General features: G+C 67.2%; 105 protein-coding genes, 2 pseudogenes and 1 riboswitch. Of the genes and pseudogenes, 44 read left to right on the plus strand and 63 right to left on the minus strand.

Translation table 11 applies throughout. The features are described 5' to 3' along the window. Positions 1 to 426: 426 nt before the first annotated feature. On the plus strand, positions 427 to 858 hold the full coding sequence (locus DIE13_RS23765) for a hypothetical protein (protein ID WP_124829561.1): 432 nt from the start codon (positions 427 to 429) through the stop codon (positions 856 to 858). A gap of 92 nt (positions 859 to 950) precedes the next feature. Here the strand turns inward: DIE13_RS23765 and ppx are convergent, their stop codons facing one another. Continuing rightward, entirely contained in the window at positions 951 to 2,465 is a 1,515-nt protein-coding gene (gene ppx / locus DIE13_RS23770) for an exopolyphosphatase (RefSeq protein WP_124829562.1), read from the minus strand. 278 nt (positions 2,466 to 2,743) lie between these two features. Here ppx and ppk1 point away from each other — a divergent pair, with 278 nt between their 5' ends. Next, positions 2,744 to 4,807, plus strand: a complete 2,064-nt coding sequence (gene ppk1 / locus DIE13_RS23775; protein WP_124829563.1) for a polyphosphate kinase 1 — start codon at positions 2,744 to 2,746, stop codon at positions 4,805 to 4,807. 129 nt (positions 4,808 to 4,936) lie between these two features. Here ppk1 and phoR read toward each other — a convergent pair whose 3' ends face one another. The 11 genes from phoR to DIE13_RS23835 form a co-directional block, all read right to left on the minus strand. Then, on the minus strand, positions 4,937 to 6,256 hold the full coding sequence (phoR, locus tag DIE13_RS23780) for a phosphate regulon sensor histidine kinase PhoR (protein WP_124829564.1): 1,320 nt from the start codon (positions 6,254 to 6,256) through the stop codon (positions 4,937 to 4,939). A 57-nt stretch (positions 6,257 to 6,313) separates the two neighbouring features. Continuing rightward, positions 6,314 to 7,015, minus strand: a complete 702-nt coding sequence (gene phoB / locus DIE13_RS23785; protein WP_006750313.1) for a phosphate regulon transcriptional regulator PhoB — start codon at positions 7,013 to 7,015, stop codon at positions 6,314 to 6,316. A gap of 32 nt (positions 7,016 to 7,047) precedes the next feature. Further along, entirely contained in the window at positions 7,048 to 7,752 is a 705-nt protein-coding gene (phoU, locus tag DIE13_RS23790; protein WP_124829565.1) for a phosphate signaling complex protein PhoU, read from the minus strand. Between the two features lie 18 nt (positions 7,753 to 7,770). Then, positions 7,771 to 8,619: a phosphate ABC transporter ATP-binding protein PstB gene (pstB, locus tag DIE13_RS23795; protein ID WP_124829566.1), complete on the minus strand. Its 849-nt coding sequence runs from the start codon at positions 8,617 to 8,619 to the stop codon at positions 7,771 to 7,773. A gap of 15 nt (positions 8,620 to 8,634) precedes the next feature. After that, positions 8,635 to 9,528, minus strand: coding sequence for a phosphate ABC transporter permease PstA (pstA, locus tag DIE13_RS23800; RefSeq protein ID WP_124829567.1), 894 nt, complete (start codon positions 9,526 to 9,528; stop codon positions 8,635 to 8,637). Continuing rightward, on the minus strand, positions 9,525 to 10,511 hold the full coding sequence (gene pstC / locus DIE13_RS23805) for a phosphate ABC transporter permease PstC (protein ID WP_124829568.1): 987 nt from the start codon (positions 10,509 to 10,511) through the stop codon (positions 9,525 to 9,527). Before pstC ends, pstA begins: the two co-directional genes overlap by 4 nt. 94 nt (positions 10,512 to 10,605) lie before the next feature. After that, entirely contained in the window at positions 10,606 to 11,640 is a 1,035-nt protein-coding gene (gene pstS / locus DIE13_RS23810) for a phosphate ABC transporter substrate-binding protein PstS (RefSeq protein ID WP_124829569.1), read from the minus strand. A 450-nt stretch (positions 11,641 to 12,090) separates the two neighbouring features. Beyond that, positions 12,091 to 13,446, minus strand: coding sequence for a phosphoglucosamine mutase (glmM, locus tag DIE13_RS23820; RefSeq protein ID WP_124829570.1), 1,356 nt, complete (start codon positions 13,444 to 13,446; stop codon positions 12,091 to 12,093). 29 nt (positions 13,447 to 13,475) lie between these two features. Further along, positions 13,476 to 14,417 (minus strand): dihydropteroate synthase, encoded by a 942-nt coding sequence (gene folP / locus DIE13_RS23825; protein ID WP_175770589.1) that lies wholly within the window; start codon positions 14,415 to 14,417, stop codon positions 13,476 to 13,478. Positions 14,418 to 14,445: 28 nt separating this feature from the next. Then, positions 14,446 to 16,341, minus strand: a complete 1,896-nt coding sequence (gene ftsH / locus DIE13_RS23830) for an ATP-dependent zinc metalloprotease FtsH (RefSeq protein ID WP_124829572.1) — start codon at positions 16,339 to 16,341, stop codon at positions 14,446 to 14,448. A 166-nt stretch (positions 16,342 to 16,507) separates the two neighbouring features. Then, positions 16,508 to 17,170, minus strand: a complete 663-nt coding sequence (locus DIE13_RS23835; RefSeq protein ID WP_096502756.1) for an RlmE family RNA methyltransferase — start codon at positions 17,168 to 17,170, stop codon at positions 16,508 to 16,510. A gap of 193 nt (positions 17,171 to 17,363) precedes the next feature. Between DIE13_RS23835 and DIE13_RS23840 the strand changes: the two genes are divergently transcribed. Beyond that, positions 17,364 to 17,891 (plus strand): YhbY family RNA-binding protein, encoded by a 528-nt coding sequence (locus DIE13_RS23840; protein ID WP_124829573.1) that lies wholly within the window; start codon positions 17,364 to 17,366, stop codon positions 17,889 to 17,891. Between the two features lie 51 nt (positions 17,892 to 17,942). On the opposite strand, the gene DIE13_RS23845 is transcribed toward DIE13_RS23840, so the two are convergent. The 8 genes from DIE13_RS23845 to gloB all read right to left on the minus strand — a co-directional run bounded on the left by DIE13_RS23845 (position 17,943) and on the right by gloB (position 28,466). Continuing rightward, complete coding sequence (locus tag DIE13_RS23845; RefSeq protein ID WP_124829574.1) at positions 17,943 to 18,401, minus strand: DUF4149 domain-containing protein; 459 nt, start codon at positions 18,399 to 18,401, stop codon at positions 17,943 to 17,945. A 14-nt stretch (positions 18,402 to 18,415) separates the two neighbouring features. Continuing rightward, positions 18,416 to 18,892 (minus strand): transcription elongation factor GreA, encoded by a 477-nt coding sequence (gene greA, locus DIE13_RS23850; RefSeq protein ID WP_027784079.1) that lies wholly within the window; start codon positions 18,890 to 18,892, stop codon positions 18,416 to 18,418. Positions 18,893 to 19,010: 118 nt separating this feature from the next. Next, positions 19,011 to 22,265: a carbamoyl-phosphate synthase large subunit gene (carB, locus tag DIE13_RS23855; protein ID WP_124829575.1), complete on the minus strand. Its 3,255-nt coding sequence runs from the start codon at positions 22,263 to 22,265 to the stop codon at positions 19,011 to 19,013. 59 nt (positions 22,266 to 22,324) lie between these two features. Beyond that, entirely contained in the window at positions 22,325 to 22,984 is a 660-nt protein-coding gene (gene leuE / locus DIE13_RS23860; protein ID WP_124829576.1) for a leucine efflux protein LeuE, read from the minus strand. 37 nt (positions 22,985 to 23,021) lie between these two features. Continuing rightward, positions 23,022 to 24,167, minus strand: a complete 1,146-nt coding sequence (carA, locus tag DIE13_RS23865) for a glutamine-hydrolyzing carbamoyl-phosphate synthase small subunit (protein ID WP_124829577.1) — start codon at positions 24,165 to 24,167, stop codon at positions 23,022 to 23,024. A gap of 363 nt (positions 24,168 to 24,530) precedes the next feature. Then, complete coding sequence (locus DIE13_RS23875; RefSeq protein ID WP_124829578.1) at positions 24,531 to 25,763, minus strand: nitrate/nitrite transporter; 1,233 nt, start codon at positions 25,761 to 25,763, stop codon at positions 24,531 to 24,533. A gap of 161 nt (positions 25,764 to 25,924) precedes the next feature. After that, complete coding sequence (locus DIE13_RS23880; RefSeq protein ID WP_124829579.1) at positions 25,925 to 27,508, minus strand: transglycosylase SLT domain-containing protein; 1,584 nt, start codon at positions 27,506 to 27,508, stop codon at positions 25,925 to 25,927. Between the two features lie 151 nt (positions 27,509 to 27,659). Next, positions 27,660 to 28,466: a hydroxyacylglutathione hydrolase gene (gloB, locus tag DIE13_RS23885; RefSeq protein ID WP_124829580.1), complete on the minus strand. Its 807-nt coding sequence runs from the start codon at positions 28,464 to 28,466 to the stop codon at positions 27,660 to 27,662. A gap of 18 nt (positions 28,467 to 28,484) precedes the next feature. Here gloB and DIE13_RS23890 point away from each other — a divergent pair, with 18 nt between their 5' ends. Genes DIE13_RS23890 through dnaQ form a run of 3 tightly spaced genes read left to right on the plus strand, consistent with a single transcriptional unit; the run spans position 28,485 to position 30,510 of the window. Further along, positions 28,485 to 29,297 carry a class I SAM-dependent methyltransferase gene (locus tag DIE13_RS23890; protein ID WP_124829581.1) on the plus strand — a complete coding sequence of 271 codons (813 nt, stop codon included), beginning with the start codon at positions 28,485 to 28,487 and terminating at the stop codon, positions 29,295 to 29,297. Next, complete coding sequence (gene rnhA / locus DIE13_RS23895; RefSeq protein WP_096502780.1) at positions 29,294 to 29,737, plus strand: ribonuclease HI; 444 nt, start codon at positions 29,294 to 29,296, stop codon at positions 29,735 to 29,737. The genes DIE13_RS23890 and rnhA overlap by 4 nt, the downstream gene beginning before the upstream one ends. Positions 29,738 to 29,775: 38 nt before the next feature. After that, positions 29,776 to 30,510 (plus strand): DNA polymerase III subunit epsilon, encoded by a 735-nt coding sequence (gene dnaQ, locus DIE13_RS23900; RefSeq protein ID WP_124829582.1) that lies wholly within the window; start codon positions 29,776 to 29,778, stop codon positions 30,508 to 30,510. A 34-nt stretch (positions 30,511 to 30,544) separates the two neighbouring features. Here dnaQ and DIE13_RS23905 read toward each other — a convergent pair whose 3' ends face one another. Beyond that, positions 30,545 to 30,877 carry a YnfA family protein gene (locus DIE13_RS23905; protein ID WP_124829583.1) on the minus strand — a complete coding sequence of 111 codons (333 nt, stop codon included), beginning with the start codon at positions 30,875 to 30,877 and terminating at the stop codon, positions 30,545 to 30,547. A gap of 540 nt (positions 30,878 to 31,417) precedes the next feature. Here DIE13_RS23905 and proP point away from each other — a divergent pair. Then, positions 31,418 to 32,902, plus strand: coding sequence for a glycine betaine/L-proline transporter ProP (gene proP / locus DIE13_RS23910; protein ID WP_124829584.1), 1,485 nt, complete (start codon positions 31,418 to 31,420; stop codon positions 32,900 to 32,902). A 107-nt stretch (positions 32,903 to 33,009) separates the two neighbouring features. Here the strand turns inward: proP and DIE13_RS23915 are convergent, their stop codons facing one another. Further along, a complete protein-coding gene (locus DIE13_RS23915) occupies positions 33,010 to 33,207 on the minus strand; it encodes a hypothetical protein (protein ID WP_096502972.1) in 198 nt (65 codons plus the stop codon). A 231-nt stretch (positions 33,208 to 33,438) separates the two neighbouring features. Next, positions 33,439 to 34,068, minus strand: coding sequence for a glutathione S-transferase family protein (locus DIE13_RS23920; protein ID WP_124829585.1), 630 nt, complete (start codon positions 34,066 to 34,068; stop codon positions 33,439 to 33,441). Positions 34,069 to 34,237: 169 nt separating this feature from the next. On the opposite strand from DIE13_RS23920, the gene DIE13_RS23925 reads away from it, so the two are divergent. Continuing rightward, positions 34,238 to 35,461: a polyhydroxyalkanoate depolymerase gene (locus DIE13_RS23925; RefSeq protein WP_124829586.1), complete on the plus strand. Its 1,224-nt coding sequence runs from the start codon at positions 34,238 to 34,240 to the stop codon at positions 35,459 to 35,461. Here DIE13_RS23925 and DIE13_RS23930 read toward each other — a convergent pair. From DIE13_RS23930 to madL, 11 genes are all read right to left on the minus strand, one after another. Beyond that, positions 35,448 to 36,116, minus strand: a complete 669-nt coding sequence (locus tag DIE13_RS23930) for a phosphoribosyltransferase (protein ID WP_244097733.1) — start codon at positions 36,114 to 36,116, stop codon at positions 35,448 to 35,450. The two genes, DIE13_RS23925 and DIE13_RS23930, sit on opposite strands and share 14 nt — an antisense overlap. Positions 36,117 to 36,296: 180 nt before the next feature. Next, positions 36,297 to 36,818 (minus strand): phospholipase D-like domain-containing protein, encoded by a 522-nt coding sequence (locus tag DIE13_RS23935; protein ID WP_124829588.1) that lies wholly within the window; start codon positions 36,816 to 36,818, stop codon positions 36,297 to 36,299. Positions 36,819 to 36,968: 150 nt separating this feature from the next. Continuing rightward, positions 36,969 to 37,901, minus strand: coding sequence for a malonate decarboxylase subunit epsilon (gene mdcH, locus DIE13_RS23940; RefSeq protein WP_124829589.1), 933 nt, complete (start codon positions 37,899 to 37,901; stop codon positions 36,969 to 36,971). Next, positions 37,898 to 38,770, minus strand: a complete 873-nt coding sequence (gene mdcB, locus DIE13_RS23945) for a triphosphoribosyl-dephospho-CoA synthase MdcB (protein WP_124829590.1) — start codon at positions 38,768 to 38,770, stop codon at positions 37,898 to 37,900. Before mdcB ends, mdcH begins: the two co-directional genes overlap by 4 nt. Then, complete coding sequence (gene mdcG, locus DIE13_RS23950) at positions 38,767 to 39,435, minus strand: malonate decarboxylase holo-[acyl-carrier-protein] synthase (RefSeq protein WP_124829591.1); 669 nt, start codon at positions 39,433 to 39,435, stop codon at positions 38,767 to 38,769. The genes mdcB and mdcG overlap by 4 nt, the downstream gene beginning before the upstream one ends. Then, positions 39,422 to 40,129, minus strand: a complete 708-nt coding sequence (gene mdcE, locus DIE13_RS23955; RefSeq protein ID WP_124829592.1) for a biotin-independent malonate decarboxylase subunit gamma — start codon at positions 40,127 to 40,129, stop codon at positions 39,422 to 39,424. Before mdcE ends, mdcG begins: the two co-directional genes overlap by 14 nt. Then, a complete protein-coding gene (locus DIE13_RS23960) occupies positions 40,116 to 41,051 on the minus strand; it encodes a biotin-independent malonate decarboxylase subunit beta (RefSeq protein WP_124829593.1) in 936 nt (311 codons plus the stop codon). Before DIE13_RS23960 ends, mdcE begins: the two co-directional genes overlap by 14 nt. Continuing rightward, on the minus strand, positions 41,048 to 41,362 hold the full coding sequence (gene mdcC / locus DIE13_RS23965) for a malonate decarboxylase acyl carrier protein (RefSeq protein ID WP_124829594.1): 315 nt from the start codon (positions 41,360 to 41,362) through the stop codon (positions 41,048 to 41,050). The genes DIE13_RS23960 and mdcC overlap by 4 nt, the downstream gene beginning before the upstream one ends. Before the next feature lie 10 nt (positions 41,363 to 41,372). Next, the gene (gene mdcA / locus DIE13_RS23970) at positions 41,373 to 43,019 is read right to left on the minus strand and encodes a malonate decarboxylase subunit alpha (protein ID WP_124829595.1); all 1,647 of its coding nucleotides are present in this window, start codon (positions 43,017 to 43,019) and stop codon (positions 41,373 to 41,375) included. 165 nt (positions 43,020 to 43,184) lie between these two features. Continuing rightward, positions 43,185 to 43,952 (minus strand): malonate transporter subunit MadM, encoded by a 768-nt coding sequence (madM, locus tag DIE13_RS23975; protein ID WP_096502806.1) that lies wholly within the window; start codon positions 43,950 to 43,952, stop codon positions 43,185 to 43,187. A gap of 11 nt (positions 43,953 to 43,963) precedes the next feature. After that, positions 43,964 to 44,359 carry a malonate transporter subunit MadL gene (gene madL, locus DIE13_RS23980; protein WP_048242453.1) on the minus strand — a complete coding sequence of 132 codons (396 nt, stop codon included), beginning with the start codon at positions 44,357 to 44,359 and terminating at the stop codon, positions 43,964 to 43,966. Between the two features lie 334 nt (positions 44,360 to 44,693). Here madL and DIE13_RS23985 point away from each other — a divergent pair, with 334 nt between their 5' ends. Together DIE13_RS23985 and DIE13_RS23990 are read left to right on the plus strand one after the other, a co-directional pair. Next, a complete protein-coding gene (locus tag DIE13_RS23985) occupies positions 44,694 to 45,542 on the plus strand; it encodes a LysR substrate-binding domain-containing protein (protein WP_124829596.1) in 849 nt (282 codons plus the stop codon). A 187-nt stretch (positions 45,543 to 45,729) separates the two neighbouring features. Next, positions 45,730 to 46,008, plus strand: a complete 279-nt coding sequence (locus DIE13_RS23990; RefSeq protein WP_124829597.1) for a DUF4148 domain-containing protein — start codon at positions 45,730 to 45,732, stop codon at positions 46,006 to 46,008. A gap of 25 nt (positions 46,009 to 46,033) precedes the next feature. Here the strand turns inward: DIE13_RS23990 and DIE13_RS23995 are convergent, their stop codons facing one another. Further along, entirely contained in the window at positions 46,034 to 46,951 is a 918-nt protein-coding gene (locus DIE13_RS23995) for a 3-hydroxyacyl-CoA dehydrogenase NAD-binding domain-containing protein (RefSeq protein ID WP_124829598.1), read from the minus strand. Positions 46,952 to 47,196: 245 nt separating this feature from the next. Here DIE13_RS23995 and DIE13_RS24000 point away from each other — a divergent pair, with 245 nt between their 5' ends. Together DIE13_RS24000 and DIE13_RS24005 are read left to right on the plus strand one after the other, a co-directional pair. Continuing rightward, a complete protein-coding gene (locus DIE13_RS24000) occupies positions 47,197 to 47,637 on the plus strand; it encodes an Hsp20/alpha crystallin family protein (RefSeq protein WP_124829599.1) in 441 nt (146 codons plus the stop codon). A 16-nt stretch (positions 47,638 to 47,653) separates the two neighbouring features. Next, entirely contained in the window at positions 47,654 to 48,067 is a 414-nt protein-coding gene (locus tag DIE13_RS24005; RefSeq protein ID WP_124829600.1) for an Hsp20/alpha crystallin family protein, read from the plus strand. 117 nt (positions 48,068 to 48,184) lie between these two features. Here DIE13_RS24005 and DIE13_RS24010 read toward each other — a convergent pair whose 3' ends face one another. Further along, positions 48,185 to 48,487, minus strand: coding sequence for a zf-TFIIB domain-containing protein (locus DIE13_RS24010; RefSeq protein WP_124829601.1), 303 nt, complete (start codon positions 48,485 to 48,487; stop codon positions 48,185 to 48,187). A 79-nt stretch (positions 48,488 to 48,566) separates the two neighbouring features. After that, a complete protein-coding gene (locus DIE13_RS24015; RefSeq protein WP_124829602.1) occupies positions 48,567 to 49,322 on the minus strand; it encodes a TerC family protein in 756 nt (251 codons plus the stop codon). A 108-nt stretch (positions 49,323 to 49,430) separates the two neighbouring features. Here DIE13_RS24015 and DIE13_RS24020 point away from each other — a divergent pair, with 108 nt between their 5' ends. Beyond that, positions 49,431 to 50,324 (plus strand): LysR family transcriptional regulator, encoded by an 894-nt coding sequence (locus DIE13_RS24020; RefSeq protein ID WP_124829603.1) that lies wholly within the window; start codon positions 49,431 to 49,433, stop codon positions 50,322 to 50,324. Between the two features lie 160 nt (positions 50,325 to 50,484). Next, entirely contained in the window at positions 50,485 to 51,585 is a 1,101-nt protein-coding gene (locus DIE13_RS24025; protein WP_124829604.1) for a DUF2242 domain-containing protein, read from the plus strand. 211 nt (positions 51,586 to 51,796) lie between these two features. Here DIE13_RS24025 and DIE13_RS24030 read toward each other — a convergent pair whose 3' ends face one another. After that, positions 51,797 to 52,717, minus strand: a complete 921-nt coding sequence (locus DIE13_RS24030; RefSeq protein ID WP_124829605.1) for a pyridoxal-phosphate dependent enzyme — start codon at positions 52,715 to 52,717, stop codon at positions 51,797 to 51,799. Positions 52,718 to 52,886: 169 nt separating this feature from the next. Between DIE13_RS24030 and DIE13_RS24035 the strand changes: the two genes are divergently transcribed. The 3 genes from DIE13_RS24035 (at position 52,887) to DIE13_RS32995 (ending at position 55,969) form a co-directional block, all read left to right on the plus strand. After that, positions 52,887 to 53,798 carry a LysR family transcriptional regulator gene (locus DIE13_RS24035; protein ID WP_124829606.1) on the plus strand — a complete coding sequence of 304 codons (912 nt, stop codon included), beginning with the start codon at positions 52,887 to 52,889 and terminating at the stop codon, positions 53,796 to 53,798. A gap of 731 nt (positions 53,799 to 54,529) precedes the next feature. Next, positions 54,530 to 55,735: an MFS transporter gene (locus tag DIE13_RS24040; protein ID WP_124829607.1), complete on the plus strand. Its 1,206-nt coding sequence runs from the start codon at positions 54,530 to 54,532 to the stop codon at positions 55,733 to 55,735. A gap of 60 nt (positions 55,736 to 55,795) precedes the next feature. Beyond that, entirely contained in the window at positions 55,796 to 55,969 is a 174-nt protein-coding gene (locus DIE13_RS32995; protein ID WP_175770584.1) for a hypothetical protein, read from the plus strand. A 75-nt stretch (positions 55,970 to 56,044) separates the two neighbouring features. On the opposite strand, the gene DIE13_RS24045 is transcribed toward DIE13_RS32995, so the two are convergent. The 3 genes from DIE13_RS24045 to speB form a co-directional block, all read right to left on the minus strand. Beyond that, positions 56,045 to 57,103, minus strand: coding sequence for a porin (locus tag DIE13_RS24045; protein WP_124829608.1), 1,059 nt, complete (start codon positions 57,101 to 57,103; stop codon positions 56,045 to 56,047). A 172-nt stretch (positions 57,104 to 57,275) separates the two neighbouring features. Next, on the minus strand, positions 57,276 to 58,706 hold the full coding sequence (locus tag DIE13_RS24050; RefSeq protein ID WP_124829609.1) for a cytosine permease: 1,431 nt from the start codon (positions 58,704 to 58,706) through the stop codon (positions 57,276 to 57,278). Between the two features lie 579 nt (positions 58,707 to 59,285). Next, positions 59,286 to 60,236, minus strand: coding sequence for an agmatinase (gene speB, locus DIE13_RS24060; RefSeq protein ID WP_124829610.1), 951 nt, complete (start codon positions 60,234 to 60,236; stop codon positions 59,286 to 59,288). A 128-nt stretch (positions 60,237 to 60,364) separates the two neighbouring features. Here speB and DIE13_RS24065 point away from each other — a divergent pair, with 128 nt between their 5' ends. Beyond that, positions 60,365 to 61,282, plus strand: a complete 918-nt coding sequence (locus tag DIE13_RS24065) for a LysR family transcriptional regulator (RefSeq protein ID WP_124829611.1) — start codon at positions 60,365 to 60,367, stop codon at positions 61,280 to 61,282. Between the two features lie 41 nt (positions 61,283 to 61,323). On the opposite strand, the gene DIE13_RS24070 is transcribed toward DIE13_RS24065, so the two are convergent. The 5 genes from DIE13_RS24070 to DIE13_RS24090 form a co-directional block, all read right to left on the minus strand. Further along, positions 61,324 to 61,953, minus strand: a complete 630-nt coding sequence (locus tag DIE13_RS24070) for an NAD(P)H-binding protein (protein WP_124829612.1) — start codon at positions 61,951 to 61,953, stop codon at positions 61,324 to 61,326. A gap of 662 nt (positions 61,954 to 62,615) precedes the next feature. After that, the gene (gene lpdA / locus DIE13_RS24075; protein ID WP_124829613.1) at positions 62,616 to 64,007 is read right to left on the minus strand and encodes a dihydrolipoyl dehydrogenase; all 1,392 of its coding nucleotides are present in this window, start codon (positions 64,005 to 64,007) and stop codon (positions 62,616 to 62,618) included. A gap of 5 nt (positions 64,008 to 64,012) precedes the next feature. Continuing rightward, a complete protein-coding gene (locus DIE13_RS24080) occupies positions 64,013 to 65,368 on the minus strand; it encodes a dihydrolipoamide acetyltransferase family protein (RefSeq protein ID WP_124829614.1) in 1,356 nt (451 codons plus the stop codon). Position 65,369: 1 nt separating this feature from the next. Continuing rightward, positions 65,370 to 66,410 carry an alpha-ketoacid dehydrogenase subunit beta gene (locus DIE13_RS24085; RefSeq protein ID WP_124829615.1) on the minus strand — a complete coding sequence of 347 codons (1,041 nt, stop codon included), beginning with the start codon at positions 66,408 to 66,410 and terminating at the stop codon, positions 65,370 to 65,372. 2 nt (positions 66,411 to 66,412) lie between these two features. Next, a complete protein-coding gene (locus DIE13_RS24090) occupies positions 66,413 to 67,645 on the minus strand; it encodes a 3-methyl-2-oxobutanoate dehydrogenase (2-methylpropanoyl-transferring) subunit alpha (protein ID WP_124829616.1) in 1,233 nt (410 codons plus the stop codon). Positions 67,646 to 68,018: 373 nt separating this feature from the next. Between DIE13_RS24090 and DIE13_RS24095 the strand changes: the two genes are divergently transcribed. The 3 genes from DIE13_RS24095 to DIE13_RS24105 are packed head-to-tail and all read left to right on the plus strand — an operon-like array spanning position 68,019 to position 69,008. Then, positions 68,019 to 68,267, plus strand: a complete 249-nt coding sequence (locus DIE13_RS24095; protein WP_124829617.1) for a CsbD family protein — start codon at positions 68,019 to 68,021, stop codon at positions 68,265 to 68,267. A gap of 52 nt (positions 68,268 to 68,319) precedes the next feature. Beyond that, positions 68,320 to 68,691, plus strand: a complete 372-nt coding sequence (locus tag DIE13_RS24100; protein ID WP_124829618.1) for a hypothetical protein — start codon at positions 68,320 to 68,322, stop codon at positions 68,689 to 68,691. After that, positions 68,691 to 69,008, plus strand: a complete 318-nt coding sequence (locus tag DIE13_RS24105) for a hypothetical protein (protein ID WP_124829619.1) — start codon at positions 68,691 to 68,693, stop codon at positions 69,006 to 69,008. The genes DIE13_RS24100 and DIE13_RS24105 overlap by 1 nt, the downstream gene beginning before the upstream one ends. Before the next feature lie 55 nt (positions 69,009 to 69,063). Here the strand turns inward: DIE13_RS24105 and DIE13_RS24110 are convergent, their stop codons facing one another. From DIE13_RS24110 to DIE13_RS24120, 3 genes are all read right to left on the minus strand, one after another. Continuing rightward, positions 69,064 to 69,285, minus strand: a complete 222-nt coding sequence (locus tag DIE13_RS24110) for a hypothetical protein (protein ID WP_124829620.1) — start codon at positions 69,283 to 69,285, stop codon at positions 69,064 to 69,066. 122 nt (positions 69,286 to 69,407) lie between these two features. Further along, on the minus strand, positions 69,408 to 70,532 hold the full coding sequence (locus DIE13_RS24115; RefSeq protein WP_124829621.1) for a putative zinc-binding metallopeptidase: 1,125 nt from the start codon (positions 70,530 to 70,532) through the stop codon (positions 69,408 to 69,410). 48 nt (positions 70,533 to 70,580) lie between these two features. Beyond that, on the minus strand, positions 70,581 to 71,036 hold the full coding sequence (locus tag DIE13_RS24120; protein ID WP_124829622.1) for a hemerythrin domain-containing protein: 456 nt from the start codon (positions 71,034 to 71,036) through the stop codon (positions 70,581 to 70,583). A gap of 156 nt (positions 71,037 to 71,192) precedes the next feature. On the opposite strand from DIE13_RS24120, the gene DIE13_RS24125 reads away from it, so the two are divergent. Further along, positions 71,193 to 71,486, plus strand: a complete 294-nt coding sequence (locus DIE13_RS24125) for a hypothetical protein (protein ID WP_175751970.1) — start codon at positions 71,193 to 71,195, stop codon at positions 71,484 to 71,486. A 130-nt stretch (positions 71,487 to 71,616) separates the two neighbouring features. Then, complete coding sequence (locus tag DIE13_RS24130) at positions 71,617 to 72,513, plus strand: hypothetical protein (RefSeq protein ID WP_124829624.1); 897 nt, start codon at positions 71,617 to 71,619, stop codon at positions 72,511 to 72,513. A 44-nt stretch (positions 72,514 to 72,557) separates the two neighbouring features. Here the strand turns inward: DIE13_RS24130 and DIE13_RS24135 are convergent, their stop codons facing one another. The 3 genes and pseudogenes from DIE13_RS24135 to DIE13_RS24145 form a co-directional block, all read right to left on the minus strand. Then, positions 72,558 to 73,184: a flavin reductase family protein gene (locus DIE13_RS24135; protein ID WP_124829625.1), complete on the minus strand. Its 627-nt coding sequence runs from the start codon at positions 73,182 to 73,184 to the stop codon at positions 72,558 to 72,560. Positions 73,185 to 73,264: 80 nt separating this feature from the next. Beyond that, a pseudogene (locus DIE13_RS24140) lies at positions 73,265 to 73,405 on the minus strand (IS3 family transposase); the annotation flags it as partial. A 324-nt stretch (positions 73,406 to 73,729) separates the two neighbouring features. Further along, positions 73,730 to 74,698 carry an IS3 family transposase gene (locus tag DIE13_RS24145; RefSeq protein WP_311768343.1) on the minus strand — a complete coding sequence of 323 codons (969 nt, stop codon included), beginning with the start codon at positions 74,696 to 74,698 and terminating at the stop codon, positions 73,730 to 73,732. Between DIE13_RS24145 and DIE13_RS24150 the strand changes: the two genes are divergently transcribed. Further along, on the plus strand, positions 74,658 to 75,707 hold the full coding sequence (locus tag DIE13_RS24150; RefSeq protein WP_124829626.1) for an IS110 family transposase: 1,050 nt from the start codon (positions 74,658 to 74,660) through the stop codon (positions 75,705 to 75,707). The genes DIE13_RS24145 and DIE13_RS24150 overlap by 41 nt on opposite strands. A 221-nt stretch (positions 75,708 to 75,928) precedes the next feature. Here DIE13_RS24150 and DIE13_RS24155 read toward each other — a convergent pair. Then, positions 75,929 to 76,204 (minus strand): annotated as a pseudogene (locus DIE13_RS24155) (transposase); the annotation flags it as partial. Between the two features lie 1,087 nt (positions 76,205 to 77,291). Between DIE13_RS24155 and DIE13_RS24175 the strand changes: the two are divergent. The 7 genes from DIE13_RS24175 to DIE13_RS24205 all read left to right on the plus strand — a co-directional run bounded on the left by DIE13_RS24175 (position 77,292) and on the right by DIE13_RS24205 (position 84,495). Further along, positions 77,292 to 78,317 carry a substrate-binding domain-containing protein gene (locus DIE13_RS24175; RefSeq protein ID WP_124829628.1) on the plus strand — a complete coding sequence of 342 codons (1,026 nt, stop codon included), beginning with the start codon at positions 77,292 to 77,294 and terminating at the stop codon, positions 78,315 to 78,317. Positions 78,318 to 78,376: 59 nt separating this feature from the next. Continuing rightward, entirely contained in the window at positions 78,377 to 79,405 is a 1,029-nt protein-coding gene (locus DIE13_RS24180; RefSeq protein ID WP_124829629.1) for an ABC transporter substrate-binding protein, read from the plus strand. Between the two features lie 17 nt (positions 79,406 to 79,422). After that, complete coding sequence (locus DIE13_RS24185) at positions 79,423 to 80,247, plus strand: ABC transporter permease (protein WP_124829630.1); 825 nt, start codon at positions 79,423 to 79,425, stop codon at positions 80,245 to 80,247. A 10-nt stretch (positions 80,248 to 80,257) separates the two neighbouring features. Next, positions 80,258 to 81,154 (plus strand): ABC transporter permease, encoded by an 897-nt coding sequence (locus tag DIE13_RS24190; RefSeq protein WP_124829631.1) that lies wholly within the window; start codon positions 80,258 to 80,260, stop codon positions 81,152 to 81,154. A 23-nt stretch (positions 81,155 to 81,177) separates the two neighbouring features. Next, positions 81,178 to 82,209, plus strand: a complete 1,032-nt coding sequence (locus DIE13_RS24195) for an ABC transporter ATP-binding protein (protein ID WP_124829632.1) — start codon at positions 81,178 to 81,180, stop codon at positions 82,207 to 82,209. A gap of 38 nt (positions 82,210 to 82,247) precedes the next feature. Further along, positions 82,248 to 83,072, plus strand: a complete 825-nt coding sequence (locus tag DIE13_RS24200) for a phosphodiesterase (protein WP_124829633.1) — start codon at positions 82,248 to 82,250, stop codon at positions 83,070 to 83,072. Between the two features lie 223 nt (positions 83,073 to 83,295). After that, positions 83,296 to 84,495: an MFS transporter gene (locus DIE13_RS24205; protein ID WP_124829634.1), complete on the plus strand. Its 1,200-nt coding sequence runs from the start codon at positions 83,296 to 83,298 to the stop codon at positions 84,493 to 84,495. 18 nt (positions 84,496 to 84,513) lie between these two features. Here DIE13_RS24205 and DIE13_RS24210 read toward each other — a convergent pair whose 3' ends face one another. After that, complete coding sequence (locus DIE13_RS24210; RefSeq protein WP_124829635.1) at positions 84,514 to 85,719, minus strand: EamA family transporter; 1,206 nt, start codon at positions 85,717 to 85,719, stop codon at positions 84,514 to 84,516. Between the two features lie 97 nt (positions 85,720 to 85,816). Here DIE13_RS24210 and DIE13_RS33000 point away from each other — a divergent pair, with 97 nt between their 5' ends. From DIE13_RS33000 to DIE13_RS24225, 3 genes are all read left to right on the plus strand, one after another. Next, entirely contained in the window at positions 85,817 to 86,104 is a 288-nt protein-coding gene (locus DIE13_RS33000) for a hypothetical protein (protein WP_175751063.1), read from the plus strand. A gap of 109 nt (positions 86,105 to 86,213) precedes the next feature. Then, the gene (locus DIE13_RS24220; protein ID WP_124829636.1) at positions 86,214 to 86,567 is read left to right on the plus strand and encodes a type II toxin-antitoxin system RelE/ParE family toxin; all 354 of its coding nucleotides are present in this window, start codon (positions 86,214 to 86,216) and stop codon (positions 86,565 to 86,567) included. Further along, on the plus strand, positions 86,564 to 86,845 hold the full coding sequence (locus DIE13_RS24225; protein ID WP_124829637.1) for a helix-turn-helix domain-containing protein: 282 nt from the start codon (positions 86,564 to 86,566) through the stop codon (positions 86,843 to 86,845). Before DIE13_RS24220 ends, DIE13_RS24225 begins: the two co-directional genes overlap by 4 nt. A 43-nt stretch (positions 86,846 to 86,888) precedes the next feature. Here DIE13_RS24225 and DIE13_RS24230 read toward each other — a convergent pair whose 3' ends face one another. The 3 genes from DIE13_RS24230 to DIE13_RS24240 all read right to left on the minus strand — a co-directional run bounded on the left by DIE13_RS24230 (position 86,889) and on the right by DIE13_RS24240 (position 88,686). Then, positions 86,889 to 87,677, minus strand: a complete 789-nt coding sequence (locus DIE13_RS24230) for a molybdopterin-dependent oxidoreductase (protein ID WP_124829638.1) — start codon at positions 87,675 to 87,677, stop codon at positions 86,889 to 86,891. A 29-nt stretch (positions 87,678 to 87,706) separates the two neighbouring features. Further along, a complete protein-coding gene (locus DIE13_RS24235) occupies positions 87,707 to 88,339 on the minus strand; it encodes a cytochrome b/b6 domain-containing protein (protein WP_124829639.1) in 633 nt (210 codons plus the stop codon). Between the two features lie 98 nt (positions 88,340 to 88,437). Further along, the gene (locus tag DIE13_RS24240; RefSeq protein WP_124829640.1) at positions 88,438 to 88,686 is read right to left on the minus strand and encodes a pentapeptide MXKDX repeat protein; all 249 of its coding nucleotides are present in this window, start codon (positions 88,684 to 88,686) and stop codon (positions 88,438 to 88,440) included. A 266-nt stretch (positions 88,687 to 88,952) separates the two neighbouring features. After that, positions 88,953 to 89,069: riboswitch (TPP riboswitch) on the plus strand. Positions 89,070 to 89,193: 124 nt separating this feature from the next. On the opposite strand from DIE13_RS24240, the gene thiC reads away from it, so the two are divergent. The 5 genes from thiC to DIE13_RS24270 all read left to right on the plus strand — a co-directional run bounded on the left by thiC (position 89,194) and on the right by DIE13_RS24270 (position 94,720). Continuing rightward, on the plus strand, positions 89,194 to 91,125 hold the full coding sequence (thiC, locus tag DIE13_RS24245) for a phosphomethylpyrimidine synthase ThiC (protein ID WP_124829641.1): 1,932 nt from the start codon (positions 89,194 to 89,196) through the stop codon (positions 91,123 to 91,125). Between the two features lie 242 nt (positions 91,126 to 91,367). Next, positions 91,368 to 91,580 carry a glycine zipper 2TM domain-containing protein gene (locus tag DIE13_RS24250; RefSeq protein ID WP_096502922.1) on the plus strand — a complete coding sequence of 71 codons (213 nt, stop codon included), beginning with the start codon at positions 91,368 to 91,370 and terminating at the stop codon, positions 91,578 to 91,580. A gap of 223 nt (positions 91,581 to 91,803) precedes the next feature. Further along, positions 91,804 to 92,052 (plus strand): hypothetical protein, encoded by a 249-nt coding sequence (locus DIE13_RS24255; protein WP_124829642.1) that lies wholly within the window; start codon positions 91,804 to 91,806, stop codon positions 92,050 to 92,052. Between the two features lie 132 nt (positions 92,053 to 92,184). After that, positions 92,185 to 93,111, plus strand: coding sequence for a DMT family transporter (locus DIE13_RS24260; protein WP_124829643.1), 927 nt, complete (start codon positions 92,185 to 92,187; stop codon positions 93,109 to 93,111). Between the two features lie 328 nt (positions 93,112 to 93,439). Beyond that, entirely contained in the window at positions 93,440 to 94,720 is a 1,281-nt protein-coding gene (locus tag DIE13_RS24270) for an EAL domain-containing protein (RefSeq protein WP_124829645.1), read from the plus strand. Between the two features lie 47 nt (positions 94,721 to 94,767). Here DIE13_RS24270 and arfB read toward each other — a convergent pair whose 3' ends face one another. Genes arfB through recC form a run of 4 tightly spaced genes read right to left on the minus strand, consistent with a single transcriptional unit; the run spans position 94,768 to position 104,535 of the window. Then, positions 94,768 to 95,172: an alternative ribosome rescue aminoacyl-tRNA hydrolase ArfB gene (arfB, locus tag DIE13_RS24275; RefSeq protein WP_124829646.1), complete on the minus strand. Its 405-nt coding sequence runs from the start codon at positions 95,170 to 95,172 to the stop codon at positions 94,768 to 94,770. Next, positions 95,169 to 97,499: an AAA family ATPase gene (locus tag DIE13_RS24280; RefSeq protein ID WP_124829647.1), complete on the minus strand. Its 2,331-nt coding sequence runs from the start codon at positions 97,497 to 97,499 to the stop codon at positions 95,169 to 95,171. Before DIE13_RS24280 ends, arfB begins: the two co-directional genes overlap by 4 nt. After that, positions 97,496 to 101,200 carry an exodeoxyribonuclease V subunit beta gene (gene recB, locus DIE13_RS24285; RefSeq protein ID WP_124829648.1) on the minus strand — a complete coding sequence of 1,235 codons (3,705 nt, stop codon included), beginning with the start codon at positions 101,198 to 101,200 and terminating at the stop codon, positions 97,496 to 97,498. Before recB ends, DIE13_RS24280 begins: the two co-directional genes overlap by 4 nt. Beyond that, complete coding sequence (gene recC / locus DIE13_RS24290) at positions 101,197 to 104,535, minus strand: exodeoxyribonuclease V subunit gamma (RefSeq protein ID WP_124829649.1); 3,339 nt, start codon at positions 104,533 to 104,535, stop codon at positions 101,197 to 101,199. Before recC ends, recB begins: the two co-directional genes overlap by 4 nt. A gap of 179 nt (positions 104,536 to 104,714) precedes the next feature. Between recC and DIE13_RS24295 the strand changes: the two genes are divergently transcribed. Next, a complete protein-coding gene (locus DIE13_RS24295; RefSeq protein ID WP_124829650.1) occupies positions 104,715 to 107,006 on the plus strand; it encodes an FUSC family membrane protein in 2,292 nt (763 codons plus the stop codon). Between the two features lie 260 nt (positions 107,007 to 107,266). Then, positions 107,267 to 108,634 (plus strand): amino acid permease, encoded by a 1,368-nt coding sequence (locus DIE13_RS24300; protein WP_124829651.1) that lies wholly within the window; start codon positions 107,267 to 107,269, stop codon positions 108,632 to 108,634. A gap of 163 nt (positions 108,635 to 108,797) precedes the next feature. On the opposite strand, the gene DIE13_RS24305 is transcribed toward DIE13_RS24300, so the two are convergent. Next, complete coding sequence (locus tag DIE13_RS24305) at positions 108,798 to 108,965, minus strand: hypothetical protein (RefSeq protein WP_096509015.1); 168 nt, start codon at positions 108,963 to 108,965, stop codon at positions 108,798 to 108,800. A 242-nt stretch (positions 108,966 to 109,207) separates the two neighbouring features. Here DIE13_RS24305 and DIE13_RS24310 point away from each other — a divergent pair, with 242 nt between their 5' ends. Genes DIE13_RS24310 through DIE13_RS24320 form a run of 3 tightly spaced genes read left to right on the plus strand, consistent with a single transcriptional unit; the run spans position 109,208 to position 112,692 of the window. Then, entirely contained in the window at positions 109,208 to 110,248 is a 1,041-nt protein-coding gene (locus tag DIE13_RS24310; RefSeq protein WP_124829652.1) for a Fe(3+) ABC transporter substrate-binding protein, read from the plus strand. Then, a complete protein-coding gene (locus tag DIE13_RS24315; protein ID WP_124829653.1) occupies positions 110,238 to 111,914 on the plus strand; it encodes an iron ABC transporter permease in 1,677 nt (558 codons plus the stop codon). The genes DIE13_RS24310 and DIE13_RS24315 overlap by 11 nt, the downstream gene beginning before the upstream one ends. Positions 111,915 to 111,918: 4 nt before the next feature. Further along, positions 111,919 to 112,692 (plus strand): ABC transporter ATP-binding protein, encoded by a 774-nt coding sequence (locus tag DIE13_RS24320; protein ID WP_124829654.1) that lies wholly within the window; start codon positions 111,919 to 111,921, stop codon positions 112,690 to 112,692. Between the two features lie 98 nt (positions 112,693 to 112,790). On the opposite strand, the gene DIE13_RS24325 is transcribed toward DIE13_RS24320, so the two are convergent. Next, complete coding sequence (locus tag DIE13_RS24325; protein ID WP_096509011.1) at positions 112,791 to 113,261, minus strand: Lrp/AsnC family transcriptional regulator; 471 nt, start codon at positions 113,259 to 113,261, stop codon at positions 112,791 to 112,793. Between the last annotated feature and the right edge of the window lie 265 nt (positions 113,262 to 113,526).

Genomic DNA, 113,526 nt, shown 5'->3' on the forward strand with positions numbered 1-113,526 from the left:
GCACTGAACTACCTTGCGCCGTCAGAGTTTGCGGCGAAACATCGGGCAACCGCGGATGCTCCTGCCGCTTTCCAGGAGCTGGTTTAAAGGGACTTTGCTAGAAGCCCATTGGCCCGATTGAAGGGGGCAGGTCAACGGATCGGCGGGGGGATTTCAACGGCCTGTTAAGTTCCACATCAAATCAATGATTTATAATTTCCATCGATCGCCTGCGGCGTTGAAAATAGTAGGAACAGCCGATTTTGGATCAGAGCGTCGTAGGTTCGAATCCTATCGCTCGGACCACGATATACGAAAAGGGTTGCAAGCCATCGCGCTTGCAACCCTTTTTCGTTTTGCCGGCCGTCACGAGCCGCGCGGCGCGCAACCCGCGCACGAATCTTGCGGGAACACGCGATAATGTCCGCGACCAACCCGCAACCGCGCATGAAAAAACACGCTATCAAGGCCACCCTCTTCGGCGCGCTGCTCGCGCTCGGCGCGACCGGCGCCGCGTCGGCCAAATCGATCGACGGCGCGCTCGACTGCCATTCGAACGGCCACAAGTTCGTCGCACCGCTGCTCGCTGCCGGCGACATCCAGTCAGAGCCGATGCACGTCGAATCGAATTCGGTGAACGCGTTCCGCACAAACCATCCGCTGACCGCATACGGCTTCGGCGTGTACGTCGTGCTCGGCTATCAGGCGAACGATCCGATCTTCCAGCCAGGCGACGGCACGCCGATCGGCGAGTGGGCGTACGGCGTCGTGGTGCGCGGCACGAAAACCGCGGTGGAACAGGCCGTGCGCAAGGCCGGCAGCGACGCGACCGTCAAGCAGGCATTCCCGTTCCTGACCGCGATCGTGTGCTCGGACTGAACGCGTCGCAACGCATCCAGGACCGCGGCAGCGCGCGTCGGCGCGCATCGGCGTGCGTCGCCGCGACGGCCTCACCACCCCTCACCACCCCATTACGCGCCCGTATAGACGACGCGATACGGAATACCGACCTTCTCCCACTCGGCCGCTTCCTGGCTGAGGCTGTAGTCGGTCAGCGGGTTCTGCTCGACCCATGCGCTCGGCAGCCGCACCTCATAGCCGCCTTTCTTCATCTGCGACACGGATATGTCCGGCAGCCCGGCATCGGTCCGGCGCCGGCACAGCAGCGCCGCGAGCCGCAGGCAGAACAGCAGCGGCCATTCGACCTCGCGCGCCTGCGACAGCTTGCCGAGCTTGCCCGCATGACCGAGCACGAGCGCGGCGAGGCGCGCCTGGTCGGTACGCGAGAAACCCGGCATGTCCGCGTTGCTCGCGATATAGGCCGAATGCTTGTGATATGCACTGTGCGAAATCGACAAGCCGATCTCGTGCAACGCGGCGGCCCAGCCGAGGAACATCCGGCCTTCCTCACGCGCTTCGTCGTCGGATTCGTCGAGTTCGTCGTAGAAACGTCCCGCAAGCGTACCGATGCGCCCGGCCTGTGCGCGATCGACGCCATAGCGACGCGTGAAGCCCTCGACGGTCACCGCTCGCATGTCCTCGTGCTGAGTCCGGCCGAGCAGGTCATACAGCACGCCCAGACGCAGTGCGCCGTCGGTGGTGTCGACGTAGTCGACGCCCAGTTCCTCAAACACCGCAAGCATGATCGCGAGGCCGCCGGCAAGCACCGGCACGCGATCAGGCTTCAGCGCGATCAGCTTCAGCCGGTTCACGTTCTCGGACTTGATCAGCGCGCGCTTCAGCCGTTCGAGGCCGCCGCGCGAAATGCCGTGCGTGATGCCCGGGTCGTTGAAGCCGTTCGCCTCGACGAGTTCGGCGAGCGCACGCGCGGTACCGGACGAACCGATCGCCTGGTCCCAGCCCGCCTTCTTGTACTCGCTGGAAATGATCTGGATCTCGCGCTTGGCCGCGAGTTCGGCCTGCCGCATCGTGTATTCGTCGACGTTGCCGGCCGGGAAGAATGCACGGCTGTGACTCACGCAACCGATATAGAGACTCTCCATCACGATCGGCGTGTAGTGCGAGCCAATGATGAATTCGGTCGAGCCGCCGCCGATGTCGACGACGAGCCGCTTGCCGGCACTCGCCGGCACCGAATGCGCGGCGCCCGCATAGATCAGGCGCGCCTCTTCCCGGCCCGCGATCACTTCGATCGGGAAACCAAGCGCCGCTTCCGCCTCGCCGAGAAATTCGCCCGCGTTCTTCGCGACACGCAGCGTGTTGGTTGCCACAGCGCGCACGTGATCGGGATGGAAGTCGCGCAGGCGCTCGCCGAACCGCTTGAGTGCTTCCCAGCCACGCTCCTGCGATGCGCGATCGAGCATCTTGTCGCTCGACAGGCCCGCAGCCAGTCGCACGGGCTCACGCAGCGCATCGACGGGGTAGATCTGGCTGCCCGCCGGCGTTTCCTCGACACGTCCGACGATCAGCCGGAAGCTGTTCGAGCCGAGATCCACGGCAGCCAGCAAGTGGGGAGATGTAACCATCAGAAGGGGCTCCGTGCGCGTTCCCCCGCAGTCGCCGCTCGGGCACCGCAGGGCGATCAGTCAAAGGCGACATTTTAAGCGTGGAACGCTTGCCGTTGCCATGCTTCACGGGCATGTAGCCCTGTAGATTGTATATGTCCGAAACATTTATGAGACAAAATGGTTCCAGCGTAGAATTTCCCGATATAAATACAACATTGTCATTTGTACGTCATCGTATCGTGAGAGTTTCCGAGCGTCCTTTCGAATCATCGCCCGAACCACCCCCTACTCTGCCGATGTCCGTCCGTTATCCGCTTCTCAATCGTGAACTGGGCATCCTCGGTTTCAACGAGCGTGTGCTGGCCCAGGCGGCCGACCCGCAAATTCCGTTGCTCGAGCGCTTGCGCTTCATCTGCATCACGAGCAGCAACCTCGACGAATTCTTCGAAGTCCGGATGGCCGGCCTTCAGGAACAGATCCGCGACAACCCCGGTGCACTGACGCCCGACGGCATGTCGTTACAGCATGCTTACGACCTCGTCGTGGAGCGCGCGCAGCGACTGGTCCACCGTCAGTACACGATGCTGCACGAAACCGTGCTGCCCGCGCTCGAGCAGGAAGGCATCTACTTCCATGCGAGCGACACGTGGAACGACGCGCAGCTCGAGTGGGCGCGCGGCTACTTCTTCGACGAACTGCTGCCGGTGCTCACGCCGATCGGTCTCGATCCCGCCCATCCGTTCCCGCGCGTGCTGAACAAGAGCCTGAACTTCGTCGTCGAGCTCGAAGGCCGCGATGCGTTCGGCCGCCAGGCCGTCATGGGCATCGTGCAGGCGCCGCGCGCGCTGCCGCGCGTCGTGCGCATGCCGCAGGCGCTGTCTGGCTTCGAGCATGGCTTCGTGCTGCTCAGCTCGTTCATGCAGCGCTTCGTCGGCGAACTGTTCCCGCAACTCGTCGTGAAGAGCTGCAACCAGTTCCGCATCACGCGCAACAGCGAACTGTTCGTCGACGAGGACGAAATCACGAACCTGCGCGTCGCGCTGCAGGGCGAACTGCCCGCGCGCCACCTCGGCAACGCGGTGCGGCTCGAAGTGTCGGCCGACACGCCGCCGCACATCGTGCGACGCCTGCTCGAGGAAAGTGTGCTGGACGACAAGGACTGCTATCGCGTAACCGGTTCGGTAAACCTCGTGCGCCTGATGCAGATTCCCGATCTCGTCGATCGCCCCGACCTGAAGTTCGCACCGTTCACCGCATCGATTCCACCCGCGATCACGAATACGCCGACGATGTTCGACGCGATCGACGACGGCGACATCCTGCTGCACCACCCGTACGAGAGCTTCCAGCCGGTGCTCGAACTGCTGCAGCAGGCGGCGAAGGACCCGAGCGTCGTCGCGATCAAGCAGACAATCTACCGCACCGGCACCGATTCGCCGCTGATGGACGCGCTGATGGAAGCCGCGCGCAACGGCAAGGAAGTGACCGTCGTCGTCGAACTGCTGGCACGCTTCGACGAGGAAACCAACATCAACTGGGCGTCGCAGCTCGAAGCCGTCGGCGCGCATGTCGTGTACGGCGTGGTCGGCCACAAGTGCCACGCGAAGATGATGCTGATCGTGCGGCGCGTCGTGCAGGACGGCAAGGCATCGCTGCGCCGTTACGTGCACCTCGGCACCGGCAACTATCACCCGCGCACCGCCCGCCTCTACACCGACTTCGGGCTGATGACGGCCGACCAGAAGATCTGCGAGGATGTCCACCACGTGTTCCAGCAACTGACCGGGATCGGCGGCGAACTGACGCTGCACGATCTGTGGCAGTCGCCGTTCACGCTGCATCCGCGCATCATCGAATCGATCCGCGCGGAAATCGACAATGCGCGCGCCGGCAAGCGCGCGCGCGTGGTCGCGAAAATGAACGCGCTGCTGGAGCCGTCGGTGATCGCCGCGCTGTACGAAGCATCGCAGGCCGGCGTCAAGGTCGACCTGATCGTGCGAGGCGTATGCGCGCTGAAGCCGGGCGTGCCGGGTTTGTCGGAAAACATCACGGTGCGCTCGATCGTCGGCCGCTTCCTCGAACACCACCGCATCTACTATTTCCATGCGGGCGGCGCCGAGGACGTCTATCTGTCGAGCGCCGACTGGATGGACCGCAACCTGTTCCGCCGCGTCGAAGTCGCGTTCCCGATTCGCGAGCGCAAGCTGAAGCGCCGCGTGATCGCCGAAGGCTTGTCGGTCTGCCTCGGCGACAACCAGTCGGCATGGCTGATGCACAGCGACGGCCACTACCGCCGGCGCCGCGCGGGCAAGACGATCCGCAATGCGCAGCTCGGGTTGCTCGCGAAATTCTGCTCGTAGGAAGGCAACGCATGCGGCGCGCGCGTTTTGGCGCGCCGCGCAGCCAATGAAAAAGGCACAGCCCGCGGGCTGTGCCTTTTTCATTTCAGGTCGCGCGCTTGAACGACACGCTCGACGCGCATCAAGCCATCACGCTTCGAACGCAGCCGGCCGGATCGCGATGATCCGCGCCGCCGGGAAGCGTGCGGTAAACGTGCTGCCGCGCCCTTCCTCGCTCTGCACGTACAAGTGCGAGTCGTGCCGCTGCAGCACGTGCTTGACGATCGCGAGCCCGAGACCCGTGCCGCCCGTATCGCGCGAGCGGCTGCGGTCGACGCGGTAGAAGCGCTCGGTGAGCCGCGGCAGGTCGGCGGCGGGAATGCCGAAGCCGCTGTCGGTGACGGAGAACACGCCCTGCGCGCCCTCGCGTCGCCACGTCACGCAGATCTTGCCGCCATCGGGCGTATAGCGGATCGCGTTGGTGACGAGATTCGCGAACGCACTGAACACCTCGGTCTGCGCGCCCGTCACGCCGAGCGTCTCGTCGATCTTAAACGCGATCTCGTGATGCCCGTTCGACAGCGTCTGCGCATCCTCCTTCAGATGGTCGAACACGGCACGCATGTCGATCGCACGATCGGTCGGCGGCTTGCTCTCGCCCTCGAGCTTCGCGAGCACCAGCAGGTCGGTCACGATGTGCCGCATCCGCGATGCCTGCTGCTCCATCATCTCGAGATAGCGCGCGCGATCTTCCTCGTTCAGCGGCAGCTCGCGCATCGTCTCGAGAAAGCCCGACAACACGGTAAGCGGCGTCTTCAGCTCGTGCGACACATTCGCGACGAAGTCGCGGCGCATCGCGTCGGTACGCTCGAGTTCCGTGATGTCCTGCGTGAGCAGCAGCTTGCGGTTCTCGCCGTACGGAAACACCTGCACGGCCAGCACGTTCTGCCGCGAATCACCCATCCCGCGCATCACGAGCGTCTCGTCGTAATGCTGTGCGTTCAGGTAGCGGACGAAATCCGGATGGCGCACCAGGTTCGTGATGTGCTGGCGCAGGTCGCGCTTCGCATCGAGGCCGAAGTGCACCTCGGCGATCGCGTTGCACCACTCGATCTGATCGCGATCGTCGAGCATCGCGACGCCGTTGGGCGACGCCTGGATCGCCTGGATGAAGCGCGAGTGCTGCTGCTCGACCTGCCGCACCTGCGCGTGCCACTGCTTCGCGAGCTTGTGCAGCCGGTAGTAGATTTCGCCCCAGATGCCCGGTGCGCTCGGCACCTCGCCATAGACGGGCGCATCGAGCAGACGCCACAGGCGTTGCGTATGGAAGGTACTAAAGAAGCCCTGTGCGACCAGCATCACGACCGCGAACCCGAGGGCCGCGGTCGGGCCGGCGAACACGCCGACCAATACGCTGATCAGCACGAGCAGCACGAGCGACACCAGAAAGCGCGCCCAGATGATGTTCATGATTCAGCGCTCGAAAGAATGAACGGCATGCCGTGGCACACGGCATGTCCGGATACGTTACGCGTGCTTCGCGAGCCGGTAGCCGCTGCCGCGCACGGTCTCGATCATCGCATCGCAGCCGGCCGGTTTCAAGGCCGCGCGCAATCGTTTGATGTGAACGTCGACGGTGCGCTCTTCGACGAACACGTGATCGCCCCAGACCTGATCGAGCAGTTGCGTGCGGCTGTGCACGCGCTCCGGGTGCGTCATGAAGAAATGCAGCAGGCGGAATTCGGTCGGGCCGAGATCGAGCTTGATCTCGCTGCCGTCGCCATGCGCGGCAACGCGATGCGTGGCCGGGTCGAGGCGCAGCCCGTTGATCGACACGACATCCTCGGTCAGCTGCGGCGCGCGGCGGCGCAGCACGGCCTTGATGCGCGCCATCAGTTCCTTGGGCGAGAACGGCTTGGTCACATAGTCATCCGCACCGATTTCGAGGCCGAGCACCTTGTCCTGCTCGTCGCCGCGCGCGGTCAGCATGATGATCGGGATGTGCTTGGTCCGTTCGTTGTTGCGCAGGTCGCGCGCGAACGCGATACCGGACTTGCCCGGCAGCATCCAGTCGAGCAGCACGAGATCGGGCAGCACATCGCTGATCAGGTTCTGCGCCTGCTCCGCGTTGTACGCGCGGATCGGGCAGTGACCGGCATGCTGGAGATTCACCGAGATCAGTTCGGAAATCGCGGGCTCATCTTCAACGACGAGAATGTTGCTGGGCATCGGCACCTCTTTTTTTCCTGTACGTGGACGCGTTAACTGTTGGCTTCGCGGTCGAGCGTGTCGCGCGGCTGGTGCCGCACGTCGGTGCCCTTCACGATGTAGATGATGAACTCGGCGATGTTCTTCGCGTGATCGCCGATCCGTTCGATCGCCTTCGCGATGAACAGGTATTCGAGGCCGACGGAGATCGTGCGCGGATCTTCCTGCATGTACGACACGAGCTTGCGCACGAACGCGCGGAATTCCTGATCGATTTCCTTGTCGTCCTTGACGATCTGCGCGGCGGCCACCGTATCGAGGCGCGCAAACGCGTCGAGCGCGCGGCGCAGGATCGTCACGGCCATCTCGCCCGACACCTTGATCTCGGCGATGTTCACCGTGCGCGCGGCCGGTTCGTCGACCAGGCGACGCACGCGCTTCGCGATCTTCTCGGCCTCGTCGCCGGCGCGCTCGAGGTTCGTAATCGTTTTCGAAATCGACATCAGAAGACGCAGGTCACGCGCGGCAGGCTGTCTCCGCGCGATGATGTTGCCGCACTCCTGGTCGATATCGACCTCCATCGCGTTCAGCGTTTCCTCGGCCGTGATCACGCGCTCGGCGGCGTCGCGGTCGAACTCGTTCAGCGCATGCATCGCGCCGACGATCTGCGACTCGACGAGGCCGCCCATTTCCAGCACTTTCGACGACACGGCATTGAGATCCGCGTCGAACTGGCTCGACAGATGTTTATCCGACATGGTTGTTGTTCTCCGTCATCAGCCGAAGCGGCCGGTGATGTAGTCTTCCGTTTCCTTGCGCACCGGCTTGATGAAGATCTTTTCGGTTTCGCCGAATTCGATCAGTTCGCCCAGGTACATGTAGGCCGTGAAGTCCGAGCAGCGTGCGGCCTGCTGCATGTTGTGCGTGACGATCACGACCGTGTAGTCGCTCTTCAGCTCCGCGATCAGCTCTTCGATGCGGCCCGTCGAGATCGGGTCGAGCGCCGAGCACGGCTCGTCGAGCAGCAGCACTTCCGGACGAATTGCAATGCCGCGCGCGATACACAGACGCTGCTGCTGACCGCCGGACAGGCCATAGCCGCTCTGGTTCAGCTTGTCCTTCACTTCGTTCCACAGCGCGGCCTTCGTCAGCGCCCACTCGACGCGATCGTCCATCTCCGAGCGCGTGAGCTTTTCGAACATCTTCACGCCGAACGCGATGTTGTCGTAGATCGACATCGGGAACGGGGTCGGCTTCTGGAACACCATGCCGATCCGCGCGCGCAGCAGCGAGATGTCACGCTTGGTGGTCAGCAGGTTCTCGCCGTCCATCATGATTTCGCCTTCGGCGCGCTGCTCCGGATAGAGCGCATACATCTTGTTGAACGTGCGCAGCAGCGTCGACTTGCCGCAGCCCGACGGGCCGATGAACGCCGTCACCTTCCCTTCGGGAATACGCAGGTTGATGTTCTTCAGCGCGTGGAACTTGTTGTAGAAGAAGTTGAGGTTGTTGACCTCGATCTTCGCGTTCAGCGGCGCCAGCGGACGGCCATGCGTCGCGTCTTGCGTGCCGGCGGGCGCTGCAGTGCGCTCGACGGGATTCAGGTGGCTCTCTGCCATATTCATCGGATTGCTCCGCCGTTACTTTTTCGAGAAGATCGAACGCGCCAGGACGTTGAGTCCGAGCACCCCGAGCGTGATCAGGAACACGCCCGCCCATGCGAGCGACTGCCATTCCGCGAACGGGCTCATCGCGAACTTGTAGATCGTGACGGGCAGGTTGGCCATCGGCTGGCTCATGTCCCACGAGAAGAACTGGTTCGACAGTGCCGTGAACAGCAGCGGCGCCGTTTCGCCGGCGATCCGCGCGATCGCGAGCAGCACGCCCGTCACGATCCCGCCAACCGACGCGCGCAGCGTGATCTTCAGCACCATGCGCCACTTCGGCGTGCCAAGTGCGACGGCCGCTTCGCGCAGCGCGTTCGGCACCAGCTTCAGCATGTTCTCGGTCGTGCGGATCACGATCGGAATCTGCAGCAGCGCGAGCGCGATGACGCCGGCCCAGCCCGAGAACCGTCCGGACTTCGCGACCACGATCGCGTACACGAACAGGCCGATGACGATCGACGGCGCCGACAACAGGATGTCGTTGATGAAGCGGATCGTGCCCGCCAGCAGGTTCTTCTGGCCGTATTCGGCGAGGTAGACGCCCGCGAGGATACCGATCGGCGTACCGATCAGCGTGCCGAAACCGCACAGCAGCAAGCTGCCGACGATCGCGTTGGCGAGACCGCCGCCTTCCGTGTTCGGTGCCGGCGTCGATTCGGTGAACAACTGCAGCGACAGGCCGCCGATACCGAGATGCACGGTCGTGTACAGGATCCACACGAGCCACAGCAGACCGAATGCCATCGCACCCAGCGACGCGGTGAGCGCGATCGCGTTGGTCACCTTGCGCTTGCGCTGCAGACGGCTGCGCATCGCGTCGAGCACGGCGCCGTCCGGCCCCGGGAAATTCATGATGGGCTCGCTCATTTCTTGCCCTCTCCCTTCTCGAGACGAAGCAACAGCAGTTTGGAGATGGACAGCACGATGAACGTGATCACGAACAGGATCAGGCCCAGTTCCATCAGTGCGGACGTATGCAGGCCCGGCTCCGCTTCCGCGAATTCGTTCGCGAGCGCCGACGTGATGCTGTTGCCCGACGCGAACAGCGACACGCTGTCGAGCAGGTTCGTATTGCCGATCACGAACGTCACGGCCATCGTCTCGCCGAGCGCGCGGCCGAGGCCGAGCATCACGCCGCCGATCACGCCGGTTTTCGTGTAGGGCAGCACGACCTTCCACATCACTTCCCACGTCGTGCAGCCGATCCCGTACGCCGACTCCTTCAGCAGCACGGGCGTGACTTCGAACACGTCGCGCATCACCGACGCGATGTACGGGATGATCATGATCGCGAGGATCACGCCGGCCGCGAGAATGCCGATGCCGATGGGCGGGCCAGCCGTCAGCGGGCCGAGCACCCACACGTCCTTGAAGAGACGGCCGATCGGCTTCTGGAAGTATTCGGCGAAGATGGGGGCGAACACGAGCAGCCCCCACATGCCGTACACGATCGACGGAATCGCGGCGAGCAACTCGATCGCGATGCCGAGCGGGCGGCGCAGCCACACGGGCGACAGCTCGGTGAGGAACAGCGCGATGCCGAAGCTGACCGGCACCGCGATGACGAGTGCGATGAGCGACGTCACGATCGTGCCGTAGATCGGCACGAGTGCGCCATAGACATCCGAGTTCGGATCCCACTCGGATTGCCACAGGAACGCGAGGCCGAACTTCTGGATGGTCGGCAGCGACGCAATGATCAGGGAAACGATGATCCCGCCCAGCAGCAGCAGGGTCACGATCGCGGCAAGCCGTGCAAGGCCGCCGAAGATGACGTCGCCGAGACGGCTCGGCGCGCGTTGCGACGCGGCGTCGGCGGACCGGGAAGACGTGTAGGAAATTTCAGACATGGGCGCCTGTTCTGGATCGCCGGGCGCCGTGACGCCCGGCCTTACCGCACACACTGCCCGGCCGGCACGGCCGGGCAGCGAACCGCTGTATTGCTTACTCCGCGGCGACCGGCTTGCCCGACGCGTCCGTGACCTTCACCTTCCACTGCTTGCGGATCTCGGCCGTGACTGCCGGCGGCAGCGAGATGTAGTCGAGGCTGTCGGCAGCCTTTTCGCCATTCTTGAACGCCCAGTCGAAGAACTTCAGCGTTTCGGCGCCCTGGCCCGGCTTGTCCTGCTTAGCATGCAGCAGCACGAAGGTCGCGCCGACGACCGGCCATGCGTCCTTGCCCGGCTCGTCCGTCAGGATCTGGTAGAACGACTTCGACCAGTTTGCGCCCGCAGCCGCTGCCTTGAACGTTTCGGTCTTCGGCTCGACGACGGCACCCGACGTGTTCTTCAGCGCCGTGTACGTCATGTTGTTCTTCTTCGCGTACGCCCATTCGACGTAGCCGATCGCGCCCGGCAGGCGCTGCACGAAGGCCGCGACGCCGTCGTTACCCTTGCCGCCCGTGCCCGTCGGCCAGTTGACCGTCGTGCCTTCGCCGATCTTCGACTTCCACTCGCCGTTGACCTTCGACAGGTAGTTCGTCCAGATGAAGCTCGTGCCCGAACCGTCAGCGCGGCGAACGACCGCGATGTCCGTATCCGGCAGCTTGACCTTCGGGTTCAGCGCGACAATCGCCGGGTCGTTCCACTTCTTGATCTTGCCGAGGTAGATGTCGCCGAGCACCGGGCCCGACAGCGTCAGTTCGCCGGCCTTCACGCCCGGCACGTTGACGACCGGCACCACGCCGCCGACCACCGTCGGGAACTGGAACAGGCCTTCCTTCGCGAGTTCGTCGTCCTTCAGCGGAGCGTCCGAACCGGCAAAATCGACCGTCTTGGCATTGATCTGCTTCAGGCCGCCCGACGAACCGATACCTTGGTAGTTCACCTTCGCGCCGCCGGACTGCTGGTAGTCAGCAGCCCATTTCGTATAGATCGGCATCGCGAACGTGCTGCCTGCGCCCGTGATGTCGGCAGCTTGCGCGGCGACTGCGAAAAGCGCGCCAGCCAGGCCGGCAATCGCGGTTTGCATCAATTTCATGAGACCTCCAGTGTGTGAGCGGATGACTACGGCACCGCGAAGGTTAGGGGCTGCTCATGACGGTAATGTGACAATCGATGAAACTGGCGTGACAGTAACATGACCGGTTGAAAGGGTGTAGCGGGCGGTGCGCACGGGGCCGTGGCGGCCTCGCGTGGCGGGGATGGCGGCAAGAATTGCCGGGGCGGGAGAGGCGCCCGGACACCCGCTGACGGAGTGCACGAGCCAATCGTGGTGCGGCGAAAACAGGGCCAGAAAGCCCGCCGCCGGAGCACCGATACGACAGGGTCGAACGGCGTCTTCCATCAGACGAAATCCGCGTCGAAGACGCCTTCCGGCCGGATCGCAAACCTTTGCGGCCAACGAAAACGCGGCGCCCGAAGGCGCCGCATGTCGATGACCCCGGGGCGATGCGCACGCGGCCGACCGTCGCGCACCCGCCGCTGCGGGTCAGGCCGTCGCTTCGCGCACCGCGTCGGCAATCGCCTCCGCATGGCGGGTCGCATCGGCCGCCTGCTGCGCTTCCACCATCACGCGCAGCACCGGCTCGGTACCGGACGCGCGGATCAGCACGCGGCCGCGACCGGCCAGTGCGCCCTCGGCCGCGTCAATCGCCGCGCGAATCGATGCGCTGCCCTTCCAGTCGGCGCCCGGCTTCATCCGGACGTTGATCAGCTTCTGCGGGAACAGCGTGACGCCGTCGAGCATCTGCGCGAGCGTGCGGCCGCTGCGCTTGAGCGCGGCCAGTACTAGCAGCGCCGACACGATGCCGTCGCCGGTCGAATGCCGGTCGAGCGACAGAATGTGGCCCGAGCCTTCCGCGCCGAGCTGCCAGCCGTGCTCGCGCAGTTGCTCGAGCACGTAGCGGTCGCCGACCGCCGCACGCACGAACTTCACGCCTTCGCGCTGCAACGCGACTTCGACCGCGAGGTTCGTCATCAGCGTGCCGACCGCGCCGTCCACCTTGCCGTCGGTCGCGATGCGGTCCTTCACGAGCACGTAGAGCAACTCGTCGCCATTGAACAGCCGGCCGGTCGAGTCGACGACCTGCAGGCGGTCCGCATCGCCGTCGAGCGCGATGCCGAGGTCCGCGTGGTTCGCACGCACCGCGCGCACCAGCGCGTCGGGCGCCGTCGCGCCGACACCGTCGTTGATGTTGAAGCCGTTCGGCGCGACGCCGATCGGGATCACGTCCGCGCCGAGCTCGTGGAACACGTGCGGCGCGATCTGGTAGGCAGCGCCGTGCGCGCAGTCGATCACGAGCTTCAGACCGCGCAGGTCGAACGCGGCCGGGAACGTACTCTTGCAGAACTCGATGTAGCGGCCGGCCGCGTCGTCGAGACGGCGTGCCTTGCCCAAACCGTCCGACGCCGCGCATTCGAGCGGCTTGTCGAGCCACGCTTCGATCGCGGCTTCGGTGTCGTCGGGCAGCTTGTTGCCGTCCGCGGAAAAGAACTTGATTCCGTTGTCGTGATACGGGTTGTGCGACGCGCTGATCACGACGCCGGCCGACAGGCGCAGCGCACGCGTCAGGTACGCGACGCCCGGCGTCGGCATCGGGCCGGCCAGCATCACGTCGACGCCGGCGGCCGAGAAGCCGGCCTCGAGCGCGGCCTCGAGCATGTAGCCCGACACGCGCGTGTCCTTGCCGATCAGCACCGTCGGACGCGCACCCGCCGCGACGTCGGCCGAGCCGGCCAGAACCTTGCCGGCTGCATAACCGAGGCGCAACACGAAATCGGGCGTGATGGGCGCCTCGCCCACCGTGCCGCGAATGCCGTCCGTGCCGAAATATCGACGTCCCATGGCGAACCTTCCTCCTTCGTCTTTCTGACTTATCGTTGCCGCGCGGCTTCGCGCACGGCGTTCCAGACCTTCAGCGCATCGACCGTCGCTGCGACGTCGTGCACCCGCACGATCGCGGCGCCCCGCCCGACCGCGCACAACGCGGCCGCCACGCTTGCCGCGACGCGCTCCATCGGCGGCTTGCCGCCGATCACCGCGCCGAGCATCGACTTGCGCGACATGCCCGCGAGAATCGGATAAGCGCGCCCGTCGGGCCGTGCGGGCGCCGTATCGGGCAATGCGGCCAGCAGCGCGTAGTTGTCGTCGATCACGGCCTTGCCGAACCCGAAGCCGGGATCGACGCAGATCCGCTCCGGCGCGACACCCGCATCGCGCAACGCCTGCGCACGTTCGGCGAGAAAGTCGCGCACGTCGGTCACGACGTCGCCGTAGTCGGGCTCACCGACCTGCATCGTCTGCGGCTCGCCGAGCATGTGCATCGCGCACAGCCCGCTGTTGCCTTCGCGCACCGCATCGATCGCACCCGGCTGGCGGAACCCCCAGATGTCGTTGATCAGGTCCGCGCCGGCGGCGAGCGCCGCACGCATCACGGCCGGCTTGTAGGTGTCGATCGACAGCGGCACGTTCAACGGCCGCAGCGCTTCGACCAGCGGAATCACGCGCGCGAGTTCCTCGTCGAGCGGCACCGGCGGCGCGCCGGGGCGCGTCGATTCGCCGCCGATATCGATCAGGTCGACCCCTTCGGCAATCATCCGCTCGGCCTGGCGCAGCGCGTCGTCGCGGGCAAGAAAGCGGCCGCCGTCGGAAAACGAATCGGGGGTCGCGTTGAGGATGCCCATCACGAGCGGGCGTTCGAACGTCAACGAGAAACGGCCGCACTGGAGCGGCGCGGGGATGCGGACAGAAACAGCGGGATCGGACACGGGCGGGATGCGTTGATGAATGCAAAACGGGCCGGTGTGAAGCCACACCAGCCCGTGAACGGTGCTACAGCGGAGGTCAGGCTGGTGAAGCAGGCGCCGGCGCGTTGCCGGGCTTCACTTCGGCGGTCGTGCCGCCGCCCGGCGAGTCGCCGCCGATAGCCGGCGAGCTCTTCGGCGAGCGCGGCGGGCGCCCTTCCATGATGTCGTTGATCTGATCGGCGTCGATCGTTTCCCACTCCATCAGCGCAGCCGTCATCGCTTCGACCTTGTCGCGGTTCTCTTCGAGCAGGCGGCGTGCAAGGTTGTACTGCTCGTCGAGCACGCGGCGGATTTCGCCGTCGACCTTCTGCTGCGTCGCTTCCGAGATCGTGCGCGTGAAGCCGCGGCCGAACGGGCCGTTGTCGCTCTCGTCGTCGACGTAGACCATCGGCCCGAGCGCGTCGGTCATGCCGAAACGGGCCACCATCGCACGCGCCGTCTGCGTCGCCTTGTTGAAGTCGTCCGATGCGCCGGTGCTGATCAGGTTCAGGAACAACTCCTCGGCCACGCGGCCACCGAACAGGATCGCCAGGCGATCGAGCAGGTAGTCCTTCGAATACGTTTCGTTGTCGTGCTCCGGCAACTGCCACGTGACACCGAGCGCGCGACCGCGCGGGATGATCGTGACCTTGTGCACCGGGTCGGCCTTCGGCAGCAGCTTCGCGATCACCGCGTGGCCCGACTCGTGGTAAGCCGTCGCGCGCTTCGCCTCTTCGCGAATCACGGCCGACTTGCGCTCCGGACCCATGAAGATCTTGTCCTTCGCGTCCTCGAAATCCTGCATCTCGACGATGCGCTTGCCGCGACGGGCGGCGAACAGCGCCGCTTCGTTCACGAGGTTCGCGAGATCGGCGCCCGAGAAGCCCGGCGTGCCGCGTGCAATGACCGCTGCGTCGACGTCGTTCGCGATCGGCACCTTGCGCAGGTGCACGCGCATGATCTGCTCGCGGCCGCGGATGTCCGGCAGGCCGACATAGACCTGGCGGTCGAAACGGCCCGGACGCAGCAGCGCCTTGTCGAGGACGTCGGAGCGGTTGGTCGCGGCGATCACGATCACGCCCGAGTTCGCTTCGAAGCCGTCCATTTCGACCAGCATCTGGTTCAGCGTCTGCTCGCGTTCGTCGTTGCCGCCGCCCATACCGGCGCCGCGATGGCGACCGACCGCGTCGATTTCGTCGATGAACACGATACACGGCGCGTGCTTCTTCGCCTGCTCGAACATGTCGCGCACACGGGCCGCGCCGACGCCGACGAACATTTCGACGAAGTCCGAACCCGAGATGCTGAAGAACGGCACCTTCGCTTCACCGGCGATCGCGCGGGCGAGCAGCGTCTTGCCGGTACCCGGAGGGCCGACGAGCAGCACGCCGCGCGGAATGCGACCGCCCAGCTTCTGGAATTTCTGCGGATCGCGCAGGAAGTCGACGAGCTCGGACACTTCTTCCTTCGCTTCGTCGCAGCCCGCGACGTCGGAGAAGTTCACCGCGTTGTTGTTCTCGTCGATCAGCCGCGCGCGCGATTTCCCGAACGAGAATGCGCCGCCTTTGCCGCCCCCCTGCATCTGCCTCATCATGTAGAACCAGAACACGATGATCAGGATCGTCGGCCCGAGGTAGTACAGCGCGGACATCAGTGCGTTCGGCTCGTCGTCGGCCTTGCCGCTGACCTGCACGCCGTACTTCATCAGATCGCCGACCATCCAGATGTCGCCGGGCGACACGATCTGGTATTTCTGGCCATCAGCCGGAGTGACGGTGAGGTTGCGCCCCTGCACGACGACATTCTTGACCTTGCCGTTCTTGGCGTCGTCCATGAACTGCGAATAGGACACACCTTCCTGGACGCGGGGCTTGTCGAACTGCTTGAACACCGTAAACAGCACCAGTGCGATCACCAGCCACACTGCTGCCTTCGAAAACATATTGTTGTTCAAAGCACCACTCCTTCACTCGTAGACGAGCGCCTACATTTTCCTTGCGGCGCTCCTCGGTCATTCTAATCCAGTCCGACCACCCTCGCCATAAGCATTGACAACCGCCGCGATAGCGATTCGCTTGTCAGGCAAGGGCCGGAGCCCGTTTGCGGCACCCCGCTCCGCATTACCGCGGATGCTTCAGTTGCCGACCCAAAATGAACGTTTCGGACGATTTGTCGCGGGACGCCTTCGGCTTGCGCGGCGCGACGACCTTAAACTGCTGTTTGAACTTTTCAACGATCTGGCTGTAGCCGCTGCCGTGGAAACACTTCACCAGCAGCGCCCCGTCCGGCTTCAGGTGGTTCTGCGCGAATTCGAGCGCCAGATCGCACAGATGTTCGATGCGCGCCGCGTCCGCCGAAGCCACACCGGAGAGGTTGGGGGCCATGTCCGAAATAACAAGGTCCACCGAGCGGCCTTCGAGCACTTCTTCGAGCTGGTGGAGAACGGCGTCCTCGCGGAAGTCGCCCTGCAGGAAGTGAACGTCGGCGATCGGCTCCATCGGCAGGATGTCGAGCGCAACGATCGTGCCATCGATGCCGCCTTCGCGCTCCGCGTCACGCTTCTTGCCCTGCGCGAGCTTGTTGCGGGCATACTGGCTCCAGCTGCCCGGCGTCGCGCCGAGGTCGACGATCACCTGGCCCGGACGGATCAGCTTGTCCTGCTCGTCGATTTCCTTCAGCTTGTACGCGGCGCGCGCGCGATAGCCCTCCCGCTGCGCCATTTTGACGTACGGGTCGTTGATGTGGTCGTGCAGCCAGTGCTGGTTAAAGCGGTTTTTTGCCATTCGAGAGAGAGATTGCTGCTATTTGCTTCGTGAAGCCGTGCTTTTGGCGGATAATACGCGTCTTCTTCGCGCGGCTGCGGCCCTTTCAAGGCCCAAGCCGCGATTTTACGTGGTTTCGGCGCGCGGCTGACGCGGTAACTGTCCGCGGTTTACACCCAACGCAGTGCGCCCTTATTTAGATTCCGATATTTCCATGCCCGCCCTTTCGCTTTCCCCCGCCGAGCGCTCCGCGCTGCGCTCCCAGGCCCATGCGCTCAAGCCCGTCGTGCTGATCGGCGCCGAAGGGCTCACCGACGCCGTGCTGAAGGAAATCAAGGTGCACCTCGCCGCGCACCAGTTGATCAAGATCCGCGTGTTCGGCGACGAGCGCGATGAGCGCGTCGCCATTTACGACGAGATCTGCGATCGCCTGAACGCGGCGCCGATCCAGCACATCGGCAAGCTGCTGGTGATCTGGAAGCCCGAGGCTACCGAGGCCGCCCCGACCCGCGGTCGCCGTGCCGGCACCCTGCCGAGCGCGGCCGAGGCCGTCGACGACAAGAAGGGCCGTGCACCGCGCACCGTCAAGGTCATCAAGGTGTCGCCGAACGCGAGTCCCGTGCGTCGTCCGAAGCCGACGAAGGTCGTCGTGCGCGGCAACGAGCGCGTGACGGCAGGCGGTACGGTGAAGCGTGCGAAAAAGCGCCAGGCCAGCACGAAGCGGCCGCACCAGGGCAAGTAATGCTGCTGCGCGGCACGGGAACCCCCGTGCCGCCCTGCCCCCCCGCGACGCTCAGGCGTCGCGCGCGGGCAAACGCCAGATCAGCATCAGACCCAGCACGCTCTCGACCAGATAGAACAGGCTCGAGACACCGTGCAGCATCCCGAAGCGGCTCGCATACGGCGAGTTCGCAATATCGGTGCCCGAGTCCATCGCGGCCACCCGCAGCGCGTTCATGAACGGCTGCAGCGCGAAATACCCGACCAGCACGCACACGACCATCGCGGCGATGATCCAGCGCACGCGACGATAATCGCCGCTGCCACGCCGTATCTGTTGATTCGACAATGCGAGCAGCAGCACGCCGCATACGACACCGAGGATCGCCTCGATGCGAAACAGCTGGGCGGCGACCGTACCGGCCGTCATCCGCTCCAGCGTCTTGAACAGCACGGGCGCGACCGCATACCCGATCGTCAGCAGGCTGCCGACCCATACGGTCGACAGCAGACGGAACACGCGATGCGGCATCACGTCGCTCCGCTTCAGACGTAGCTGACCGAGATGATTTCGTATTCGCGCACGCCGCTCGGTGCCTGCACCGCTGCGACGTCGCCTTCGCTCTTGCCGATCAGTGCACGCGCGATCGGCGAGCTCACCGAAATCAGGCCGTGATCGATATCGGCTTCGTCGTCGCCGACGATCTGGTACTTCACGGTGTCGCCCGACTCGAGATCCTCGAGTTCGACCGTCGCGGCAAACACCACGCGGCCGTCGGCGTCGAGCACGGTGGGATCGATGATTTGCGCGGCGGACAGTTTCGATTCGAGTTCCGCGATACGGCCCTCGATGAAACCCTGCTTTTCTTTCGCTGCGTCGTATTCGGCGTTTTCGGACAGATCGCCCTGTGCGCGGGCCTCCGCGATCGCGTTGATCACGGCCGGCCGCTCGACGGACTTGAGGCGCTGCAATTCATCGCGCAGTTGCTCTGCGCCACGCTTTGTCAACGGAATGGTACTCATAAACGGCTCAATCGCTAAAAACGGCTATAAAAAAAATCACCGCGATTAAGCGCGTTTCCGGCGAACCGGAAACACCGCTTAACCGCGGCACGTGTTGCTTCGACAGGTAACTGACTGCTTAGTTTAGGCGAGCGTGAAGACCTTGTAAATCATAGACTTCCAGATCCTTCAGGTAGCGCAGGCCCTCGACGGCCGCGCGCGCGCCCGACATCGTCGTGTAGTACGTGACCTTGTGCGCCTGCGCGCTCATGCGGATCGAACGCGAATCGGCGATCGCCTGGCGCGTCTCGTCGACCGTCGTGAACACGAGCGCGATCTCGCCGTTCTTGATCATGTCGACGATGTGCGGCCGGCCGTCCTTCACCTTGTTGACGACCTTCACCGGCACACCGGCCGCTTCGATCGCGGCAGCCGTACCCTTGGTCGCAACGATCGGGTAGCCGAGGTCGTGCAGCATGCGCGCGACTTCGACGGCCTTCGGCTTGTCGGCGTCCATCACGGTCAGCAGCACCGTGCCCGACTCCGGCAGGCGCGAACCGGCCGCGAGTTGCGACTTGAACAGCGCTTCGCCGAACGTCTGGCCGACACCCATCACTTCGCCGGTCGAACGCATTTCAGGCCCGAGAACCGGATCGACAGCCGGGAACTTGACGAACGGGAACACCGCTTCCTTCACGCTGAAGTACGGCGGCTCGACTTCCTTCGTCACGCCCTGCTGCGCGAGCTTCTGGCCGACCATCGCTCGCGCCGCGATCTTCGCGAGCGGCAGGCTGGTCGCCTTCGACACGTACGGCACCGTGCGCGATGCACGCGGGTTCACTTCCAGCACGTAGATCACGTCCTGCTTCGAACCGTCCGCCTGCGGCACCTGCTGGATCGCGAACTGCACGTTCATCAGGCCGACCACGTTCAGCGCCTTCGCCATCGCGCCCGTCTGGCGCTTCAGCTCGGCCACGGTTTCCTTCGACAGCGAGTACGGCGGCAGCGAGCATGCCGAGTCGCCCGAGTGAACGCCCGCCTGCTCGATGTGCTCCATCACGCCGCCGATGAACACTGCCTCGCCGTCGCAGATGCAGTCGACGTCGCATTCGATCGCATCGTTCAGGAAGCGGTCGAGCAGCACCGGCGAATCGTTCGACACCTTCACGGCCTCGCGCATGTAGCGTTCGAGGTCGCGCGGCTCGTGGACGATTTCCATCGCGCGGCCGCCCAGCACGTACGACGGGCGCACGACGAGCGGGTAGCCGATTTCGGCCGCCAGCGCGAGCGCCTCTTCTTCGGCGCGCGCGGTGCGGTTCGGCGGCTGGCGCAGGCCGAGGTCCTGCAGCAGCTTCTGGAAGCGTTCCCGGTCTTCGGCCGCGTCGATCATGTCCGGCGACGTGCCGATGATCGGCACGCCGTGCGCCTCGAGGTCGAGCGCGAGCTTCAGCGGTGTCTGGCCGCCATACTGGACGATCACGCCAACCGGCTTTTCCTTGTCGACGATTTCGAGCACGTCCTCGAGCGTCAGCGGCTCGAAGTACAGGCGGTCGGACGTGTCATAGTCGGTCGACACCGTTTCCGGGTTGCAGTTGACCATGATCGTTTCGTAACCGTCCTCGCGCATCGCGAGGGCCGCGTGCACGCAGCAGTAGTCGAACTCGATACCCTGGCCGATCCGGTTCGGGCCGCCGCCCAGCACCATGATCTTCTTGTTGGTGGTCGGCTGCGCCTCGCACTCTTCCTCGTAGGTCGAGTACATGTAGGCCGTCTTGGTCGCGAACTCGGCCGCGCACGTGTCGACGCGCTTGTAAACCGGGCGCACGTTCAGTTCGACGCGACGCTTGCGGACGTCTTCCGGCGACGCGCCGAGCAGCTTCGCGAGGCGGCGGTCGGAGAAGCCGCTCTGCTTCAGGTAGCGCAATTCGTCGAACGTCAGCGACGCGAGCGTGCGGCCCGACAGCGCCTTTTCCTTCAGGATGATCTGCTCGATCTGCGCGAGGAACCACGGATCGATCGCGGTTTCCGCGAAGATCTCTTCGGCCGTCATGCCGATGCGGAAAGCATCGCCGACGTACCAGATGCGGTCCGGGCCCGGCTCGTGGATCTCGATCGCGATCTCGTCGCGGTCGGTCGACTTCTCGTCGAGACCGTCGACGCCGACTTCGAGGCCGCGCAGCGCCTTCTGGAACGATTCCTGGAACGTGCGGCCGATCGCCATCACCTCACCGACCGACTTCATCTGCGTGGTCAGGCGCGAATCGGCTTCGCGGAACTTCTCGAACGCGAAACGCGGGATCTTCGTGACGACGTAGTCGATCGTCGGCTCGAACGATGCCGGCGTCTGGCCGCCGGTGATTTCGTTCTTCAGCTCGTCGAGCGTGTAGCCGACCGCCAGCTTCGCCGCGACCTTCGCGATCGGGAAGCCGGTTGCCTTCGATGCGAGCGCCGACGAACGCGACACACGCGGGTTCATTTCAATGACGACCATGCGGCCGTCCTTCGGGTTTATCGAGAACTGCACGTTCGAGCCACCCGTGTCGACGCCGATCTCGCGCAGCACCGCGAGCGATGCGTTACGCAGGATCTGGTATTCCTTGTCGGTGAGCGTCTGCGCCGGCGCGACCGTGATCGAGTCGCCAGTGTGCACGCCCATCGGGTCGAGGTTTTCGATCGAGCACACGATGATGCAGTTGTCGGCGCGGTCGCGCACGACTTCCATCTCGTATTCCTTCCAGCCGAGCAGCGATTCCTCGATCAGCAGTTCACGCGTCGGCGACAGGTCGAGGCCGCGCTTGCAGATCTCTTCGAACTCCTCGCGGTTGTACGCGATGCCGCCGCCCGAGCCGCCGAGCGTGAACGACGGACGGATCACGACCGGATAGCCGCTGCCGCCGGTGTACTCCATGATCTCGGCGTGCACCTTGGTCGCTTCTTCCATCGAGTGCGCGATGCCCGACTTCGCGGAACCGAGACCGATCTTGGTCATCGCGTCCTTGAACTTCTGGCGGTCTTCCGCCTTGTCGATCGCTTCCGGCGACGCGCCGATCAGCTCGACGCCGAACTTTTCGAGCACGCCGTGGTGGTGCAGGTCGAGCGCGCAGTTCAGCGCGGTCTGGCCGCCCATCGTCGGCAGGATCGCGTCCGGGCGCTCCTTCTCGATGATGCGCGCGACGACTTCCCACGTGATCGGCTCGATGTACGTGACGTCGGCCGTGTTCGGGTCGGTCATGATCGTCGCCGGGTTGCTGTTCACGAGGACGACCTTGTAGCCCTCTTCACGCAGCGCCTTGCAAGCCTGCGCGCCCGAATAGTCGAACTCGCAAGCCTGGCCGATGATGATCGGGCCGGCGCCGATGATGAGGATGCTTTTGATGTCTGTGCGTTTTGGCATGGCTTGTGAATTCAGTAAGTAATCTTTGTCGTGGCGTTATCGCGGATCGGCGGCCGCGCTCAGCTCATGGTGGCGAGCGCCAGCTTCACCGAGAAACCGATGAACAGGCCGCCCACGCTGCTCGCCGCGCCCGCCGCGAGCTTGCGGCGGCGACGGAAATGCTCGGCGAGCCGTGCTCCCGCGAAGATCAGCGTGCTCAGGTACAGGAAACTCGCGCATTGCGCGATCGCTCCGAGCACGACGAACGACAGCGCGGGATGCGGGAATGCCGGGTCGACGAACTGGATGAAGAACGAGATGAAGAACAGGATCGCCTTCGGATTCAGGAGGCTCACGACGAGTGCCTTGCGAAACGGCCGCTCGCCGTCGACCGCGCGCGGCGCGTCGGCCGGCTTGCCGGCCGGCGTGCGCAGCTTGTGCCACGCGCCGCGCAGCATCCCGGTGCCGATGTACAGCAGGTACGCGGCGCCGCCGTACTTGACGACGGAGAACAGCAGCGGATTGGCCCTCAGCAGCGACGCGACGCCCGCGGCGGACAGCACCATCAGCACCGTGTCGCCGAGGAACACGCCGCAGGCCGCGCGATAGCCGGTCTTCACGCCGCGCTGCGCCGCGAGCGACAGCACGTACATCGAGTTCGGCCCCGGCAGCAGGATGATGAAGATCACGCCGAACACGTAGGTCCAGATATCCGTGATGCCGAGTGCGTGGCCGAACATGATGCGAATCTCCCGTTCTTCGGTTGCTTCGGTTGCGTCAGGCGTTGCGCTGCTTCGCCGCGTCCATCAGTGCGATGAAACGGTCGAACAGATAGCCGATGTCGTGCGGGCCGGGCGACGCTTCCGGGTGGCCCTGGAAGCAGAATGCCGGCTTGTCGGTCAGCTCGAAGCCCTGCAGCGTGCCGTCGAACAGCGACACGTGCGTCACGCGCGCGTTGGCCGGCAGCGAATCCGCGTCGACCGCGAAGCCGTGGTTCTGCGACGTGATCACCACGCGACCGTCGCCGAGATCCTTCACCGGGTGGTTCGCGCCATGGTGGCCCGTCTTCATCTTCAGCGTCTTGGCGCCGACCGCGAGGCCCATGATCTGGTGACCGAGGCAGATGCCGAAGGTCGGCACGCCGCGCTCGATGAATTCCTTCGTCGCCGCGATCGCGTAGTCGCACGGCTCCGGGTCGCCCGGGCCGTTCGACAGGAAGATGCCGTCCGGATTCAGCGCGAGCGCGTCGGCGGCGCTCGCCTCGGCCGGCAGCACCGTCACGTGGCAGCCGCGCTCCGCGAGCATGCGCAGGATGTTGTACTTGACGCCGAAATCGTACGCGACGACGCGGTACTTCGGGGCTTCCTGCATCCCGTAGCCGCTGCCGAGGCGCCATTCGGTCTGCTTCCACTCGAACGGCTTCGCGGTCGACACGACCTTCGCGAGATCCATGCCCGCGAGGCCCGGGAACGAGCGCGCGAGCTCGATCGCCTTCGCCTCGTCATCCGAGCCGGCCAGGATGCAGCCGCTCTGCGCGCCCTTGTCGCGCAGGATACGGGTCAGCTTGCGGGTGTCGATGCCGGCGATGGCGACGACGCCTTCGTCGCGCAGGTAGTCGCCCAGCGTGCGGTCCATGCGGAAGTTCGATGCGAGCGTGGGCAGATCACGGATGATCAGGCCGGCGGCATGGACTTTCGTGGCTTCGACGTCTTCGGCGTTGACGCCGTAGTTGCCGATATGCGGGTAGGTGAGCGTGACGATCTGACGCGCATAGCTCGGATCAGTCAGGATTTCCTGATAGCCGGTAATCGCGGTGTTGAACACGACTTCACCGATCGTGTGGCCTTCGGCCCCGATCGAATAACCACGAAAGACCGTGCCGTCGGCGAGTGCAAGCAAGGCGGGAGAAAAAGACGGCAACACGGAAGGCTCCTTGGGGAACACCCTGCTGCCGACCTGTTTATCCTGCCGCGCGAGCGCCGCGCAGCGTAGGCGCGCGGAATCGCTAGCGGGACGCGACCTGCGTTGTCGAGACGCGAACCCGGCGCGTGGCGCATGAGGCTTCGCGGCGTCGCCCGACAGGCGGCGTGCGGCGGATGAACGGGATGAGTGAGGTAGGCGCTAGGGTGCGAGGTTGATCAGCACAAACTTTCAAATTATAGCCCGAAAATGACCTTATCTTCAATCGATATGGCCGTCCGATCATGAATACGGCGTGCGCGCCGCCGCGTCAGTCGCACGCGGCACGCGTTGCTGCGGCCCCGTTTTTCGCGACCGCCCTACCCGTCAGCGTACCGCCGGATCGGCGTGCTTGCCAGCGCGGCGCGCGGGCCACACATACCAGACCGCGCTCGCCAGCTGCAGCGCGAGCAGCACGCTCCACGCGGTAACGTGCGCCGTGACCGGGTAATGGCCGTCGACGGCCGGCCAGTGCGACAGCACTGCGCCGATGCCGATCTGGAACGCAAAGATCAGCACGAAGATCACGAGCGTGAGCGTCGTGTTCGCGCGCCCGATCAGTTGAGCCGGGAAGTGACCGGCCAGCACCGCGTAGGTCAGGATCCCGACGCCGCCGAACATTCCGTAGGCTGCCCACAGCACGGCCGGCGGCAGCGGCACGCGGGCGATGATCGCGACCTGCGTGGCGACGAACAGTGCCATGCCGACTCCGCAAAACGCCTGGACCGACACCCCGCGCCGCTCAAGCACGCGGGCCGCGGCGCCGAAGCCGACGCAGCCCGCCATCATCGCGAAGCCGAGCACCGACACGAGCCCTGCGGCGTGCTGCGCATCGAACCCCGCGACATCGCGCAGGTACGGCCCGACCCACAGCGACTGCATCGCGTAGAACACACCCTGCGTGACGATCGAGAACGACGAGATCTTCCAGAATGCGCCGCTGCTCAGGATGTGCCACGTACCCTTGAACTGGCTGACGAGCCCGCCCTGGTGGCGCGGCGGCTCGGCTTCCGGCGCACCCAGACCGATCGCGGCCGCGACGGCGATCGTCAGCACCGCCAGTCCGCCGCAGATTACGCGCCAGCTCGTCAAGCCGAGCAGCCAGGTCAGCGGCGAGCCGACCGCGACACCGCCCAGGCCGCCCACGGCCATCACGAGACCGTTGACGAGCGGCAGCCGGCCAACCGGGAAATGCTGCGCGAGCGCCTTGAACGCCGCACCAAGGCATACCGAGACACCGACACCGATCAGGAGCCGGCCGATCATCATCGTGCCGAGATCGTGCGCGACGCCGAATACCGCCGCGCCGGCCGCCGCGAACAGCAGCATGCCGGCCGTCACGCGGCGCGGGCCGAAGTGGTCGAGCAGCACGCCGGCCGGAATCTGCGCGCCCGCGAAGCCGAGGAAATAGAGACTGGTGAGCAGCCCGAGATCGGCCGCCGACAGCCCGAGTTCGTGCGTGACGAACGGCGCAAAGCCGAGATTGACGCCACGAAACACGTACGACACGAAATACCCGAGCGCAAACAGCGCGAGTACCCTCACCTGCACCGACGACATCCTCTCTCTCCTGTTGTTATTCCGAACCCGGTGAAGCAGCGGCTCGCGCCGCGCACAAACGAAAACGCCGTCACCTCGGTGACGGCGTTGCTTCGCGTTTCGTCGAATGACAGTGCGCGTCGCGTGGCGCGGCCGGACTGCCGCGACGCGATTGTATCGCGTTACTTCTTCTTGCCCTTGTGGGTGGCAGCCTTCGGTGCAGCCTTGGCCGGCGCAGCCTTCGTCGGAGCCGCCTTGTTACGGGCCGCCGGCTTCGCGGCACCGTGCTTCGTGCCGCGCGACTTGCCGCCGACCGACAGGCTCGCACGCTCGATATGCGCGCCGCCGACCGACGTCGCGATCCGCTCCGGACCCGGCTCGGCCGGCACCGCGCGGCCGACCGGCACGTGCAACACGATCGCCTGACCCGGCATCACCAGATCGCGGTGCGTGCGGTTCCATGCCTTCAGCTGACCGACCGACACGCCGTAGCGGCCGGCAAGCGCCGCCATCGACTGCTTGCGACGCACGCGAATCAGCATCTTGCGCGTGTCGGGCACGTCGGGCTCCATCGCGAGCACGGCGTTTTCCGCCACATCCGCACTGATGTCCTCGTCGTCGTCGTCGCTGCGCGGCACGACGATCGTCGAGCCCGGCTTCAGGCGCATGCCGGCCGGAATCTTGTTGACCGACATCAGCGTATCGGCGTCGACGCCGATCTTCTCGGCAATCGCAGCCGGGCGCGCGCGCTCGCTGACCGTGTAGGTGGTCCACGACGACAGCTGGCCGTTGTACGCCTTCAGGTTCTTCTCGAACGCCGCCGCGTTGTCGAACGGCAGCAGGATCTGCGGCTCGGTCGCGCCCAGGATCACCGGCTTCGAGAACGACGGGTTCAGCGAGCGGAACTCGTCGAGCGACAGGTTCGCGAGCTTCGCGGCAACCGCGACGTCGATGTCGTGCGACGTGGTGACCGTCACGAAATACGGGTGGTTCGGAATGTCCGGCAGCGTCAGGCCATATTGCTGCGGATTCGCGATGATGTTCTTCACCGCCTGCAGCTTCGGCACGTAGTTGCGCGTCTCGTTCGGCATCCGCAGGCTCTGGTAGTCGGTCGGCAAGCCGGCCGCCTGGTTGCGTGCGATCGCGCGCTGCACGTTGCCCTCGCCCCAGTTGTACGCCGCCAGCGCGAGATACCAGTCGCCGAACATGTCATGCAGGCGCGACAGATAGTCGAGTGCCGCGCTCGTCGACGCGAGCACGTCGCGTCGTTCGTCCTGCCACATGTTGCGCTTCAGGTTGTACGTGCGGCCCGTGCCCGGCATGAACTGCCACATGCCGGCCGCCTTCGCGACCGACAGCGCCTGCGGGTTGTACGCGGATTCGATGAACGGCAGCAGCGCGAGCTCGGTCGGCATGTGGCGCGCTTCGAGTTCCTCGACGATGTGGTACAGATATTTCTGCGAGCGCTCGGTCATGCGCTGCACGTAATCCGGGCGCTGCGTGTACCACGTCGTCTGCATGTCGACGAGGTCGCTCTGCAGATCCGGCATCTGGAAGCCGCGACGAATGCGCGCCCAGAGATCGGTGTCTGCACTGGTCAGGTCGCCGACGGATTGCTTGTCGACATCGACAGTTTCTTTGGCGGTGGCTGATTTACGGAGGTAGGTGGACGTCGCCTGCGAATCGGCGGCGTTGTTCGCGACAGGGCCCTGGCTCGCACAAGCGGCGAGTAGCAGGACCATCAGCGCGCTCAATATAAGTCGCATGAAAATCTCGGCTTCCGACGGCTGGAAATTGCAGGCGATACTACGGAAGTGCGTGCTTCACGTCAATAAAAACACCGAAAACTCAGCGAAATCCTACATTTGGAGCAATTTTTACAGATACAACCTGAGCTTTGGAGTCCTCCGGAATGCGTCACCGGAAACGGTTTTTCCACTCGCGCATCAGCGTGAAGGCCGCGAGGCGATCCGGCACCGTTTCGTGAAGCTCGGCTTCGAGCGTCGCACGAATCGCATCGCTGCCGGCCCGCATGAACGGGTTCACCGCGCGCTCGTGCGCGATCGTCGTGGGCAGGGTCGGCACGCCGCGCGCGCGCAGCGCCTGCGCATCGTCGCGCCATGCGGCGAGCGCCGCGTTTCCCGGCTCGCACGCGAGCGCGAAGCGGATGTTCGACAGCGTGTATTCGTGCGCGCAATGCACGCGCGTGTCCCCCGGCAGCGCCGCGAGCGCGTCGAGCGACGCGAGCATCTGTGCGGGCGTGCCTTCGAACAGGCGGCCGCAACCGCACGAGAACAGCGTATCGCCGCAGAACACATGCGGGGTCGCGGCGCCCCGCCCCGCCGCCTGGAAGTATGCGATGTGGCCGCGCGTGTGACCCGGCACGTCGAGCACGTCGAAGGCGAGCGCGGGCGCGTCGAGCGTCACGCGATCGCCGCCCGCGAGCGGCTGCGTGACCACGCCGATCGCTTCTGCCGCCGGGCCGTAAACGGTCAGCGGCACATCGTCCGGTTGGCTATCGCGCAGTGCCGCGACACCGCCGACATGGTCGGCGTGATGGTGCGTGAGTAAAATAGCGGTCAACCGCCAGCCGCGTTCGGCAAGAACCCGACGCACCGGCGCGGCTTCACCCGGATCGACGGCGATTGCATCGCAGCCGTCCGAGACGAGCCAGATGTAGTTGTCCTCGAATGCCGGTACCGGCACGTATTCCAGCTCGTTCATGGGCGCGCAATCATCGTTATGTCTGACCGACAAATTATAGACTGGCCCGCCTGGACCGACTCGCCGCCCGGCCGCTACGTACTGGGCTGGGAGCAGGCGCAGCTCGACCGGATCGTGTCCGACGTCTTCGGATTTCACGCACTGCAGCTCGGGCTGCCGCAGCTCGACGCGTTGCGCGAGAACCGCATGCCGTATCGCGGGCTCGTGCTCGATCCGGCGAGCGGCGCGAGCGCGCCGTACCAGTACCCGTGGGCGCGCGAAGCGCACGCGCCGGAGCATGCGCCGGCCGATCGCAGCACAACCTGGTGCGATCTGCTCGACCTGCCGTTCGAGTCGCAAAGCGTCGACCTGATCGTGATGCCGCACACGCTCGAATTCACGTCCGACCCTCACCGCCTGCTGCGCGAGGCCGAACGCGTGCTGATGCCGGAAGGCCAGCTCGTGATCACCGGCTTCAATTCGCTGAGCCTGTGGGGGATGCGGCAATCGTTCGGCCGGATGGCCAATCGGCCGTTCGTGCCGGCCGCGCGCGACCAGATCGCGTTCATCCGGCTCAAGGACTGGATCAAGCTGCTCGGCTTCGATCTGGAGCGCGGCCGGTTCGGCTGTTACCGTCCGCCCCTCGTCACCGACAAATGGCTTGCCCGCTACGGCTTCATGGAAGCCGCCGGCGACCGCTGGTGGCCGATCTTCGGCGCCGTCTACATGGTCACGGCCGTCAAGCGCGTGCGCGGCATGCGCCTCGTCGGCCAGATCAGGAAGAAGAAGCCCGTGCTCGCGCCGGGCCTGACGCCGGCGGCCACCCCGACCACCCATCAAGAACACTCATGACCACCGACACCATCGACATCTATACCGACGGCGCCTGCAAGGGCAACCCCGGCCCTGGCGGCTGGGGCGCGCTGCTGCGCTACGGCGACCGCGAAAAGGAACTGTTCGGCGGCGAGCCCGACACGACCAACAACCGCATGGAACTGATGGGCGTGATCGCCGCGCTCGAGGCGCTGAAGCGGCCGTGCCGCGTGATCGTCCATACCGACTCGCAATACGTGCAGAAAGGTATCAGCGAGTGGATCCACGGCTGGAAGAAGAAAGGCTGGGTCACCGCGGCGAAAACGCCGGTGAAGAACGCCGACCTGTGGAAGCGGCTCGACGCGCTCGTCGCGCAGCACGAGGTCGAGTGGCGCTGGGTGAAGGGCCACGCCGGCCATCCCGAAAACGAACGCGCGGACGCACTCGCGAATCGCGGCGTCGAATCGCTCACGGCCTGAGCCCAGGCCGCCCTACTGTCTTTCCCGATTTACCTGACATGCGCCAGATCATTCTCGATACCGAAACCACCGGCCTGAATCCCCGCACGGGCGATCGCCTGATCGAAATCGGCTGCGTCGAGCTGCTGAACCGGCGGCTCACCGGCAACAACCTGCACATCTACGTGAACCCCGAGCGCGAAAGCGACCCGGGCGCGCTGGCGGTGCACGGCCTCACGACCGAATTCCTCAGCGACAAGCCGAAATTCGCCGAAGTCGCCGACCAGATCCGCGACTTCGTGAAGGGCGCCGAGCTGATCATTCACAACGCGCCGTTCGACCTCGGGTTCCTCGACGCGGAATTCGCACGGCTCGGCCTGCCGCCGTTCACCGAGCATTGCGGCGGCGTGATCGACACGCTCGTACAGGCCAAACAGATGTTCCCGGGCAAGCGCAACTCGCTCGACGCGCTGTGCGACCGTTTCGACATCAGCAACGCACACCGGACACTGCACGGCGCACTGCTCGACTCGGAGCTGCTCGCCGAGGTCTATCTCGCGATGACGCGCGGCCAGGACAGCCTCGTGATCGACATGCTCGACGACGTGGATGCTGCCGGCGCTGCCGCGAACGGCCAGCGCGTATCGCTCGCGTCGCTCGACCTGCCCGTTCTCGCCGCGAGCGACGACGAGCTCGCCGCGCACCAGACCCAGCTCGACGAGCTCGACAAGTCCGTCAAGGGCACCTGCGTGTGGCGCAAGAGCGCCGACGCGGACACCGCCGCGGCCGCCTGACGCGGCGCCACGCCGGCCACGCCCGCAGCCGCGCTCACGCGCGCGGCTGCAGCGCGATGACGGCCATCCCGCCGAGCGCGAGCACCGCGCCAGCCACGTCCCAGCGGGTCAGCGCGACACCGTCGACGACCCGCAGCCAGATCAGCGCCACCGCGATGTACATGCCGCCGTACGCTGCGTACGTGCGCCCCGCCGCGCTCGGATGCAGCGTCAGCAGCCACGCGAACAACGCAAGCGACAGCGCGGCCGGCACCAGCAGCCACATGGGCCGTCCGCCCTTCAGCACGAGCCACGGCAGGTAGCAGCCGACGATTTCGGCCAGCGCAGTGACGGCGAACAACGCCGCGATCTTCATCAGTTCGGTCATCCGGTTCCTCGCAGATTCGGCCCCCGTCCCGAGGGCGGCGCGACCCCGCCGCACGCCGCCGATCATACCGGAGCCGGTCGCCCCGGAAGCCCCACCACACGGGGGATTCCGGGGCAATTTGCGCGATCGTCCGTCATCGTGCTATCATGTCGCCTGTTTCAACATTCAATCTCTGTCTATTCGATTTCGAAAGAAGTCCGTCCGCGCGTTGCGGGCCGGTACTTCGACCGAAATTGCATCCACAGGAAAGCCCGCCCGACAGGCCCGCTTTTCTCGTTTCGTTGCCCCTCCGGGGCGCTTGCCGGAACGCCGGACATTGGTCCGCACCGGCATCTGCCGCTCGCATCACGCGGCCCATTCTTCATGAGCGCACCGTCGCGACGGCCCATCGGGCCCGCGTCGAAGCAGTCCCTTGCAGCTTCTTGCCGCCCGATGTGCAGTAAGTGCTTAAAGGCTTGCCCCGACGCGCAGCACGCGACATCGCGCTTGCCGGCAAACCGTGTCGGACGGCCCGCCCGTTCGGCGCAGTCAAAGGAGTGCATGACCTTGACCGCAACACACGTCAGCCCGACCGCTGCTTCTTCCTCCCCGTCGTCCGCCGAGGCCCCGCTCGTCGCGGACGACATTACCGTCGTCGACCAGAGCCTGCTCAAGCGCGCCGTCAGCGCGATGGCCATCGGCAATGCGATGGAATGGTTCGACTTCGGCGTCTACAGCTACATCGCCGTCACGCTCGGCAAAGTGTTCTTCCCGTCCAGCAGCCCGTCCGCGCAGTTGCTCGCGACTTTCGGCACGTTCGCGGCCGCGTTCCTCGTGCGCCCGCTCGGCGGCATGGTGTTCGGCCCGCTCGGCGATCGCATCGGCCGTCAGCGCGTGCTCGCCGCCACGATGATCATGATGGCCGTCGGCACCTTCGCGATCGGCCTGATCCCCAGCTACGCGTCGATCGGCATCATGGCGCCGATCCTGCTGCTCGTCGCCCGCCTCGTGCAGGGCTTCTCGACCGGCGGCGAATACGGCGGCGCAGCCACCTTCATCGCCGAATTCTCGACCGACAAGCGTCGCGGCTTCATGGGCAGCTTCCTCGAGTTCGGCACGCTGATCGGCTATGTGATGGGCGCCGGTGTCGTCGCACTGCTCACCGCGTCGCTGTCGCAGGAAGCGCTGCTGTCGTGGGGCTGGCGTGTGCCGTTCCTGATCGCGGGCCCGCTCGGCCTGATCGGTCTGTACATCCGGATGAAGCTCGAGGAAACGCCCGCGTTCAAGCGCCAGGCCGAAGAGCGCGAAGCGCAGGACAAGGCCGTGCCGAAGACGCGTTTCCGCGAAACGCTGATGCGCAACTGGCGCGCGCTGCTGCTCTGCGTCGGCCTCGTGCTGATCTTCAACGTGACCGACTACATGGTGCTGTCGTACCTGCCGAGCTTCATGTCGTCAACGCTACACTTCGACGAGTCGCACAGCCTCGTGCTCGTGCTGATCGTGATGGTGCTGATGATGCCGCTGACGCTCGCCGCCGGCCGCCTGTCGGACAGGATCGGCCGCAAGCCGGTGATGCTCGCCGGCTGCGTGGGCCTGCTCGTGCTGTCGATCCCGTCGCTGCTGCTGATCCATGCGGGCACCACCGCGTCGGTGTTCGCCGGCCTGCTGATCCTCGGCGTGCTGCTGTCGTGCTTCACCGGCGTGATGCCGTCGGCGCTGCCGGCGCTGTTCCCGACCGAAATCCGCTACGGTGCGCTCGCGATCGGCTTCAACGTGTCGGTGTCGCTGTTCGGCGGTACGACGCCGCTCGTCACCGCTTGGCTCGTCGACGTGACCCACAACCTGATGATGCCCGCGTACTACATGATGGGCGCCGCCGTGATCGGCATCGTGTCGGTCGTCGCACTCGCCGAAACCGCGCGCCAGCCGCTCAAGGGCTCGCCGCCGGCCGTCGCGTCGCGCCGCGAGGCACACCAGCTCGTGCGCCAGTTGCGCGAGGATGACGCCGCGGAAATCTACAGCGTCGGGTCGCCCGCCCGCGCCTGAACGTCGACAATGAAAAAGCCCCGGCCGAAGCCGGGGCTCGATCGAATCCGATCCGCCCGACCGGCTTGCGCCGGTCGGGTTTTTTTATATGCACGGAAGAGGCACGCTCATGCGTGCGCTTCGCAGTGACGGCAGAAGATCAGCGCGCGCGAGCGCGACACCGCGGCCTGCGCGCCACGCGCGGCGACGATCAGCCCGACCTGGCTCAGATTGAAATCGCGCTCGACCATCAACTGCGTCAGCGCGGCAAGCGGCAACACGACGGACGGGTGGTACAGGCTCGATTCGATCAGCGCTCTCATCATCGGCTCCATCAGGCAATACATATTCGATGGAGTGGATTCTAGGGACGGGACTCGTCCGGATAAACAGCGCGAATGCGAAGTCACTTGTCGGGAGCTGCGAACAATCGACGATTCCTTTGTCCGGCGGGGCCGAACGGGCGACGAGCGGCCGGCTCGGCAGCGCAAACGGACCGATGCAACGCGCACTTCCCGGCGCGGCGTCGCACGAAAGCAGGCAGCCACCCGCCGGCTTCAGTCCAGCGGCGTCTCGACGAACGCCTGCAACGCCTCGGCACGCGCCGAATGTGCTGCGAGCGCCGGATAACGTGCCGGATCGATCCGGCCGAGCGCCGGATACTCGGCGGCCATGTACTGCGTGAAGCGCCACGCGACCGCCACCGTCACGTCGGACTGCAGCAGGCGCGCGCCGCCGAGCCAGCCGCTCGCGGCCGCGACGAGCGGCTCGAGTTCGCCATACGCGCCCTCGAGTTGGCTCAACACGCGCTCGAGCCACGGTGCGTGTTGCTTGTCGGCCGGCCGCAGCGCCTGCTCGTATACGACCTGCACCGTTTTCTCGGCCGCCGCCAGCGCGAAGCCGACCGGCACGAGCGCGCGCAGCCGCGCATCGGCGGCGTCGGGCAGCAGGCGCCGCTCCGGCGCGACGCGATGGTCGAGGTAGTCGACGATCAGCGACGAGTCGATCAGTTTCGTGCCGTCGTCGGTCACAAGCGTCGGCGCCTTGACGACCGGGTTGATCGTCCGGAACCGGTCGAAGTGACGGAACACCGAGATCGACTCGTGTTCGAACGGCAGGTCGAGCAGCTTCGCCGAAATGGCGACACGGCGCACGAACGGGGAATCCAGCATGCCAATCAGCTTCATCGTAAACGCTCCGCTTGAGGGAATGGGACCGACGACTGTAGCAGCGCCGCGCGACACCGCCTAGCACGACGACGTTTAACCCACATCATTCGGTCACGTATCCGGCACCCGCTGCGCGTCTGGAGTGGCCATAATGCAGATTCACGCCTCTTCCGCATCAAGGTTCTCCATGTGGTATGCCGTCGTCGAGCAGCAGCGGGAATGGATGCGCGCATGGCGCGCGGCAACGCGTCACGCGTTCGATGCGTGGCCGGCCGCGACGCTGCCGCACACCGCGTCGTCGTGCTACGACGACCTGTTCGAGCCGCTGCTCGGGCCGCCCGCCAGACCGCCGCGCTTCGATATCCGGCGGCCGGCGGTCGACGAACGGCTGGTCGCGCGCACGCCGTTCTGTCACTTGCGGCGCTTCGCGCGCGAGGACGCGCTGCGCACGGTGCTGCTGTGCGCGCCGCTCGCCGGGCACGCGGCGGTGATGATGCGGGAGAGCGTCGAGACGCTGCTGGCCGACGGCGACGTGTGCGTGACCGACTGGGTCAATGCGCGCGACATCCCGGTCGCGTCGGGCCGCTTCGGGCTCGACGAGTACGTGGCGACGCTCGACGGCTTCGTCGATGCGCTCGTACAGAACGACCGGCCGCTACACGTCGTCGCCATATGCCAGGCGACCGTACCCGCGCTCGGCGCCCTCGCGCTGCGCGCCGCGCGTGGCCTGCCGCCGCCGGCGAGCATCACGCTGATCGGCGGCCCGCTCGACGCGCGCGTCAATCCGACGACGCTCGGCACCACCGCCGCGTCCCGTTCGCTGACGTGGTGTCGCCGCCACCTGATCGACATCGTGCCGCCCTGCTTTCCCGGCCACGGTCGGCACGTGTTCCCGACCTATCTTCAGCAAGGCGAGATCGCGCTGCTCTATCCGCAGCGCTTCATGCTGCTGATCGAGGACTACGCGCGCGCCGCGTCGCACTTCGACATGACGGGGCTGGCCGATGCGCGGCGCGCGCTGCGCGAATACACGGCGCTGCTCGACATGCCGGCCGAGTACTTCCTGGATACCGTCGATATCGTGTTCCAGCGGATGTGCCTGGCGAACGGCACGTGGGAGGTGGGCGGCCGGCGCGTCGAGCCGGCCGCGCTGCGCGGTGTCGCGCTCCTGACCGTCGAAGGCGCGTGCGACGCCGTCACCGGCGCGGGACAGACGCACGCGGCACTCGATATGTGCCGCGGCCTCGCGGCCGGCGAACGTCACCGCATCGATATCGCCGCATGCGACCACTACGGCTTGTTCACGGGCGCACGCTGGCGCGGCGACGTCCATCCGGCACTGCAGCGCGTGTTCGCGCTGGCCGAGGCCGTGCGCGCCGGAACGCGCCGGCGCGGGATCAGGCGAACGTAGCGCCATCGCCCCGCGCGCGGGCCGCGTCGAGCAGCGCGCGCACTTCGTCGTCCTCGGTCTGCTCGAAACGCGCGTAGAACTGACTGATCCCGCAGAACCGCAGCGGTTGCGACACCGTCACGAACGCGTCGGCGAGACCGCCGAACGCATGCCGCGCGCCGGCCGGCGCGATGGGTGCGGCGACCACGATGCGCGCCGGATGGCGCTCGCGCAGCGCCTGCAGCGCGACGCGCATCGATGCGCCGGTCGCGATGCCGTCGTCGACCACGATCGCGATGCGGCCGTCGACCGGCAGCGGCGGCCGGGCACCGCGATACAGCGCATCGCGGCGCTGCAGTTCGGCAGTCTCGCGCGCGATCACGCCGGCAAGCTGTGCGCCGGTCACGCCCAGCGCACGAATCTCCGAGTGCTGCAGGTAGACCGCCCCGCCGGTCGCGATCGCGCCCATCGCGAATTCGGGATCGGACGGCGCACCGAGCTTGCGCACGACCAGCACGTCGAGCGGCGCGCACAGCGCAACGGCGACCGGAAATGCGGCCGGCACGCCGCCGCGCGGCAATGCGAGCACGACGACGTCACGACGCCCCGCATAGTCGTGCAGCGCGTCGGCCAACTGGCGGCCCGCGTCCGCACGATCGGCAAAATACTCGGTCACGATCGGCTCCCTGCCGTGACGCCGGATCCGCGAAGCCCGCACCGGCGCCTGTCCAACGAGCATGGTGCATCGGCCACGCCGATGCAAGCGGGGTCGCAACCGCGTCGGCGAGATGCCGCTTGGGTTGAAGAAAGGCGGGAGCTTGAAGCGCTGTTCGTTCGAGCCTGCGGTTGCGACGGGTCAGAGCCCGGCCGCCTGCCGGTACAGCCGCCAGAACGACTGCGCATACGACTGGGCGAGCTCCGGCGCGCGCTGGAACACGTTCACCGTTTCCGCATGCGCCGCAGCGCCGTCGGACAGCGTCGTGAGCGCGACGCTGTCGTCGACGATCACGAAGCGCGGCGCAGGGTCGCCATGCCGCGAATCGATCGCCACGTCGATGCCGGCCGATTTCAGATAGCCCGCACCGCTGTACTTGCCGGCGTGCGACGAACGCACCAGCACGACACGCACTTCGGCCCCACGCGCGCGCGCCGCGCGCAGCGCCGCCGCGACCGCGGGCGGCACATATGCGTAGCCGGCCAGCAGCACGCGGCGCTGTGCCTGCCCGATCAAGTCGACAGTCGCATCGGCCGCCGCATTGTCATACGAAAAGTATGCGCCGACCGATCCGGCGTCGGACGGAATCGGGCTGGCGTGGGCGGTCGCGGCGCAGCCGAGCGCGGCGAAAAGGAAAACGACTGGTCTCATGGCGGGCGCCATTGTAGCGACACCAATTCGCGTGGCAAGCGCCGGCTGCAACGCTGCTGCGCCGGCGCAACACACAGCGCGCGACGGCCGGTGACCGGGCTGTTTCGGGCCCGATTTCCGAACCCGTTTCGCGGTGTTTTGGCAGTGCCGGCGTACCGCCCGTCAGCCGGCCGAGACGCGTGCCAGCCAGTTCGCGACGCCGTCGACGGAACGGAAATCCGCGACACTGCGCGCCGGCAGCGCCGGATACGCGCCGCTCGCCATCTCGGCCAGCGCGCGGCCGGGGCCGAGTTCGAGAAACGCGGTCGCGCCGGCCTCGACGCACGCGGCCAGGCAAGCCGCCCACTCGACCGGCTCCGCGATCTGCCGCGCGAGCTTGTCGAGCCCCGCGTCGACATCGAGCACCGATGCGCCGTCGACCCCCGAAAACAACCGCGTGCCCGACAGCGGCCGGCGCACGTTCACCGCAGCCAGCGACGCACGAAACGCGGGCACCGCCGAGGCGAGGCGGCGCGTGTGCGACGCGATCCGCACGCAGACGGGCGCGACGCGCAGCGCACCGCCGCGCGCCGCATCGTCGGCCACCGCGTCGACGTCGGCCTGGCACCCGGCAACCACGAACGCGTCGCCGGGATTGGCGATCGCGATCGCCGCATCACGGCCGTCGCACAGCTGCGCGAGCTGCGCGCGCGTCAGCCCGCGCACGAATGCCATCCGCTCGCCGCCGCCGCTCGCCGCATCCATCGCGCGTGCACGCGCATCGGCCAGGTCCAGCGCGTCGTGCGGATCGATCATCCCCGCGACACTCCACGACGCGACTTCGCCGACGCTGTAACCGGCGACGCAGCGACGGCGCGGCCATACCGCGTCGAGCAGCGCGGTCGCAGCGAGCGCCTGCACCGTGCAGAGAATCTGCGCGACGCGGTTCTCGCGCAGCGCGTCGGGTGCGGCGGTCCGCACCCAGTTGCGCGGATCGTCGCCGAGGAGCCGGCCGGCGTGCACGAACAGCGCATCGGCCTGCGGCGCCGTGCCGGTCAATTCGAACATGTCGGCGCGCTGCGCGCCTTGCCCCGAACACAGGATCGCCAGCGTCATCGCCCCTCCCCGTCGGCTTCGAGCGCATCGACGAACACGCTCATCGCCAGCAGGTCCGCCGCGCCGCCCGGGCTCAACCGGCGAGCGACGAACGCATGGTGCGCCGCGATCGCGTGCAACCGCCAGTCGCGGGCACGCACGCCGCCGCGCGCGACGAACGCACGTGCGGTCGCCCGCGCGAAATCGAGGCCGGCCTGACCGCCCCGGTGCAGCAAATTCGTATCGTCGAGCGCGGCGATCAGCGCGAAGCATGTGTCGACGCGCGCGGCGTGCGCGTCGCCCGGCATGCCGCGTTGCGCGCGGCGCAGTGCCGGCAATCCGACGCGGTAAACGGTCGTGAAGCCACCGGCCGCCTCGCGGCGTGCGCCGCCCACGCCATAGCGACGGCTCGCACGCTCGCCGTGGCTGTCGGGTAGCCGCGGGCCACCCAGGATCTCGGCGCCCCAGCGCTGCGCGACCCATGCGCCGAGCGTCGTCGTGCAGGCCGGGGCCGTTGTGCCGGACGCCATGCGGCGGCCCGCGGCCGCACACAACAGCCCCAGCCCGAAAATCGCGCCGCGATGCGTATTGACGCCGCCGGTCGCAGCAAGCATCGCGTGTTCCGCACGCAGGCCGATCTTGCGCAGCACGGTCATCTCCGCGTCGCGTGCGCCGGCGTCGGCCAGTTCCGCGAAGTACGGCCGCAAGACGGCCGCGCTGCGTTCGAACGTCGCGGCATCCATGTCCGCATGGCTGCCGCTATCGACGTGGCTGACGAGCCCCGGCTTCGGATAGGTCTCGATTTCCAGCACAAGGCTGCGCTCGGCAAGCCCGGCGATGCGCTCGGCATCGGACGGCGCCGGTGCGCGGCAAGCCGCCCAGGCATTCATTGCATGCCTCCCGTGAACGCGTCGGCCGACATCAATTCGACGGCGATCGCGGTCTTGACCGCGACTTCGGGCAGCCGCGCATGCAGCTCGCGCCAGTTCGCGCCCGCGCCGTCGCCGCGCAGCAGCTCGCCGTCGATGCGCATCGGCGCGCGCGCGTCGATGTCGGCCAGCCCGTCGAGCAACGGCGCGAGCGAGGCGGCGTCCGGCAGCGGAAAGACGATGTCGAGATCGGAGGATTCGCTCAGATAGCGCTCGCCCGTCAGCGCCTGCCACGCGAGACTGCCGAACACGCGGCCCTGCACGCCGCAGCGCGCGCCGAGCGCGTCCAGCTCGCGCAACGGCGCGCGCCATGCACCGGGCGCGGCGGCGAGTACGCCGGCCAGTGCAGGCAGCGGGCCGACCGACGCGAGCGCGTCGGCAGCGACGTTCAGCGCGACGCGCCGCTTGCCCGCGGAAGGCGGCAACGGCAAGCCGAGCGGCACGCGGCCGGCATCGGCTTCGTCCGGCGACGCGCGGCGTACGATGAGCGGCCAACCGCGGGCCGACCACGCCTGTACGAGCGGATCGGCCGCGAGCGCCGGATCGCGTGCACCCGCGTCGCGCCACCCGAACGCCGTCAGCGTGACGAGCGTGTGGCGGCGCAGCGGTATGTCAGCGCGCGGCACGCGCAAGTGCCTCGACGCGCTTCGCGACATCGGCGGCGACCGGCCGCCCGCGCGCCGCACGACCATCGACGCGCTCCGCCGGCTTGCCGAGCCATTCGCCCACCTGCGCGTCGAGCGCGCGGGCCGGATCGAGCACGGCGTCCACGGCGCCCATCTTCACGAGGTTGTCGAGCCCCGGCGCGAACACCGGCGTCGAGCGCGCCATCTCCTTCAGCACGTCGATCGGCAGCTTCGTCACGCGCGACATCGACGGCAGGTCCATCACTTCCGGTTCCGCACCCGGCACCGCGAGCAGCGTGCGCGTCGCGAGCGCGGTCGCGATGAATGCGCCCGCGGCCGTATGGCCGTACAGCAGGCCGATCGTCCGGTGCCCGGCGAACTCCGCGTGCATCAGGCATTTCGCGAGATGCGCCAGGCATTCGTTCAGCCCGAGCAGCTCGTCACGCTTGCTCATCCGCTGGCTGTCGCTGTCGACCAGCACGAGAATCGGCGTGTCGCCGCCGCGCTCGATCGTGTCGAGCACGTGCGATGCGAGCGTCACGGCTTCGTCGATGCCGAACTGCAAACGGTCGGCGACGCCGATCACGTCGACGCGCGTGCCGGCCAGTTCCGCGTGGCCCGTGAGCAGGCTGCCGGTTCGCCCAATCGAATGGCCTTTAGGGAACAGCGAGGTCAGTACTTCATCGAGCGTCATGCTTCGGCTCCTGTAACTGGTCGGCGAGCTTCGCGAATTCGTCGTCGGGCATGCCCGGAATCGCTTCCGCCTTGTCCGCGCCGAGCGCGCGCCACACGTCGAGCGCATCCTTGCATGCGCCGAACCGTTCGATGCGCGCTTCGAGACGCGCCTGCTCCGCGCGCAGCATCGCCGCATCGAACGTCGGCGCACGGCCGAGCAGTTCGAGCGCAGCCGCGCGAAACGCGTCGGGCGTGTCCGCGACGTAGCGATCCGCGCCGCCGATCAGGCGGCGGTGCTTGCCGCCCATCGTGCGCCAGATCAGCGCACGGTCCTTCGCATCGAATTCCTCGACGCCGCGATTGGTCTCGATCACTTCAGGCCCCGACACGCTGATGCGCCCTTGCTCGGACACCGCGAGCGCCGAACAGCACGCAGCGAGCAGGCCGCCGCCGCCGTAGCAGCCCGCGCGCCCGCCGATCAGCCCGATCACCGGCACGCCGGCCGCGCGCGCTTCGACAAGCGCGCGCATGATCTCGGCGATCGCCAGCTCGCCCGCGTTCGCTTCCTGCAACCGCACGCCGCCCGTATCGAACAGGATCAGCACGGGCATGCCGAGTTCGCGCGCCGCGCGCAGCAGCCCCGTGAGCTTCGCGCCGTGCACTTCGCCGAACGCGCCGCCCATGAAGCGGCCTTCCTGCGCGGCGACGAACACGGGCCGGCCGTCGAGCCGGCCGCGGCCGACCACCATCCCGTCGTCGAACTGCTGCGGCAGGCCGAACAGCGGCAGGTGCGGGCTCGTCACGCGTTCGCCCGGCCCGAGAAATTCGGTGAAGCTGCCCGCATCGAGCAGCCCGTCGACGCGCTGGCGCGCCGACGCTTCGTACCAGCTCGCGCCGTTCGCGACGAACGCCGGTGCATCGTGAATCACGTCGGTCATCATGCGTCCCCCTCGATCGCGCGCACAGCCTGCGCGAGCCGCAGCGACACCATGTCGGGCCGCGCGCCGCCGTCGTTGATCGACAGCTTCAGGCCGCCCGGTGTGCGCCGTTCGACGAAGTCCGACACGACGGCCTGCCATACCGCGCCGAAGCCGACCGCCGCGGTGCGGATGTCGATCTCGCATTCGTTGCCCGGCAGCACGCGCTCGACGAGCACTTCGAGATTGCCCGACGCGACCACGCCGACGAGCGCCGTGGCCAGTTCGCCCTTCGCGCGTTCGCGCGCGGTGAAGCGGTAGTTCAACTGTTCCATGCCCTCTTCCTCACCAGTTGCGGAACCGGGCCGGCGGCGCATACAGGCCGCCCGACCAGTGCACGAGATCCTTGATCGAGCGCGCGGCGAGCCAGCGGCGGTCGGCGTCGAGCGGATCGATGCCGAGATCCTCCGGACGGCGAATCACGCCGCGCTCGCGCAGGCGCTCGACCATCTTCCTGTCGCGGCCGCGGCCGACTTCCGTATAGCCGGCCACGCCGCGAATCGCATGCTCGCGCTCGTCCTTGTCGCGGCACATCAGCAGGTTCGCGATCCCTTCCTCGGTGACGATGTGCGTGACGTCGTCGCCGTAGACCATGATCGGCGCGAGATCGAGCTGCAGCTTGTCGGCGAGCTTCAGCGCGTCGAGCTTCTCGACGAACATCGGCACGTTCTTGTCGCCAAACGTCTCGCCGATCTGCACGACCAGCTTGCGGCCGCGCCGCAGCGCCGCCGGCGTGTCGGGGTCGGCTTGCGCGCCGGCCTTCAGCCACGGCTCGCTCGGATGGCGCCGGCCGCGCGCGTCGCTGCCCATGTTCGGCGCGCCGCCGAAGCCGGCGATCCGCTCGGCCGTGACCGTCGACGAATGACCGGACAGATCGATCTGCAGCGTCGAGCCGATGAACATGTCGCATGCATAGAGGCCGGCGGTCTGGCAGAACGCGCGGTTCGAGCGCAGCGACCCGTCGGGGCCGGTGAACCACACGTCGGAGCGTGCGCGGATGTAGTCGTCCATCCCGACTTCCGAGCCGAAGCAGTGGATCTGCTCGACCCAGCCCGATTCGATCGCGGGAATCAGCGTCGGATGCGGATTGAGCGCCCAGTGCGTGCAGACCTTGCCTTTCAGCCCCAGCTTCGCGCCGTAGGTCGGCAGCAGCAGCTCGATCGCGGCCGTGTTGAAGCCGATCCCGTGGTTCAGGCGCTTGATGCCGTACGGTTCGTAGATGCCCTTGATCGCGAGCATCGCGGTCAGGATCTGCGTCTCGGTGATCGCGGCCGGGTCGCGCGTGAACAGCGGCTCGACGTAGAACGGCCTGCCGGCCTCGACGACGAAATGCACGCGGTCGCCGGGAATGTCGACGCGCGGCACCTTGTCGACGATGCGGTCGACCTGCGCGATCACGATGCCGTCCTTGAACGCGGTGGCTTCGACGACGGTCGGCGTGTCCTCGGTGTTCGGGCCGGTGTACAGGTTGCCGTCGGCGTCGGCGCTGACCGCCGCGATCAGCGCAACCTGCGGCGTGAGGTCGATGAAGTAGCGCGCGAACAGCTCGAGATACGTGTGCACCGCGCCGAGCGCGATCTTGCCGCCGAACAGCAGCTTCGCGATCCGCTGCGACTGCGGGCCGGAATACGCGAAATCGAGCCGCTTCGCGATCCCGCGCTCGAACACGTCGAGATGCTCGGGCAGCACGACGCCCGACTGCACCATGTGCAAATCGTGCACCTTCGCGCTGTCGACGTCGGCAAGCGCGGTTGCGAGCAGGTCGGCCTGTTTCTGGTTGTCGCCTTCGAGGCAAACGCGGTCGCCGGGCCGCAGCACCGCTTCGAGCAGCGCGACGGTGTCGCGCGCATCGACCCGCTTGCCCTGCGCGTACGCCGCGCCGGCCGCGAGGCGTGCATCGCGCGCCTGCCGCGCGTGATTCCATCCCGTCATGAACAGTTCTCCCGCTTCGATGGTTCAGCGGCATTCTAAGCCTGGCGCCGCCGCCGATTGATGATGTTGACGAATGCGACTCAGAGGACGCCGCGATGGATGCGGTCCGCTACGGGCCGCGCCTGCCGGCTGCACGCGCGGGCCGCCCGAACCGGACGCGGACGGCTACGCGCCGACCAGCGCGCGCGTCGTGAAGAACAGCACCGACGGCCCGAGCAGGCAGCCGACGCCGGTATGGAACGTCGCGACCAGCGCGCCGTACGGCACGAGCCGGCGATCGGTCGCGGCAAGCCCGGCGCTCACGCCGCTCACGGTGCCGGCCAGGCCGCCGAAGATCATCGCGGAGCGCGGCGTCTTCAGGCCCATGAAGTTGGCTGCGACCGGCGTGCCCACCATCACGATGATCGCCTTGACGAGCCCCGTCGCGATGCTGAGCGCGATCACGTCGGAACTCGCGCCGATCGCCGCGCCCGTAACGGGCCCGACGATGTAGGTGACGGCGCCCGCGCCGATGGTCGTCATGCTGACCGCGTCGGTGTAGCCGAACGCGCGCGCGATGCACGCACCGACGATGAACGGCAGCACGGTGCCGAGCAGCAGCGACACGACGCCGACGAGGCCGGCCTTGCGCGCCTCGGTCGGCTGCACTTCGAACGCGGTCGCGACGATCGCGAAATCGCGCAGCATCGCGCCGCCCATCAGGCCGACGCCCGCGAACAGCGGCACGTCGGCCAACCCCTTCTCGCCGCCGGTGAATGCGCCGCCGACGTACGCCAGCGCGAGACCGATCACGATCGCGATCGCGGAGCCGTGCACGCGGCCGAACGTGAGCTTGCGCGACACGATCGACGACAGCCACATGATCAGGCCGACCAGCGCGAACGACGCGACGAGCCCGTTGTGGGCGACGGTTTTTTCGAGCATCTGCAGCATTGCGGCCTCCGTCACTGTTCTTCGAATTGCGGCACGCCCGCGAAGGCCGTATCGTCGCGCCCCGTGCGCACGAGTACCGCGATGCAGCATGCGCAGATCGCGACCGCGCCGACGGCGGCCAGCAGCGCGACGGGGCCACCCTTCAGCGCGGCGACGACGTTCTGGTTCGCGGCCATCGCGACGACGACCGGGATGTACATCGCGCCCCAGAAGCCGACGCCGGCCTCGGTTTCCTTCGGCAGCCAGCCGCGCCGGTGCAGCCACAAACGCAGGCAGATCAGCAGCAGCATCGCGATGCCGACGCCGCCGACATTGGTCTTCACGCCGATCGCGGTGCCCAGCAGGTCGCCGAGGAATAGTCCGGCCAGATGGCAGAACGCCAGCAGCGCGGTTCCGTAGATGATCATGAGTCGTCTCCAGTCTCTTCGTGACGGGCGCCTGACACCTGCGGGAGACGGGGCCCGCCGCGCCGATCCCGAGCGCGGACACTCTGTCTCCTGCGGCGGTGCGCCGCGGCCCGGCGGCTCGTCGTGCGAGCGCGTTCTCGGGCGGTCGATGGGATGATGCGGTTTCGAGCCGGACGCCGGATGCCTTAGACTGACCGATGCAGCCGGCGGCGCGACACGCGCTACGCGTCCGCTGCGCCCCGTCTGCACGAGCCGCATCGGGGCGTATCCGATACTAGCCCCGCAAAATCCGGCCATTTATGAAGTTGTCGAAACCGATTCAGTGGATTTAGCAATGCGTCCATTACCGCCCGAGCTGCTGCGCAGCTTCGTCGCCGTCGCCCAGTCCGGCAGTTTCACTGCCGCGTCCGAGCGCGTGAGCCTGTCGCAGTCGACCGTCAGCCAGCACATCCGCCGTCTCGAAGAACTGCTCGACCGGCCGCTGTTCGAGCGCGACACGCGCAACGTGCGCTTGTCGCAGCACGGCGACGCGCTGTTCCGCTACGCAGTGCGCATCCTCGAGCTGATGGACGAGGCCGTCACGTCGGTGTGCGGGCCGCCGCTGTCAGGCAAGGTGCGGCTCGCGATGTCGGAGGATTTCGCGTCCGCGCACCTGACGGCCGCGCTCGCGAGCTTCGTGCAGCGCAATCCGGAAGTCGAGCTCGCGATCTCGACCGGGTTGTCGGGCGACCTGTTCGACGCGCTCGACGAAGGCCGTCACGATCTCGTGTTCGCGAAGCGGGTCGCGGGCAGCCGGCGCGGCCGCGTGATCCGCAGCGAACCGCTTTACTGGTGCACCGGCCCCGATTCACGCATTACCGGCCACGAGGCCGTGCTGCCGCTCGCGATGCATCCCGAGCCGAGCGTGTCGCGCCGTCGCGTGCTGGAATCGCTCGAGGCGGTCGGCCGCCCTTACCGGATCGCGGTCGTGAGCAGCAGCATCGCAGTGCTGCGCGCGGCCGCGAGCGCGGGGCTCGGCGTCAGCGCATTCGCCGGCTACGTGATTCCGGCCGGGCTCGCGCGGCTCGACGCGGGGCTGCCCGAGCTCGGCGAACTCGAATACGTGATCGATCGTCCGGCGGCCGCATCACGCTCGACGCTCGCGCTCGAAGCCACGCTGATCGCCGCGGCGGCCGAGCTGTAGCGGCACCGGTCGCGCTCGCCAACGCAGCAACCTCGGCGACGCCCCGCTGCGGCGTCACGCGCAACTGACCATCTTGCCCGGAACGCGTCAGCGTCTGCGCAGTGCCCGCTCGCGAGAATGGGGCCCATCGGAATGCACGGCAGCGTGCCGTGCGTCCGCTGTCCCGTCCCCATGATCGGAGCACACCATGAACGCCATGCGATTCGCCGTCGCGACCGCCGCAGCCGCGCTGTTATCCCCCGCCTTTGCACAAACCGGCGCGCCCGCCCCCGAGCAGGGCCTCACGCGTGCGGAAGTCGTCGCCCAGTTGAAGCAGGCCTATCTCGACGGCGAGCTGCCGACGAACGACGGCAACTATCCGCCGGACGCCGCGGCGCGCGCGCGCAATCGTGAACTGGTGCAGGCCGCACGACCCGCATGGCTCGCACAGACACCGCAGGCGCCGCAAACGAGCGCTCAGCAATAGTCGCCCGCGCAGCGCAGCGACAGGCTCAGGGCAGGAAGCTGCGACGCCGCGCGTCGATCAGCTCGACGAGCAGCCGGTCGCGCTCGGCGGCGAGCTCCTGCATCGAGCGCTCGCCCTGGATCGCGCGCAGTTCGTCGTTCAGCTTGCGATCGACGTCAGGGTCGAACGACGGCGTGCCGAGATCGTCCCACCACGTCGTGATCGGCCCCGACAGATGTTCGAGGAAGTGCGCGATCCCGCCCGCGCCGCCGCCGAGGTGATAGGTCAGGCACTGCCCCATCAGCCCCCAGCGCAAGCCCGGACCCCATGCGACCGCCTTGTCCGCATCCGCGACGCTCACCACGCCTTCGCCGACGAGGTGATACACCTCGCGGAACAACGCCGCCGCGAGCCGGTTCGCGACGTGGCCCGTCATTTCCTTGTTGAGCACGATCGTCTGCTTGCCGAGCGCGTCGTAAAACGCCTTCACGCGCGCGATCACGCCGGCATCGGTCGCGTCGCCGCCCACCAGCTCGACGAGCGGAATCAGGTGCGGCGGGTTGAACGGATGCGCGATCAGGCAGCGCTCCGGATGCTTGTCGCACGCGGTCTGGATCTCGGACATCTTCAGGCCCGACGAGCTCGATGCGATCGGTACGTGAGCCGGCAGCACGTCGTCCATCCGGCGATACAGCGCGCGCTTCAGGTCGAGCCGCTCGGGGCCGTTTTCCTGCACGAAATCGGCACCGTCGAGTGCGCGCGAGAGATCGGCGTCGAACGACAGCCGTGCGCAGAGTTCGGCGGCCCGTTCGCCGAGAAACGCGGCGAGCGCGTCGCGCAGCCGTGTGTCGGCCTGCGGCGCGGGATCGGTCGCGACGACGTCGAAGCCCTTCGACAGATAGAAAGCCGCCCAGCTCGCGCCGATCACGCCGGCCCCGACGATCGCGATGCGTTGAATGTCCATGTCCTTCCCGTCTCCGTGGTCTGTGGATAGCGCGACGATTGTCGCATCGATTCGCATCGTCACGCGTTGACGCAAATTGCAATTTCCCTCTTGAAAACCGCTGCGGCGGCCTCTAATTACCGGTTACCCGGCAGTGCCCGTCACGCGGGCTGCCCCCGTTTCGACTCGGCGGCAAGCCGCCCGTCGCACTCGCCATCGGCGACGCGTCGTCGCGTCTTTCGCGTTTCATGTTCCGGAGGAATTTCATGAGCGGCATTCATAACGGCCACGACCTGTTCGACGAATTCGCCCGCGTGCAGCGGCAAATGGCGAGCCTGTTCGGCGAGCTGCCGACCGGCATCCGCGCGGTGCGTCCCGGCGCGTTTCCCGCGCTGAACGTCGGCACCACCGACGACGCGATCGAGATCGTCGCATTCGCGCCCGGCATGAGCGCGGCCGACTTCGACGTATCGATCGACAAAGACCTGCTGACGATCAGCGGCGAGCGCAAGCCCGCGCCGCGCGACGCCGGCGACGAAGTGCGCACCTATGCGCAGGAACGCTTTCATGGCACGTTCCGCCGCGTGGTCGAGCTGCCGCAGAATGCCGATGCCGACAACGTCAGCGCCCGCTACGAAAACGGCTGCCTGCTGATTCGCGTCGGCCGGCGCGAGGCATCGAAGCCGCGCGCGATAACCGTCCAGTAAAACTCAGGATAACGACATGAATACGAGCCAGACCCTGACCGAACGCCAGACCGGTGCCGCGCCTGCTGTTGCCGCTGCCGACGCCGCACGCCGCCCCGCGATTACGCCGGCCGTCGATATCGTCGAGGACAAGCAGCGCGTCACGCTGCGCGCCGACCTGCCCGGCGTGCCGCGCGAAAACCTCGACGTGAAGGTGCACGACAACACGCTGACGATCGAAGCCGACACACGCATCGACACGCCGGCCGAGCAGCGCATCCGGCATGCCGAAGTGCGCGCGCCGCGCTATGCGCGCACCTTCGTGCTGAGCCCCGATCTCGACACGTCGAGGATCGACGCCAACCTGCGCGACGGCGTGCTCACGCTGACGATTCCGCGTCGCGAGGAAACGCGCCCGCGCCGCATCGACGTGACGTCCGGCAACGCGTAAACGCCGACATACATCGTCGCGCGACGCGTATGTAAAAGCCCCGCCAGGCACGCTGCCTGACGGGGCTTTTTGCAACATGCGTGCAACGTGCGGCGCGGTGCATGCGCACCGCAGCGATCAATCGAAGTCGAACAGGTCGAACATCGATTTCTTGCGGCGCTGGCCGTCGTGCCGATAACGATCGTCGTGCGAACGGCCGTCGCGGCCCCAGCCATCTTCGCGCGTGCGCGGTGGCTGCGGATCGTGCCGCATCGGCGCCTCTTCGCGACGTGCCGGCGCATCGCCGGTTTCGCGCGCAATCAGCTTGTCGAGTTCGCCGCGATCGAGCCACACGCCGCGGCACGTCGGACAGTAGTCGATTTCGATCGACTGGCGCTCGGCCATCAGCAGGTCGGGCGTCTTGCAGACCGGACATTTCATCGCGCTTCTCCCAGGGTTGCAAATTCCGCGTCGCGGGCAAGCCGGCCGAGGCCGGCCTCCCGCTCGCCGGCTCAGTGACTCAGCGACCTTCGACTCGCGCAGCGCGCTTCGCCTTCGCGCGCCGCGCCAGCATGTTCATGCCCTCGACGAACGCCGAGAACGCCATCGCCGCGTAGATATAGCCCTTCGGCACGTGCGAGCCGAAACCTTCCGCGATCAGCGTCATGCCGATCACGACGAGGAACGACAGCGCAAGCATCACGACGGTCGGGTTGCGGTCGATGAAGCGTGCGAGCGGCTGGGCGGCGAACAGCATCACGGCCACCGCGACGATCACCGCGACGAACATGATCGGGATGTGCTCGGTCATGCCGATCGCGGTCACGATGCTGTCGATCGAGAACACGATATCGAGCATCACGATCTGGCCGATCGCCGCCCACATCGTCAGGCTGGCCGCGCCGCCGGACGCGCCATCCGCGTCGCCGTCGCGCGACACGTGGTGATGGATCTCGGTCGTCGCCTTCCAGACGAGGAACAGGCCACCCGACAGCAGGATCAGGTCGCGCCACGAGAATGCATGATCGAACAGCGTGAACACGGGCGTGGTGAGGCTCGCGATCCATGCGACGCTGCCGAGCAGCGCGAGACGCATCACGAGCGCGAGCGCGATGCCGACGCGCTGCGTGCGGGCGCGCTGCGCTTCGGGCAGCTTGTTGCTGAGGATCGAGATGAAGATCAGGTTGTCGATGCCGAGCACGACTTCCATCACGACGAGCGTCAGGAGCGCCGCCCAGACGGCGGGATCGGCAGCAAGCGTCAGCAGGTAGTCCATGAAAAGGGCCGAGACGAAAGTGGAAAGCCCGATGATAGACAACCCACGACCTCGAGAAAATCAGAGAAAATGTGATATTTGGTTCGGTTTTTACGAAATAACGATCCGATGCTGAATTTTCGACATCTGTACTATTTCTGGGTCGTCGTGAAGGAAGGCGGCTTCGCGCGTGCCGCCGAGCGGCTCGACATGGCCGTGCAGACGATCAGCGCGCAGGTGCGCGAGCTCGAGAAGTCGCTCGGCCACCAGCTGCTGCGCCCGGCCGGGCGCGGCGTCGCGATGACCGACGCCGGGCAGGCCGCGTATGCGCGCGCGGAAGTCATCTTCGAGATGGGGCGGCTGATTCCCGACGAAGTCCGCGCGGCGGCGAGCCAGCCGACCGTGCGGCTCGCAGTCGGTCTCGCGGACGGGATCTCGAAGCTGGCGGCCCATGCGATCCTCGCGCCGGTGCTCGATACGCCCACGCTGCGGCTGCTGTGCCACGAAGGCGAACACGATGCGCTGCTCGCGGAGCTGGCGCTGCACCATCTCGATCTCGTGCTGGCCGGCCAGGGCGCGCCGTCGGGGTCGAACCTGCGCGTGACGAGCGAGCGGCTCGTCGCGTCGCCGGTCGACTGGTACGGGCCGGCGGCGCTCGTCACGCCGGCCGCCCGACAGCGCTTTCCGGAGTGCCTCGCCGAATTGCCGGTGCTGCTGCCCACCGCCCATTCGGCGCTGCGCGCGCGTCTGGACCTGTGGCTGGAGCGCGAACGGATCGTCCCACGCGTGGCCGGGGAATTCGAGGACAGCGCGCTGATGGCCGTGTTCGCCGCGCGCGGCCTCGGCGTATTTCCGCTCAGCGAACTCGGCGCGAACGATGCATCGCTGCTGCGCGGGCTGCGCCGGCTCGGCCGCGCGGGCGACGTGACCGAGGAAATCCACGCGATCCGCTCGCGGCGCGGCGAACATCATCCGCTGGCATCGCAACTGCTCGCCGCCGCGCGGCCCGTGCCGGCCGGCTGAAGCGAACGCGACATCAAACGAAACTATAATGACGCCCCGGCCATACGAGATTGCCCGCGGAAATCGCCCGCGCGCCGCGCAGGCACCGCCGTTACGCGGCTTGCGCGCACTGCGCCCGCAGCCGCCGCACGGCATCTCGCCGAGCCTTTTGAAAGACGCCATGCACAACCGATTTCGCCTGTTTTCCGTTTCGTGCGCGCTCGCGGCCGCGGCCGTGCTGGCGGCGTGCTCGTCGCCGCCCAAGCCGATCTACCAGCAGGAACAGTTCGACGCGACCAGCAGCCCGTACTCGCACACGTTCCACTCGAAATCCGATGCAACCTGCGAAGCCGCGCGGCGCGCGCTGCTGAGCCAGGGCTATGTCGTGTCGTCGTCGCGCAACGACGCGGTCGACGGCAGCAAGAATTTCCAGCCCAGCAACGACATGCACGTCGTGATCGAGTTTCACGTCGTGTGCGCGGACGCGAACACGGATGGCTCGTCGAGCATCGCGTACGTGAACGCGGTGCAGGATCGCTACACGCTGAAGAAGTCGAATACGTCGGCGAGCGTCGGGCTCAGCGTGTTCGGCTCGCTATCGCTGCCGATCGGGTCGAGCGACGATGCGCTCGTGAAGACCGCGAGCGAGACGATTCCGGCCGGCGTGTTCTATGAGCGCTTCTTCAATCTCGTCGAGCACTTCCTGAAGGTCGATCCGGCCCGCCGCGATCGCGCGGCCGTGAGGGCGGCCGAGAAGGAACCGGTCACGCCCCTGCCCGAGCCCGCGCCGACGCCGCAGGGCGAGCCGATGAAGATGACGACGCCGGTCGTGCCGACGCCGCCCGCCGCGCCGGTGCCGCTTTCGGTGCCGAGCGTCGCGCCGGCGACGGGGACATCGGTGGTGCCGGCCGCGCCCGGTGTCACTCCGGCCGTGGTCGCACCGGGAACAATGCGGGCTGGTGTACCGGGGGCGGTTTCGGTGCCTGCTTCGGCTTCGGCCCCCGCTTCGGCTTCGATCCCCGCTTCGGCTTCGGTTCCCGCTTCGGCTTCGGCGCCTGCTGCGGCCTCGGTTCACGCTTCGGCCCCGACGCCCGCTTCGGCTTCGGCCCCCGCTTCCAGCCCGGTATCGACGCCTGCCGCTGCAACGCCGGCATCGGCCGCATCTGCGCCGGTGCCCGCGTCCACGACATCCGCCCCCGCGTCCTCGAACACCACGCCTGCCGCCGCCGATCCGGTCGCATCATCGGCACCGACCGGTGCAAGCGCACCAGTTGCCAACTAACGCGCGTTCCGTCTCCCCGCGCCGTGCCTCTCGAGGCGCGGCGCGATCCCCCTTCTCCGCCCCCGCCAACGACATGTCCGGCCGCACGCCGGCCGCCCGTCACGCACCTTCGATTCGAAGCGACTGACGACCGAGGTCAACGCACCACGACGGCCCCGCGCGCCCTACGTGCAAGACCAGCCGGAATCTCCTGCCGCCCTGCCTTTCCGCTTTACCTCAACGTCGCATTCAGCGTGTGCAGTGACTCGACCGTCGCCGTCACGCCGCCGCAGACGATCACCGCGATATTCGACGCCGACTCGAGCACCGGCACCGACGCGTCGAGCGCGGCCAGCGCAGCACCGCATGCGGGTTCGACGACGATCCGGTGCTCGTCCAGCAACCGCAGCGACGCAGCCACCGCTTGCGCATCCGACACGACGACCGGATGAATCGCGTGCCGTGTCGCCCATTCGACCGCCGCGTCGCATGGCCGCTTCGCGCCGAGCGACGTCGCAATGCTCGTGATCGCCGGCAATTCGACCGGATGCCCCTGCTCGACCGAACGCGCATAGCAGTCGGCACCTTCCGTCTCGACCGCGACGACCGGCACGTCGCGCCAGCCGTTGCGCGCGAGCCCTTCGAGCACGCCGCACAACAACCCGCCGCCGCCGACCGCCAGCACGACCGCATCGGGCTTCGGGCCGCTCGCCGCCATCTCGTCGATCATCGTCGCGTGCCCCTGCCACAGCACGGGGTCGTCGAACGGATGCACGAAAGCGTCGTGCGGGCCGACGGCCGCCAGCGCGAACGCGTTCGCCTCGGCCCAGCTCGCGCCGTGCACGACGACCTCCGCGCCCTCGACGCGAATCAATTCGCGCGCGCGGGCCGACGCGCTTTCCGGCACGACGACGAGCACCGGCACACCGAGCTCGCGGCCACAGTACGCGACCGCGATGCCCGCATTACCGCCCGACGACGACACGAACCGCCGTGCGCCAGTCGCATGCCGCGCTTCGCAGACGGCACCGATCCCGCGCAACTTGAACGAACCGGACGGCTGCAGCGCATCGAGCTTGAACAGAACGTTCATGCCGAGCCGACGCGAGGCGATTTGCGAACGGATATACGGAGTCTGGATATGAAGCGGCATGGTGCGGGACACGATGAGAATGGGTGACGGAAGGAGCGCGCCGACGGCGAGCCGGTGCGGCAACGGAAACCATCGTACGGCACGCACGCCATGCTTTCCAATACCATCGAATGGCATTTGCTATGCTCTGCAGGCATACCGCATCAATCGGAATCGGAGCCCGCACCGCATGCGCCAGATCGAACTGCGTCACCTGCGTTATTTCGTGGCGGTCGCGCAAGCCGGCAGCGTGATGGCCGGCGCCCGCGCGGCCGGAATCGTCCAGCCGGCGCTGTCGCGTCAGATCCGCGAACTCGAGGAAGCGATCGGCACGCCGCTGCTGATCCGCCGCGCAACCGGCGTCACGCTCACGGCGGCCGGCGCGAGCTTCCTGCAGGACGCAACCGCCCTGCTCGCGACGTTGCAGGACAGCCGCGAGCGCGCGTTGCGCAGCGCGGCCGGCCAGTTCGGCGAGCTGCGGCTCGGCGCGCTGCCGAACTGCCTGCCGCTGCCGATCGTCGCGGATGTGCTGAAGGCGTTTCGCGACGCATGTCCGGACGTGAAACTGTCGATCGCGCCGATGCTGTCAGCCGAGCAGGCGGCGGCGCTGACGCGCGGCCAGCTCGACGGCGGCATCATGGCGTGGCGTCGCGACGAAGCGCCGCACCTGTCAGGCGTGCGGCTGCTGAGCGACCGCTTCGTGCTCGCGATGCCCGCGCGGCCCGGCGGCCCCTTTCATGCGCCGCGCGCGCTGGCCGACGTCGCGCATGCGCCGTTCGTATGGTTCGACGCACAACGCTCCGCCGCGCACCACCGGTTCCTGATGGCGCAATGCGAGCGGGCCGGCTTCACGCCGCGCATCGCACAGGTCGGCAGCGACATTCCGACGCTGATCGGCCTCGTTGCGGCCGGCATGGGCTGCGCGTTCGTGCCGGAAAGCGCGGCGCCGACGTGTCCGCACACGGTCCGGCTCGTCGCGCTCGACGAACTCGCGAGCCGCTTCGACATCGAGTTCGTGTTCGACGGCGCACCGGCGTCGGCGTCACCGGTCGTCGCGCGGTTCGTCGAAGCCGTGCGCGAAGCGACCGGTTACGCGGACTGAGCGGCGAAACCGCAGGAGCGGCAGCCGGACCATCCGCGGCGGATCCACCCGCCGCATTCGCCATCGCGGCGCCCTAAACTACGGCGCAAATTCGCGAAAATCCTTTCATATCGATGACAAATCATGTCGACGCGTCAGTATTTTTAAATTGACACCAAAAACGGCCGTTTAATGACATTTCGAATTGTTATGGACCGAAATATACTTCGCGCGCATCCAACCCTCGTGCCAAAGAGAGGATGCTTTTCCACCCCGGTCACGGTCCCCCTGTGACCGGGGTTTTTTTGCTCCTGAGCCACGCCGGCAACGGGTTCGCGACGACGATGCAGCACGTCCGCGCGCGAAATGACGGTCGTGCGCGCGTGTCGGCCGATCGCTTCGTCGCGGCCGCTCAGCGCCGCCCGCATCGCTTCGGAACGCAGTCGTAGACCCGGCCGGCCGTGCACGTCGAACCCGGGCGTTCCGCTGCACCCGGCAGCCTCGTTGCTCCGGCGACGGACTCCATTCGCACGGCACGGGCCCACTCGCGCGCCCAGCCGTCGATCGCGTGCGAATCGCCGGAAGCCCCGTCCTGCGGGCCGGGTGTGCACACCGGCCGAGTCTGCATTGTTGACATGAAATCAAGATAATTTCGCCTGCATGCGGCTTTTTCCGCAAAAGTAGTGCAGGCACACTTCAGCCTGTCCACAACGGCGCGATGCCGTTGCCCAACGCTTACAGGAGCACTTCGCGTGAACACCACGACTTCTTCTCCTTCCCGCCCGGGCGGCAGCGCCACGCTGCCGCTGCTGGCGCTCGCCGCCGGTGCGTTCGGCATCGGCACGACCGAGTTCTCGCCGATGGGCCTGCTGCCCGTGATCGCCGACGGTGTGCACGTGTCGATTCCGAAGGCCGGCATGCTGATCAGCGCATATGCGATCGGCGTGATGGTCGGCGCGCCGCTGATGACGCTGCTGCTCGCGCGCTGGTCACGCCGCTCGGCGCTGATCGCGCTGATGTCGATCTTCACGATCGGCAACCTGCTGTCGGCCATCGCACCGGACTACACGACGCTGCTGCTCGCCCGACTCGTCACGAGTCTGAACCACGGCGCGTTCTTCGGGCTCGGCTCGGTGGTCGCGGCAAGCATCGTGCCGCGCGAGAAGCAGGCCAGCGCCGTCGCGACGATGTTCATGGGCCTCACGATCGCGAACGTCGGCGGCGTGCCGGCCGCGACGTGGCTCGGCCAGATCATCGGCTGGCGCATGTCGTTCGCGGCAACCGCGGGCCTCGGCATCGTCGCGATCGCCGGCCTGTTCGCCGCGCTGCCGAAGGGCGAAGCCGGCAAGATGCCGAACCTGCGTGCCGAGCTGTCGGTGCTGACGCGCCCCGTCGTGCTCGGCGCGCTCGCCACGACGGTGCTGGGCGCCGGCGCGATGTTCACGCTGTATACATACGTCGCCCCGACCCTCGAACACCTGACGGGCGCCACGCCCGGCTTCGTGACCGCGATGCTCGTGCTGATCGGTGTCGGCTTCTCGATCGGCAATATCGCCGGCGGCCGTCTGGCCGACCGCTCGCTCGACGGCACGCTGGCCGGGTTTCTGGTGCTGCTGATCGCGACGATGGCCGCGTTTCCGCTGCTCGCCAGCACGCATGCCGGCGCCGCGATCACGCTGCTGGTCTGGGGTATCGCGACGTTCGCGGTGGTCCCGCCGCTGCAAATGCGCGTGATGCGTGCCGCACACGAAGCACCGGGCCTTGCATCGGCCGTGAACATCGGTGCGTTCAACCTCGGCAACGCGCTCGGCGCGGCGGCCGGCGGTGCGGCAATCTCGGCCGACTTCGGCTACGCGGCGGTGCCGGCCGTCGGCGGGCTGATCGCCGCGGCAGGGCTCGCTGTCGTCGCGCTGCAGGTCGCTCAGCGCCGCCGCGCACCGGCCGCCGCGAATTCCTGAACGCGACCTTGCCGGCCCGGCGAATCGCGCGGGCACACCGGACTCGAAACATGCATTTCGATGGCCGCGCAATGCGGCCATTTTTTCGTCATTGAAAAACGCCATCGTTTCCACGACGTGGCCGCGCGCACTGTCGATCGGCCTTTCGTCTCCCGGCGCGGATGCGGCCACCTGTTCGAACTGCATCGCGGCCGCACGGCGAACGCGTCCTGGCACGCATTCTCGACAGAGTGATGTAACCGCGCGAACACGCGAACGCGGAAGAAGCAGGCGCCGACCTGCAACGCCCGGCGCCCGATGCGGCACCGGTCAGAACCGATGCACGATGCCGAGCTGCACACCACGCGCATTCGCGCCCGGATAGGCAAGCGGCAGCCCCGGATTCGCCGCGCCGGCAAGCGTGTACCCTGCCTGGTTCCGGTTGCGCAGGTACGACAGCGCGCCATAAAAGCTCGTGCGCTTCGACAGGTCGTATTCGTACATCAGCCCGAACTGGTCCGCATTGTCGCCCTGCGACGTCTGGTCGTGCAGGTATGCATAGCCGAGCGCAACGTAGTTCGCCGGGTTGAGCTGATACTTGACCGACAACCCGTACACGCGCGAATCGATCCCGAGGTCGTCCCACTTCACCGCCGAGAAACCGCCGTACACGGTCGCCTTGCCGATCTCGTACGAGGCACCGGCCATGATCGTGCGATCGGTCGTGGTCGCCGTCGCGCTCTTCAGCCACTGCCCCGCGACGAACGCCGCGAACGGCCCGTGCTCGTAGGTCACGTCGAACTGCTGGCTGGAGCCCGCGGAGCGCACGCCGCCCGCGTCGCCGAAGCCGAAGTACAGCCCGGCCTGGAACCCGGCGATTTCGGGGCTCTGGTACGACAGCGTATTGCTCGTGCGGAACGAGAACACGGTCAGGTTGTCCATGCCGGACGCCTGCGTGACGCCGCCGAACGCATCCTGTCCGCCCTGGTCGTTGAACAGCGGCGAATTCTGGCGGCCCGCGCGCACCTTGCCCCACTGCCCCGCGATGCCGACCCACGCCTGCCGGTTGAACATGCTGCCCGAGCTCGCGAGCGAACCGTCGTTCGGGTTGAAGCCGTTCTCGAGCGCGAACTCGATCTTTTGCCCGCCGCCGATGTCCTCGCCGCCCTTCACGCCGAACCGGCTGCCCCACTGGCCGCCGGAGCCGATCGCCGCCGTGTAGCCGTTGCCGGTGTTCACGTACTGCGCGAATTCGTCGATCACGCCGTACAGTGTGACGCCGTCCTGCGCGCAGGCCGCGCCCGAACCGGCGACGCATGCCGTCGCAACTGCGATGCGAAGGCCGGCGTGCACCGGCCGCGCGCGGGAATGATTTCCTCGTGCGTTCATTTTCTTAGTCTTACTATCCAATTGAAGGAGAATGGAACGATGCCGGGCGCGATGGTCTTGCCATGCCGACATCGCGAGTAATCAAGGAGATACGGCGCGGCCCTTCGCGCAAAGCCCGAGCGAAGGGCCGCTCAGGCCGGCTGCACGCCGGCCCGGCGGGCGACGCGATGCGTCAGTGCTGAACTTCGCCCCGTTCGAGCGGCAGGATCAGGCGCTCGGGGATGCTGCGGCGCGATGCGCGCGCGCCGATGTAATACAGCACGGCCGGCACGATCAGGCCGAGAATCCACGAGATGTCCGTACCGCCGAGCGCATCGACGAGCGGGCCCGTATAGATGTGCGTCGACATGAACGGCAGTTGCACCAGGATGCCGACCACGTAGATCGTGATCGCCATCACGTTCCAGCGGCCATAGCGGCCGTCCGGATCGGACAGCGCCGGCACGTCGTAGCGCGAGCGCGTGAAGCAGTAGTAATCGACCAGGTTGATCGCGCTCCACGGCGTGAAGAACGCGAGCAGGAACAGGATGAACGCGGTGAATTCCTTCAGGAACGAATGGCGGCCGGCGAGCGCGATCAGCGTCGACACGCAGATCATCCCGACGATGTACACGAGACGGCTGCGCGACGACACCGCGCCCTTGCCGCGAAAACCGCTGACGATCGTCGCCATCGACATGAAGCTGCCGTACGCGTTGAGCGCAGTCACCGTCACCTTGCCGAATGCGATGCTGAAGTACAGCAGCGCGGCCACGGCGCCCGTCGAGCCGAGGCCGACGATATACGACACTTCGTGGTGCGCGAACTGGCTGCCGGCGAGCGCGGCCGCGAACACACCGAACACCATCGCGGCCTGCGCGCCGATCACCGAGCCGAGGCCGACCGCGCAAAATGTGGCGACCGACGACGTCGAGCGCGGCAGGTAGCGCGAATAGTCGGCGACGTACGGGCCGAACGCGATCTGCCACGATGCGGACAGCGACATCGACAGCAGGAAGCTCGCAAGCGAGAAGTGCTTGTTCGCGAGCAGCGCGCCGACGTCGTGATTCGCGAACAGCTGCGCGAACATGTAGACGAACGCGACGATGCCGATCACGCTCGCGATCCGGCCGACGAAGTGAATCGCACGGTAGCCGAACACGGTCAGCACGACGATCACGGCGGCGAACAGCAGGATGCCGAGCGCGTCGTCGACGTGCAGCAGCTGCGCGACGGCCTGCCCTGCGAGCACCGAGCCGCTGGCGGAAAAGCCGATGTACATCAGGCACACGAGCACGATCGGGATCATCGCGCCGTACACGCCGAACTGCACGCGGCTCGAGATCATCTGCGGCAGCCCGAGCTGCGGACCTTGCGCACCGTGCAGCGCCATCACGGCGCCGCCGACGAACTGGCCGAGCAGCAGCGCGACCAGCGACCAGAACACGTCACCGCCGAGCACGACCGCCAGTGCGCCCGTGACGATGGCCGTGATCTGCATATTCGCCGACAGCCACAGCGTGAACTGGCTCAGCAGGCCGCCGTGGCGTTCGGTGTCGGGGATGAAATCGATCGAGCGGACCTCGATCAGGCCGCCGGCTTTTCCACTGGAATTCGTTGACACGGGTAAATCTCCAAGATACTGAGGATCACAAATGGTTTGGACGAGACTGGAACGTGCCGAGCCGCCCTTTCGGCTCTTCGCATGCGGTGCGCCGTGGATCGCCGGCATGCGCCACGCACGCTCGGTCTGCACGCTGGCGCGCAACCGGCACGACGTGTGCCGACATTGCCAGCGGATGATCTTGTATATACAACTTGCGTGATATCGGTGATTACCCGATATCGATGAATTTTCAAAAGCGTCCGAATAATCAGGACTTGTCCGACCTTCGCAGCCGTAAGCAGAGCGTTTTAAAAATGAAAGGTCAGGCGCCGGAAAGTGGTTTCGGACTTGAAGCGCGCGATGGACGCGGCGTAGCGGGAGGAGACCGGAATGAAGCGGCCTTGCGAATGCGCGGCGCGTGCAGCCGGTGCGTCATGGGATCGAATCGCGTGTGCACTGCGCGATCCACAGCGTCAGGATTGCATCGCCGGCATCGTCCGGTTGCCCCGGCGGCGTCCAGCCGGGATCTCGGCCGCATCGTCGGGAACGGCATGGCGATGGACCGGATCGTTCATCGTTCGATGCAAGTGCTCGCCGTCACCGCGCGCCGCGGCGGCGCGACGCATGCAGACAGATCAGTTCCAGCGCGATCGTCGCGCCTGCCAGCGACGTGATTTCCGCGTGATCGTACGGCGGCGACACTTCGACCACGTCCATCCCGACCAGATCGATGCCGTTCAGATGGCGCAGGATCTCGAGCGCCTGATGGCTCGACAGCCCGCCCGAAACCGGCGTACCGGTGCCCGGCGCGAACGCCGGATCGAGACAGTCGATGTCGAACGTCAGGTAGACGGGATGATCGCCCACGCGCTCGCGAATGCGCGCGGCGACCGCCGCCGGCGTCGTCGCATGCACGCTGCGCGCATCCTGGATGTCGAATCCCATGGGATCGTCGTTGGTCGTGCGAATGCCGATCTGCGCCGAGCGCTCGGGCGCGACCCATCCTTCGCGCGCCGCGTGATAGAACATCGTGCCGTGATCGATGCGCTTGACGTCGCGATCCGGCCACGTGTCGGTGTGCGCATCGAAGTGCACGAGCGATAGCGGGCCGTGCACCTTCGCATGTGCCTTCAGCAGCGGATACGTGATGAAGTGATCGCCGCCGAGCGTCAGCATCGCGCAGCCGCGCGACAGGATCGCATCCGCGTGCCGCTCGATCGCGTCCGGCACCGACTCGGGCTGTCCCAGATCGAACGCGCAGTCGCCATAGTCGACCGCGGCCAGCACGTCGAACGGATCGAAGTCCCACGGCCACGGACGCTCCCACGCAATCCCGGTCGATGCGATCCGCAGCCCGCGCGGACCGAAGCGCGTGCCGGGCCGGTGCGACGCGGCCGAATCGAACGGCACGCCGGTGATCGCGAGATCGACACCGTCGAGATCGCGGCTGAAGCGCCGGCGCATGAAGCTGGTCGCCCCGGCGAAGCTGGGTTCGGCCTGCGTGCCGTAGAGGCTGTCGCGCGTGAACGCGAGATCGTTCCGGTTCATCGTCGGATTCCTGTCTGGTGGAGATGTCGGCCGCACGAGCGGCGACCCGATGCCGATTCTGCCGCGATCGCTTTCAACGAAAAATATGAACTAACATAAGCTGACTTCACAAAATGCGATGTATCGCCATGCTGACCCGCTTGAGAGACATGGATGTGCAGTTGCTGCGGCTCTTCGTCACGATCGTCGAGAGCGGCGGCTTCAGTGCGGCGCAAGGCACGCTCGGGATGGCGCCGTCCACCATCAGCACGCAGATGGCCAAGCTCGAGACGCGCGTCGGCTTCCGACTGTGCGAGCGCGGCAAGAGCGGCTTCCGGCTGACGCCGAAGGGTGAACGCGTGCTGCAATCGACGCGGCGCCTGCTGCAGGCGATGGACGTATTCACGCGCGATACGCAGCACGTGTCGGGCACGTTGCTCGGCGAGCTGCGCATCGGGCTGTCCGAACGGCTCGCACCGGACATCGTCGAATCGGTCGCAACGGCCGTCGGCCGCTTTCGCGAACGTGCGCCGGACGTGCTCATCGAGATGCTCGCGGTGGCGCCCGACGAACTGGAGCGCAAGCTGCTGAAGGGCGAGTTGCAGCTGGCGGTCGGCTACTTCTCCGGGCACCAGGCCGGCCTGCACTACGCGCCGCTGTTCGTCGAACCGCAATCGCTTTATTGCGGCGCCCGGCATCCGCTCGCCGCGAAAAGAACCGTATCGATGAACGATGTCGCGCAGGCAAGCAACGTCGCCCGGCTCTACAAGACGAACACGGCCGGTGCGGCGCTGCGCAACGCGCAGCCGACCGCGTTCTCCGAAAACGTCGATGCCGACGTGATCTTCATCCTGTCCGGCGCGCACGTCGGCTTCCTGCCGGACCATGTCGCGGCGCCGTGGGTCGCGGCCGGCAAGATGCGCAAGCTGCTCGCGAGCAGGCTGAGCCACACGGTCGAATTCCAGCTCGCGACGCCGAGGAACAGCGACGGCGGCGAAGCACTGGATGCATTCGCCGAAGCGCTTGCCGAACAGTTCGGGCTGCTCGACGGTTTCGCGCACGGATAGCCGGCGCGGCAACGTCAGCCGTGCGATGCCGGCCGCGGGACTCAGACGAGCCGGTCGGACGCGATGACGTGTACGCCCGGCCGCGCATCGAGCGCGGCGTCGAGCAATGCGCGGGCGATCCGCGATGCGGGATTCACGCGCCATTTCATCGGCAGCACGGGCCCGGCGATGCTCAACGCAAGGACGAACAACCGTTCGCCCAACCTGAATTCGTCGCGGCTGCCGCCGATCAGGCCGGGCCGCACGCAGGTGAGCGATGCGAATCCGACGTCCGCGAGCGCACGCTCGACTTCGCCCTTCACGCGGTTGTAGAAGATGCGCGACGCCGGGTCCGCGCCGAGCGCGGAATTCAGCACGTAGGTCGGCGTGCCGTGCCGGTGTGCGAGACGCGCCACCGCGAGCGGGTAGTCGTGATCGACACGCCGGAACGCAGCCTGCGAACCCGCGGTGCGCATCGTGGTGCCGAGCGTGCAGATCACCGCGTCGGCCTGCCACCAGTCGGCCGCCTCGGGCAGATCCTCGAAATCGACTTCCAGCGCCTGCATCTTTGGATGCGGCGACAACGGCCGGCGTGCGGCGACGACGACCTGGTCCACCCGTTCATCGGCGAGCGCGACTTCGAGGACGTGGCGCCCGACGAGGCCGGTCGCGCCGACGAGCAACAGTTTCATGTCAGGTTTTCCGTATGAGGCTTGCGCGAGTTCGCCGTGAGCGACAACCGCGCGCCCGGCAGTCCGCTGCCGCGTTGCGATGACCCCGCCCGTTTGCGGGCGACGAATCAGACTGGATATCGACACGATGAACGGTTCGCGCGGGAGGGTCAACACCGGCCTGCGGCATCCGCTATGCGTCGGTTCCCGCCTGCCGCGACACGCCCGGCGCAATGCCCGCCCAGCGCGTGTACGCCCGCGCGTTCGGCGAAAAGGCGCTGCAGCGGCGCGGACAGTTCCGGCGCCGCGTCAAACGCGATCGATACATTCTATCGGGATGTGACGGCACGGCCCGCCGACGCGCGGGCGCTTTCGTGAACGGCAAACCTGCATCGATGCATCGGTCGCAGCGTTCGCGTCATCCTTCGCGGAGCCGACTTTCCCTGGTGAGGTTCGGCCAGCTAATCGGGTACATCGCCTGAAGGACGTCGAGCGCCGTATATGCGCGCCGATCCTCCGGTTGCCGGGTCAGGAAGCCAGCTTGCCCGGCATCGCCATCGATCATTTGCAATCCGAAGATCCCGCTGTCGAAACGCCCCGAGCCACGCCCCTTTCCGGCACCAACAAGAAAGCCCCGCCGCAGCGGGGCTTCGTACTGCCATGCCTGCCGGTGCGAAATCGCGTCACACGTGCAAAGCATGCCCGAGCGCACGCAGCGCAGCCTCCTGCATCGCTTCGCCGAGCGTCGGATGCGCGTGGATCGTGCCGCCGATGTCTTCGAGCCGCGCTCCCATCTCGATCGACTGCGAGAACGCCGCAGCCAGCTCCGACACGCCGCGCCCGACCGCCTGCCAGCCGACGATCAGGTGATCGTCGCGCCGCGCGACGACGCGCACGAAACCTTCGGTCGCCTGCAGCGTCATCGCGCGCCCGTTCGCCGCGAACGGGAACGATGCGCTGATGCAGTCGACGCCTGCCACCTTCGCGTCGTCGGGCGACCAGCCGGACGTGACAACCTCAGGATCGGTGAAGCACACGGCCGGGATCGACGCGGGCACGAACCTGCGGCGGCGCCCCGCGATCAGTTCGGCCACCATCTCGCCCTGCGCCATCGCACGATGCGCGAGCATCGGCTCGCCCGCGACGTCGCCGATCGCCCATACGTTGCGCATCGACGTCCTGCATTCGTCGTCGATACGCAGCGCGCGGCCGTTGCGATCGAGCGGCAACGATTCGAGCCCGAAGCCGTCGACGCGCGGGCGGCGCCCGACCGCGACCAGCACGCGATCGGCCGGCAGCGTCTTCTCCGTGCCGTCGGGCGCCTGCACGCGGACCGCGCCGTCGTTCGCGAGACCCAGCACCTTGTGGCCCAGCCATAGTCCGACGCCGAGCCGCGCGAGCGAATCGGCGACCGGCTTCGCGAGTTCCGCGTCATACGCGGGCAACACGCGCTCCGCGGCTTCGACGATGCTCACCTCGACGCCGAGCTTGCGATAGACGATCCCGAGTTCGAGCCCGATGTAGCCCGCGCCGACGACGACCAGCCGCCTCGGCAGCGACGCGGGCGACAGCGCTTCGGTCGACGACACGACATGTCCGCCAAACGGCATCGACGGCAGCGCAACCGGTTCCGAGCCCGTCGCGAGCAACAGGTGCTCGCAGGCGACCCGCATCGTATCGCCGCCGGTGACTACGTCGACCGTCTTGCCGTCGATCACGCGCGCGTGGCCGTGCAGCACGCGCACGCCGTGTTTCTTCAGCAACGCGCCGACGCCGCGGGTGAGCCGCTCGACGATGCCGTCTTTCCATGCAACGCTTTTCGCGATGTCGATCTCCGGTGTGCGCACGCGAATCCCGAGCGCTCCTTCACCGGCCTGCCCGCACGCCTGCTCGAACGCGTCGGCGACGTGGATCAGCGCCTTCGACGGAATGCAGCCGATGTTCAGACACGTGCCGCCGAGCCGTTCCCGCTCGACGAGCACCGTCGGAATGCCGAGCTGCCCCGCGCGAATCGCGGCGACGTAACCGCCCGGACCGCCGCCGATCACGAGCAACGTGGTGTGTTCGTTCTTCATCGCGCTCACTCCACGAACAGCAGCGCCGGGCGCTCGAGCAACCCGCGCACGGCCTGGATGAATTCGGCCGCATCCGCGCCGTCGACAACGCGATGGTCGAACGACGACGACAGGTTCATCATCTTGCGCGCGACGATCGCGCCGTCGCGGATCATCGGCCGCTCGACCATCCGGTTCACGCCGACGATGCCGACTTCGGGATGGTTGATGACCGGTGTCGAGACGATGCCGCCGAGTGCGCCGAGGCTCGAGATCGTGATCGTCGACCCGCCGAGCTCGTCGCGCTGCGCGCGGTTCGTGCGGACCGCGTCGGCCAGCCGCGCGATTTCGGCCGAGATCGACCACACGTCGCGTGCTTCCGCATGACGCAGCACCGGCACCGTAAGGCCGCCGTCCGTCTGGGTCGCGACGCCCATGTGCACCGCGCCATAACGCGTGACGACGCCGGCTTCGTCGTCGTAGCGCGCGTTGATCTGCGGGAAATCGCGCAACGCGACCACCATCGCGCGGATCAGCAGCGGTAGCGGCGTGAGCCGGCCGCGCGTGTCGCCGTAGCGGCGGTTCAACTCCGTGCGCAGCGATTCGAGCTCGGTGACGTCGATCTCCTCGACGTAGCTGAAGTGCGGGATGCGGCGCTTCGCTTCCTGCATCTTGCGCGCGATCGCGCGCCGCAGGCCGATCACCGGCACGTCGGTTTCGTCATTGCGTTCGTCGTAGCCGTGCGCCTGCGACGCACGCACCGTACCGCCGCCCGTGCGCGCATACGCATCGAGATCCGCATGCAGGATCCGCCCGGCTTCGCCGGTGCCGCGCACGTAGCGCAGCTCGATGCCCATGTCCCACGCGCGCTGGCGTACCGCCGGCGAAGCGAGCGGCCGCTCGCCAGGCGCGAGTGCGGCACGCGGCGACGCGGCGTGTTCGGCGCGACGCGGCTCGGCCGACGTGCGGTTCGCGGCGTGATGCGTTGCGTCCGATGACGCCGGTGCGCCGGAGGCCGCAGATGCCGCCGATGCTTCGGATGACTTGGCGTGTGCATCGGCCGCTTCGGTCACGGCCGGACGCGGCGTCGCATCCGTGCCGGCGTCGCGCCCCTTCGCGCCCGGCTTCAGGTTGCCGTCGCCTTCGACCTCGAGACGAATCAGCTCGCTGCCGACCGCCATCATCTCGCCGATCCGGCCGCCGAGTTCCAGCACCTTGCCCGCGACCGGCGACGGAATTTCCACCGCCGCCTTGTCGGTCATCACGTCGGCGAGCGGCTGGTCTTCCGCGATCGTCTGTCCCGGTTGTACATGCCAGGCCACCAGCTCGACCTCGGCAATCCCTTCGCCGATATCCGGCATCTTGATGACATGAATCCCCATCTCAGGCCTCCATCACGCGTCGCAACGCTTCGCCAACCCGGGCCGGGCCGGGGAAATACGCCCATTCCTGCGCGTGCGGATACGGCGTATCCCACCCCGTGGTGCGCTCGACCGGCGCCTCAAGGTGGTAAAAACAGTGCTCCTGCACGAGCGACACCAGCTCCGCGCCGTAGCCGCACGTGCGCGTCGCCTCGTGCACCACCACGCAGCGGCCGGTCTTGCGCACCGATGCGACGATCGCGTCGAGATCGACCGGCCACAGCGTGCGCAGGTCGATCACTTCCGCATCGATACCGGTCTCCTCGGCGGCGGCGAGCGACACGTGAACGGTCGTGCCGTACGTCAGCACCGTCACGTCGTTGCCGGGCCGCGCCACGGCCGCCGTATCGAGCGGCACCGTGTAATAGCCTTCCGGCACCTCGCTGCCCGGATGCTTGAGCCACGACGTGACCGGACGCTCGTGATGACCGTCGAACGGTCCGTTGTACAGCCGTTTCGGCTCGAGGAAGATCACCGGATCGTCGTTCTCGATCGATGCGATCAGGAGCCCCTTCGCGTCGTACGGATTCGACGGCATCACCGTGCGCAATCCGCAGACCTGCGTGAACATCGCCTCCGGACTCTGGCTGTGCGTCTGGCCGCCGTAGATGCCGCCGCCGCACGGCATCCGGATCGTCATCGGCGCGATGAACTGGCCGGCCGAGCGATAGCGCAGTCGCGCGCCTTCCGACACGATCTGGTCGGACGCCGGGTAGAAGTAGTCCGCGAACTGGATCTCGCAGACCGGGCGCAAGCCGTACGCCCCCATCCCGACCGCCGCGCCGACGATCCCGCCTTCCGAGATCGGCGTGTCGAACACCCGCGACTTGCCGTATTTCGCCTGCAATCCTTCGGTGCAGCGGAACACGCCGCCGAAATAGCCGACGTCCTGCCCGAATACGACCACGTCGTCGTCGCGCCCGAGCATCACGTCCATCGCGGAGCGCAGCGCCTGGATCATCGTCATCGGCTGTGCGGCCGTCGTCGTTTCATGTTGCGCCATGATCACGCTCCCAGTTCCTGGCGCTGGCGGCGCAGGTGCGCGGGCAGCTCCTTGTACACGTCGTCGAACATCGACGCCGGCGACGGAATCCGGTCGTCGGCCAGCGTCCCGAATTTCTCCGCTTCCTTCTGCGCGGCGATCACTTCCGCTTCGAGTTCGGCCGTGAGCGCGTCGTGCGCGCTGTCCGACCAGATGCCCTTCGCGATCAGATGCTGCTTGAAACGTGCGATCGGATCGCCGAGCGGGAAATGGGTCCAGTCGTCGGCCGGCCGGTATTTGGTCGGATCGTCGGACGTCGAGTGCGCGCCCGCGCGGTAGGTCACCCATTCGATCAGGGTCGGCCCGAGATTGCGGCGCGCGCGTTCGGCCGCCCAGGCCGATGCCGCGTAGATCGCGAGGAAGTCGTTGCCGTCGACGCGCAGCGAAGCGATTCCGCAGCCGACGCCGCGCCCGGCGAAGGTGGTGCCCTCACCGCCCGCGATCGCCTGGAACGTCGAAATCGCCCACTGGTTGTTGACGACGTTCAGCACGACCGGCGCGCGATACACGTGCGCGAACGTCAGCGCGGTGTGAAAGTCGGCCTCGGCCGTCGCGCCGTCGCCGATCCATGCCGACGCGATCTTCGTGTCGCCCTTGATCGCCGACGCCATCGCCCAGCCGACCGCCTGGATGAACTGCGTCGCGAGGTTGCCGGAAATCGAGAAGAAGCCGGCCTCGCGGTCCGAGTACATCACCGGAAGCTGACGCCCTTTGAGCGGGTCGCCTTCGTTCGACATCAGCTGGCAGATCATCCGTTCGAGCGGCACGTCGCGCGCGATCAGGATGCTTTGCTGACGGTAGGTCGGGAAGCACATGTCGCCGTGACGCAGCGCCATCGCATGCGCGGCGCCGATCGCCTCTTCGCCGAGGCTCAACATGTAGAACGAGATTTTCTTCTGACGCTGCGCGATCATCATGCGCGCGTCGAAGATGCGGGTTTTCAGCATCGCGCGCATCCCGGCGATCAGGCGCGCATCGTCGAGATCGGGGGCCCACGGACCGAGGGCCTGGCCGTGGTCGTCGAGCACGCGCACAAGGCTCCGTGCGAGATGGGCGGTATCCGCCGCGGCAACGTCGATCGGCGGGCGGCGAACCGCGCCGGCCGGCGACAGATGCAGATAGGAAAAATCCGTCTTGCAGCCCGGACGCCCGGTAGGCTCCGGCACATGCAGACGCAATGGCTCTGACAGGCTCATCGTGTCGTCTCCACGCTCGATTGTGTCTCACGCTGATAAAAACGCGCGGCCGGTTGCCGGCTCACGCGCGGGCTGGCGCGCGGATAAGCGCGCCAACCTTGGAAATCTATGCGCTCGCGCGCCGGACGTCGATGACCAAGCCGCTCGTTCGTGGTGAGCAGATTTGCCATGGCACGGCGACAGATCGGCCGCCGCGCATCGCCGCGCTCCGCCCCGCCAGCCCCTCAAATGCACTAATCGCTCCGGTGCATTTGGACATCACGCGCAACCCGCGGCCTCCCTATACTGACTCGCGGGATATCGGCATATGTCGCGAACGCGATCCGGCCGTGTCCCGACGATCCGACAACCCCCTTGAACGACGAGGTCGATCATGTTCGAAAAAACGGAAGGCACGGTGCAGAAACTGGCCGGCAACGCGCAGGAAGCAGTGGGCGACGTCGCGGGCGACACCGACATGCAGTTCGAGGGAAAGGCGCGTCAGGTGGCCGGCAAGGTTCAGCAGTCGTATGGCGAGGCGCTCGATCAGGTCCGGGACGTGACCGCGAGCAACCCGCTTGCGACGCTGGCAACCGTCGCGGCGGTAAGCTTTCTCGTCGGCGCCCTGTGGTCGAAGCGCTGATCGGCGGCCGAAAGCCGGCCGGCGCACGTTGAAGTCAGCACGGGAGCATGCCATGACGTTACTTTCACAAGTCAGGAAATGGCAAAACGTCGCGCAATTCTCGGCGTCGCGCCTGACCGATTACGCCAGCCTGGCGGCAGTCGAGTTCGATCTCGCGAAGCAGTCCTTTCTGCGCGATCTGATCTTGTATGCACTGCTCGGTCTGAGCGTGACGTTCGGTCTGGCCTTCGTGTGCGTGGCGGCGATCGTCAGCGCCGCGCAAACGCCGTATCTGATCGAAACCGCGTGGGCGATCGCCGGCTTCTGGGTGCTCGTGTCCGTCGGCGCCTTCGTCGCGGCGCACAAGCGCGACGAGCGCGGCACCTTCGCCACGCTGGTCGGCGAGTTGCAGCGCGACATCCAGGCCGTCAAAGAGAGTCTGTAATGAAACGACGCACGCCCGACGGCTCGCCGGAATCGCAACGCAGCATTCTGCTGGCCCGCATGGCGGCCACGCGCGCCGAATTGTCCGCGTCGAACCATGTGCTCGAATTGACACGGCAGCCGTCTGCACGCGATCGCGGCGGCCATCCGGTCGTGAAACTGCCCGCGCTCGGCGGGTCGACCTGCGTCGCGATCGCGGTGGCGGTGGCGCTGGCCGGTCTGGCGGTTCTCGGGCCGCGACGGCTCGTGACGACCGCCGTTCGCGCCGGCCTGGTGGCGATGATCGGGCGCATGACGCGAGACGTCGCGCAGAAGTAAGACGGACGCCCCGGCGAAACGCCGCATGGATGCGCGGGCGCCCGTCTTGCTGCCGTCACTGCGAGGCGGCCGCTGCCGCGCTCGCCTCTTTCGCCTTCTTCGCCGCGTGGTGATGGCCGATCGCGCATCCCGCCGCCGCGCCGACCACGCCATGATGGCCTGCGACATGCCCCGCCACGCCGCCGACCGCCGCGCCCTTCAGGCATCCTGCCGCCCGGGCCGAAGCGGAAACGGCCGACAGCGCGATGCAAGTCACCATGATCGAGAGGAACTTCATACGACTTCTCCTTGAAAAAGCGAATCGCCCGCGCCGGCCGATCCCGCGCGACGGCACATCCGCCAGATACGCGAAAAACATCGATGCCCACGCAGCGCATGCCGGGGCGGCATTCGGGCGATTCAGGCGGGCGGCGTTCCTGTCGCCTCGCTCCCCGCCGAATGCGCGACGAGCGACGGCTCGGCGTCCGTCGCATCGGCCCCCGCGGCCACGACATCGTGCACGAAGCGCAACTTCGCGACGACGGCCGGCGCGAGCACGAACGGATAGGCGTCCGGCATCCCCATGCTGCGGTTCAGGCTGTTCAGCGCATAGGTGAGCGGAAACCAGCGCCGCATCAGGTTGCCGAAGCTCGCTTCGTCGACCGACGTCTGGTCGGACAGCGTCGGCAGGCTCGCGTTGTCGGGAGCGAGCACGAGTCCGCAGGCGGTCGCGGTATCGAGCGTATCGACGATATGCAGGTAGTGCGCCCACGTCTCCGCCCAGTCTTCCCACGGATGCATCGTCGCGTACTCGCTGACGTACGCGCTCTCCCAGCCCGCCGGTTCGCCGTTCGCGTAGTGCGCGTCGAGCGCGGCCTGATAGTCGGCCCGCTCGTCGCCGAAGCAGGCGCGAAACGGTTCGATCCAGTGCGTGCCGCTCACGAGGCGATCGAAGTAGTAGTGGCCGATTTCATGCCGGAAATGACCGAGCAACGTGCGATAGGGCTCGCGCATCTCGGTGCGGATCTGCTCCCGCCTCGCGTCGTCCGCTTCGGCGAGATTCACCGTGACGAGGCCGTTCGCATGGCCGGTCATGACCGGCTCGGCATCCGTCGACGCCTTGAACGCGAACCGCATGCCGCACGCCGGCTGCTGCGCGTGCGATTCGACCGGCAGGCCCAGCACGAGCAGCGTATAGAGGAGCCGCCGCTTCGCGGCCTCGAGCCGGTACCACATCAGCCGGTTCTCGGGCAACGACAGGTCCGGAATCGTCTCGGTGAGCACGCACGCGCGGCACAGCGCATCGCCGCTTTCCGCCGGAATCATCCAGTTGCAGACTTGCTCGATCGCGTAATTGCCGCATTGCCGATAGGATTTCCCCGGCGCAGCCGGATGCAGGCTGCGCCACGTTCCATCGCCCGCGGGCTCGAACGCGCCGACTTCGCCGACGTCCGGCAGATAGCCGAGCAGCGCGTCGCAGCGCTCGCATTTCACGTTCTCGAAGAACACCAGTTGCGAACATTGTCCGCAGTGGAAGGTTTTCACGATGTGCCGTCCCCCTTCATGGCTGTCCTTCGTCGCTCGGCTCGGGCGCTATTCATCCGCGAGCCGCGCATGCATCCGCCGGTAATCGTTCCGGTATCGCTTCGCGAGCGCCGACTTGTCCGAATCGCGCAGGATCTTGCCTGAAATCTGGAAGAAGATCTTCTCCTCCTCCTTCAGATGATCGTGCAGTTCCGCGGAGAGCTTGCGCACCGTCGCCAGCCAGCCGCGCGAGTTCGGCTCGCGGCCGCGCAGGTCGTCGACAATCTCGTCCATCTTGTGATGATCGGCCAGCGCATCGCGCGACGGATGAAGTCCGCGGTCGTCCATCAGGATCGGCACATAGAGAAAGCGCTCCTCGGCCGCCTCGTGCGCGCCGAGCTCGATACGCAGCTGTTCGAACAGCATGCCGCGATCCGGGCCGGGTTTCGAGCGCAACAGCCGGCGCATCAATGAACGCTGAATCTCGTGACTTTCGCGCAATGCATCGAAGATCGTTTCGGCCATTCAAAGGCTCCCGGGTAGTTGGCATCCAACACGCCGCTCCGCAGCTTCGATATGGTCACAAACCTCGGCGTCGCGCGACAGTTGCAAATGCACTAGGACATCTCGGCCCCGCGGGGTGCGTCGATTTTCCCGGCATCGCAGCGCGGCCATGCCCTGGTGCAACTAGTGCAATTGCGTCGTTGTGCCGATCTCGCGATTGGGTTCATATTGGCGGCGCCGGATCGATCGCCAATTCTTTCGGATTCCTTCACGATTTCGAAACGCTTTGCGCGGCTCGAAGCCAGCCGGTTTCCGTTTGCGCCGACGCACATGCCGTCCGCATTCCGCGGAAACGAAGCCGCCGTCGCAACAGCACGGCTCGCCGACCGGCGCGGATTGCCGATCGATATCGGACTGACCGCTCGATTGCCGACACGGCATCGACAACCCTCGACCAAGGAGGCTTCATGAGATCCATTCTTTTGTGGATGCTGGGCGTACCGATTCCGATCATCATCCTGATCGCGCTGTTCTGGCATTGACGTGCCCACCCACGAACATTTTCGACACAGACAGTCTCGACCGGACAACAGGAGATGACATGCAGAATGCTCGCCCCGGTTTCACCCCCTCCTACGACAGCGTCGGCGCCGAATCGCCGGCTTCGGCCGTGTCATGGGGAGCCATCTTCGCGGGAGCCGTCGTCGCCGTGGCGATATCCGTCGCATTGCTGACGGGCGGCACCGGCCTCGGATTCCTTTCCGTCTCTCCGTGGCGCAATGAAGGCGCGTCGGGCTCGGCGCTCGCGGTCGGATCGATCGTCTGGCTTTTCGTGACCCAGATCATCGCCTACGGGATCGCGGGCTACGTCGCCGGCCGACTTCGCACGAAATGGACGGACGCCGCCGGCGATGAAATCTATTTCAGGGATACCGCCCATGGGCTGGTCGTTTGGGCCGTGAGCGCGCTGGTCGGCGTGGTGCTGCTGGGGTCCACGATCGCGTCCGTCGCGTCGGGCACGGCGAAAGCGGGGGCGACGCTGGCTGGGGCCGGAGCCGGTGCCGCGGCCGGGGTCGTCGGGCACATCGCACCGGCAGGCGCCGATCACGGCTCGCTGGACTATTTCACCGATACGTTGCTGCGCCCGAACGACCCCGCCGCCGTCGGCAGCCCGGCCGACGTGCATCAGGAAATTTCGCGCATCCTCGCGCGCAGCCTCGTGAACGGCAATCTGGACGATGCCGACCAGACCTACCTCGTCAAACTGATCGCCCAGCGGGCGGGGATCGACGAAGCGGCCGCGCAACAACGGCTGAGCGAGGTGGAGGCACAAGCCACACGGATCGCGCGCGACACCGAACAGAAAGCGCGCGAAGCCGCCGATGCGGCCCGCAAGGCCGTCGCGGTCTTCTCGCTCTGGGCATTTGCGTCGATGCTTGTCGGCGCCTTCGTCGCGAGCTTCGGCGCGACGATTGGCGGGCGGGCGCGTGACTGTTGACGCCACGCGGAGCGGATCGCAGCCGGCGCGCGGCACGCGACGCATCACGCGTCGGGGCGCGCGATGTCGAACCGGCTGTCGGGCTTCACGTGCACATAGGCCGACGGGCCGCCCGCGCGCAGAATGATGCCCGCGCCGAACGTGTCGAAGATGCCGTCCTTCAGCAGGCTCTGGCGGATATGCACGGCGACGACCTCGCCGAGCACCAGCGTGGCCGGCGTGTCGACGCCGTGATGATCGCGCAGCCGGATCACCTCGGTCACCTTGCATTCGAAGTTGACGCCGCTTTCGGCCACGCGCGGCACGTTGACGAGGCGCGACGGAATCGCGGTCAGGCCGCCGAGGTCGAATTCGTTCACGTCGTACGGCACCGCCGCGCAGGTCTGATTCATCTTTTCGGCGAGGTCGCGCGTCGCGAGGTTCCAGACGAATTCGCCGGTCTCCTGCACGTTGCGCAGGCTGTCCTTCGCCGCCGTGCTCGAAAAGCCGATGATCGGCGGACGATAGTTGAACGCGTTGAAGAAGCTGTACGGTGCGAGGTTCAGCGTGCCGTCGCTGCCGCGCGACGAGATCCAGCCGATCGGGCGCGGGCCCACGATCGCGTTCAAAGGATCGTGCGGCAGGCCGTGGCCTTGCGACGGTTCGTAATAGTGGTAGCTCGAGTCGGTCATGGCGGATGGTGTGGCAGGAAGCAAACTGCGTTGAAGACGATGGAGGTTCCCTCGGTTTTTCCCCTTCCAACGGTCCCGAGTTATGCAGCCGCATCCTTGGTCTGCCGAGCCTTGATCCAGTCCCGAAGGAACTGCTCTGGAGAAACCGGGCCGAGAGACGAATGGCGACGACTGCGGTTGTAAAACACTTCGATGTATTCGAACAAATCGGCCTTCGCGTCCGGGCCTGTCCGATTTTAGTGTGTCGGGGTCACGGGTCGATAACGGAAATAACATCCCATGACCGAAGCAACCGGGACCAAGAAGAGCAAGAATCCGAAGGCGCCGACGCTGTTTCCCAATGAACTGATCGATCTAGTACAGTCTGCCATCTATGACCTTCGGCGCACTCAAAGGTGTATTGCGCAATTACGCCGTCATAGCGATCGGCCCGGCATCGCCCGCCGCGTGTCTGCGCAGCAGCATGCAACCGTGCCAGCCCATCTGACGAACGACGGCGATCGTATGCGCAACGACGGTGACCTGCCTGGCTTCTTCGGGCCATTTCAATCTTGGGGAATGGCCTCGGTTACTTCAGTTAAACAATACCGCTGCTTGAACTCGTCGGGCGTCAGATAGGCCAGGCTCGAGTGCGGCCGGATGGCATTGTAGTGACGCCGCCACTGCTCGATCACAACCTTCGCTTCCGTGCGCGTTCGAAACCATTCAAGGCTCAAGCATTCATCTCGGAACTTGCCATTGAAGCTCTCGTCCGCGCCGTTCTGCCAAGGCTTGCCTGGCTCGCTGAGCGCCATGTCCATACCGTTCTGCGCCGCCCACTTCAGGATGGCCCGCGATACGAACTCTGGGCCGTTGTCTGAACGCAAGTAACGAGGCGCACCATGAAGGCTGACCAGTTGGGACAGAACTTCGATGACACGTCCGGAACGAATCGATCCGGCCACGTCGATTGCCAGACATTCACGCGTGTACTCATCGATCACCGTCAGACACTTCAACTGCTGGCCGTTGGCACACGCGTCGAATACGAAGTCGTACGCCCAGACGTGTCGTGCCGCCGTCGCCGGCTGCGGACGAGGGCGATGGACCGACACGCGTCGACGGGGGCGCTTGCGCGGCACCTGCAACCCGGCAAAACGCCACAGCCGCCAGGCTCGGTCGGCGCTCATGGGATGACCCTGCCGCTCCAGAAAGATCTGAATGCGGCGGTAACCATAACGCGGATACTGCGCCGACAGGATACTCATCGCTGCCAATACCGGCGCGTCCCGCACGGCCAGTGTCGATTCGTAGTGCAGTGCCGATCGGGCGACCGACATCAGCGCGCACGCACGCCGCTCCGACAGGCCTCGCGCTTTCGCATACGTGACCTGCTGGCGTCGGGCGGGCGCGCTCACCACTAATAGGATGGTCCGCCCCTCCCGTAATCGCGTAATCTGGGCCGACGCCTGTTTCCGTCCTCGGAGGTGTGCCATGAGCCAGCAATGCTCTACTGCGATCGCCCGCATGGGCATCGATATCGGGAAGTCCGTGTTCCACGTCGTCGGACTCGACGCCAAGGGCAAACCGGTGTTCCGGAACCGATTTACGCGTGAGCGACTGCTCGAGTTCCTGGCGCGTGCGTCACCAACGATCATCGGGATGGAGGCGTGCCCTGGTAGCAACTGGCTCGCTCGCAAAGCGATGGGTCAGGGACATCAGGTCCGTATCGTGCCGGCTCAGTTCGTCAAACCGTTTGTTAAGTCGAACAAGACCGATATCGTCGACGCAGAGGCTATTGCCGAGGCGATTTCTCGTCCCACCATGCGCTTCACGCAGCCGAAGACAGAAGCACAACTGGACCTGCAGGCACTACATCGAGTTCGGCAAAGACTGGTTTCCAGCAAGACAGCCATCGTCAATCAGGCTCGTGCATTTTTGCTTGAGTACGGCCTGACTATCGGAGCTGGCCCCGCATACTTCGTTCGCGATATGCCAAGCGTCCTCGCCGACGACGGCAACGGTCTAACGCCTGCGATGCGCGATCTGTTGCAGGAGCAATGGCAGGAATACCGCTCCATTGAGGCACGCCTTTTGCAATTACGCCGCCAGATCGAAGCAATCGCAGGGGCCGACGATGTCGCCACACGACTGATCTCGGTACCGGGTATCGCGCATCTGACCGCGACCGCGATTACTGCCTTCGCAGGTACCGGTACGCAGTTCAAATCCGGCCGCCATTTCGCTGCCTGGCTAGGCCTTGTTCCCGGCGAATTCTCCACCGGAGGCAAGCAGCACCTGCTCGGCATCACCAAGCGAGGCAATCCATATCTGCGCAAGCTGTTGATCCATGGTGCCCGGGCGTGCGTCCTGCATCTCGATCGGACCAAGGATCATCTCGGGCTCTGGATTTCGCAGATGGAGGCGAAGGGCATCCACCGCAACAAGATCATCGTCGCACTGGCCAACAAGCTCGCGCGTATCGCGTGGACCATCCTCACGCGACGAGGAACGTTTTATCTTCGGCAGCCGCAAGCACAGTAGGCTGCCGATCACCCGTCAAGGTTTGCAGACGTGCAATTGATGACGAAACAGCGCACCGGCGTTCGGTAAACCCGGGACAAAAAAACGGCCTTCGAGGTCAGTCCACTTATTGGGAACTGAGCGCGCATATCCCATCATGGCCTTGCCGCCAAAAGCGGCTGACTCGCGAGAGGCCGGATACATTTACGCAAACTGTCTCGTCGGAGAACGCCCGCTTGCAAAGCCGGGGCGGACCATACATTTTTTGCGTTGATCTCTTTCATCACGTCCAGTTCGAGATCGCGCTCGGCAAGCATCTTCTTCAGCCGCGCATTCTCTTGCTCGAGTTGCTTGAGCCGCTTCACATCGGCAGCTTCCAGCCCGCCGAAATGCTGCCGCCAGTTGTAAATGGTTTGCTCGCTGATCCCGTGCTTCTTCGCGACCTCAGCGACCGGCGCCTTGTCCGCCTCGCGCAGGATGGTGACCATCTGTTCTTCCGTAAACCGGCTCTTCTTCATGACTTCCTTTTCTCCGTTGGAAGCCATTCTCTCAAGTTTCAACTGGTCCGAAAATTCCAGGGCAGGTCAGGCCTGGCCATCGTCCTCATCGCCAGGTTCCCGTTCGGGTGCTACTGGCTCGCGACCAAAGACCGTCTTCCCAGCCCCAGCGTCGAGATACATGCCGCCGCCATTGGCGATGGCGGAGCGGCTTTTCACGAGGGAGGGCCTTTCGGATAGTGACGTCGGTCAGCGGCATGGCGCACCCTATGGCCCCGAGGAGCATTTTTTGTCGGGGGCATCACCCATCAACCCAAATCCCCCCGAAAGTACCCCCGCATGCCCCCGGATTCACACGGGCCAGACTGGACAAATCAGGAATAAAAAACCCGCGAAGCCTTATGGCTATCGCGGGTTTCTGGATTTCCAAGGATGATCTTGAAAGCGTATTTGGTGCCGGGGACCGGACTTGAACCGGCAAGCCAATTAAGGCGGCGGATTTTCGTCACACTGCTTCTTTCGAAGCCGGCGTCGTCGGAACGACATCGTTCGTGCGCTGGACTATGCCTTCGCCGTCGCGCGCGGGCGTGATCGCCGCCCGTGCGCCTTAGGCGCCCCCCGTCTAGTCTCTACACCTTCCTCGCGGGCGTTGTACCGCGAGGCTTGGCTCGGCGTTGCCTCGATGCGCGCATCAGGGGTTTCACCGAATTTGAAGGGTTCTGCACCGGCCGTTTCCGACCGGGCACTCAATCTTTTAAGTCCGCTATGTTTACCAATTTCATCACCCCGGCAAAAGGGCGGACGCGATTCTACCATTGCTTGCGCGTGCGTTCCCTGATTCGGACACATCGCATCGCGATGCCGCGCGCTTGCGTACGCCGTCCGCACCGGATTCATACGCCGTAATCGATGGCGGCGCGGCACGCGCGCCGATTTCCTCCCGCGCCGCAACATCCGCCGATACAATCGAAGCCCCCCTGCCCGGCGGGCGCCAACCGTCTGATGTTTGTGTCGTGCTTGTTACGAAACAGACGTCATGCGCGTCATCGCGAAGTCACAAACGTTTTCGATAATTTCCCTGCCGAAAACGTTTACATCGCGTAATTCCATGACCCCGACCATCAAGGACGTCGCCGCGCTCGCCGGCTTCTCGATCGCCACCGTCTCGCGTGCGATCAACGCGCCGCATACCGTCAGTCCCGCCACGCTGGCGACGATCCGCTCCGCGATCGACGCGCTGCAGTTCCGCCCGAGCCCGCTCGGCAGGCAGTTGCGCGGCGAACGCACACGGCTCGTCGGCGTCGTCGTGCCGACGCTGTCGAACCCGGTGTTCGCCGACTGCCTGCAAGGCATCGACGAACTCGCGACCGCGGCCGGCTTCAAGCTGATCCTGATGACGACCGAATACGACGCGGCGCGCGAGCGCCACGCGATCGAGACGCTGCGCGAGCAGCGCGTCGAAGGTCTGATCCTCACCGTTGCCGATGCCGATACGCATCCGCTGCTCGACATGCTCGACCGCGACGGTCCGCATTACGTGCTGATGCACAACGACACGCAACGCCGCCCGTCGGTGTCGGTCGACAACCGCCGCGCCGCCTACGACGGCGTGCGGATGCTCACCGCGCGCGGCCATCATCGCGTGCTGATGCTGGCCGGCTCGCTCGCCGCGTCGGATCGCGCGCGCCAGCGTCATCTCGGCTACGCGCAGGCGCTCGAGGAAAGCGGCGTCGCGACGCTGCCGCCCGTCGAAGTCGACTTCAACGCACCCGAGCTGCCCGATGCGGTGCTCGCGCATCTCACCGCGCAAGCCACACGCCCGACCGCTCTCTTCTGCAGCAACGACCTGCTCGCGATGGTCGTGATGCGCGGCCTGCGCCGAGCGGGCTTCTCGATTCCGGACGACCTGTCGGTACTCGGCTTCGACGGCATCGCGATCGGCGAGCTGCTCGCACCGCCGCTGGCGAGCGTCGCGACGCCGAACCGGGACATCGGCCGCCACGCATGGCGGCGCCTCGTCGAATGCATCGGCGGCGCGACGATCGAGCGCGCATCGCTGATCCTGCCGCACACGGTGCGCGACGGCGCGACGGTCGCGCCGCCGGCCGCCGACCTGCAGTTGCGCCAAGCCTGAACGCCCGAGCCGCGTCACCCGTGCGCGGCCAGACACCCACACCTGCCCGGAGATCCACCGTGTCCTTTCGCCTGACCTCGCTGCTGCGCGTGCTCGCAGCGCCCGTCGCATGCGCCGCGCTCGTCGCGCTCGCCCCCGTCGCCCACGCCGACGAAACAGCGATCTGCTACAACTGCCCACCCGAATGGGCCGACTGGGCCGCGCAAATCGCGGCGATCAAGCAGAAGACCGGCATCCGCGTGCCGTTCGACAACAAGAACTCCGGCCAGGCGATCGCGCAATTGATCGCCGAGCAGAAGAGCCCGGTCGCCGACGTCGTCTATCTGGGAGTGTCGTCGGCATTCCAGGCGAAGGACAAGGGCGTGATCGCGCCGTACAAGCCCGCGCACTGGAACGACATCCCCGCGAACCTGAAGGATCCGCAAGGCTACTGGTTCGCGATCCATTCGGGCACGCTCGGCTTCTTCGTGAACAAGGACGCGCTCGACGGCAAGCCGGTGCCGCGTTCGTGGGCCGATCTGCTGAAACCCGAATACAAGGGCATGGTCGGCTACCTCGATCCGTCGAGCGCGTTCGTCGGCTATGCAGGCGCGGTGGCTGTGAACCAGGCGCTCGGCGGCAGCCTCGACAACTTCAAGCCGGCACTCGACTGGTTCCGCAAACTGAAGGCGAACGCGCCGATCGTGCCGAAGCAGACCGCGTACGCGCGCGTGCTGTCCGGCGAGATTCCGATCCTGCTCGACTACGACTTCGATGCGTATCGCGCCAAGTACAAGGATCACGCCAACGTCGAATTCGTGATTCCGCAGGAAGGCACGATCGCGGTGCCGTACGTGATGAGCCTCGTGAAGGGCGCGCCGCACGATGCGAACGGCAAGAAGGTGCTCGACTTCGTGCTGTCCGACGAAGGCCAGAAGCTGTGGGCGAATGCGTACCTGCGGCCGGTGCGCGCGCAGACGCTCGGCGCGGACGTCGCATCGAAGTTCCTGCCGGCGAGCGACTACGCGCGTGCGAAGCCGGTCGACTTCGGCAAGATGGCCGCCGGTCAGCAGGCGTTCGGCCTGCAGTACCTGCAGGTGATGCAGTAAGCGGCCGGACTCACGCGATGCTCGACCTGACTTTCCCGCTGCGCTGGCGTGTCGCGCTCGTCGCGCCGGCGCTCGCGGTGTTCGCCGCATTCTGGCTGCTGCCGATGGTGTCGCTCGTGCAGGTCTCGGCCGACGGCGCGTTCTTCACGCGATACGCAGCGCTGCTCGGCAACGCGCGCTACATGAAGAGTCTCGCCGAGACGGTGGCGCTGTCCGCGGGCGTCACGCTCGCAACGCTCGCGCTGTCGACGATCTCCGGCCTGCTGCTCGCACGCCGCGAATTCGCGGGCAAGCGCGTGCTGCTCGCGCTGCTCACCTTTCCGCTCGCGTTCCCGGGCGTCGTGGTCGGCTTCATGGTGATCATGCTCGCCGGACGGCAGGGGTTGATCGGGATGCTGTCCGCGAAGCTCACCGGCGACAAGTGGGTGTTCGCGTATTCGGTGACCGGACTGTTCGTCGGCTACCTGTACTTCTCGATTCCGCGCGTGATCGTCACCGTGATCGCGGCCGCGTCGAAACTCGACGCATCGCTCGAGGAAGCCGCGCGCTCGCTCGGCGCGTCGCCGTTGCGCATCTTCATCGACATCGTGCTGCCGGCCCTCGCACCGGGCCTGATCGCGGCCGGCGCGATCTGCTTCGCGACCGCGATGGGCGCGTTCGGCACCGCGTTTACGCTCGCCACCGACCTGAACGTGCTGCCGATGACGATCTACACCGAGTTCACGCTGAATGCGAACATCGCGACAGCGGCCGGCCTGTCGATCGTGCTGGGCGTCGTCACGTGGGTCGTGCTCGCGCTCGCGCGCCGGTTCACCGGCCACACCGCCGCCGCCGCGGCCTGAGGATTCCTCCATGCAATCGCTTTCCGGTTCCTCCGCGCCGTCGCCGGCGCCCGCTCCGTCGCACGCGAACGGCGCCGCCCGACGTGCGCCGCGCGTTACGGGGGCACGTACGATCGCCGCGCTGCAATGGGGCGTCACGCTGCTGCTGTGCGCGTTCCTGATCGTGCCTGTCGTGATGTCGGTGCTCGCGGGCCTCACCGTCAACTATTTCCGCGGACTGTCGAGCGGCCTCACGCTGCGCTGGCTCGCGCAAGTGTGGGAGCAATATCAGGGGTCGGTCGCGCTGTCGCTCGGCGTCGCGTTCGCGACGCTCGCGATCGTGCTCGTCGTCGGCGTGCCGGCCGGCTATGCGCTCGCGCGCAGCAAGAGCCGCATCGCCCGCGTGATCGAGGAGGCGCTGGTGCTGCCGGTCGCGCTGCCGGGCCTTGCGTCGGCGCTCGCGCTGCTGGTCGTGTACGGCGGGTTCACCGCGTTCCGCATGAGCCCGTGGTTCATCGTCGTCGGCCACGTGGTGTTCACGCTGCCGTTCATGGTGCGCGCGGTCGCGGCCGTCGCCGCGGGCGCCGACCTGCGCACGCTCGAGGAAGGCGCGGCGAGCCTCGGCGCATCGTTCGTCACGCGCTTCATCACGATCGTGCTGCCGAACCTGCGTCCCGGCATCGTCGCGGGTGCGCTCGCGGTACTCACGCTGTCGATCGGCGAGTTCAACCTCACGTGGATGCTGCACACGCCCGACACGAAGACGCTGCCGGTCGGACTCGCCGACACCTATGCATCGCTGCGCCTCGAAGTCGGCAGCGCCTACACGATCGTGTTCCTGCTGATGACGCTGCCGCTGCTCGTCGCGATGCAATGGCTCGGCGTCGATCCGTCCGGCACGCGCACCGTAAAGCGCAGCCCGCGCTGAACCGCGCTGACTCTCCCGCTCTCATGAAACTCGACTCCACTCCCATCACCCTGGCCCGCTGCGCGAAGACGTTCCGCGGCACGCGCGTGCTCGAACCGCTCGACCTGTCGATCGGCGCGGGCGAAACGCTGGTGCTGCTCGGCCCGTCGGGCTGCGGCAAGACGACGACGCTGCGGCTGATCGCGGGCCTCGACACGCCGGATGCCGGCGGCACGATCGCTTTCGGCGCCGACGACGTGACCGCGCTGCCGATCGAGCGCCGCCAGGTCGGCATGGTATTCCAGAACTACGCGCTGTTCCCGAACCTGACGGTGCGCGGCAACGTCGGCTATGGACTGAAGATTCGCAAGACCGAGCCGCGCGTGCTGCGCGAACGCGTCGACGAACTGCTCGCGATGATGCGGCTCGACGCGCACGCGGACAAACCGGTCGATCAACTGTCGGGCGGCCAGCGGCAGCGCGTGGCGCTCGCGCGTGCGCTTGCCGTGCGCCCGCGCGTGTTGCTGCTCGACGAGCCGCTGACCGCGCTCGATGCGAAGTTGCGCGACGTGCTGCGTCGCGAGATGAATGCGCTGCTGCGCGAGCTCGGCGTGACGACCGTGTACGTGACGCACGACCAGGCCGAAGCGATGGAGCTCGGCGACCGGATCGTCGTGATGGGCGCGGGCCGCATCGAGCAGATCGGCACGCCGCGCGACATCTACTACCGGCCGGCAAACCGCACGGTCGCGCAGTTCATCGGCACGCTGAACAGGCTTGCGGGACAATGGCGCGACGGCGCGCTCGTGACGACCGGCGGTTCGATCGTCACGCCGCACGCCGCCGACGAATGGTTCTTCCGGCCGGAGGACGCGCAGCTCGCCGATCCCGCGCACGCGCCGCTGCGCGGCGCGATCGGCGCGTGCGCGTTCCTCGGCGAGCGCACGCGGCTCACGATCGAGCACGCGGCACCCGACGCGCTCGTGATCGACGTGCCGGGCCGCATCGAGCTGGCACGCGGCACGGCCGTCGGCATCGCGATCGCGGCGCAAGACCTGATCGCGCTCGCCCCGTGATGCCGCCCAGCGATAACCACCTATTCCGAGGAACGACGATGCTGCTAGCCCAAATCAGCGATCTCCACATCAAGCGTCCGGGGCAGCTCGCGTACCGGCGCGTCGACACGGCGGCCGCGCTCGCGCGCTGCATCGCGAAACTGAACGCGCTCGTGCCGCGCCCCGACGCCGTGCTCGTCACCGGCGACCTGACCGACTTCGGCCACGACGACGAATACCGACACCTGCGCGCGTTGCTCGCGCCGCTCGAGATTCCGTATTACCTGATGATCGGCAATCACGACGACCGTGCGGGGCTGCGCCGCGCGTTCGCCGATCGCCCGGAATTGCAGGGCGGCGAATTCGTGCAGTACGCGCTCGATATCGGCGCGGTGCGCGTGCTCGCGCTCGACTCGCAGGTACCCGGCTCGAGCCGCGGCGACCTGTGCGACGCGCGGCTCGCCTGGCTCGCCGCGCAGCTCGAGGCCGCGCGCGAGCAGCCGGTGATCGTCGCGCTGCACCACCCGCCGTTTGCATCCGGGATCGGCCACATGGACGCGCTGCGCCTCGCGCCCGCAGCCGCCACGAAGCTCGATGCGTTGCTGCGCGCGCATCCGAACGTCGAGCGCGTGCTGTGCGGCCACGTGCACCGGACGATGTTCACCCGCTTCGGCGGCACGCTTGCGTCGGCCGTGCCGGCGCCCGCGCATCAGGTCGCGTTCGACCTGCGCGCGGACGCGCCGTCCGCGTTCAGGCTCGAGCCGCCGGCGTTCGCGGTGCACCTCCATACGCCGGAAACGGGGGTGACGTCCCATCACGTGTATGTGGACGAAAGCGACGGACCCTATCCGTTCTACGAACCGAGCGGCGAACTGGTCGACTGAGCGCGCGAATCGCACGCGACGGCGCACGGCCGCGGCTAATCAGGCTCCGCATCGGCCGATGGCTGCCCATCGGCACCGGGACGGCCTGAACCGGGCCGTCCCGGGCCCGGCCGGCAGATTTCCCGGTGCTCCGGTATGATCGGCACCCTCGATCGGCACCCGGCTGCCCGCGCAACCGACGCTGCGCCGCGGCCGTGCCACCTCACTCCGTTCCGTTGCGATCATGTCTTCCGCTTCCACCGACCGTCCGGCCGACGCCGCCTCGCCCCACTATTCGCGCAGCCTGCTGTTGCTGCTCGCGACGATCGCGGGCGTATCGGTCGCGAACATCTACTACAACCAACCGCTGCTCGACAGCTTCCGCTCGGCCTTCCCGGACGGCGCGTCGTGGATCGGAGCGGTGCCGACCGCCACGCAGCTCGGCTATGCGGCCGGCATGTTCCTGCTCGCGCCGCTCGGCGACCGTTTCGACCGCCGCGGGCTGATTCTGATGCAGATTGCCGGACTATCGATCGCGCTGATCGTGGCCGCGACCGCGCCGTCGCTGACGGTGCTGGCCGCTGCCAGCCTCGCGATCGGCGTGCTCGCGACGATCGCGCAGCAGGCCGTGCCGTTCGCGGCCGAGATCGCGCCGCCTGCGGAGCGCGGGCACGCGGTCGGCACCGTGATGAGCGGCCTGCTGCTGGGCATCCTGCTCGCGCGGACGGCGGCCGGCTTCGTCGCCGAATATTTCGGCTGGCGGGCGGTGTTCGCCGCATCGGTCGCGGCGCTCGTCGCGCTGGCCGCGGTGATCGTGCTGCGGCTACCGCGCAGCTCGCCGACGTCGACACTGCCGTACGGCAAGCTGCTCGGCTCGATGTGGCACCTGGCGGTCGAATTGCGCGGGTTGCGCGAGGCGTCGCTGACGGGCGCGGCGCTGTTCGCCGCGTTCAGCGCGTTCTGGCCGGTGCTGACGCTGCTGCTCGCAGGCGCGCCGTTCCATCTCGGCCCGCAGGCGGCAGGCCTCTTCGGGATCGTCGGCGCCGCGGGTGCGCTGGCCGCGCCGTACGCGGGCCGCTTCGCGGACAAGCGCGGCCCGCGCGCGATCATCTCGCTCGCGATCGCTCTGCTGGCGGCATCGTTCGTGATCTTCGCGCTGTCGGGCACGAGCCTCGTCGGACTCGTGATCGGCGTGATCGTGCTGGATGTCGGCGTGCAGGCCGCGCAGATTTCGAACCAGTCGCGCATCTACGCGCTGAAGCCCGAAGCGCGCAGCCGCGTGAACACCGTCTACATGGTGTGCTACTTCATCGGCGGCGCGCTCGGCTCGTCGGCCGGCGTGGCCGCGTGGCACGCGTTCGGCTGGACCGGCATGTGCGCGGCCGGGCTGCTGTTCACCGCGCTCGCTGGCTGGTTTCACCATCGCGGCGCACGCCACGGCTGAGCGGCCGGCTGCTCGCCATCACGCGCTGGTGCGCGACTCGGTCGGCACGACGGCGGGCGGCGGCGTGAACGCCTGCGCCGGATCCATGACGACAGCCGGGTCCACGACCGCCCCCGGGGTCGGCACGGCGAGCGTCACGGCCGACGGCGTCAGGATCGGTGCGTCATCCGGCACCACGGCCTGATCGGGTGCGGTTTCGGCCGCGAACGCAGCTACAGGTGCTGACGGCGTGTGCACGGCCGGTGCGGGCGCCCCGGTCGATGCGGCGGCAGCAGCTGCCGCGCGCGCGGCGGGCCGGCGCGCGGGATCGAATGCGAACGACAACCCGACGCTGCCGAGGATCGCGACCGTCGCGATCACGGTCGCCTTCGTCACCGGTTCGCCGAGCATCAACGCGCCGAGCGCGACCGCGACGATCGGGTTCACGTACATGCAGCTGCTCGCAATGATCGGGCTCGTATGGCGAATCAGGTAGCCATACGCGACATACGCCGCCATCGTGCAGAACACCATCAGGTACAGAAACGCGAACACGGGCGCCGCCGCGACTTGCTCGATGCGCTCGCCGACCAGCCATGCGGCGATCGTCGACATCAGCCCGCCCAGCCCGATCTGCAGCGACGTCGACAGGAACAGGTCCGACGGCAGCTTGAGCCGCGTCGCCAGATGCGCGCCGCCTGCCCAGAACAGCGCGCCGGCCAGCACGCAGATCGTGCCGAGCGCCGAGTTCGCGGCAGCCGCGCCACCCGAATTCAGCACGACGATGCCGACCATCCCGAGCGCGACGGCCGCCCATTCGCCCTTCGTCACCGGACGTCCCGCGACCGCCGCGATCACGGTCGCGAACAGCGGCACCGTGGCAACCATCACCGCGGCCGAGCCGCTGCTGACCGTACGCATGCCGAGCGCGATCGTGCCGGACGACAGCGCGACGAGCATCGTGCCGACGATCGCCGAGTTGCGGATCTCCAGAAGCGTCGGCCATTCGGGCTTGCGCCGCAGCGCGAAGATGAACAGGCCGATCCCGCCGAGCAGGTTGCGCAGCCCAGACAGCATCAGCGGCGGGAACGACTGCAGCGCGAAATGCAGGCCGCTGTACGTCGAACCCCAGACGAAATAGATGAATACGAGCGCGAGTGCCACGCGGCCGCCGCGGCTTTGCGGCAGGCGGATGCGGATCGGCAGGCGGGCGAGGAAATCGAGGAGGCGGTCGAGCGGTGTCATCGTTCAGCCTGCCCGCACGACGTGTCGCGTGCTCCGCTGAAAGACGCCGGAGATGCCGGCAAACGGCCCTGACGGGACCGGGAAGGCGGAGACGAACGTGCGGAACGACATGGCAGTGCGAACGGCGACGAATAGGAACCGGCAAGCGGCGGCAGAGGGACAAAAAAACGTGCGCAAACCACTTCGGCTGCGCACGTTCGGCATTATGGCATCAAGGATTCGAAAGCATCGTCGGACCCGTCTGAAAGGATATCGACTGATGTTTCGGCGCGACATTTTCGGGCCGCCGGACGTGCCGGATCCGAAGCCGGATGCGCGCCGCGCGGGCGTGTCGAATGCCCTGCGCGCGCCCTTCCCGCACTTCGCGATCGATACCCCGGCCTGATGGCCAGTCATGCGCTTCGAGGATCGCCGCGCGCTTATCGTGACGGTCGGCATGCCCATGCGGCGCCGACATTCCGTTCATCCGATACGCACACCGTACATACAAAATTTTGTATAATTCCACCATTCTTCCGCCGAAGCCGGTTGTCTTCGTCGGCAGTGCGCTGGACGCGCTGCGCGGCTTTCCGCTGCCGGCGCGCCGCGAAGCCGGCCATCAGATCGATCAGGTGCAGCGCGGCCTGGCGCCCGACGACTGGAAGCCGATGCGCACCGTCGGCCCCGGCGTGCGGGAAATCCGGTTGCGCGATGCGAGCGGCGCATCCCGGATCGTCTACGTCGCGGCCTTCGCCGACGCGATCTACGTGCTGCACTGCTTTCGCAAGCAATCGGCACGCACCTGCAAGGCCGATATCGAACTGACCACCCGGCGCTATCGTGCGCTGACGATGGAGAGGAAACGATGAGCACCGAACGCTATTCGAATGTCTGGGATGCAATCGAGGGCCAGCCGGCCGAGGCCGAGAACATGAAGCTGCGCTCCGAGCTGATGATCGCGCTCAAGCAGCGCATCGCGCAACTCGAACTCAGCCAGGCCCAAGCCGCGACACAGCTCGGCGTCACGCAGCCGCGCGTCTCCGATCTGCTGCGCGGCAAGATCAACCTGTTCGGGCTCGACGCGCTCGTGAACATGGCGGCGGCAGTCGGCCTGCGCGTCGACCTTCAGGTCCGCGAATCCGCGTGACGCCCCGTGACGCACGGCGGCGGGCGCATCCGTGCCCCGCCGATCACGATCCGCCGAACCAGTTGTACCCCTGATCGACCCAGTAGCCGCCCGGGTAAGTGTCGGTCACGAAGATTTCCATGATGTGTTTCGGATTCTTGTAGCCGAGCTTGGTCGGCATCCGCAGCTTCATCGGAAAGCCGAATTCGGGCGGCAGGCGATGGCCGTCGTAGTCGAATGCGAGCAGCGTCTGAGGATGCAGCGCAGTCGGCATGTCGATGCTTTCGTAGTAATCGTCCGCACATTTGAAGCCGACGTATTTCGCGTGCGTGTCGGCGCCGGCGCGTGCCAGAAACGCGCCGAACGGCGTGCCGCCCCAGCGGCCGATCGCGCTCCACCCTTCCACGCAGATGTGCCGCGTGATCTGCTCTGCGTGCGGCAGCGCATACAGCTCGTCGAGCGTCCATACGCGCTTGCCCGTCACGCTGCCCGACAGCACGAGCCGGTACGTCGATGCGTCGACGTGCGGCACGTCGTCGATGCCGTAATACGCATTGAACGGGAACGGCCGCGTGATGTCGGATTCGGCGTAGGTCGGTGCGAGCCGGTCGCCGCTGAACAGCCAGGCCTGCACGCGATCGTTCAGCCGCGATACCCGCTCGAGAAACGTGTTGACCGATGCGTCGTCCTGCAGCGTGCAGCCGGTCAGCATCGTCAGGCCGCCGAGAGTCAGGATGCGGCGATTGAACAGCCGTCGCGACGGCATCTCCAGTTCGCGGCGCACGTCGAGTTCGAGCGACTTGCGGTCGAGCGTCCAGCGCGAACCGTCGCGCCTGTATTCGGATTCCGACATGATGATTTCCTTTACCCGGCGTTGACCGGTCAACGCCCGCGCAGCATCGCGAGCAACGAGCGCGGCACCAGCAGCGCCATCGCGACGTGCACGACGACGAACGCGACGAGCAGCGACATCGCCCAGAAATGCACGACGCGCGCGTTGTCGTAACCGCCAAACAGTTCGCGCAGCAGAGGAAACTGCACCGACTTCCAGATCGTCAGCCCGGACAGCACCAGCACGACCAGGTCGACGATCGCGACCAGGTACGCGGCACGCTGCACCGCGTTGTAGACGCTCAAATCGTCGTGCGCGAGCCGGCCGCGCAACGCGGCGCGCACGTCGCGCCACACGGACGCCGGCGTGACGGGCAGCATCTTGCGCGCAAGGCGGCCGGTCGCGATCGACATCGTCAGATAGAACAACCCGTTGCCGACGAGCAGCCACATCGCCGCGAAATGCCATTGCAGCGCGCCGCCGAGCCAGCCCCCAAGCGTGATGCCGTGCGGAAATACGAACGGCGGATAGATCGGCGACGCATCGTAGATGCGCCAGCCGGACAGCGCCATCAGGATGGCCGCGAGCGCGTTGAGCCAGTGGCTCGCACGCACCCACAGCGGATGAATCGGGCGCGTGGGCGGCGCAGCGGCCGCGCGGCCGGTGGCGGGAACGGTTTGCATGATGAAGACTCCCGGAACGCGTCGACGAGACGAGACAAAACGAAACGCGGGCGGCCGTCGTCCAGCACACGCGCCGGCCGCGCCGCTGCCTGGCTTCGTCAGTTCGACGGCGCCATCTTGTCGCCCGACGACTTGCCCATCGCGTCCTTCTTCATCGCGTCGTGCTTCTTCATGCCGTGCTTCTTCATCGCATCGTGACCCATTGCATCCTTCGCCATCGCGTCGTGGCCCATCGCGTCCTTCGACATCGACGAACCGTTTTGCGACATCGCGTCGTTCTGCGCATATGCGCCCGTTGCAAGCGTGGCGAAAGCAGCGACACAGGCGGCGATCAGTACCTTTTTCATGACATCTCTCCATTGAACATGGGTTTAAGGAGCAGAATAGACGGACGACGTCGCGGGAAATGACAGCCGCTGCGAAATATTTTTGAGGCCGCGCGAAGGCGCGCCATGTTGCACCGCTTCGCCGCTGCCGGTCGAGCCATGGAACCGTGCGGCCACGCACGCTGCCCCTTCGACGGGACATCGCACCACCCGCCATGCTGCAGCCGCACGAGGCGACCGATCCACTGCCGGTTGAAACCGCCGCCAAGCCGGTGTATCGTGTGCCCTTGCTAACGCGGGGGTCCTGCAATGCGCTCGGTCAAACAACCGGCATTGCGGGTGAGAAATACCCTTTGAACCTGATCTGGATAATGCCAGCGCAGGGAAGCGTACGGATTTCGCCGCCATCCTTCTGACGAAATCCGCCGCCTCACCAAACCTCGTCTCCTGCTTAGCTCGAGCCCCACATTCGTCAAGGGCTCCGGGCAAGCGCCGAAGCGCCTGTCCGGCGCTCACACAGGAGATTGCATGAACGCCAATCCGAAGTTTCTGTCTGCCGACGCCCACGTCGACGCGGCTGCCGTCGCGCCGCTGCCCAACTCGCGCAAGGTTTATGTCACCGGCTCGCAGCCCGACATCCGCGTGCCGATGCGCGAAATCACGCAGGCCGACACACCGACCGGCTTCGGCGGCGAAAAGAATCCGCCGATCTACGTGTACGACACGTCGGGCCCCTACACCGATCCGGACGCGAAGATCGACATCCGCGCGGGCCTGCCCGCGCTGCGCCAGGGCTGGATCGAAGCACGCGGCGACACCGAAGTGCTCTCCGGCCTGTCGAGCCGGTACGGCCTCGAGCGCGCGGCCGACCCGGCCACCGCCGACCTGCGTTTCCCGGGCCTGCACCGCAACCCGCGCCGCGCCCAGCCCGGCAAGAACGTCACGCAGATGCACTATGCGCGCCAGGGCATCATCACGCCGGAAATGGAATACATCGCGATCCGCGAGAACCAGCGCCGCGCCGAGTACATCGAGAGCCTGAAGGCGAGCGGCCCGAACGGCGAGAAGCTTGCCGCGATGATGGGCCGCCAGCATCCGGGCCAGGCGTTCGGCGCCGCGGCCTTCGGCGCGAACGCACTGGCCGAGATCACGCCGGAATTCGTGCGCGACGAAATCGCACGCGGCCGCGCGATCATCCCCGCGAACATCAACCACCCGGAATCCGAGCCGATGATCATCGGCCGCAACTTCCTCGTGAAGATCAACGCGAACATCGGCAACTCGGCCGTCACGTCGTCGATCGGCGAGGAAGTCGACAAGATGACGTGGGCGATCCGCTGGGGCGGCGACACGGTGATGGATCTGTCGACCGGCAAGCACATCCATGAAACGCGCGAGTGGATCATCCGCAACAGCCCGGTGCCGATCGGCACGGTGCCGATCTACCAGGCGCTGGAAAAGGTCAACGGCAAGGCCGAGGATCTCACCTGGGAAATCTTCCGCGACACGCTGATCGAGCAGGCCGAGCAAGGCGTCGACTACTTCACGATCCACGCTGGCGTGCGCCTGCAGTACGTACCGCTCACCGCGAACCGGATGACGGGCATCGTGTCGCGCGGCGGCTCGATCATGGCAAAGTGGTGCCTCGCGCATCACAAGGAAAGCTTCCTGTACGAACACTTCGAAGAGATCTGCGAGATCATGAAGGCGTACGACGTGAGCTTCTCGCTCGGCGACGGCCTGCGCCCCGGCTCGATCTACGACGCGAACGACGAAGCGCAGCTCGGCGAGCTGAAGACGCTCGGCGAACTCACGCAGATCGCGTGGAAGCACGACGTGCAGGTGATGATCGAAGGCCCCGGCCACGTGCCGATGCAACTGATCAAGGAGAACATGGATCTCCAGCTCGACTGGTGCAAGGAAGCGCCGTTCTACACGCTCGGGCCGCTGACCACCGACATCGCACCAGGCTACGACCACATCACGTCGGGCATCGGCGCCGCGATGATCGGCTGGTTCGGCACCGCGATGCTCTGCTACGTGACGCCGAAGGAACACCTCGGGCTGCCGAACAAGGACGACGTGAAGGAAGGGATCATCACGTACAAGCTCGCCGCGCACGCCGCCGACCTCGCCAAGGGCCACCCGGGCGCGCAAGTGCGCGACAACGCACTGTCGAAGGCGCGCTTCGAGTTCCGCTGGGAAGACCAGTTCAACATCGGTCTGGACCCGGACAAGGCACGCGAATTCCACGACGAGACGCTGCCGAAGGATTCGGCGAAGGTCGCCCACTTCTGCTCGATGTGCGGCCCGCACTTCTGCTCGATGAAGATCACGCAGGACGTGCGCGAGTTCGCAGCGCAGCAAGGCGTGTCGGAAACCGAAGCGCTGAAGAAGGGGATGGAAGTCAAGGCGGTCGAGTTCGTGAAGACCGGCTCCGAGATCTATCACCGTCAATAAGCGTTCGCGGCGGTCCGCACGGACCGCATCGCACCGCGCGAAGCCCGCTTTCGAGCGGGCTTTTTTGCGTCCCGGCAACGCATGCCGCGTGCCTGCCGCCCCAAACGAAACAAATGATTACGAAACCGCCGGAGCCTTAACAAGTCCTTACAGCGCCGTCGGGGAACGACGGGTAGATTGGGTTCATGCGCGGCCGCCAGCCGGTCGCGCGCCCTCCGTTCACTACCACAAGGACAACGATCATGAATACGATTCGGCGTTTTGGGGTATGCGCGCTGCTCGTCGCGACGGTGGCCAGCCTGTCGGCCTGCGATTCGATGTCACGGCGTCAGCGCGATACGGCTATCGGCGCGGGCGTCGGCGGCGTGGCCGGCGCGGCGATCGGCGGCAGTGCGCTGTCGACGCTGGGCGGCGCGGCGGCCGGCGGCATCATCGGCAACCAGGTCGGCAAGTAACGGCCCCGGTATCCCGCCCCTCGCCGCGCGACACGCGGCGCTGTTCCGGCAGACGGCGTTTCCGCGGTGCGGAAGCGCCGTTTTTTGCATGTGGCGCCCGGATTGCCGTGCGGCGGCCGCCGGCGCCTACGGAAATGATCCGTTACCGTTTTGCGCCCCGTGTCATCGCCGCGCGGCCTAAGCTTAAGCATCTGCCGATTGCCGGCGCCGCCGGAGAGATATCATGACCAGGACCTTCGTCGCCGCAGCACTCGCGTGCGCGACACTCGCCGGCTGCTACTACCCGTATGGCTACTATCCGCCCGGCTATTACGCGGCGGCGCCCGTCCAGCCGGCGCCCGTGTATGTCGATCCCGGCCCCGCGTACTACTATCCGGCGCCCGCCTATGCGCCGGCATGGGGCGGCTATTGGGGCCCGTCGATGTCGCTGAACTTCGGTTTCGGCGGACACGGCGGGTGGCGCCATCACTGAGCGCGTCCGGCTTGCCTGCACGGCCCGCGGCGAGCATCTCCGGTTTCTTGCCGTTTCATCCAATCGTGAAACGACGGTGCGGTAACGCGGTGTAAGATCCATCGCATCCCGTCCCCTCGCCCTTCACGATCGATGTCGCCCAAGAACGCCTTTCTGCTCACCATCCTCGCCGCCCTGTGGGGCGCGTCGTTCCTGTTCATCCGGATCGGCGTCGCTGAATTCGGCGTCGCCCCACTGATGGCTCTGCGGGTGGGCATCGGCGCGCTGTTCCTGATCGGCCTCGCGCTGACCCGCTTCAAGCCGGCCGAACTCGCCGCCCGGCTGCGCCAGCACGCGGTGCCATTGTTCGTCGTCGGCGTACTGAACTCGGGTGCGCCGTTCTGCCTGTTCGCCTATGCCGAGTTGACGCTGTCGGCCGGCGTGACGTCGGTGATCAACGCGACGGCCCCGCTGTGGGGCGCGCTCGTCGCATATGTATGGCTGAAGGACACGCTGTCGCTGCCGCGCACGCTCGGCCTCGTGATCGGCTTTGCCGGCGTGCTCACGCTCGTGTGGAACCAGATCGCGAACGCGCACGGCAGTACCGGCGCCAGTACAACCGCGCTCGCGGCCGCCGCGGCGCTCGGCGCGACGCTGCTGTACGGGATCGCGGCCAACTACACGAAGCGCAAGCTCACCGGCGTCGACCCGCTCGTCAACGCGACCGGCAGCATGATCGGCTCGACCGTGCTGCTGCTGCCGTTCGCGATCGCGACCTGGCCGGCCGCGACGGTCAGCGCGCACGCATGGGGCGCCGTGCTCGCGCTCGGCATCGCATGTACGGGTATCGCGTATTTCATCTACTTCTTCCTGATCTCGCATATCGGGCCGTCCCGCGCGATTACCGTCACGTTCGTGATTCCCGTGTTCGGCCTGCTGTGGGGCGCACTGTTCCTCGGCGAGCGCGTGTCGGTCGTGATGATCGAAGGCTGCGCGATCGTGCTGGTCGGCACCGCGCTCGCGACCGGCGTGATCAAGCGAATTCCCGGCCTGCGCACGCGCGGCGGCAAAGCGGCCTGAGCCGCGCGAGGGCGGCCGCGCTGTTGCTCGTCGGGTTTCCCGCGACCGCGCTGTCGGTCGATGGCCGCTCGCGACCGCCCGGCCGGCGTTTCGGCACCCTCTTCGTTAGATTCCGTCGTTCTCGCGCAATGGCGCCGGCCCGGCGCCTGTTTAGCGTTTGCGTCTGGAGTTACCCTGATACGCGAGTCGCCCCGTTCCCGTTACACTCGGAATACTCATCCGCAGAAGGCGGTTACGATGCGCCACGTTCTTTCGCGTCCACCTGCGCGTGCGACTGCTTCAGCGTGGCGGCACGATACCGCCCCCCCGTTCGCCGGGCACCGTTGACATGAAGCCCCCTCGCGACCTCTCGCTCGATTCCCTGCTCGAACGCCTCAAGCCAACCCCGAGCGGCTGGTTCGCCACCTATCGCAACACGACGCTGCGCAGCGTGTTTCAACCGGTGCTGTCGATCACGCACAAGCGCGTGGTCGGTTACGAAGCGCTGCTGCGCGTCGTGGACACGGACGGCACGCTGCTCTCGCCGATCGCGCTGTTCGACAGGACACGCGCCGAAGCCGACGCGCTGCTGCTCGACCGGCTCGCCCGCTGCCTGCATACAGCCAATTTCGTCTCGCAAGGCATCGGCGACGGCTGGCTGTTCCTGAACGTGACGCCGCGCGTGCTCGATTCGGGCCTCGTGCAACGCGAATTCGTCGAGGCGCTGTGCCGGCATTTCGCGCTGCCGCCGAACCGCATCGTGCTGGAAGTCGTCGAACAGCCGGCACGCGACGAAGCCGCACTCGCGCGCACGATCGACATGATCCAGCATCGCGACTTCCTGATCGCGATCGACGATTTCGGCACCGGATTCTCGAATTTCGACCGTGTGTGGCGCGCGCGACCCGATATCGTCAAGCTGGATCGTTCGCTCGTCGAGCGCGCGACGTGGTCGGCCGACGATCGCCGCATCATGCGTCACCTCGTGTCGATGCTCCATCAGGCCGGCGCGATGGTGCTCGCCGAGGGTGTCGAAAGCGACGACGCACTGCAGGCGCTGATGGAGGCCGACATCGATTTCGTCCAGGGCTTCCAGTTCGGCCAGCCCGATGCATCGATCGCGCATGCGAGCGCCGCGGCGCCCGCGATGCTCGACGCCGCGTGGCAGCGCTTCATCGCTCACCGGCATACGCCGGTCATCGCCGAACAACCCGGCTTCGACGCGATCGAGCGGCTCGTGCTTGCCGGCGCGGCCGCGTTCGCGGCGAGCGGCAACCTGAACGATGCCGCGCAGCGTGTATTTGCCGTGCCAGCCGCGCGACGCGTGTTCGTCACGGACGAGATCGGCGAGCAGTTCCTGCCGTCGATCGGTGCGCGCCCCGAGGACGGCCACGCGGGCGCCACCCGCCTTTCGCCGCTGTTTCCCGAAACCCACAGCAACTGGTCGCGACGGCCGTACTTCCAGCGCGCGATCGCCGCGCCGGGGCGCGTCGCGCTGATGGGTCCGCACTTCTCGCTGACGGAAGGCCGCGACTGCTACACGGCGGCGGTTGCGATTCGTGTGCAGAGCCGCCTGGTCGTGTTCTGCGTCGATTTCGTACTCGACAGCGCGGGAACCGTGATGCGGTAACGGGGCACGGCAGTTCTCCGCTGCGTGCCGCGCCTACCGCACTTTCGTCAGTCGACGACCTTCCCTCTTCCCGATTTCACCGCGCTGCGGCGCGACTTGTGTTCGAGCCGCCGCTCCTTCGATGCGCGCGTCGGCCGCGTCGCGACCCGTGCCCGCGGCGTGAATGCGACGCTGCCGATCAGCGCATCGAGCCGCGCGAGCGCCGCGTCGCGGTTTTTCTCCTGGGTACGGTATTCCTGCGACTTGATCACGACGATGCCGTCGCGCGTGATGCGCTGGTCGGACAGCGCGAGCAGCCGCTCCTTGATGACGGGCGGCAACGACGACGCACGGATGTCGAACCGCAGGTGAATCGCGCTCGACACCTTGTTGACGTTCTGCCCGCCGGCACCCTGCGCACGCACGGCCGTCCATTCGACTTCGGCCGGATCGAGCGTATAGCGGATCATCATCGCGACGTCTCCTGGCGACGACGCGCGAGCGCCTCGTCGACGCGCGCCGCGAGCCCCGAATCGCGTTGCGTGCGGGTCGCGACCGCCTGTGCCAGCACGCGCTGCGGACCGATCACCTGCACGCGCGTACGGGCGCGCGTGACGGCCGTATAGACGAGTTCGCGCGTGAGCACGCGGCCGAACGAGGCCGGCAGCACGAGCGCGGCCTCGTCGAATTCCGAACCCTGCGATTTGTGGACGGTGAGCGCGAATGCCGTTTCGTGCGGCGGCAGCGCCGCGGGCGACACCGCGCGCGCGGTGCCGTCCGCGCGGCGGAACCACACGCGCAGCACGCCATGCGCGTCCGGCAACGCGATGCCGATGTCGCCGTTGAACAATCCGAGCGCATAGTCGTTGCGCGTCACCATGATCGGTCGCCCGGTGAACCAGTGGGCACCGACCGCAAGCGGCACGCGCGCCGCGTGACGCACATGCGCGGCCACGAGCGCATTGACGTGCTCGGCGCCGCGCGAACCGGTGCGCGTCGCGCACAGGATCCGGAACCGGTTGAGCGCATCGAACAGCGGCAGCGGATCGGGCACCGGCGCCGCGAGCGCGACGCGCAACGCATCAAGGTACGCACCGAACCGGCGCGCGAGCCGTTCGACCGTCGACGGTGCCAGCGTATCGCCCGCATCGTCGTGGAACGACGCGGCGGCCGTATCGTCCGTCGGCAACGCGTCGAGCGCGGCCTGCACGTCGCCGCGGCGAATCGCCAGCGACAGCCGGCCGATCGGCGAATCGAGACCGAATCGGTAATTGCGTTCGAGCCACACGACACAATCCGCGAGCGGCGCGGGCGCGGGATGCGCTGCCGCGGTTTCATCGGCTCGCGTTGCGACGGCCGACGCCCACGCCGCATCCGCGGCATCGTTCGCATCGAACGGTGCGAGTTCGATCGCGTCGAGCCATGCGAGTTCGTCGGCCTCGATCCAAGCGGGACCTGCTCCGGACGCGCGGGCATCGGTCGCGGTGCTGGCGTCGCTCGACGCGGCGTCTGCAGGCTGCGGTGAAGCGGCCGGCTGTGCCGTGTCGGACAACGGAACCGCCTCGTCCTGCGGTTCGTCGTCGAAGAGCGATGCCTGACGCGTATCCGGTTTCGGTCGCGACGCCGGCTTGCGCGTGGCCGTAAACGACGCCCGTACGGACGCCTGGACCGGCGCCGCGCTTGCGGCCGCAACCGTGCGCGCGGCCGCTCCCGTTTCGGCAGGCCCGTCGTCCGGCACCGGCAACGCCGCGACGAATGCGGCTTCGTCGATGCCGAGCGCCTGCGCGATGCGCGTGCACGCCGCGGCAGTAAACGTCGGCCGCGCGCTCAGTTCGGCGAACACCGCACCGGCCTCGACCGCGGCCAATTGGTCCTTGTCGCCGAGCAACACCAGCCGCGCGCCCGGCGCGAGCGCGTCGAGCAGATGCGCGGCGAGCGCGACGTCGATCATCGACGCCTCGTCGACCACGATCAGGTCGTACGGCAACGGATTGTCGCGATGGTGGCGGAAGCCCGCCGCCCCGCCGCCGCCCAGCAGGCGATGCAGCGTGTACGACGTGTCGGGCAGGCGCGCGGCGAGTTCCGGCGGCAGGTCGCCTGCCCGCGCGTGCAGCGCTTCCTGCATCCGCTGCGCGGCCTTGCCGGTGGGGGCCGCCAGCGCAATGCGCAACCCCGGATGCGCGTCGAGCAGGCACGCCAGCACGCCGACGACGGTCGTCGTCTTGCCGGTGCCGGGGCCGCCGCTGACGATCGTCACGCGCCCCGTCAGCGCGACGATCGCCGCGACACGCTGCCAGTCCACTTCGCCCGTCGCCGGCCCGAAGTAGCGCGCGAGGCTGTCGCGCAGCCGCTCGGGCGACAACGCGTCGTCCAGCGCGGCTTCGCCGGCCTGCGCGACGAGCGCATCGGCGAGCCGCCGCTCGTAGTCGAAATAGCGCGACAGATACAAATGATCGTGCCGGTCGACGATCAGCGGCCGCTCGTCGCCGCGAGCAAGCGTGCCGAATGCCACCACGCCGCTCGCGGCAAGCGCTGCGCGCACGTCGTCGAGCGGTTCCTCGTAGCGCTGCGCGAGCGCGCCGAGCGACACGCACACGTGGCCGCCCGCCGTCGCGCGGCTCGTCGCGAATGCGGCACGCGCGGCCCAGCGCGCGGCCGCGGCCGGCGCGCCCGCGCGGCGCGACAGGTCGCCGATGCGGCGCGCGAATCCTTCCGCGAGTGCGATGCCGAAATCGGCCGGCTCGGGCAGCCGCGCAACGAGGCCGCCGGTGAATTCGAGCGTATCGTCGGAGACGTTCATGCGCGGCCCCCTTCCATCATCCGGTCGAGCGCGTCGACGAGTTCGCGCGCGGGCCGCCGCGCATGCACGCCGGCCGGCTCGCCGCCGCTGCGCCAGCCGGGCCGCACGCCGCGCACGAACAGGTACAGGTAGCCCGCGATATGCGTGTCGTAGTCGTAATCGGGCAGCCGCCCGCGCAGATAGCGATGCAGCGCGACCGTGTAGAGCAGCGCCTGCAGGTGATACGCGTGATCGGCCATCGCGACGTCGAGCGCGCGCGGGCCGTAGGCATCGGGCGTATTGCCGAGATGGTTCGACTTCCAGTCGACGATCCAGAACCGGCCGTCGTGTTCGACGATCATGTCGATGAAACCCTTGATGAAACCGGCGAGCATGCCCGCCTCCAGCGCAACGTCCGGATAGCCGTGCGCAACCAGCAGCCGGCGCAGCGCGCCCAGCTCGAGCGACGGCGCCGGGAACAGGAACCCCATTTCGTCGAGCCGCTTCGCCGGATCGAGATCCGCAAGCCGCATGCCCGGCACGAGCTCCGTGCTGACGACGTCGCCAACGAGCCGCGCCATCATCGCCGGCAGCCGCACCCCGAGTTCGGGTTCGGCCTCGACCGGCCGGTCGTGCAGCGCGCCGAGCGCGGCCCGGTGCCACGAGTCGGGCTCCTTGAAACGGCTCAGTTCGAACAGGCGGTGCAGGCATTCGCCGGCGGCCGCGCCACGCGGAAACACAAGGATGTCATCGTCCGGCGGCTCGGCCGTGACCGGGTCGGCCATGGCGAATTCGCCGTCCGGTACGACCGCGGCAAGCGCATCGTGATCGGGCCGCAGCTCGTCGTCCGGCACGATCGCGACACCGGCCTCCTCGCGCGCCATCGACGCGGTCAGCGAACTGAAGCTCGCCATCCGCCACGCATCGCGCAGCACGCGCGTCGAATGACGGGCCGCGAGCGTCTGCGACGCATCGTGCCCGGCCGCGAGGCGTTCGCGACGCGCGGGCACCGGCAACGGCGCGACGCTCACGGGGCCGCCCGCCAGTGCCCGCCATGCAGCGTCAAGCGCCGCTTCGTCGGGCGGCTCGTCGAGCCACGCGTCGAACGACTGACCGGCGCCCGCGACGAGCCAGTTGAGCACGCTGCGCCGCGCCTCGCGCGTCGACCGCGACGACAGATACGGCCCGGCGACGAGATAGCATCGATAGACCGCGCGCGTGAGCGCCACGTAGACGAGCCGCGCGCGTTCCGCCGCCTGCTCGCGCAACGCCTGGCGCGCCGCATGCGCGGCGGCTTCGTCGTCGCACCCGTAATGCAGCACCGCGTCGCCCGCATCGTCGTGATACTCGCGCGCGTCGGGCAGCCCCGATGCAGGCGGTTCGCGCAGGCCGCCATCGTTCAGGAACGGGCAGAACACGACCGCGTATTCGAGACCCTTCGACTTGTGCACGGTCACGATCTGCACGAGGTTGCGGTCGGATTCAAGACGCAACTGCGCCTCCTCTCCGCCGCCGTCGAGCCGTTGCGCGGCAAGCCAGCGCAACGTCGGCGCGATGCCCGGCTGCGCGGACGCGCGGGCCTGCGTCAGTTCGGCCAGGTGATTGATATCGGTCACGCGGCGCTCGCCGTTCGCACCGGACATCAGCCGCTCGGCGATGCGCAGTTCGCGCGTGAACGTGCGCCACATCACCGCGAAGCCGCGTTCCCGCCACAGCAGCCGATAGCGCGAAAAGCGCTCGACCCAGCTCATCGCATCGGCGCTGTCGGATGCTTCATGTGACGCGTCGCCGTCGCCCTGCTCCATGCGCCACAGCGCACCCGCATCGAGACCGAACCAGTCGGCCGCGAGCGCCGCGCGCAAGCGCCGCAGATCGCCCGGCGCATCGATTGCCGCGAGCACGCGTTCGAGCTGCTCGGCATCGCCGGTCGAAAACACCGACGCCTGTGCGAGCTCGACGCTGCCGATGCCCCACGTGGCAAGCACGCGCTTCACGAGACTGCCTTGGCGGTGCGTCTGCACGAGCACCGCGATGTCGCCCGGCGACAGCGGCGTGTCGCCGAGCCGCGCGTCCCCCTCGCGCGCGCCGCGCATCAGCCGCGCGATCTCGGCTGCGCAGGCCTGAGCGGCCTGCGCCTGCGCGTCGCGCTTGAGCAGCGTGCCGTCGCCGCCCGGCAGCGTCCAGACCCGGAAATCGCCGGCCGGGCCCGGGTCGGTGCCGTCGACGAACGGCGCTCGCACACGCGTGCCGGCCCGCACCGCGTAATAGTCAAGCCCGTCGAGCACGAACGCGCGTGGATTCGACATGAAGAAGCGGTTGCACGCATCGACGATCGCCGGCGTCGAGCGCTGGTTGACCGCGAGCGTATAGCACGCGCTCGCACTGGCGCGCGCGGCCAGATAAGTATGCAGATCCGCTGCGCGGAAGCTGTAGATCGCCTGCTTCGGATCGCCGACGAGAAAGAGCGGCCCGCGCGGCGCGAAAATCCGGTCGAAGATCGCGAACTGCAGCGGGTCGGTGTCCTGGAATTCGTCGATCAGCGCAGCCGGATAGCGTTCGCGCAGCGTCTCGGCGAGCCACGGATGCGTGTTCAGTGCGCGATACAGGTTCGCGAGCAGGTCGTCGAACGACACGACGCGACGCGTACGCTTGCGCTCGGCCAGTTCGGCCGGTGCCATGTCGAGCCAGTCGGCGATCAGCGCGAGCCAGCGCGCATGCTGCGTGGCCTCGGCCGCGGCCACCGCCGCTTCGAGCGCGTCGGCGACGTCGAAGAACGGGTGCTCAGGTGTCGCGCCGCCCTTTTTCGTCGCTTTCACGAGCGCGGTGCGCGTGAGCTTGAGCGCGGCCTTCGGCAGCGCGGCCGTCGCATCGCCCTGCGCGAAATGCGCGGACCACGCGCCGAGCGCATCGACGAATGCGTCGGGCTTGTGCGAGCGCTGGTTGAGCACGGGCTGCGCGGTGCGCAACAATGCGTCGATCGCGTCGCGCTCGTCGGCCCACATCCGTGCGGCCTCCTCGAAGCACGCGGCGGCGGCGGCTTCCGCCGATTCGTCCGGCTCGCCCACACCGTCCCAGCGCAGCGCGGCGAGCGGCTTCTTCAGCCGGCGGGCAAGCTGCGCATCGAGCGCGGCCGGCCCTGCGCCCGAATCGACGAGCCACGTCGCGAAACCGGGCCAGCGTGCGGCCATCGGCTCGACCCGCGTGCGCCAGAAGTCCGCTGCGAGCTCGAAGCGCAGCGCCGCGTCGTCGGCCTGCATGTCGAACGCGAACGGCATCGCGGCCGCGAACGGCGCTTCCTGCAATGCACGCTGGCAGAACGCGTGGATCGTATGGATCGCCGCCTGATCGAACGCGCGCAGCGCGCGCCGGATCCGCTTCGCGGCCGTCTCGGGATCGAGCGCGCCGGCCTCGCCGAGCGTCGTCTCGAGCAGGCGCGCGACGAACGGATCGCCGCCGTCGTCGCCCGTATCGAGCGCATGCGCGAGCTGCGCGAGCCGCCCGCGAATCCGCTCGTGCAGTTCGGCCGTCGCCGCCTTCGTGAAGGTCACGACGAGGATCTGGTCCGCGCCGAGATCCTTTTCGAGCAGCAGGCGCACGTATAGCGCGCAGATGTTCCACGTCTTGCCGGTGCCGGCAGACGCCTCGATCTGGTTGACGCCGTCGAGCGGGCACACGAACACGTCGAGTTCGAGCGCCGCCTGCGGCCGGGCTGCGGCGCTCATGCGACCTCCTTCAGATGTTCGAGCATCGGCTCGAACACGAGCCGCGCGAGTGTGCCGAACGGCTCGTCGAGCGACGGATGCGCGCCACGCCACGCGATCGCGATGGCCGGGTCGTCGGCTTCGCTCGCGACACGCTCGTTGATCCACACGCTCGCGGCCTTGGCCTCGCCGTCGGAGACCCGCGCCCATGCGCTGCGCGGAAAGAACCGCAGCGGCATGCGCCGCCCCGCGCGAAACAGCGCGGCAAGCGGCGCGAGCCGTTCGAGCGGCGCCGCGACCGGCGTGAGTTCGAACGCGCCGCCGCTACCGAACCACAGCGTGCGGCGCGGGCCGTCGGGCACCACCGCGCAGTAGACGAGGTGCGCGAGCCACGCGGACAGATAGTCGCGCGCGCTTGGCCGGGCATAGCGATAGATGATCTGCCCTGCCGGCGTCAGCCGGTTCAGCGTGCCGTGCAGCTCGAGCGGCGCACTCACCGCATCGCCGGCCAGCATCGCGTCATCGGGGCCGAACAGCGCCTGCTCGGTGTCCGGCCATGCGGGCACGACTTCGAGCGAGAACGGCCGCCGTTCCATCCCGTCGGCGAGCGCGTGCCGCACTTTCGACGCGAGCTGCGTCATCGAGCCGAGCGCCTGGTCGCGCCAGACGGCGCCCGTCGCGCCGCCCGGCAGTTCCGGGCTGGCGTCCGCAATACGCAGCGCATGGTCGTGCACGCCACCGTCGCCCGATTCGATCAGGAGCGGCAGCACGCGTTCGGCGAGCGCGTCGCTGCCGGCAAAATCGAGCGCGAACGGCTCCGTGTCGAGTAGTTCCGCCTGTGCATCGGACAGCACGATGCCGAGCCGTGCACGCAGCAACGCACGCGCCGGATGCCGCCAGAAGCGTTCGAATTCGCTGAACGCGACGGGTTCGGCCGGCTCGGCCGGCAGCGGCTGCGCGAAGAACGGCTGCTCGCGCGTCGCATCGCGCGACGCTTCGGCCGCCAGCAGCGACGCAAGCGTCGCGCGCTCGGCGTCGTACGAAGCCAGTTCGCTGTCGGGCTGGAAATACGTGGCCGCGAACGGTTGCAACGGATGCTCGACGACGAACGCGCGCCGCGCGGCGTCGACCGCGTCCGGTGCAGCGTCGGGGCCGGCCGTGACGAGCGCGAGATGGTCGAGCAATTCGTCGACGAGCGCCGCGGGCGGCAACGGCGCGTTGTCGCGAATGCTGCGCCCCGTGTAGGCGATCAGCAGCCGGTCGCGCGCCGCGAGCAGCAGGTCGAGGAACAGGTTGCGCTCGTCGTCGCGGCGCTGCCGGTCGCCGAGCTTCGGCAGCACGGCCATCAGGTCGAATTCGTCCGCACGCGCGAGGCTCGGCAGCACGCCGTCGTCCATCCCGAGCAGGCAGACGGCGCGATACGGCAGCCCGCGCAGGCTCGTCAGCGACGAGAACGTGACGCCGCCCCACGGCACCCCGCCGCGCGCCGGATCGTCGAGCGCGGCAGCCAGCCCCGCGCGCACCACCGCTGCAGGCAATGCCTCGTCGGGAGCGCCTTCGGTCATTGCGGCCAGCATCGCGTCGAGCGCGTCGCGCACGCCCGCGAGCGCGTCGGCATACGCGGCGCCGGAGTCGAAGAAGCGCGCGAGCGTGTCGGCGAACAGTTCGCTCCAGGCGCGCGGCGTATGCGCGTCGGCGAGCCGCCGCGCGAAGCCGTCGAGATCGTCGGTGAAGCGCGCGAGCCGGCCGAGCAGTTCGGCCTCGCTGCCGGTGGCCGCTTCGATCGGCAGCCACGCGCCGACCGGAGCGGCACCTTCGGGCATCGCATAACCAAGGAAGAGCCGCGCGAGCGCATCGGAGAACGTGTGGCGCGGCGCGGGCACCGCCGCGTCGTCGCTCATCGTCGGCGACAGCCCGCGCCGCGCGCCGGCGGCCGCAAGCCAGGTCTGCACCGTCTCGAGCGCGGCCGCGTCGATCCCGTAGCGGGCGGCCACCGCGTCGACGCGCAGCCATTCGACCAGCTCCGGCGCACCGACCTGCCGCTCCGGCAGCGCGAGCCATTCGAGCAGCACGCGCGCGACCGGGTTCGCCTGCGACGGCGGCAGTCCGGTGATCCGGTAGGGCACGCGCGCGCCGCCGGTGCCCGCCGTGCCGAACACGGCATCGATCAGCGGCCCGGCCGCCGCGAGATCGGCGACCGCGACCAGCACATCGGACGGCTGCAGCGTCGCGTCGGCATCGAACCACGCGAGCAGCCGGTCATGCAGCACCTCGAGCTGACGCGCGAGGCTGTGGCACACGTGCACCTCGATGCCGCGTTCGGCCGGCGCGTCGCCGAGCTCGTCCTCCGGCTGCAGGTCGAGGATCGCGTTCTGCACGCGCGCGAGCCAGGTCGGCGCGGGATTCCCGACGAAACGCGATGCATCGCCTGACGCCGCGCTTTCGGTCAGCTCGTGCAGCATGTGCAGTTGCGCCTGCGTCTGCCGGCCCCACTCCGCAAGCAGCGGGTGGCCGACTTCCTGATAGTCGCGCCGCCCGGCCGCATCGAGCGCCTCGGCATGCGCGGCGGTGACGATATCGAACCAGAATTCGCGGCACGGGTTGAGCGCATAGACGCGCACGTCGATCCAGCGCGACAGCTCGCGCAGCAGCGCGACGTGCAGCGGCGGCATGGTCGGCAGCGCGAACACGCTGACCGATTCAGGCCAGTCGGCGCGCGCGACGGTTTCGGGATCGAGGTTGCGCGCCTCGACGAGAAAGCGATGCGCGGGCGGCGTGCCGCTGTCGCTCAGCTCGGCGAGCAGCACGCGCCACAACGCGGCCTGCCACTGCTCGTCGTCGCGCGCGGCGTCGCTGATTCCGCGCGGTGCGCCATCGCCCGCGAGCACCGACTCGCCGGCCTGCCATGCGGCCAGCCATTCGGGCCGATAGGTCAGGTAATGATCGAGCACGGCCGCGACGCGATGCGCGAGTTCGTAGCGCATCGCGTCGTCGGACGCCGACAGATATGCGGCCAGCCGCGGCGACGCAAGCCACGGCGTACCGCCCTCGGCCTGCGCGAACAGCCGGTAGCAGCGCCACACGAGACGGTCCGGCGCGAACGGCGAGCGCGCGGGCACCGTCAGCACGCGGCCGATCTGCGCCCACAGCCATTGCGCGAGATACGTGAACTCGACATTTGCGCATACGCCGTGACGCGCGGCGATGTCGAGCTCGAGACGGCGGCGCAGCGCCGCGCTCGGCACGATGACCTGCTGCGGCGCCCACGGGCCGTTGCGGGCCGGGAACGCGGCCAGATCGTCGAGCAGCGCGTCGGCCAGCGTTTCATGACGGTTCGAATAGAAGAGATGGAGCATGAAGCGGTATCGGTGCGTCGCGCCGACCGGGCCGGGCGAACAGGAGCACCAAGGATAGCAAAAGGGCCGTCGCGGCGAACCTCGCCCGAAAGGCCAGGTTTTGCGGACCGCGAAATACGATAGACTCGTCGCCAGTCAATACGCCGCCCCGGCGTCTTCGTCTGCCATTCAGCCCATCGATGCGCTATTCGGTCGAAATCAGAAAGTTTTTCTATAGCCAGTATTTTTTCGGCGGCCTGCGGATCGCGGTCGGCGTGTCGCTACCGGCGGTACTGTGCCTGATCGTGTTTCACAACCGGGATCTCGGCTTCACGATCTCGACCGGCGCGCTCGGCGCGTGCGTCGTCGACATGCCCGGCCCGCTCAAGTACAAGCAGAACGAAATGCTCGCGTGCAGCGTGATCGGCTTCCTGGCCGCGCTCGCGACCGGCCTCGCGACACCGAACATCTTCGCGCTGTGGCTGACGATCGTGCCGCTCACGTTCGTGCTGTCGCTGATCGTCGTATACGGCAACCGCTGGCCGCAGATCAGCTTCGCGACGCTGTTCATGATGGTGATGACGCTCGAGGAGAAGTTCACGCCGCTGCAGGCGTTCGTCAACGCCGGCTGGATCCTCGCGGGCGGCCTCTGGTACACGTACTGGGCAACTCTCGTGTCCCAATGGCAGGCGCGCCGGATCGAGCAGCAGGCGCTCGCCGAAAGCCTGTTCGCGTGCGCCGACTACCTGCTCGCGCGCGCGCAGTTCTACGATCTCGAGGCCGATCTCGACGAGTGCTACCGCAATCTCGTCGCCAAGCAGATCTCGGCGGTCGAAACGCAGGAAACCGCGCGCGACATCGTGCTGCGCAACCTGCCGAAACTGCGCCGCGGCAAGCTCGACCCCGGCCGCACGACGATGTACAACCTGTTCATCAACAGCGTCGACCTGCACGAGCTGTTCGTCGGCGCGCATACCGACTACCCGCTCGTGCGCAACACGTTCGGCGGCTCGGACCTGATCATTTTCTACCGCGACCTGATCCGCAAGGCGGCCGCCGATCTCGAGGAGATCGGCCTCGCGGTGCTCGAGAACCGCGCGCCGCATTCGCGGATCAGCGTGAAGGCCGAGCTGCGCGCGATCGAGTACGAGATCGAGCTGATGCGCAAGAAGAACTTCGCGGCCAGCAATCCGGAAGCGTATGCGGCAGTGCTCGCGACGTTCCGGCGCATCTGGAGCGCGACGCGCCTGATCGACCGGATGCGGCGCAACCTGTCCGGCCACGCCGACCCGCAGCAGACCGAACTGAAGATCGACAAGGCGCTCACGCGCTTCCTGCAGCGTCGCCGGATGTCGCCGCTGCTGATCTTCTCGAACCTGAACATGCGCTCGCCGAGCTTCCGCCACGCGCTGCGCGTGACGATCGCGGTGGCCGTCGGTTTCTGGCTCGGCAGGCTGCTCCCGCTCACGAACGCGTACTGGATCGTGATGACGAGCATCATCATCCTGAAACCGGGCTACTCGCTGACCAAGCAGCGTAACGCGCAGCGGATCATCGGCACGCTGATCGGCTGCGCGGCGAGCATCGCGCTGATCTATACGGTGAAGGAGCCGCACCTGCTGATCGCGATCATGTTCGGGTCGATGGTGATGAGCTACAGCCTGCTGCTGTTCAACTACACGGCGAGCGTCGTGTTCACGTCGTCGTACGTGCTGCTGATGTTCCATCTGCTCGCGCCGGGCAGCATGCGCATCATCGGCGAGCGCGCGATCGACACCGTGGTCGGCTGCATGATCGCGATAGCCGCAAGCCGGCTGTTCCCGTACTGGGAATATCGGCTGATGGGCAAGCTCGTCACCGACATGCTCACGTCGACCCGCAAGTATTTCGAGGCCGTGTGGCGCGCCGGGCGCGGTGCGTCGCCGCCGCCCGTGCCGGCCGCCGACGGCGCGGCCGTCGTGCCGGGCGTCGCCGCGGCGATCGAAACGCCGGCCGCGAGCCTCGACGCCGACTACCGGTACCGCCTCGCGCGCAAGGACGTGAACATCGCGTTCGCGAACCTCGGCCAGGCGTTCCAGCGGATGATGATCGAGCCGAAGGCGCACCAGCGCTTCGTGCCCGAGCTGAACGACCTGCTCGTGCAGACGCACGTGCTCGGCGCGCAGATCACGGCCGCAGCACCGCTGATCCGCAGCGCGTGCGCGGCCGACAGCAACTTCGTCCACGACGACGCACTGCACCGCGGCCTGTCCGCCGTGCTAGACAACCTCGAAAAGGCGGAAGCCGGCGAGCCGCCGCCGCCCGACCAGTTCGACGCAACGAAGCAGATCACGCGCGAGCTCGACGCGATGGTCGTATCCGCGGAAAAATCCGATGCGGTCGGCGCCGAGCTCACGCACGACCTCAAGGTGCTCGCGCACCAGTGCAAGCAGATGCTTGCGTCGTCGCTACTGATCCGCAAGGACGCGAGCGTCATCCGCTTGCCCGCATGACGTCGTTCCGCCAGCGCTAGCCTCGCGCGCAGCGGGGCGGCCGCCGGCGCGCACGCATGACCCATCCGCTTCGCGCGGCGGCCTGCCGGTCGCGCCCGCGTCAGCCCCGATTCCGCCGGTTGCGCCAGTCAGGGAATACCCGATTCCGGCCATCTGCCCGGCTTGTTATCATTCGTTCACATTTCAAGTTGTATAGACAACTTGAGCCAACCGGACCGGGCCACTCGCCCGGTCCGTAGCACAACGATATCGGAGACTCGATGAAGAACTTGCAGCGCCACCTGAGCGCGCGGCACATCCGCTTTCTCGCGCTGGGCTCGGCGATCGGCACCGGTCTGTTTTACGGTTCGGCGTCGGCGATCCAGCTTGCGGGCCCCGCGGTGATCCTGGCCTACATCCTGGGCGGCGCGGCCGTCTACATGGTGATGCGCGCGCTCGGCGAGATGGCTGTGCGCGAGCCCGTCGCCGGCTCGTTCGGCCACTACGCGACCGAAAACCTGGGCCCGTTCGCCGGTTTCGTCACAGGCTGGACCTACACGCTCGAAATGGTAATCGTCGCGATCGCCGACATCACCGCATTCGGCATCTACATGGGCTTCTGGTTTCCGGACGTCCCGCAATGGATCTGGGTGCTCGGCGTCGTCGCGGTCATCTGCGGGCTGAACCTGTGCCACGTGAAGGTGTTCGGCGAGCTCGAGTTCTGGCTGTCGATCATCAAGGTCGGCGCGATCGTCGCGATGATCGGCGGCGGCGTCGCGATCCTGCTGACCGGCATGCACTTCGGCCATTCGGCCGAAGTGCCGACCTTCGCGAACCTGTGGAATCATGGCGGCTTCTTCCCGAACGGCGTCGGCGGCCTGATCGCGTCGCTGTCGGTCGTGATCTTCGCGTACGGCGGCATCGAGGTGATCGGGATGAGCGCCGGCGAGGCGAAGGATCCGGAGCGCGTGATTCCGCGCGCGATCAACGCGGTACCGGCGCGCATCCTGCTGTTCTATGTGCTGACGATGGTCGTGCTGATGTCGATCAGCCCGTGGACGGGCGTCGGTAACGACGGCAGCCCGTTCGTGCAGATCTTCTCGGCGCTCGGCGTGAAGTCGGCCGCGACGATCCTCAACCTCGTGGTGATCAGTGCGGCGATCTCGGCGATCAACAGCGACATCTTCGGCGCGGGCCGGATGATGTTCGGGATGGCGCGGCAGGGCCAGGCGCCGCGCGTGCTGATGACGACGTCGCGACACGGCGTGCCATGGGTCACGGTGCTCGTGATGGCGGGCGCGCTGTTCGTCGGCGTGGTGCTCAACTACCTGATGCCGAAGGACGTGTTCCTGGTGGTCGCGGCGATCGCGACGTTCGCTACCGTTTGGGTGTGGCTGATGATCCTGCTATCGCAGGTCGCGATGCGCCGACGCCTGTCGAGCGCGGAAGTCGCGGCGCTGAAGTTCAAGGTGCCGCTGTGGCCGGTCGCGCCGGCGCTGACGATCGCGTTCATGGGCTTCGTGATCGTGATGCTCGGCTGGTTCGACGACACGCGCGTCGCGCTCTACGTCGGCGCGGCATGGCTCGCGCTGCTCGCGGTCGTGTTCTACGCACGGATCCGCCCTAAGTTTGCCGCTGCGTCACGTTGACGCACGACTGATCTCCCCCGCGCGGGCGCCGGCTTCGGCGCCCGTTTTTTTCTTCCGGCGCGGCGCAACGCATCGTGCGTCGTCAGCCGCCCGTTCCGCTCGTCGCTGTTGCTGCCCCGGCCGCTGCACCCGACCGCCAGGGTCCGGGGCAGCGCCCGCTCGTTCAGTGCGACGCGGCGCTCGCGCTCGCAGCCTCGGCCGGATGGGCCTCGTCGTATGCGCGTTTCTGCGACACGGCGTTGTACAGGATCGTCCCGATCACGAGCAGCACGGCCACGACGATCAGAATGCTCACGTTGCGGACAGGGTTCTTCTTGCGCTGATCGTTCATGGTCGAGGCGACTCCGTCAATTTTGTCGAAGCGGGCATTCTACGCGCTTGCGCACGTGCTGCGACGCCACGTTTGCGTTCCGTCCCCCGCCTTTCCCCGCTGTCCGCCGAAACCTTTCATTTGATAATCATTCCCATTCCGATCTAGAATCCAGAATCTTTCGTTTTGTAATGTTTCGGGTTGCCCGGATGGCAGGCACACCCCGGAACGCTCCTTCGCCAACCTGCCTCACCGGAGTCTCCATGTCGAATCCGCGCACCCGCCTGCTGCCGCTCGCCGGCGCCCTCGCCTTTGCCGCCGCATTCGCGCCGCTGGCCCACGCAGCCGAGGAAGTCAACCTTTACACCACGCGCGAACCGAAGCTGATCCAGCCGCTGATCGATGCGTTCACGCAGCAGAGCGGCGTCAAGGTCAATACGGTGTTCGTGAAGGACGGCCTGCTCGAACGGGTGAAGGCCGAAGGCGCGCAGTCGCCCGCCGACGTGCTGATGACGGTCGACATCGGCAACCTGCTCGATCTCGTCGACGGCGGGCTTGCGCAGCCGGTGCGCTCGAAGGTGCTCGACGACGCGATTCCGGCGAATCTGCGCGGCGCGCAAGGCGACTGGTATGCGCTGTCGCTGCGCGATCGCGTGCTGTATGTCGAAAAGGACCTGAAGGTCGACGCGTTCCGCTACGAGGATCTCGCCCATCCGAAATGGAAGGGCAAGGTCTGCATCCGCTCGGGACAGCATCCGTACAACACCGCACTCGTCGCCGCGATGATCGCGCACGACGGTGAAGCCGCGACCGAGAAGTGGCTGCGCGGCGTGAAGGCGAACCTCGCACGCAAGGCGACGGGCGGCGATCGCGACGTCGCGCGCGACATCCTCGGCGGCATCTGCGACGTCGGTCTCGCGAATGCTTACTACGTCGGCCACATGAAGCATGCCGAGCCCGGCACCGACGCACGCAAGTGGGGCGACGCGATCAAGGTCGTGCGGCCGACGTTCGCGAACGCGAAGAGCGGCGGCACGCACGTGAACATCAGCGGCGCGACGGTCGCGAAGCACGCGCCGCACAAGGCCAACGCAGTGAAGCTGCTCGAATACCTGGTGTCGCCGCAAGCGCAGGCGCTGTATGCGCAGGCGAACTACGAATACCCGGTGCGCGCGAACGTGAAGCTCGATCCGGTGATCGCGAGCTTCGGCACGCTGAAGGTCGACCCGCTGCCGCTGACGGACATCGCGAAGCATCGCAAGGCGGCCAGCCAGCTCGTCGACAAGGTCGGCTTTGACAATTGATGCATCGATCGTCCGCGCGCGCCGCCAGCCGTTACGCCCGCGCGCGGGCAGCCTTGCGCTGATCGCGGCCGCCGCGATCGCCGCGGCGGTCGCTGCGCCGCTCGCGGTGCTGGTCGCCGCCGCATTCGGCGCCGATCTCGCGCACTGGCGGCATCTCGCCGAATTCGTGCTGCCGCAGGCGCTCGCCAATACGCTGCTGCTGCTCGCGGGCGTCGGCGCGATCGTCACGGTGATCGGCACCGGCTGCGCGTGGCTCGTCACCGCGTACGACTTTCCCGGCCGCCGAACGCTGACGTGGGCGCTGCTGCTGCCGCTCGCGGTGCCGACCTATATCGTCGCGTTCGCGTATCTCGACCTGCTGCATCCGATCGGCCCCGTGCAAAGCGCGCTGCGCGCGCTGCTCGGCTTCGACAGCCCGCGCCAGTTCCGCCTGCCCGACCTGCGCTCTCTGCCCGGCGCGATCTTCGTGCTCGGCTTCGTGCTGTATCCGTATGTGTACCTGAGCACGCGCGCGATGTTCGTCACGCAGTCCGCGAGCCTGCTCGAAGCGGCGCGCACGCTCGGCGCGGGACGCATCGCGACGTTCTGGCACGTCGTCCTGCCGCTCGCGCGCCCCGCGATCGCCGTCGGCGTGAGCCTCGCGCTGCTCGAAACGCTGAACGACATCGGCGCGTCGGAATTCCTCGGCGTGCAGACGCTGACCGTATCGGTCTACACGACGTGGATCACGCGCTCCGATCTCGCCAGCGCTGCACAGATCGCACTCGCGATGCTTGCGATCGTCGTCGGCATGATCGCGCTCGAACGTTACGGACGCCGCCGCCAGCGCTACGCGCACGGCCGGCGCATGCGCCCGATCGCGCAGCGCCGGCTGACGGGCGCGGCCGCATGGAGCGCCGCCGCGCTCTGCTGGCTGCCCGTGCTGCTCGGCTTTGGCGCGCCGGCCGCGTATCTCGCTGCCGAGACCGGCAAGCGGCTGCATCTCGTCGGCGGCGTATCCGCGCAACTGCTGATCGGGCTCGCGAACACGCTGACGATCGCCGCCGCCGCGACCGTCGCGACGCTCGTGTGCGGGCTCGTCGTCGCATGGGCGGCGCGCGCGCAGCGCGACAGCGCGCGTGCGGGTCCGGCCCGCGCATGCGCGCGGATCGCGAGCCTCGGCTATGCGGTGCCGGGCACCGTGCTCGCGATCGGCCTGCTGATCCCGTTCGCGGCGGCCGACCGGCTGCTCGGTGCGACGCTCGGCCGCGACGGGCTGCTGCTGATGGGATCCGCGGCCGCACTGGTGATCGCCTACGCCGTGCGTTTTCTCGCGATCTCGACCGGCAGCATCGAGGCCGGCCTCGCACGGATTCCGCCGTCGCTCGAACAGGCCGCGCGCTCGCTTGGCGAGACGGCCGGCGGCACGCTGCGCCGCGTACACCTGCCGCTGCTGCGGCCCGCGCTCACGACGAGCGCACTGCTCGTCTTCGTCGACGCGATGAAGGAGTTGCCGGCGACGCTGCTGCTGCGCCCGCTGAATTTCGACACGCTCGCGACCTGGCTTTATGCGGAAGCCGCGCGCGGCACCTATGAGGAAGGAGCGGTCGCCGCGCTCGCGATCGTGCTGGCCGGGCTCGTGCCGGTAATCCTGCTCGCGCGCACCCGCCACAAGATCGGAGCCTGAAACCGTGAACCTGCTCGAACTCGACGACCTCTGCGTCGCCTACGACACGCCGCAAGGCCGCCGCACGGTGGTCGACGGGCTGAGCCTCGCGCTGCCGCGCGGCGACATCGGCTGCCTGCTCGGCGCATCGGGTTGCGGAAAGACCACCGTGCTGCGCGCGATCGCCGGCTTCGAGCCGGTGCGCATGGGGCGCATCGTGCTGGACGGCACCCCCGTCGCCGCGCCGGCGCTCGACGTGCCGCCCGAGCGGCGGCGCATCGGGATGATGTTCCAGGACTACGCGCTATTCCCGCACCTGAACGCGGCCGAGAACATCGCGTTCGGCCTGCGCCGGATGCCGAAGGCCGAGCGCCGCGTGCGGGTCGCCGACATGCTCGATCTCGTCGGGCTCGCCGATTCGGGCGGCGCCTATCCGCACGAGCTGTCGGGTGGCCAGCAGCAACGCGTCGCCCTCGCCCGTGCGCTCGCGCCGTCGCCGGAACTGCTGCTGCTCGACGAGCCGTTCTCGAATCTCGACGTCGATACGCGCGAGCGGCTCGCGTTCGAACTGCGCGAAATCCTGAAGCGCACCGGCCACACCGCGATCCTGGTCACGCACAACCAGGCGGAAGCATTTGCGATCGCCGACCGGATCGGCGTGATGAAGGATGGCCAGCTCGCGCAATGGGACACGCCGTATGCACTGCATCGCCATCCGGCCAGCCCGTTCGTCGCGGAGTTCGTGCGCCGCGACGCGCTGGCGGACGAACGCGCGCGCGCACTCGCACGGGGCCGCTGAGCGCGCGGTCACGGCGCGTATCGTTGTCGGGGGCGGCGTACCCGCACGCCGCGCCGCACCTTGCCGCCTTGCCGCGTAAGGCCGGCCTGGTGCCGCCCTTATGCCGGCTCGGAAAGATCGCGCACCGGCAGCGCGGTCGAATACTTGATCTGCTCCATCGCGAACGACGAGCTGACGTCGAACAGCGGCACCGTCCGGATCAGTTGCTTGTACACGCGATCGTAATCGTCGATGCCGGCCACCACCACGCGCAGCAAGTAGTCGGTCTCGCCGCTCATCCGGTACACCTCGACGACCTCCGGCATGTCGCGCACGGCCTGCGTGAAGCGCTGCGCCCACTCTTCGGTGTGCTGGTTGGTGCGGATCGCGACGAACACGGTCGTGCCGACGCCGAGCTTGCGCGGATCGCACAGCGCGACCTGCGCGCGGATCGCGCCGGTTTCCTTGAGCCGCTGCACGCGCTTCCAGCATGGCGTCTGCGACAAGTTCACCCGCTGCGCGAGCTCCGCGATCGGCAGTGTGGCATCTGCCTGCAACAGCTCCAGCAGCTTGCGATCGATGGCATCCATTTACCCGGTCCTTCTTCGATAGAAATTTTTTCTATGCATTCAGCATGACGGGGAACAATATGGAAACCGCTGCGCCGCGTCGACCGGGATAAATACCAATCGAGCGCGAGACGATTCGCCGTATGCACTTCCGTTCGCACCGAAAGGCCCGAAATCAGCATGCCAAACGAAACGGGCGACTCCCCCCGTCAAGGGGGAGCCGCCCGAAATCACGACCCGTTGCGGGGTGGCGCCGCGTGCAATCCATATGCCGCCGCTTACGCAC

This window comes from Burkholderia sp. Bp9016 (genome assembly GCF_003857765.1).
In the GTDB taxonomy this organism is placed as follows: domain Bacteria; phylum Pseudomonadota; class Gammaproteobacteria; order Burkholderiales; family Burkholderiaceae; genus Burkholderia.

Bases quoted from the DNA above. Each gene is read 5' to 3' on its own strand.
- DIE13_RS23765 (WP_124829561.1), top strand. From the start codon at position 427: ATGAAAAAACACGCTATCAAGGCCACCCTCTTCGGCGCGCTGCTCGCG.
- ppx (WP_124829562.1), bottom strand. From the start codon at position 2,465: ATGGTTACATCTCCCCACTTGCTGGCTGCCGTGGATCTCGGCTCGAAC.
- ppk1 (WP_124829563.1), top strand. From the start codon at position 2,744: ATGTCCGTCCGTTATCCGCTTCTCAATCGTGAACTGGGCATCCTCGGT.
- phoR (WP_124829564.1), bottom strand. From the start codon at position 6,256: ATGAACATCATCTGGGCGCGCTTTCTGGTGTCGCTCGTGCTGCTCGTG.
- phoB (WP_006750313.1), bottom strand. From the start codon at position 7,015: ATGCCCAGCAACATTCTCGTCGTTGAAGATGAGCCCGCGATTTCCGAA.
- phoU (WP_124829565.1), bottom strand. From the start codon at position 7,752: ATGTCGGATAAACATCTGTCGAGCCAGTTCGACGCGGATCTCAATGCC.
- pstB (WP_124829566.1), bottom strand. From the start codon at position 8,619: ATGAATATGGCAGAGAGCCACCTGAATCCCGTCGAGCGCACTGCAGCG.
- pstA (WP_124829567.1), bottom strand. From the start codon at position 9,528: ATGAGCGAGCCCATCATGAATTTCCCGGGGCCGGACGGCGCCGTGCTC.
- pstC (WP_124829568.1), bottom strand. From the start codon at position 10,511: ATGTCTGAAATTTCCTACACGTCTTCCCGGTCCGCCGACGCCGCGTCG.
- pstS (WP_124829569.1), bottom strand. From the start codon at position 11,640: ATGAAATTGATGCAAACCGCGATTGCCGGCCTGGCTGGCGCGCTTTTC.
- glmM (WP_124829570.1), bottom strand. From the start codon at position 13,446: ATGGGACGTCGATATTTCGGCACGGACGGCATTCGCGGCACGGTGGGC.
- DIE13_RS23835 (WP_096502756.1), bottom strand. From the start codon at position 17,170: ATGGCAAAAAACCGCTTTAACCAGCACTGGCTGCACGACCACATCAAC.
- DIE13_RS23840 (WP_124829573.1), top strand. From the start codon at position 17,364: ATGCCCGCCCTTTCGCTTTCCCCCGCCGAGCGCTCCGCGCTGCGCTCC.
- DIE13_RS23845 (WP_124829574.1), bottom strand. From the start codon at position 18,401: ATGCCGCATCGCGTGTTCCGTCTGCTGTCGACCGTATGGGTCGGCAGC.
- greA (WP_027784079.1), bottom strand. From the start codon at position 18,892: ATGAGTACCATTCCGTTGACAAAGCGTGGCGCAGAGCAACTGCGCGAT.
- carB (WP_124829575.1), bottom strand. From the start codon at position 22,265: ATGCCAAAACGCACAGACATCAAAAGCATCCTCATCATCGGCGCCGGC.
- leuE (WP_124829576.1), bottom strand. From the start codon at position 22,984: ATGTTCGGCCACGCACTCGGCATCACGGATATCTGGACCTACGTGTTC.
- DIE13_RS23875 (WP_124829578.1), bottom strand. From the start codon at position 25,763: ATGTCGTCGGTGCAGGTGAGGGTACTCGCGCTGTTTGCGCTCGGGTAT.
- DIE13_RS23880 (WP_124829579.1), bottom strand. From the start codon at position 27,508: ATGCGACTTATATTGAGCGCGCTGATGGTCCTGCTACTCGCCGCTTGT.
- gloB (WP_124829580.1), bottom strand. From the start codon at position 28,466: ATGAACGAGCTGGAATACGTGCCGGTACCGGCATTCGAGGACAACTAC.
- DIE13_RS23890 (WP_124829581.1), top strand. From the start codon at position 28,485: ATGTCTGACCGACAAATTATAGACTGGCCCGCCTGGACCGACTCGCCG.
- rnhA (WP_096502780.1), top strand. From the start codon at position 29,294: ATGACCACCGACACCATCGACATCTATACCGACGGCGCCTGCAAGGGC.
- dnaQ (WP_124829582.1), top strand. From the start codon at position 29,776: ATGCGCCAGATCATTCTCGATACCGAAACCACCGGCCTGAATCCCCGC.
- DIE13_RS23905 (WP_124829583.1), bottom strand. From the start codon at position 30,877: ATGACCGAACTGATGAAGATCGCGGCGTTGTTCGCCGTCACTGCGCTG.
- proP (WP_124829584.1), top strand. From the start codon at position 31,418: ATGACCTTGACCGCAACACACGTCAGCCCGACCGCTGCTTCTTCCTCC.
- DIE13_RS23915 (WP_096502972.1), bottom strand. From the start codon at position 33,207: ATGATGAGAGCGCTGATCGAATCGAGCCTGTACCACCCGTCCGTCGTG.
- DIE13_RS23920 (WP_124829585.1), bottom strand. From the start codon at position 34,068: ATGAAGCTGATTGGCATGCTGGATTCCCCGTTCGTGCGCCGTGTCGCC.
- DIE13_RS23925 (WP_124829586.1), top strand. From the start codon at position 34,238: ATGTGGTATGCCGTCGTCGAGCAGCAGCGGGAATGGATGCGCGCATGG.
- DIE13_RS23935 (WP_124829588.1), bottom strand. From the start codon at position 36,818: ATGGCGCCCGCCATGAGACCAGTCGTTTTCCTTTTCGCCGCGCTCGGC.
- mdcH (WP_124829589.1), bottom strand. From the start codon at position 37,901: ATGACGCTGGCGATCCTGTGTTCGGGGCAAGGCGCGCAGCGCGCCGAC.
- mdcB (WP_124829590.1), bottom strand. From the start codon at position 38,770: ATGAATGCCTGGGCGGCTTGCCGCGCACCGGCGCCGTCCGATGCCGAG.
- mdcE (WP_124829592.1), bottom strand. From the start codon at position 40,129: ATGACGCTCGATGAAGTACTGACCTCGCTGTTCCCTAAAGGCCATTCG.
- DIE13_RS23960 (WP_124829593.1), bottom strand. From the start codon at position 41,051: ATGATGACCGACGTGATTCACGATGCACCGGCGTTCGTCGCGAACGGC.
- mdcC (WP_124829594.1), bottom strand. From the start codon at position 41,362: ATGGAACAGTTGAACTACCGCTTCACCGCGCGCGAACGCGCGAAGGGC.
- mdcA (WP_124829595.1), bottom strand. From the start codon at position 43,019: ATGACGGGATGGAATCACGCGCGGCAGGCGCGCGATGCACGCCTCGCG.
- madM (WP_096502806.1), bottom strand. From the start codon at position 43,952: ATGCTGCAGATGCTCGAAAAAACCGTCGCCCACAACGGGCTCGTCGCG.
- madL (WP_048242453.1), bottom strand. From the start codon at position 44,359: ATGATCATCTACGGAACCGCGCTGCTGGCGTTCTGCCATCTGGCCGGA.
- DIE13_RS23985 (WP_124829596.1), top strand. From the start codon at position 44,694: ATGCGTCCATTACCGCCCGAGCTGCTGCGCAGCTTCGTCGCCGTCGCC.
- DIE13_RS23990 (WP_124829597.1), top strand. From the start codon at position 45,730: ATGAACGCCATGCGATTCGCCGTCGCGACCGCCGCAGCCGCGCTGTTA.
- DIE13_RS23995 (WP_124829598.1), bottom strand. From the start codon at position 46,951: ATGGACATTCAACGCATCGCGATCGTCGGGGCCGGCGTGATCGGCGCG.
- DIE13_RS24000 (WP_124829599.1), top strand. From the start codon at position 47,197: ATGAGCGGCATTCATAACGGCCACGACCTGTTCGACGAATTCGCCCGC.
- DIE13_RS24005 (WP_124829600.1), top strand. From the start codon at position 47,654: ATGAATACGAGCCAGACCCTGACCGAACGCCAGACCGGTGCCGCGCCT.
- DIE13_RS24010 (WP_124829601.1), bottom strand. From the start codon at position 48,487: ATGAAATGTCCGGTCTGCAAGACGCCCGACCTGCTGATGGCCGAGCGC.
- DIE13_RS24015 (WP_124829602.1), bottom strand. From the start codon at position 49,322: ATGGACTACCTGCTGACGCTTGCTGCCGATCCCGCCGTCTGGGCGGCG.
- DIE13_RS24020 (WP_124829603.1), top strand. From the start codon at position 49,431: ATGCTGAATTTTCGACATCTGTACTATTTCTGGGTCGTCGTGAAGGAA.
- DIE13_RS24025 (WP_124829604.1), top strand. From the start codon at position 50,485: ATGCACAACCGATTTCGCCTGTTTTCCGTTTCGTGCGCGCTCGCGGCC.
- DIE13_RS24030 (WP_124829605.1), bottom strand. From the start codon at position 52,717: ATGCCGCTTCATATCCAGACTCCGTATATCCGTTCGCAAATCGCCTCG.
- DIE13_RS24035 (WP_124829606.1), top strand. From the start codon at position 52,887: ATGCGCCAGATCGAACTGCGTCACCTGCGTTATTTCGTGGCGGTCGCG.
- DIE13_RS32995 (WP_175770584.1), top strand. From the start codon at position 55,796: ATGGCCGCGCAATGCGGCCATTTTTTCGTCATTGAAAAACGCCATCGT.
- DIE13_RS24045 (WP_124829608.1), bottom strand. From the start codon at position 57,103: ATGAACGCACGAGGAAATCATTCCCGCGCGCGGCCGGTGCACGCCGGC.
- speB (WP_124829610.1), bottom strand. From the start codon at position 60,236: ATGAACCGGAACGATCTCGCGTTCACGCGCGACAGCCTCTACGGCACG.
- DIE13_RS24065 (WP_124829611.1), top strand. From the start codon at position 60,365: ATGCTGACCCGCTTGAGAGACATGGATGTGCAGTTGCTGCGGCTCTTC.
- DIE13_RS24070 (WP_124829612.1), bottom strand. From the start codon at position 61,953: ATGAAACTGTTGCTCGTCGGCGCGACCGGCCTCGTCGGGCGCCACGTC.
- lpdA (WP_124829613.1), bottom strand. From the start codon at position 64,007: ATGAAGAACGAACACACCACGTTGCTCGTGATCGGCGGCGGTCCGGGC.
- DIE13_RS24080 (WP_124829614.1), bottom strand. From the start codon at position 65,368: ATGGGGATTCATGTCATCAAGATGCCGGATATCGGCGAAGGGATTGCC.
- DIE13_RS24085 (WP_124829615.1), bottom strand. From the start codon at position 66,410: ATGGCGCAACATGAAACGACGACGGCCGCACAGCCGATGACGATGATC.
- DIE13_RS24090 (WP_124829616.1), bottom strand. From the start codon at position 67,645: ATGAGCCTGTCAGAGCCATTGCGTCTGCATGTGCCGGAGCCTACCGGG.
- DIE13_RS24095 (WP_124829617.1), top strand. From the start codon at position 68,019: ATGTTCGAAAAAACGGAAGGCACGGTGCAGAAACTGGCCGGCAACGCG.
- DIE13_RS24100 (WP_124829618.1), top strand. From the start codon at position 68,320: ATGACGTTACTTTCACAAGTCAGGAAATGGCAAAACGTCGCGCAATTC.
- DIE13_RS24105 (WP_124829619.1), top strand. From the start codon at position 68,691: ATGAAACGACGCACGCCCGACGGCTCGCCGGAATCGCAACGCAGCATT.
- DIE13_RS24110 (WP_124829620.1), bottom strand. From the start codon at position 69,285: ATGAAGTTCCTCTCGATCATGGTGACTTGCATCGCGCTGTCGGCCGTT.
- DIE13_RS24120 (WP_124829622.1), bottom strand. From the start codon at position 71,036: ATGGCCGAAACGATCTTCGATGCATTGCGCGAAAGTCACGAGATTCAG.
- DIE13_RS24130 (WP_124829624.1), top strand. From the start codon at position 71,617: ATGCAGAATGCTCGCCCCGGTTTCACCCCCTCCTACGACAGCGTCGGC.
- DIE13_RS24135 (WP_124829625.1), bottom strand. From the start codon at position 73,184: ATGACCGACTCGAGCTACCACTATTACGAACCGTCGCAAGGCCACGGC.
- DIE13_RS24150 (WP_124829626.1), top strand. From the start codon at position 74,658: ATGAGCCAGCAATGCTCTACTGCGATCGCCCGCATGGGCATCGATATC.
- DIE13_RS24145 (WP_311768343.1), bottom strand. From the start codon at position 74,698: ATGCCCATGCGGGCGATCGCAGTAGAGCATTGCTGGCTCATGGCACAC.
- DIE13_RS24175 (WP_124829628.1), top strand. From the start codon at position 77,292: ATGACCCCGACCATCAAGGACGTCGCCGCGCTCGCCGGCTTCTCGATC.
- DIE13_RS24185 (WP_124829630.1), top strand. From the start codon at position 79,423: ATGCTCGACCTGACTTTCCCGCTGCGCTGGCGTGTCGCGCTCGTCGCG.
- DIE13_RS24190 (WP_124829631.1), top strand. From the start codon at position 80,258: ATGCAATCGCTTTCCGGTTCCTCCGCGCCGTCGCCGGCGCCCGCTCCG.
- DIE13_RS24195 (WP_124829632.1), top strand. From the start codon at position 81,178: ATGAAACTCGACTCCACTCCCATCACCCTGGCCCGCTGCGCGAAGACG.
- DIE13_RS24200 (WP_124829633.1), top strand. From the start codon at position 82,248: ATGCTGCTAGCCCAAATCAGCGATCTCCACATCAAGCGTCCGGGGCAG.
- DIE13_RS24205 (WP_124829634.1), top strand. From the start codon at position 83,296: ATGTCTTCCGCTTCCACCGACCGTCCGGCCGACGCCGCCTCGCCCCAC.
- DIE13_RS24210 (WP_124829635.1), bottom strand. From the start codon at position 85,719: ATGACACCGCTCGACCGCCTCCTCGATTTCCTCGCCCGCCTGCCGATC.
- DIE13_RS24225 (WP_124829637.1), top strand. From the start codon at position 86,564: ATGAGCACCGAACGCTATTCGAATGTCTGGGATGCAATCGAGGGCCAG.
- DIE13_RS24230 (WP_124829638.1), bottom strand. From the start codon at position 87,677: ATGTCGGAATCCGAATACAGGCGCGACGGTTCGCGCTGGACGCTCGAC.
- DIE13_RS24235 (WP_124829639.1), bottom strand. From the start codon at position 88,339: ATGCAAACCGTTCCCGCCACCGGCCGCGCGGCCGCTGCGCCGCCCACG.
- DIE13_RS24240 (WP_124829640.1), bottom strand. From the start codon at position 88,686: ATGAAAAAGGTACTGATCGCCGCCTGTGTCGCTGCTTTCGCCACGCTT.
- thiC (WP_124829641.1), top strand. From the start codon at position 89,194: ATGAACGCCAATCCGAAGTTTCTGTCTGCCGACGCCCACGTCGACGCG.
- DIE13_RS24250 (WP_096502922.1), top strand. From the start codon at position 91,368: ATGAATACGATTCGGCGTTTTGGGGTATGCGCGCTGCTCGTCGCGACG.
- DIE13_RS24255 (WP_124829642.1), top strand. From the start codon at position 91,804: ATGACCAGGACCTTCGTCGCCGCAGCACTCGCGTGCGCGACACTCGCC.
- DIE13_RS24260 (WP_124829643.1), top strand. From the start codon at position 92,185: ATGTCGCCCAAGAACGCCTTTCTGCTCACCATCCTCGCCGCCCTGTGG.
- DIE13_RS24270 (WP_124829645.1), top strand. From the start codon at position 93,440: ATGAAGCCCCCTCGCGACCTCTCGCTCGATTCCCTGCTCGAACGCCTC.
- arfB (WP_124829646.1), bottom strand. From the start codon at position 95,172: ATGATGATCCGCTATACGCTCGATCCGGCCGAAGTCGAATGGACGGCC.
- DIE13_RS24280 (WP_124829647.1), bottom strand. From the start codon at position 97,499: ATGAACGTCTCCGACGATACGCTCGAATTCACCGGCGGCCTCGTTGCG.
- recB (WP_124829648.1), bottom strand. From the start codon at position 101,200: ATGAGCGCCGCAGCCCGGCCGCAGGCGGCGCTCGAACTCGACGTGTTC.
- recC (WP_124829649.1), bottom strand. From the start codon at position 104,535: ATGCTCCATCTCTTCTATTCGAACCGTCATGAAACGCTGGCCGACGCG.
- DIE13_RS24295 (WP_124829650.1), top strand. From the start codon at position 104,715: ATGCGCTATTCGGTCGAAATCAGAAAGTTTTTCTATAGCCAGTATTTT.
- DIE13_RS24300 (WP_124829651.1), top strand. From the start codon at position 107,267: ATGAAGAACTTGCAGCGCCACCTGAGCGCGCGGCACATCCGCTTTCTC.
- DIE13_RS24305 (WP_096509015.1), bottom strand. From the start codon at position 108,965: ATGAACGATCAGCGCAAGAAGAACCCTGTCCGCAACGTGAGCATTCTG.
- DIE13_RS24310 (WP_124829652.1), top strand. From the start codon at position 109,208: ATGTCGAATCCGCGCACCCGCCTGCTGCCGCTCGCCGGCGCCCTCGCC.
- DIE13_RS24325 (WP_096509011.1), bottom strand. From the start codon at position 113,261: ATGGATGCCATCGATCGCAAGCTGCTGGAGCTGTTGCAGGCAGATGCC.